At 74.1% G+C, this 111109-nt stretch carries 106 protein-coding genes, 3 tRNA genes and 2 pseudogenes (2 of these 111 cut by a window edge); 64 read left to right on the plus strand and 47 right to left on the minus strand.

Going from position 1 to position 111109, the window contains the following annotated elements; all coding sequences use genetic code 11:
• Positions 1 to 694, minus strand: partial view of a cellulose binding domain-containing protein gene (locus tag ACFHW0_RS14625; protein ID WP_416607874.1) — the 5' portion only. It extends 200 nt beyond the left edge of the window; the window shows 694 of its 894 coding nt (coding positions 1-694); its start codon is at positions 692 to 694; the stop codon falls past the left edge of the window.
• Between the two features lie 214 nt (positions 695 to 908).
• On the opposite strand from ACFHW0_RS14625, the gene ACFHW0_RS14630 reads away from it, so the two are divergent.
• From ACFHW0_RS14630 to ACFHW0_RS14650, 5 genes are all read left to right on the plus strand, one after another.
• Positions 909 to 1607, plus strand: coding sequence for a hypothetical protein (locus ACFHW0_RS14630; RefSeq protein WP_416607876.1), 699 nt, complete (start codon positions 909 to 911; stop codon positions 1605 to 1607).
• 16 nt (positions 1608 to 1623) lie between these two features.
• The gene (locus tag ACFHW0_RS14635) at positions 1624 to 1884 is read left to right on the plus strand and encodes a hypothetical protein (RefSeq protein WP_416607878.1); all 261 of its coding nucleotides are present in this window, start codon (positions 1624 to 1626) and stop codon (positions 1882 to 1884) included.
• A complete protein-coding gene (locus ACFHW0_RS14640; protein WP_416607880.1) occupies positions 1881 to 2282 on the plus strand; it encodes a hypothetical protein in 402 nt (133 codons plus the stop codon). The genes ACFHW0_RS14635 and ACFHW0_RS14640 overlap by 4 nt, the downstream gene beginning before the upstream one ends.
• A 97-nt stretch (positions 2283 to 2379) precedes the next feature.
• Positions 2380 to 5820 carry an AAA family ATPase gene (locus ACFHW0_RS14645; protein ID WP_416607882.1) on the plus strand — a complete coding sequence of 1147 codons (3441 nt, stop codon included), beginning with the start codon at positions 2380 to 2382 and terminating at the stop codon, positions 5818 to 5820.
• A gap of 93 nt (positions 5821 to 5913) precedes the next feature.
• Entirely contained in the window at positions 5914 to 6384 is a 471-nt protein-coding gene (locus ACFHW0_RS14650) for a SigE family RNA polymerase sigma factor (RefSeq protein WP_416607884.1), read from the plus strand.
• Between the two features lie 25 nt (positions 6385 to 6409).
• On the opposite strand, the gene ACFHW0_RS14655 is transcribed toward ACFHW0_RS14650, so the two are convergent.
• From ACFHW0_RS14655 to ACFHW0_RS14665, 3 genes are read right to left on the minus strand one after another with little or no spacing between them, the layout of a single operon-like run.
• Positions 6410 to 7264, minus strand: a complete 855-nt coding sequence (locus ACFHW0_RS14655; protein WP_416607885.1) for an ABC transporter permease — start codon at positions 7262 to 7264, stop codon at positions 6410 to 6412.
• On the minus strand, positions 7261 to 8271 hold the full coding sequence (locus tag ACFHW0_RS14660; protein WP_416607887.1) for an ATP-binding cassette domain-containing protein: 1011 nt from the start codon (positions 8269 to 8271) through the stop codon (positions 7261 to 7263). The genes ACFHW0_RS14655 and ACFHW0_RS14660 overlap by 4 nt, the downstream gene beginning before the upstream one ends.
• A gap of 29 nt (positions 8272 to 8300) precedes the next feature.
• Positions 8301 to 8855 carry an NADPH-dependent FMN reductase gene (locus ACFHW0_RS14665; RefSeq protein ID WP_416607888.1) on the minus strand — a complete coding sequence of 185 codons (555 nt, stop codon included), beginning with the start codon at positions 8853 to 8855 and terminating at the stop codon, positions 8301 to 8303.
• Between the two features lie 130 nt (positions 8856 to 8985).
• Here ACFHW0_RS14665 and ACFHW0_RS14670 point away from each other — a divergent pair, with 130 nt between their 5' ends.
• A complete protein-coding gene (locus ACFHW0_RS14670) occupies positions 8986 to 9486 on the plus strand; it encodes a GNAT family N-acetyltransferase (RefSeq protein WP_416607891.1) in 501 nt (166 codons plus the stop codon).
• Positions 9487 to 9548: 62 nt separating this feature from the next.
• Here ACFHW0_RS14670 and ACFHW0_RS14675 read toward each other — a convergent pair whose 3' ends face one another.
• On the minus strand, positions 9549 to 10505 hold the full coding sequence (locus ACFHW0_RS14675; RefSeq protein ID WP_416607894.1) for a LysR family transcriptional regulator: 957 nt from the start codon (positions 10503 to 10505) through the stop codon (positions 9549 to 9551).
• A gap of 58 nt (positions 10506 to 10563) precedes the next feature.
• Here ACFHW0_RS14675 and ACFHW0_RS14680 point away from each other — a divergent pair, with 58 nt between their 5' ends.
• A complete protein-coding gene (locus ACFHW0_RS14680; protein WP_416607896.1) occupies positions 10564 to 11541 on the plus strand; it encodes a serine hydrolase in 978 nt (325 codons plus the stop codon).
• 154 nt (positions 11542 to 11695) lie between these two features.
• On the plus strand, positions 11696 to 12655 hold the full coding sequence (locus ACFHW0_RS14685; protein ID WP_416607898.1) for an MBL fold metallo-hydrolase: 960 nt from the start codon (positions 11696 to 11698) through the stop codon (positions 12653 to 12655).
• Between the two features lie 86 nt (positions 12656 to 12741).
• Here ACFHW0_RS14685 and ACFHW0_RS14690 read toward each other — a convergent pair whose 3' ends face one another.
• Entirely contained in the window at positions 12742 to 13281 is a 540-nt protein-coding gene (locus ACFHW0_RS14690) for a DUF1697 domain-containing protein (protein ID WP_416607901.1), read from the minus strand.
• Between the two features lie 285 nt (positions 13282 to 13566).
• Here ACFHW0_RS14690 and ACFHW0_RS14695 point away from each other — a divergent pair, with 285 nt between their 5' ends.
• Entirely contained in the window at positions 13567 to 15558 is a 1992-nt protein-coding gene (locus ACFHW0_RS14695; RefSeq protein WP_416607904.1) for an endo-1,4-beta-xylanase, read from the plus strand.
• 164 nt (positions 15559 to 15722) lie between these two features.
• Here the strand turns inward: ACFHW0_RS14695 and ACFHW0_RS14700 are convergent, their stop codons facing one another.
• Together ACFHW0_RS14700 and ACFHW0_RS14705 are read right to left on the minus strand one after the other, a co-directional pair.
• The gene (locus ACFHW0_RS14700; protein ID WP_416607906.1) at positions 15723 to 16220 is read right to left on the minus strand and encodes a hypothetical protein; all 498 of its coding nucleotides are present in this window, start codon (positions 16218 to 16220) and stop codon (positions 15723 to 15725) included.
• 212 nt (positions 16221 to 16432) lie between these two features.
• Positions 16433 to 17149, minus strand: a pseudogene (locus tag ACFHW0_RS14705) (ParA family protein); the annotation flags it as partial.
• Positions 17150 to 17255: 106 nt separating this feature from the next.
• On the opposite strand from ACFHW0_RS14705, the gene ACFHW0_RS14710 reads away from it, so the two are divergent.
• The 4 genes and pseudogenes from ACFHW0_RS14710 (at position 17256) to ACFHW0_RS14725 (ending at position 21402) form a co-directional block, all read left to right on the plus strand.
• On the plus strand, positions 17256 to 17768 hold the full coding sequence (locus ACFHW0_RS14710; RefSeq protein ID WP_416607909.1) for an ArsR/SmtB family transcription factor: 513 nt from the start codon (positions 17256 to 17258) through the stop codon (positions 17766 to 17768).
• Positions 17769 to 17791: 23 nt separating this feature from the next.
• The gene (locus ACFHW0_RS14715) at positions 17792 to 19261 is read left to right on the plus strand and encodes a serine hydrolase domain-containing protein (protein ID WP_416607912.1); all 1470 of its coding nucleotides are present in this window, start codon (positions 17792 to 17794) and stop codon (positions 19259 to 19261) included.
• A 784-nt stretch (positions 19262 to 20045) separates the two neighbouring features.
• Positions 20046 to 20630, plus strand: a pseudogene (locus tag ACFHW0_RS14720) (AAA family ATPase); the annotation flags it as partial.
• A gap of 301 nt (positions 20631 to 20931) precedes the next feature.
• Positions 20932 to 21402 carry a 4Fe-4S cluster-binding domain-containing protein gene (locus ACFHW0_RS14725; protein ID WP_416608145.1) on the plus strand — a complete coding sequence of 157 codons (471 nt, stop codon included), beginning with the start codon at positions 20932 to 20934 and terminating at the stop codon, positions 21400 to 21402.
• Positions 21403 to 21453: 51 nt separating this feature from the next.
• On the opposite strand, the gene ACFHW0_RS14730 is transcribed toward ACFHW0_RS14725, so the two are convergent.
• The 5 genes from ACFHW0_RS14730 to ACFHW0_RS14750 all read right to left on the minus strand — a co-directional run bounded on the left by ACFHW0_RS14730 (position 21454) and on the right by ACFHW0_RS14750 (position 26001).
• Positions 21454 to 22872, minus strand: a complete 1419-nt coding sequence (locus tag ACFHW0_RS14730; protein WP_121396375.1) for an amino acid permease — start codon at positions 22870 to 22872, stop codon at positions 21454 to 21456.
• A gap of 125 nt (positions 22873 to 22997) precedes the next feature.
• Positions 22998 to 23525 (minus strand): SOUL family heme-binding protein, encoded by a 528-nt coding sequence (locus ACFHW0_RS14735; RefSeq protein WP_416607916.1) that lies wholly within the window; start codon positions 23523 to 23525, stop codon positions 22998 to 23000.
• Positions 23526 to 23564: 39 nt separating this feature from the next.
• Positions 23565 to 24308, minus strand: a complete 744-nt coding sequence (locus tag ACFHW0_RS14740; protein WP_416607919.1) for a hypothetical protein — start codon at positions 24306 to 24308, stop codon at positions 23565 to 23567.
• A gap of 2 nt (positions 24309 to 24310) precedes the next feature.
• The gene (locus tag ACFHW0_RS14745) at positions 24311 to 25108 is read right to left on the minus strand and encodes an ABC transporter permease (RefSeq protein ID WP_416607921.1); all 798 of its coding nucleotides are present in this window, start codon (positions 25106 to 25108) and stop codon (positions 24311 to 24313) included.
• Positions 25105 to 26001 (minus strand): ABC transporter ATP-binding protein, encoded by an 897-nt coding sequence (locus tag ACFHW0_RS14750; protein WP_416607924.1) that lies wholly within the window; start codon positions 25999 to 26001, stop codon positions 25105 to 25107. The genes ACFHW0_RS14745 and ACFHW0_RS14750 overlap by 4 nt, the downstream gene beginning before the upstream one ends.
• Before the next feature lie 133 nt (positions 26002 to 26134).
• Between ACFHW0_RS14750 and ACFHW0_RS14755 the strand changes: the two genes are divergently transcribed.
• The 3 genes from ACFHW0_RS14755 to ACFHW0_RS14765 all read left to right on the plus strand — a co-directional run bounded on the left by ACFHW0_RS14755 (position 26135) and on the right by ACFHW0_RS14765 (position 28623).
• Positions 26135 to 27388, plus strand: coding sequence for a sensor histidine kinase (locus ACFHW0_RS14755; RefSeq protein WP_416607927.1), 1254 nt, complete (start codon positions 26135 to 26137; stop codon positions 27386 to 27388).
• Positions 27367 to 28080: a response regulator gene (locus tag ACFHW0_RS14760; RefSeq protein WP_416608147.1), complete on the plus strand. Its 714-nt coding sequence runs from the start codon at positions 27367 to 27369 to the stop codon at positions 28078 to 28080. Before ACFHW0_RS14755 ends, ACFHW0_RS14760 begins: the two co-directional genes overlap by 22 nt.
• Before the next feature lie 99 nt (positions 28081 to 28179).
• Positions 28180 to 28623, plus strand: coding sequence for a hypothetical protein (locus ACFHW0_RS14765; protein ID WP_416607930.1), 444 nt, complete (start codon positions 28180 to 28182; stop codon positions 28621 to 28623).
• 162 nt (positions 28624 to 28785) lie between these two features.
• Here ACFHW0_RS14765 and ACFHW0_RS14770 read toward each other — a convergent pair whose 3' ends face one another.
• Positions 28786 to 29574 (minus strand): D-Ala-D-Ala carboxypeptidase family metallohydrolase, encoded by a 789-nt coding sequence (locus ACFHW0_RS14770; RefSeq protein ID WP_416607933.1) that lies wholly within the window; start codon positions 29572 to 29574, stop codon positions 28786 to 28788.
• Positions 29575 to 29878: 304 nt separating this feature from the next.
• Here ACFHW0_RS14770 and ACFHW0_RS14775 point away from each other — a divergent pair, with 304 nt between their 5' ends.
• Both ACFHW0_RS14775 and ACFHW0_RS14780 read left to right on the plus strand, forming a co-directional pair.
• Positions 29879 to 30520: a DUF6642 family protein gene (locus tag ACFHW0_RS14775; protein ID WP_366640529.1), complete on the plus strand. Its 642-nt coding sequence runs from the start codon at positions 29879 to 29881 to the stop codon at positions 30518 to 30520.
• A gap of 89 nt (positions 30521 to 30609) precedes the next feature.
• Complete coding sequence (locus ACFHW0_RS14780; protein WP_416607937.1) at positions 30610 to 31074, plus strand: PPOX class F420-dependent oxidoreductase; 465 nt, start codon at positions 30610 to 30612, stop codon at positions 31072 to 31074.
• Positions 31075 to 31134: 60 nt separating this feature from the next.
• Here ACFHW0_RS14780 and ACFHW0_RS14785 read toward each other — a convergent pair whose 3' ends face one another.
• Both ACFHW0_RS14785 and ACFHW0_RS14790 read right to left on the minus strand, forming a co-directional pair.
• On the minus strand, positions 31135 to 31776 hold the full coding sequence (locus tag ACFHW0_RS14785; protein WP_416607940.1) for an NAD(P)-dependent oxidoreductase: 642 nt from the start codon (positions 31774 to 31776) through the stop codon (positions 31135 to 31137).
• Positions 31777 to 31884: 108 nt separating this feature from the next.
• Positions 31885 to 33117 carry a serine hydrolase domain-containing protein gene (locus ACFHW0_RS14790; protein ID WP_416607943.1) on the minus strand — a complete coding sequence of 411 codons (1233 nt, stop codon included), beginning with the start codon at positions 33115 to 33117 and terminating at the stop codon, positions 31885 to 31887.
• Between the two features lie 78 nt (positions 33118 to 33195).
• Here ACFHW0_RS14790 and ACFHW0_RS14795 point away from each other — a divergent pair, with 78 nt between their 5' ends.
• The 6 genes from ACFHW0_RS14795 (at position 33196) to ACFHW0_RS14820 (ending at position 36885) form a co-directional block, all read left to right on the plus strand.
• Positions 33196 to 33789 (plus strand): pentapeptide repeat-containing protein, encoded by a 594-nt coding sequence (locus tag ACFHW0_RS14795; RefSeq protein WP_416607946.1) that lies wholly within the window; start codon positions 33196 to 33198, stop codon positions 33787 to 33789.
• Positions 33790 to 33835: 46 nt separating this feature from the next.
• Complete coding sequence (locus ACFHW0_RS14800) at positions 33836 to 34285, plus strand: pyridoxamine 5'-phosphate oxidase family protein (protein WP_416607949.1); 450 nt, start codon at positions 33836 to 33838, stop codon at positions 34283 to 34285.
• A 168-nt stretch (positions 34286 to 34453) separates the two neighbouring features.
• Positions 34454 to 35416 carry a hypothetical protein gene (locus ACFHW0_RS14805; protein ID WP_416607952.1) on the plus strand — a complete coding sequence of 321 codons (963 nt, stop codon included), beginning with the start codon at positions 34454 to 34456 and terminating at the stop codon, positions 35414 to 35416.
• A gap of 98 nt (positions 35417 to 35514) precedes the next feature.
• Complete coding sequence (locus ACFHW0_RS14810; RefSeq protein WP_416607954.1) at positions 35515 to 35946, plus strand: nitroreductase family deazaflavin-dependent oxidoreductase; 432 nt, start codon at positions 35515 to 35517, stop codon at positions 35944 to 35946.
• A gap of 117 nt (positions 35947 to 36063) precedes the next feature.
• Positions 36064 to 36408 (plus strand): DUF1330 domain-containing protein, encoded by a 345-nt coding sequence (locus ACFHW0_RS14815; RefSeq protein WP_416607957.1) that lies wholly within the window; start codon positions 36064 to 36066, stop codon positions 36406 to 36408.
• A gap of 150 nt (positions 36409 to 36558) precedes the next feature.
• Positions 36559 to 36885, plus strand: a complete 327-nt coding sequence (locus tag ACFHW0_RS14820) for a hypothetical protein (protein ID WP_416607959.1) — start codon at positions 36559 to 36561, stop codon at positions 36883 to 36885.
• Between the two features lie 38 nt (positions 36886 to 36923).
• Here the strand turns inward: ACFHW0_RS14820 and dacB are convergent, their stop codons facing one another.
• On the minus strand, positions 36924 to 38507 hold the full coding sequence (gene dacB, locus ACFHW0_RS14825; protein WP_416607962.1) for a D-alanyl-D-alanine carboxypeptidase/D-alanyl-D-alanine-endopeptidase: 1584 nt from the start codon (positions 38505 to 38507) through the stop codon (positions 36924 to 36926).
• A 136-nt stretch (positions 38508 to 38643) separates the two neighbouring features.
• Between dacB and ACFHW0_RS14830 the strand changes: the two genes are divergently transcribed.
• Both ACFHW0_RS14830 and ACFHW0_RS14835 read left to right on the plus strand, forming a co-directional pair.
• Positions 38644 to 39717: an NAD(P)-binding domain-containing protein gene (locus ACFHW0_RS14830; protein ID WP_416607965.1), complete on the plus strand. Its 1074-nt coding sequence runs from the start codon at positions 38644 to 38646 to the stop codon at positions 39715 to 39717.
• Positions 39718 to 39898: 181 nt separating this feature from the next.
• A complete protein-coding gene (locus tag ACFHW0_RS14835; protein WP_366640510.1) occupies positions 39899 to 40180 on the plus strand; it encodes an adhesin in 282 nt (93 codons plus the stop codon).
• A 40-nt stretch (positions 40181 to 40220) separates the two neighbouring features.
• On the opposite strand, the gene ACFHW0_RS14840 is transcribed toward ACFHW0_RS14835, so the two are convergent.
• From ACFHW0_RS14840 to ACFHW0_RS14855, 4 genes are all read right to left on the minus strand, one after another.
• Positions 40221 to 41324 (minus strand): beta family protein, encoded by a 1104-nt coding sequence (locus tag ACFHW0_RS14840; RefSeq protein WP_416607968.1) that lies wholly within the window; start codon positions 41322 to 41324, stop codon positions 40221 to 40223.
• A gap of 237 nt (positions 41325 to 41561) precedes the next feature.
• On the minus strand, positions 41562 to 42086 hold the full coding sequence (locus ACFHW0_RS14845; protein WP_416607971.1) for a PepSY domain-containing protein: 525 nt from the start codon (positions 42084 to 42086) through the stop codon (positions 41562 to 41564).
• Positions 42087 to 42200: 114 nt separating this feature from the next.
• A complete protein-coding gene (locus tag ACFHW0_RS14850; protein WP_416607974.1) occupies positions 42201 to 43478 on the minus strand; it encodes an ATP-binding protein in 1278 nt (425 codons plus the stop codon).
• Positions 43475 to 44170 carry a response regulator transcription factor gene (locus ACFHW0_RS14855; RefSeq protein ID WP_121396357.1) on the minus strand — a complete coding sequence of 232 codons (696 nt, stop codon included), beginning with the start codon at positions 44168 to 44170 and terminating at the stop codon, positions 43475 to 43477. Before ACFHW0_RS14855 ends, ACFHW0_RS14850 begins: the two co-directional genes overlap by 4 nt.
• Before the next feature lie 102 nt (positions 44171 to 44272).
• On the opposite strand from ACFHW0_RS14855, the gene ACFHW0_RS14860 reads away from it, so the two are divergent.
• From ACFHW0_RS14860 to ACFHW0_RS14870, 3 genes are all read left to right on the plus strand, one after another.
• On the plus strand, positions 44273 to 44758 hold the full coding sequence (locus tag ACFHW0_RS14860; protein ID WP_416607977.1) for a septum formation initiator: 486 nt from the start codon (positions 44273 to 44275) through the stop codon (positions 44756 to 44758).
• A 244-nt stretch (positions 44759 to 45002) separates the two neighbouring features.
• Positions 45003 to 45395 (plus strand): cupin domain-containing protein, encoded by a 393-nt coding sequence (locus ACFHW0_RS14865; RefSeq protein WP_121399025.1) that lies wholly within the window; start codon positions 45003 to 45005, stop codon positions 45393 to 45395.
• 45 nt (positions 45396 to 45440) lie between these two features.
• A complete protein-coding gene (locus ACFHW0_RS14870; RefSeq protein ID WP_416607981.1) occupies positions 45441 to 47237 on the plus strand; it encodes a glycoside hydrolase family 15 protein in 1797 nt (598 codons plus the stop codon).
• A 27-nt stretch (positions 47238 to 47264) separates the two neighbouring features.
• Here the strand turns inward: ACFHW0_RS14870 and ACFHW0_RS14875 are convergent, their stop codons facing one another.
• Both ACFHW0_RS14875 and ACFHW0_RS14880 read right to left on the minus strand, forming a co-directional pair.
• Positions 47265 to 48458 (minus strand): threonine synthase, encoded by a 1194-nt coding sequence (locus ACFHW0_RS14875; RefSeq protein ID WP_416607984.1) that lies wholly within the window; start codon positions 48456 to 48458, stop codon positions 47265 to 47267.
• Between the two features lie 16 nt (positions 48459 to 48474).
• Positions 48475 to 49536, minus strand: a complete 1062-nt coding sequence (locus ACFHW0_RS14880) for a DNA polymerase ligase N-terminal domain-containing protein (RefSeq protein WP_416607987.1) — start codon at positions 49534 to 49536, stop codon at positions 48475 to 48477.
• Between the two features lie 93 nt (positions 49537 to 49629).
• Between ACFHW0_RS14880 and ACFHW0_RS14885 the strand changes: the two genes are divergently transcribed.
• The 3 genes from ACFHW0_RS14885 to ACFHW0_RS14895 all read left to right on the plus strand — a co-directional run bounded on the left by ACFHW0_RS14885 (position 49630) and on the right by ACFHW0_RS14895 (position 51725).
• A complete protein-coding gene (locus tag ACFHW0_RS14885; protein WP_416607990.1) occupies positions 49630 to 50418 on the plus strand; it encodes an aldo/keto reductase in 789 nt (262 codons plus the stop codon).
• Between the two features lie 177 nt (positions 50419 to 50595).
• A complete protein-coding gene (locus tag ACFHW0_RS14890) occupies positions 50596 to 50760 on the plus strand; it encodes a hypothetical protein (RefSeq protein WP_165947736.1) in 165 nt (54 codons plus the stop codon).
• Positions 50760 to 51725 (plus strand): N-acetylmuramoyl-L-alanine amidase, encoded by a 966-nt coding sequence (locus ACFHW0_RS14895; protein ID WP_416607994.1) that lies wholly within the window; start codon positions 50760 to 50762, stop codon positions 51723 to 51725. Before ACFHW0_RS14890 ends, ACFHW0_RS14895 begins: the two co-directional genes overlap by 1 nt.
• Positions 51726 to 51796: 71 nt before the next feature.
• Here ACFHW0_RS14895 and ACFHW0_RS14900 read toward each other — a convergent pair whose 3' ends face one another.
• A complete protein-coding gene (locus tag ACFHW0_RS14900; protein ID WP_416607997.1) occupies positions 51797 to 52948 on the minus strand; it encodes a GH12 family glycosyl hydrolase domain-containing protein in 1152 nt (383 codons plus the stop codon).
• Between the two features lie 305 nt (positions 52949 to 53253).
• Here ACFHW0_RS14900 and ACFHW0_RS14905 point away from each other — a divergent pair, with 305 nt between their 5' ends.
• On the plus strand, positions 53254 to 54363 hold the full coding sequence (locus ACFHW0_RS14905; RefSeq protein WP_416608000.1) for an FAD-dependent monooxygenase: 1110 nt from the start codon (positions 53254 to 53256) through the stop codon (positions 54361 to 54363).
• Between the two features lie 156 nt (positions 54364 to 54519).
• Positions 54520 to 56280, plus strand: a complete 1761-nt coding sequence (ctaD, locus tag ACFHW0_RS14910; RefSeq protein ID WP_416608003.1) for a cytochrome c oxidase subunit I — start codon at positions 54520 to 54522, stop codon at positions 56278 to 56280.
• A 320-nt stretch (positions 56281 to 56600) separates the two neighbouring features.
• On the opposite strand, the gene ACFHW0_RS14915 is transcribed toward ctaD, so the two are convergent.
• From ACFHW0_RS14915 to ACFHW0_RS14930, 4 genes are all read right to left on the minus strand, one after another.
• Positions 56601 to 57818 (minus strand): MFS transporter, encoded by a 1218-nt coding sequence (locus ACFHW0_RS14915; protein WP_416608006.1) that lies wholly within the window; start codon positions 57816 to 57818, stop codon positions 56601 to 56603.
• Positions 57819 to 57883: 65 nt separating this feature from the next.
• Entirely contained in the window at positions 57884 to 58465 is a 582-nt protein-coding gene (locus ACFHW0_RS14920) for an isochorismatase family protein (protein WP_416608009.1), read from the minus strand.
• 12 nt (positions 58466 to 58477) lie between these two features.
• Positions 58478 to 59764 (minus strand): nicotinate phosphoribosyltransferase, encoded by a 1287-nt coding sequence (locus ACFHW0_RS14925; RefSeq protein ID WP_416608012.1) that lies wholly within the window; start codon positions 59762 to 59764, stop codon positions 58478 to 58480.
• Between the two features lie 16 nt (positions 59765 to 59780).
• Complete coding sequence (locus ACFHW0_RS14930) at positions 59781 to 62456, minus strand: LuxR C-terminal-related transcriptional regulator (RefSeq protein ID WP_416608015.1); 2676 nt, start codon at positions 62454 to 62456, stop codon at positions 59781 to 59783.
• A 298-nt stretch (positions 62457 to 62754) separates the two neighbouring features.
• Between ACFHW0_RS14930 and ACFHW0_RS14935 the strand changes: the two genes are divergently transcribed.
• From ACFHW0_RS14935 to ACFHW0_RS14980, 10 genes are all read left to right on the plus strand, one after another.
• Complete coding sequence (locus tag ACFHW0_RS14935) at positions 62755 to 64200, plus strand: hypothetical protein (RefSeq protein WP_416608018.1); 1446 nt, start codon at positions 62755 to 62757, stop codon at positions 64198 to 64200.
• Positions 64201 to 64348: 148 nt separating this feature from the next.
• Positions 64349 to 64639: an ATP-dependent Clp protease adapter ClpS gene (gene clpS / locus ACFHW0_RS14940; protein ID WP_416608020.1), complete on the plus strand. Its 291-nt coding sequence runs from the start codon at positions 64349 to 64351 to the stop codon at positions 64637 to 64639.
• A 2-nt stretch (positions 64640 to 64641) separates the two neighbouring features.
• Positions 64642 to 65136: a DUF2017 domain-containing protein gene (locus ACFHW0_RS14945; protein WP_192581321.1), complete on the plus strand. Its 495-nt coding sequence runs from the start codon at positions 64642 to 64644 to the stop codon at positions 65134 to 65136.
• 53 nt (positions 65137 to 65189) lie between these two features.
• Positions 65190 to 65678, plus strand: a complete 489-nt coding sequence (locus tag ACFHW0_RS14950) for a Mov34/MPN/PAD-1 family protein (RefSeq protein ID WP_416608022.1) — start codon at positions 65190 to 65192, stop codon at positions 65676 to 65678.
• A gap of 73 nt (positions 65679 to 65751) precedes the next feature.
• The gene (locus tag ACFHW0_RS14955) at positions 65752 to 66105 is read left to right on the plus strand and encodes a MoaD/ThiS family protein (RefSeq protein WP_121396341.1); all 354 of its coding nucleotides are present in this window, start codon (positions 65752 to 65754) and stop codon (positions 66103 to 66105) included.
• A gap of 15 nt (positions 66106 to 66120) precedes the next feature.
• Positions 66121 to 67086, plus strand: a complete 966-nt coding sequence (locus tag ACFHW0_RS14960; RefSeq protein ID WP_416608025.1) for a PLP-dependent cysteine synthase family protein — start codon at positions 66121 to 66123, stop codon at positions 67084 to 67086.
• Between the two features lie 286 nt (positions 67087 to 67372).
• Positions 67373 to 68119 carry an MBL fold metallo-hydrolase gene (locus tag ACFHW0_RS14965; protein ID WP_416608027.1) on the plus strand — a complete coding sequence of 249 codons (747 nt, stop codon included), beginning with the start codon at positions 67373 to 67375 and terminating at the stop codon, positions 68117 to 68119.
• Between the two features lie 65 nt (positions 68120 to 68184).
• Positions 68185 to 68913 carry a ribonuclease PH gene (rph, locus tag ACFHW0_RS14970; RefSeq protein ID WP_121396338.1) on the plus strand — a complete coding sequence of 243 codons (729 nt, stop codon included), beginning with the start codon at positions 68185 to 68187 and terminating at the stop codon, positions 68911 to 68913.
• Complete coding sequence (gene rdgB / locus ACFHW0_RS14975) at positions 68910 to 69527, plus strand: RdgB/HAM1 family non-canonical purine NTP pyrophosphatase (protein WP_121396337.1); 618 nt, start codon at positions 68910 to 68912, stop codon at positions 69525 to 69527. The genes rph and rdgB overlap by 4 nt, the downstream gene beginning before the upstream one ends.
• A gap of 22 nt (positions 69528 to 69549) precedes the next feature.
• Complete coding sequence (locus ACFHW0_RS14980; RefSeq protein ID WP_416608029.1) at positions 69550 to 70464, plus strand: AEC family transporter; 915 nt, start codon at positions 69550 to 69552, stop codon at positions 70462 to 70464.
• An 87-nt stretch (positions 70465 to 70551) separates the two neighbouring features.
• On the opposite strand, the gene hutH is transcribed toward ACFHW0_RS14980, so the two are convergent.
• The 6 genes from hutH to ACFHW0_RS15010 all read right to left on the minus strand — a co-directional run bounded on the left by hutH (position 70552) and on the right by ACFHW0_RS15010 (position 78539).
• Positions 70552 to 72087, minus strand: a complete 1536-nt coding sequence (gene hutH, locus ACFHW0_RS14985; RefSeq protein WP_416608031.1) for a histidine ammonia-lyase — start codon at positions 72085 to 72087, stop codon at positions 70552 to 70554.
• Positions 72084 to 73289 carry an imidazolonepropionase gene (gene hutI, locus ACFHW0_RS14990; protein ID WP_416608033.1) on the minus strand — a complete coding sequence of 402 codons (1206 nt, stop codon included), beginning with the start codon at positions 73287 to 73289 and terminating at the stop codon, positions 72084 to 72086. The genes hutH and hutI overlap by 4 nt, the downstream gene beginning before the upstream one ends.
• Positions 73286 to 74644, minus strand: coding sequence for a formimidoylglutamate deiminase (locus ACFHW0_RS14995; protein WP_416608035.1), 1359 nt, complete (start codon positions 74642 to 74644; stop codon positions 73286 to 73288). Before ACFHW0_RS14995 ends, hutI begins: the two co-directional genes overlap by 4 nt.
• 112 nt (positions 74645 to 74756) lie before the next feature.
• Positions 74757 to 75956 (minus strand): allantoate amidohydrolase, encoded by a 1200-nt coding sequence (locus tag ACFHW0_RS15000; protein ID WP_416608037.1) that lies wholly within the window; start codon positions 75954 to 75956, stop codon positions 74757 to 74759.
• Between the two features lie 55 nt (positions 75957 to 76011).
• Positions 76012 to 77670, minus strand: a complete 1659-nt coding sequence (gene hutU, locus ACFHW0_RS15005; RefSeq protein WP_416608040.1) for a urocanate hydratase — start codon at positions 77668 to 77670, stop codon at positions 76012 to 76014.
• 17 nt (positions 77671 to 77687) lie between these two features.
• The gene (locus ACFHW0_RS15010; RefSeq protein WP_416608042.1) at positions 77688 to 78539 is read right to left on the minus strand and encodes a MurR/RpiR family transcriptional regulator; all 852 of its coding nucleotides are present in this window, start codon (positions 78537 to 78539) and stop codon (positions 77688 to 77690) included.
• Positions 78540 to 78744: 205 nt separating this feature from the next.
• Here ACFHW0_RS15010 and ACFHW0_RS15015 point away from each other — a divergent pair, with 205 nt between their 5' ends.
• Positions 78745 to 80688, plus strand: a complete 1944-nt coding sequence (locus tag ACFHW0_RS15015; RefSeq protein WP_416608045.1) for a trypsin-like peptidase domain-containing protein — start codon at positions 78745 to 78747, stop codon at positions 80686 to 80688.
• A 20-nt stretch (positions 80689 to 80708) separates the two neighbouring features.
• Here ACFHW0_RS15015 and ACFHW0_RS15020 read toward each other — a convergent pair whose 3' ends face one another.
• The gene (locus tag ACFHW0_RS15020) at positions 80709 to 81554 is read right to left on the minus strand and encodes a glycosyltransferase (RefSeq protein ID WP_416608048.1); all 846 of its coding nucleotides are present in this window, start codon (positions 81552 to 81554) and stop codon (positions 80709 to 80711) included.
• Between the two features lie 384 nt (positions 81555 to 81938).
• Here ACFHW0_RS15020 and ACFHW0_RS15025 point away from each other — a divergent pair, with 384 nt between their 5' ends.
• From ACFHW0_RS15025 to ACFHW0_RS15050, 6 genes are all read left to right on the plus strand, one after another.
• The gene (locus tag ACFHW0_RS15025; protein WP_416608050.1) at positions 81939 to 83360 is read left to right on the plus strand and encodes a hypothetical protein; all 1422 of its coding nucleotides are present in this window, start codon (positions 81939 to 81941) and stop codon (positions 83358 to 83360) included.
• The gene (locus ACFHW0_RS15030; protein ID WP_416608053.1) at positions 83357 to 84244 is read left to right on the plus strand and encodes a glycosyltransferase family 2 protein; all 888 of its coding nucleotides are present in this window, start codon (positions 83357 to 83359) and stop codon (positions 84242 to 84244) included. Before ACFHW0_RS15025 ends, ACFHW0_RS15030 begins: the two co-directional genes overlap by 4 nt.
• Complete coding sequence (locus ACFHW0_RS15035; RefSeq protein WP_416608055.1) at positions 84225 to 85640, plus strand: oligosaccharide flippase family protein; 1416 nt, start codon at positions 84225 to 84227, stop codon at positions 85638 to 85640. Before ACFHW0_RS15030 ends, ACFHW0_RS15035 begins: the two co-directional genes overlap by 20 nt.
• A complete protein-coding gene (locus ACFHW0_RS15040; protein WP_416608057.1) occupies positions 85630 to 86808 on the plus strand; it encodes a polysaccharide pyruvyl transferase family protein in 1179 nt (392 codons plus the stop codon). The genes ACFHW0_RS15035 and ACFHW0_RS15040 overlap by 11 nt, the downstream gene beginning before the upstream one ends.
• Before the next feature lie 125 nt (positions 86809 to 86933).
• Positions 86934 to 88061: an endo-1,4-beta-xylanase gene (locus ACFHW0_RS15045; RefSeq protein WP_416608059.1), complete on the plus strand. Its 1128-nt coding sequence runs from the start codon at positions 86934 to 86936 to the stop codon at positions 88059 to 88061.
• Between the two features lie 175 nt (positions 88062 to 88236).
• Positions 88237 to 89700, plus strand: a complete 1464-nt coding sequence (locus ACFHW0_RS15050; protein ID WP_416608149.1) for a sugar transferase — start codon at positions 88237 to 88239, stop codon at positions 89698 to 89700.
• Between the two features lie 46 nt (positions 89701 to 89746).
• Here the strand turns inward: ACFHW0_RS15050 and ACFHW0_RS15055 are convergent, their stop codons facing one another.
• Entirely contained in the window at positions 89747 to 90799 is a 1053-nt protein-coding gene (locus ACFHW0_RS15055; RefSeq protein ID WP_416608061.1) for an LCP family protein, read from the minus strand.
• Positions 90800 to 91153: 354 nt separating this feature from the next.
• On the opposite strand from ACFHW0_RS15055, the gene ACFHW0_RS15060 reads away from it, so the two are divergent.
• The 4 genes from ACFHW0_RS15060 to ACFHW0_RS15075 all read left to right on the plus strand — a co-directional run bounded on the left by ACFHW0_RS15060 (position 91154) and on the right by ACFHW0_RS15075 (position 94567).
• A complete protein-coding gene (locus tag ACFHW0_RS15060) occupies positions 91154 to 91441 on the plus strand; it encodes a hypothetical protein (RefSeq protein WP_416608063.1) in 288 nt (95 codons plus the stop codon).
• 231 nt (positions 91442 to 91672) lie between these two features.
• The gene (locus tag ACFHW0_RS15065) at positions 91673 to 92506 is read left to right on the plus strand and encodes a class I SAM-dependent methyltransferase (RefSeq protein WP_416608065.1); all 834 of its coding nucleotides are present in this window, start codon (positions 91673 to 91675) and stop codon (positions 92504 to 92506) included.
• Between the two features lie 128 nt (positions 92507 to 92634).
• On the plus strand, positions 92635 to 93453 hold the full coding sequence (locus ACFHW0_RS15070) for an MOSC domain-containing protein (RefSeq protein WP_416608066.1): 819 nt from the start codon (positions 92635 to 92637) through the stop codon (positions 93451 to 93453).
• 133 nt (positions 93454 to 93586) lie between these two features.
• Positions 93587 to 94567 carry an expansin EXLX1 family cellulose-binding protein gene (locus ACFHW0_RS15075; RefSeq protein WP_416608068.1) on the plus strand — a complete coding sequence of 327 codons (981 nt, stop codon included), beginning with the start codon at positions 93587 to 93589 and terminating at the stop codon, positions 94565 to 94567.
• Between the two features lie 13 nt (positions 94568 to 94580).
• Here the strand turns inward: ACFHW0_RS15075 and ACFHW0_RS15080 are convergent, their stop codons facing one another.
• The 7 genes from ACFHW0_RS15080 to ACFHW0_RS15110 form a co-directional block, all read right to left on the minus strand.
• Complete coding sequence (locus ACFHW0_RS15080) at positions 94581 to 95120, minus strand: GNAT family N-acetyltransferase (RefSeq protein ID WP_416608070.1); 540 nt, start codon at positions 95118 to 95120, stop codon at positions 94581 to 94583.
• Positions 95121 to 95187: 67 nt separating this feature from the next.
• Positions 95188 to 95270 (minus strand) — tRNA-Leu (locus tag ACFHW0_RS15085).
• Between the two features lie 65 nt (positions 95271 to 95335).
• Positions 95336 to 95812, minus strand: a complete 477-nt coding sequence (bcp, locus tag ACFHW0_RS15090; RefSeq protein WP_366640426.1) for a thioredoxin-dependent thiol peroxidase — start codon at positions 95810 to 95812, stop codon at positions 95336 to 95338.
• 88 nt (positions 95813 to 95900) lie between these two features.
• On the minus strand, positions 95901 to 97049 hold the full coding sequence (locus tag ACFHW0_RS15095; protein WP_416608073.1) for a hypothetical protein: 1149 nt from the start codon (positions 97047 to 97049) through the stop codon (positions 95901 to 95903).
• A complete protein-coding gene (locus tag ACFHW0_RS15100; protein ID WP_416608076.1) occupies positions 97046 to 97762 on the minus strand; it encodes a DsbA family protein in 717 nt (238 codons plus the stop codon). Before ACFHW0_RS15100 ends, ACFHW0_RS15095 begins: the two co-directional genes overlap by 4 nt.
• Complete coding sequence (locus tag ACFHW0_RS15105; RefSeq protein ID WP_121396308.1) at positions 97755 to 98279, minus strand: MauE/DoxX family redox-associated membrane protein; 525 nt, start codon at positions 98277 to 98279, stop codon at positions 97755 to 97757. Before ACFHW0_RS15105 ends, ACFHW0_RS15100 begins: the two co-directional genes overlap by 8 nt.
• Positions 98280 to 98310: 31 nt before the next feature.
• The gene (locus ACFHW0_RS15110) at positions 98311 to 98901 is read right to left on the minus strand and encodes a sigma-70 family RNA polymerase sigma factor (protein WP_416608079.1); all 591 of its coding nucleotides are present in this window, start codon (positions 98899 to 98901) and stop codon (positions 98311 to 98313) included.
• A gap of 107 nt (positions 98902 to 99008) precedes the next feature.
• Here ACFHW0_RS15110 and ACFHW0_RS15115 point away from each other — a divergent pair, with 107 nt between their 5' ends.
• From ACFHW0_RS15115 to ACFHW0_RS15130, 4 genes are all read left to right on the plus strand, one after another.
• A complete protein-coding gene (locus ACFHW0_RS15115) occupies positions 99009 to 99653 on the plus strand; it encodes a zf-HC2 domain-containing protein (protein ID WP_416608081.1) in 645 nt (214 codons plus the stop codon).
• Between the two features lie 141 nt (positions 99654 to 99794).
• Positions 99795 to 101459 carry a copper resistance CopC/CopD family protein gene (locus tag ACFHW0_RS15120; protein ID WP_416608151.1) on the plus strand — a complete coding sequence of 555 codons (1665 nt, stop codon included), beginning with the start codon at positions 99795 to 99797 and terminating at the stop codon, positions 101457 to 101459.
• A gap of 16 nt (positions 101460 to 101475) precedes the next feature.
• Entirely contained in the window at positions 101476 to 102207 is a 732-nt protein-coding gene (locus tag ACFHW0_RS15125; RefSeq protein ID WP_416608084.1) for a YcnI family protein, read from the plus strand.
• Positions 102208 to 102347: 140 nt separating this feature from the next.
• Positions 102348 to 103379 (plus strand): hypothetical protein, encoded by a 1032-nt coding sequence (locus ACFHW0_RS15130; RefSeq protein WP_416608086.1) that lies wholly within the window; start codon positions 102348 to 102350, stop codon positions 103377 to 103379.
• Positions 103380 to 103529: 150 nt separating this feature from the next.
• On the opposite strand, the gene ACFHW0_RS15135 is transcribed toward ACFHW0_RS15130, so the two are convergent.
• The gene (locus ACFHW0_RS15135) at positions 103530 to 104798 is read right to left on the minus strand and encodes a glycosyltransferase family 87 protein (RefSeq protein WP_416608088.1); all 1269 of its coding nucleotides are present in this window, start codon (positions 104796 to 104798) and stop codon (positions 103530 to 103532) included.
• Positions 104799 to 104874: 76 nt separating this feature from the next.
• On the opposite strand from ACFHW0_RS15135, the gene orn reads away from it, so the two are divergent.
• Together orn and ACFHW0_RS15145 are read left to right on the plus strand one after the other, a co-directional pair.
• The gene (orn, locus tag ACFHW0_RS15140; RefSeq protein ID WP_416608090.1) at positions 104875 to 105465 is read left to right on the plus strand and encodes an oligoribonuclease; all 591 of its coding nucleotides are present in this window, start codon (positions 104875 to 104877) and stop codon (positions 105463 to 105465) included.
• 125 nt (positions 105466 to 105590) lie between these two features.
• A tRNA-His gene (locus ACFHW0_RS15145) sits at positions 105591 to 105663 on the plus strand.
• Between the two features lie 50 nt (positions 105664 to 105713).
• Here the strand turns inward: ACFHW0_RS15145 and ACFHW0_RS15150 are convergent.
• Positions 105714 to 107009 carry an Ig-like domain-containing protein gene (locus tag ACFHW0_RS15150; protein WP_416608092.1) on the minus strand — a complete coding sequence of 432 codons (1296 nt, stop codon included), beginning with the start codon at positions 107007 to 107009 and terminating at the stop codon, positions 105714 to 105716.
• Between the two features lie 294 nt (positions 107010 to 107303).
• Complete coding sequence (locus ACFHW0_RS15155; protein WP_416608095.1) at positions 107304 to 108581, minus strand: Ig-like domain-containing protein; 1278 nt, start codon at positions 108579 to 108581, stop codon at positions 107304 to 107306.
• Between the two features lie 187 nt (positions 108582 to 108768).
• Here ACFHW0_RS15155 and ACFHW0_RS15160 point away from each other — a divergent pair.
• The 3 genes from ACFHW0_RS15160 to ACFHW0_RS15170 all read left to right on the plus strand — a co-directional run bounded on the left by ACFHW0_RS15160 (position 108769) and on the right by ACFHW0_RS15170 (position 110925).
• Positions 108769 to 108844: transfer RNA gene (locus tag ACFHW0_RS15160), tRNA-Lys, on the plus strand.
• A gap of 292 nt (positions 108845 to 109136) precedes the next feature.
• Positions 109137 to 109736: a hypothetical protein gene (locus tag ACFHW0_RS15165; RefSeq protein WP_416608097.1), complete on the plus strand. Its 600-nt coding sequence runs from the start codon at positions 109137 to 109139 to the stop codon at positions 109734 to 109736.
• 391 nt (positions 109737 to 110127) lie between these two features.
• A complete protein-coding gene (locus ACFHW0_RS15170; RefSeq protein WP_416608100.1) occupies positions 110128 to 110925 on the plus strand; it encodes a DeoR family transcriptional regulator in 798 nt (265 codons plus the stop codon).
• A 35-nt stretch (positions 110926 to 110960) separates the two neighbouring features.
• On the opposite strand, the gene ACFHW0_RS15175 is transcribed toward ACFHW0_RS15170, so the two are convergent.
• Positions 110961 to 111109: the final stretch of a flavoprotein gene (locus ACFHW0_RS15175; protein ID WP_416608102.1), read on the minus strand. Its footprint extends 427 nt past the window's final position; only the last 149 of its 576 coding nucleotides appear in the window; its start codon lies beyond the right edge, outside the window — the gene reads right to left on this strand; the stop codon is at positions 110961 to 110963.

Here is a 111109-nt window from a genome sequence, read left to right on the forward strand (position 1 = left end):
CCACCCAGCCGGGGATCGGCGTGCCCGGCAGCGGGTACCGGGTCGGCGTCGGGGTGGGCGTCGGCGGGCCGCCGGGCGGCAGGGGCGGCGGGAAGAACGTCATGCTGCGGCGGATCCGGTCGCAGCCCAGCGCCGCCCAGTCGCAGTTCAGCACGAGGGAGGTGTTGCCGCCCTCGAACACCAGGTGGTAGCGCACCCGCACGGTGGCCAGGTCGAGCGGCGCGGTGCCGGTGTTGGTGACCTGGAGGACGTGCTGGATCTGGTTGTCCGTCGGTGACCAGTCGAGGTTGAGGTAGCTGACCTTGGCCCGCCCGTACGCCGTGCGGACACCGGTGGCGGGGGAGGGGTCGGAGTAGCCGCCGAGGGTGTAGGCGCTGACGACGAGCCGGTACTCGCTGCCCGGCGCCAGGTTGGTCAGCGTCAGGGTGGTGGCGGTCGTGCTGCCGAGGCTCCGGTAGACGTACGGGCCCAGCTGCGCCCGCACCTCGTACGTGATCGGTTCCTCGCCGGCCGGCTCGCCCACCCAGGTCGAGGGCGTCCAGGACAGGGTGAGGCGGTGGGGCTCGTCGACCAGGACGACGGGGCTGCCGGGCGTGGTGAGCGCCGGGGCGTCGTCCGCCCGCGCGGCGCCGACGGCGAAGGAGCTCAGCAGCGCGGCGAGGACGGCGGCGGTGGTGACGCGACGGACACGCATGACGGGGATGCTACGAGCATCGATGGATGCTTATCAATCGTTAGGCGCGTATCCGACCCGGCGGGGGAGCGGCGGCGGCCGACAGCACATCGACCGGGATTCCGCCGCCGTCGATCACCGGCGCCGGTGTCGGTTCACCGATAGCGGAGCACCCCTCCTGATCTACGTCTGTCGATAGCGTGTCGTGGTACAGGCCGTCCATGAAAGGCGGACCATGAACGATTCCCACACCTCACTGTCCCGGCGTCGGATCCTGCTCGGCGCCGCCGCGGCCTCGGCGGTCACCGTCGCCGGGGCGACCGCCGCCCACGCCGCGCCATCCACCGCAGCACCCGCCGGGGAGGCGCCCCCGGCGCGGGAGGCCCGGCGTCTCGTCGTCCGGGACCGGATCGCGGGCGCCCGGCTCGCCGACGGCCCGGCCCGCATCCAGGCGGACCTCCACGAACTCCTCGAGGCCTGGCTGGCCTTCTGGTCGGCCAACTCGCCCCGGGTCTGGAGCACCCCCGTGGAGGTCGAGGGCCGGGTCGGCGCCGGCGGCGACACCTTCACCCTGCACGCCATCCGGGTCACCCGCGACGACGAGACGCGGGACGCCTTCGCCGCCGGGCGGTCCGACGCCGCCCACCTGGCCACCCTCGCCAGCCTGCACCACCACTTCCCGGCGGTGCGCGTCGAGGCCGACGGCGCACTGCGGGTGGCCGACGGCCCCGCCGGCTGGACCGGCTCGGGCGAGCAGGTGGCCTTCGCGGTCACCGCCTGCCGCGAGCTGTGGGGGCTGCGCACGGCCGACCCGACGAACTGGCGGGAGCACGTCAGCCGGGCCGGGCACGCGATCGACCCCGCCTCCCGCTCCGGCTGGGCGGCGTTCACCAGAGCGAGTCTGCGGCGCGGGCTGCGGACCGAATCGTACTGACCACCGGAGGTAGGACATGGCACGCAGCGAATTCCGTTTCGTCGTCGACGGCGTCGACCTGACCACCGAACAGCAGAGCCTGATAGCGAGCGAGATCCAGAAGGCGGGCCTCAACGCCCTCTCCGTCGCCGGCAGCAGATTGACCACCCCGCTCGCCGTCGGGCACGCCAACCTCAAGCTCCGCCCCGAGTGGTACGGCATGTGGGTCATCGACGGCCCGTTCGCCCAGGAACTCGGCCAGAAGATCAACGACATCGGCTTCTGGATGCAGCGGTGACGGACACCGCCCACCGGCCGGACCCGCCGGAGCGGATGTGCCCGAGCACCCCCGCGGCCAACGCCACGGTGTTCCTCGGCATGATCACTCCGGCGGGGCGGGTCGCCTACGTGACGCCCGCGCTGCCGGCCGAGGTCGCCCTCGCCCAGGCCGGCACGGACACGCCGGTCGAGTCGCGCTACCGGCTGGCCGGCCCGTGCGTGACCGCGAAGTGCGGCTTCTGGACGGGCGAGCACTGCGGCCTCGGCGAGCGGGTGGCGGCGTCCTTCCAGGAGACCGCCGGCCCGGCGGAGGACGACCTGCCGCGCTGCGCGATCCGCCGGACCTGCCGGTGGTACGCCGAGCAGGGCCGTGCCGCCTGCGCCGCCTGCTCCCACGTGGTCACCGACGCGCGCTGACCTCCGCTGCACGGCGTCGTTCCTTGTGCGGAGGATCGCGGCGCCCGCCGGGTAAAGGGCTCGCGATGTCCTACCGTTCCGCTACGGTCTGTGCGTCATGGATCCGCGGTACGACGAGGACGTCATCGGGCGGGAGCATCCCGCGGGTCTGCTGCGCGCCGAGATCGACCGGGTGACCACCAGCCACGGCGGTCTGGTCCTCGTCGCCGGGGAGCCCGGCATCGGCAAGACGACGCTGGTCACGGCGGCCGCCGGAGAGGCCCGCCGGCGGGGCGCGCTGGTGCTCGGCGCCGCCTGCTGGGACTCCGACAGCGCGCCCGGCTACTGGCCCTGGGTGCAGGTGCTGCGCGGCCTGCGCCGCTCGGCCGACGACTGGGCGCTGGCCCGGGAGTCGGCCGAGCCGGCCCTGGCGACGCTGCTCGGTGAGGCGGCGGGTGGCGCCGCCGGGGAGCCGGCGGACGGCGACGCCGGGGCGGTCGACGGCACGACCGGGGCGGCCGACGGCGCCGGCGGCGAGGCGGCCGGCCGTCCGACCGGTGACGACCGCGTCGACCAGGAGGAGTTCGCGCTGCACGACGCGGTCACCACCGCGCTGGTCGCGGTGTCCCAGCACCGGCCGGTCGTGGTCGTGCTCGACGACCTGCACTGGGCCGACCCCGCCTCGATGCGGCTGCTGCGCTTCGCCGCCCAGCACACCTGGTTCGAGCGGCTGCTGCTGATCGGCACCTACCGCGACGCCGAGGTCGAGTCCCCCGACCACCCGCTGCGCGGGCTGCTGATGCCGCTGGTGGCGAAGGCGACCACGCTCACCCTCACCGGCCTGTCCCGCGACGAGGTGGCCGCGCTGATGACCCGCGCGGCCGGCCGGGCGCCGGACGCCGGTCTCCTCGACGAGGTGCACCGGCGCACCGGCGGCAACCCGTTCTTCGTGGAGCAGACCGCCCGGATCTGGCGTGCCGACGGCCGGATCGGCACGATCCCCCCGGGCGTACGGGAGGCGGTGCGGGGCCGTCTCGCCCAGTTGCCGGCGGCGGTCGTCGAGGCGCTCACCGCCGCCGCCGTGCTGGGCCGGGAGTTCCACCGTCCCGTCCTCGCCGCCTGCGCGGGCACGCCGGCGGCGCAGGTCGACCGGCTGCTCGACCGGGCGGTGACCGCCCGGCTCGTGGTGTCCCGTGGCGGGGGCCGGTTCGCCTTCGTCCACGATCTCGTGCGGGAGACCCTCTACGACGCGCTGCCCGACGACGACCGCCGCTCCCGGCACGCGGCGGTCGTCCGGGCCGTCGACGGCGCACCGGCGCTCGCCGAGCGGCTGATCCCCGCCGACCTGGCCCGGCACGCCCACCTCGCCGGCGGCCAGCTCGACCCGTCCCGCGCCGCCGAGCTGCTGGTCGCCGCGGCCCGTGCCGCGGCCGGCCGGCTGGCCGTGGACGAGTCGGTGGTCCACTTCCGCCGGGCGCTCGAGGTCGCCGACGACCCGACCCGACGCGTGAAGATCATGATCGAGCTGGGTGAACTGCTGCACCACACGGGCGCGGGCGACGAGGCCCGCCGCCTGCTCGCCGAGGCCGCCACGCTGGCCGTGGCGGCCGACGACCCGGTGGTGCTGGCCCGGGTCGCCCTCGTCGTGCACCGCCGCCACGCCGACGGCCCCGGGCGGCTCGCCGACCCGGAGGGTGTGCTGCGGGAGGCGTACCAGCGGTTGATCGGCGAGTCCGCGGTCGCCGTCCCGGTCGGCACGATCGTCACCGACCTGATCGCCGCCACGGAATCCCTGGCCCGGCGCGGGCACGACGACGAGGCGCTCACCTTCAGCCTGTGGGCCCGTCACGACACCACCTGGGGGCTGGGCTCGGCCCGCGACCGGGCCGCGATCACCGCCGAGATCCGCGAGGTGGCGCGCCGCGGTGGCGACCGGGAGACCGTGCTCTGGGCGACCGCGCTGCGCTGGGTCGCCCTGCTCGAGCTGGGCGACCCCCGCTACCACGACGAGTTCACCACCTTCGCCACGGGGGCCCGCCAGGGCGACGCCCGGCACCGGGCGGCCGCCACGATGGACGACGCCATCATCGCGGCCTTCCGTGGCGACTTCGCCCGAGCCGACGAGCTGGTCGACGAGCTGACCGGCCTCAGCGAGTGGGACCACTCCGACTTCGCCTTCATGGGCCACCACCTGCGCTGGTCGCGGCTGCACCTGCAGGGGCGGCCCGACGAGGTCGACGCCCTCCTCGACGAGCTGTCCTCGACCGGCTACCCGCATCCGGAGCTCCTCCGGGGCGTCACCGCGGCCGAGCGCGGCGACGTCGAGGTGGCGCTACGGGTGGCCGCCGGCATCGAGGCCGCCGGCACGACGTACCCGGGATCGGTGTCGCCGCTGTGGCTACGGCTGCGCGCGGGGGTCGCCGCCGCGAGCCGCGACCCCCGCCGCTGCGCCGAGGCCCGGGACGCGCTGCGCCCGTACCGCGGGCAGTGGATGTCGGCGATGTTCGGCTGCGACCTCAGCGGCCCCGTCGACCACTGGCTGGCCCTCGTCGACGCCGCGCAGGAACGCTGGGACGACGCGGTGGCCGGGTTCTCCGCCGCCCGCGACGCCGCCGACCGGCTGGGCGCCCGCCCGTGGTCGGTCCTGGCCCGCGCCGCGCTGACCGACGCGCTTACCGGGCGGGACCGCCCGGGCGACGCGGCGGCCGCCGCCGCGCTGCGCGTCACCACCGCCCGCGACGCCACCGACCTCGGCATGGACCGGAAGGCCCGTCGCCTGGCCGGCGGGCCGCCGACGGGGGCCGAGGCGTCGCCCGCCGGCCGGCCGGGGGCGGTCGCCGCGCCCGCCGGTCCGCAGCCGGCGTCGGCCGTCGCTCCGCTCGCCGGCCCGGACCCGGCACGGGCCGTCCCCGCCGGGCCACCCGGCCCGCAGCCGGTGGTGACCGGGCCGCACGCCGCGCGGGCGGTCGCCGCCGGGCAGCACCCGTCCGCCTTGGGGGAGCAGCCGGACCAGGCGTACGGGTTCCGCCGCGACGGGCCGGTCTGGCAGCTCACCTACGCCGGCGTGGTGGTGCACCTGCCCGACGCGAAGGGGCTGCGCGACCTGCACGTGCTGCTGAGCCGGCCGGGCGTCGACGTCCCGGCGGTCGAGCTGCTCGACCCGGCCGCCGGGCCGGAACTCGTCGCGGCCCGCCGGATGGGCGGCGACCCGGTCCTCGACGACGAGGCCAAGGCCCGCTACCGGCGGCACCTCGAACGGCTCGACGACGAGATCGACCGGGCCGCCGGGCGCGGCGACGGGCGGAGGTTGGCCGACCTCGACGCCGAGCGCGGCGCCCTGCTGGCCGAGCTGCGCGCCGCCGCCGGGCTGGCCGGCCGCAGCCGCCGCCTCGGCGACGAGGCCGAGCGGGCCCGCAAGACGGTCACCGCCCGCATCCGGGACGCGCTGCGCAAGCTCGACCAGCGGCACCCGGGCCTCGCCGCCCACCTGCGCGACACCGTCTCCACGGGCAGCACCTGCCGCTACCTCCCGCCCGAACCACTGCCCTGGCGCCTCTAGCCCCCGGGCACCGGCCGGTCGTCGACGTCGCGGGCCGGTAAACCCCGCAGCCCTCCGCGGTGTCTTGCTGACTGAGAGAGCGGGAGGGGCCAGATGCGAGATGCGCACGGCGCGGAGTTCGACGACTTCGTCCGTACCCGGTCCGTGGCGCTGTTGCGGGTGGCCTACCTGCTGACCGGTGACCGACACGCGGCCGAGGACCTGCTTCAGGAGGTGCTGGAGCAGATGTACGTGCGCTGGCGCCGGGTGCGCACCTTCCCGGAGGCGTACGCCCGGCGGGCCCTGGTCAACCGGTCGATCAACCGGTGGCGGCGGCGGGCCCGGCGGCCGGAGCAGGCGTTGGGCGACAACGACGGGGTCGCCCGGGACCACGCCGACGACATCGCGCTGCGCCAGGCGGTCGTGGCGGCGCTGCGTACCCTGCCACCCCGGCAGCGCGCCGCCGTCGTGCTCCGCTACCTGGAGGACCTGTCGGTCGCCGACGTGGCCGGGGCGCTGCGCTGCTCCGAGGGCACCGTGAAGAGCCTAGCCGGCCACCGGACGACGACGGGAACCGCCACCTGAGTGGCGGTGCCCGTCGTCGGCGGGATCAGCGGCGGTTGTAGCGGTACATGGTCAGGGTGCCGAAGACCACCACGAAGCCGGCGCTCCACAGCAGCGTCCACATGGTGGCCGACGCGTCCGACGTCCCGGACATCACCGCGCGTACCGAGGCCACCAGCTGCGTGATCGGGTTGACCTTGACGAACGCCTGGAGCCAGCCGGGCATCGTGCCGGGGTCGACGAACACGTTGCTGAGGAACGTCAGCGGGAAGAGCACCATCATGCTCACGCCCATCACGGACTTCTCGCTGCGCAGGACGAGGCCGAAGAACGTCCAGACCCAGGAGAACGCGAACGAGAAGATCACCAGCAGGCCGATCCCGGCCAGCACGCCCGGTAGCCCGCCGTCGGGCCGGAAGCCCAGCACCAGCCCGACGCCGAGGATGACCACGGCCGCCAGCACGTACCGCAGCACGTCGCCGAAGATCATGCCGACCAGCGGGGCGGGCCGCCAGACCGACAGCGTCCGGAACCGGTCGAAGACGCCCTTCTCGATGTCGGTGTTCAGCCCGACGCCGGTGTACATGGTGATCATCACGACGCTCGTCACCATGATGCCGGGCAGGAAGAACTGGAGGTAGTCACGCGGGCTGTCGGCGAGGGCGCCGCCGAACAGGTACGTGAACATCAGCACCATGATGATCGGGAACGCCGTCACGTCGAACAGCTGCTCCGGCACGTGCTTGACCTTCAGCAGCGCGCGCCAGCCGAACGTCAGCGACGCCGACAGCGCATTCGGTCGGGGCGGTCGCGCGCCGGGTGCGAGGACGGTGGCCAGCGCCTCCGCCGACGGTACGTAGACGGACGGGGCCCGCCCGGTCGTGGTGGTGGCGTTGGTCATCGGGCTGCCTCCAGCTGGTCGTCCCGCTCGTCGGCCGCGACGGCGGGGTGGTCGGTCAGGGCCAGGAAGACCTCGTCCAGGCTCGGCTGACCGAGGGAGAAGTCGTCGACGAGGATGCCGGCGCGGGCCAGGTCGCCGAGCGCGCGGGCCGCCTGCTCGCTGGCGTCGAGGTCGCTGCCGTCGCCGCCGACCCGCGCGGTCAGCGCGACCGGATCGGGTGCGAGCTGTACCGGCACGCCGAGCGCCGCCTGGAGCAGCCTCTCCGCCTCCGGCCGCTGGCCCGGGTCGCGCAGTCGCAGGTGGACGGTGCCGGAGCCGACCGAGGACTTCAACTCGCCCGGGGTGCCCTCCGCGATCACCCGGCCGTGGTCCACCACCGCGATGCGGCCGGCGAGTTGGTCGGCCTCGTCCAGGTACTGCGTGGTCAGCAGCACCGTCGTGCCGTGCGCCACGACGGCCCGGACGATCTCCCACACCTGGTTGCGGCTGCGCGGGTCCAGGCCCGTCGTCGGCTCGTCGAGGAACAGCAGGTCGGGGGTGTTGAGGATGCTCGCCGCGATGTCGATGCGCCGCCGCATGCCGCCCGAGTACTTCTTGACCTGCCGGTCGCCCGCCTCGGTGAGGCCGAACGCGGCGAGCATGCCCTCCGCGCGCGCCCGGGCGGCCGGCTTTGCGTGCCCGAGCAGGCGGGCGAGGAGCATCAGGTTCTCCAGCCCGGTCAGGTCCTCGTCCACGGAGGCGTACTGGCCGGTCAGGCTCATCCGGGCGCGTACGGCGTCGGCCTCGGTGACGACGTCGTGCCCGAAGACGCGGGCCCGTCCGCCGTCGGGGCGCAGCAGCGTCGCCAGCACGCGTACCGCCGTGGTCTTGCCGGCGCCGTTCGGGCCGAGCAGCCCGTAGACGGTGCCGGCGGGCACCTGGAGATCCATGCCGGCGAGCGCCCGGGTGGCCCCGAACGATCGGGTCAGGCCCTCGGCCTCGATGGCCAGGCCGGTGGTGCGTGTCATGCTCCCTACCTTCCTCATGTGTCACACGTTCAGGAGACGTACGGGCGTGCGGCGCGACCGTCGCGCAGGGCCAGGCCCCACCAGTGGAGCTGGTCGAGCAGGACGTCGGCGGCGCGTTCGTACCGGTCGGCCGTCGGGGGTGACGGCGCGTCGTCGAGCAGGTCGACGCCGACGACATCGCGCATCGTGACCGCGTGCAGTGCGGTGAAGACCGTCCGGAGCTGGTCGACCGCGTGCAGGCCGATGGAACCGCACCCGTACGACACGAAGCCGACCGGTTTGGCCTGCCACTCGTCGTACGCGTGGTCGATCGCCTGTTTCAACGAGCCCGGGAAGCTGTGGTTGTACTCGGGGGTGACCACGACGAACGCCTCCGCCCGCGCGACCTGCGCGACGAACGACCGGACGGCCGGAGTCGGCTCGGCCGGACAGCTCGCGGGAAGGTCGTGGTCGGCGAGGTCGACGACCGTCACCGTCAGCTCGTCGCGCCGCCGTGCCCGGTCGACGAACCAGTGGCCGATCCGGTCGCCCGCCCGTCCCTCCCGGGTGCTGCCGATGATCACGGCGAGGCGCAGCGGCGTCATGGCTCTCCCTCCCGGCTCCGGTCCCACCCGTCAGGCGCGAGACGGCGGCCAGCGCCCCGCCAGATCGGAACTGGCGGGGCGCGATGTCGGCGGCGGGTGCTTCCATGGGCTTCGGAGGAAGGGGTGGCTCATGACCGACGTGCGGATCGAGCCGTGGTGCGGGGACGACCTCGACCTGCTGCGGCGGCTCAACGCGCCCGAGATCCGGGAGCACACGGGCGGCCCGGAGACCGACGCGCAGGTCGTCGCCCGGCACGAGCGCTACGTGCGGTTCGGCGGCACCGGGCAGGGGTGCATGTATTCCGTCGTGCTGCCCGACGGCAGCAGGGTGGGCAGCGTCGGCTACTGGGAACGCGAGTGGCGCGACCAGCGGGTCTACGAGCTGGGCTGGGCCGTGCTGCCGGAGCACCAGGGCAGAGGGCTGGCCACCGCCGCCGTCCGGGCCGCGGTGGCCGTCGTACGCGCCCGGCGCAACCACCGCTGGGCGCACGCCTACCCGTCGGTCGACAACGCGCCGTCGAACGCCGTCTGCCGCAAGGCCGGCTTCACCCTGCTCGGCGAGACCGAGTTCGAATATCCGCCCGGTCGACTGATGCGCGCCAACGACTGGCGTCTCGACCTGACGGCCTGACGCAGCCCGGCTCATCCCGGGGCGGGGTCCGGCGGGCTGACCGGGCGTGCCGGCGCGGGGCGTCAGGCCCGCTCGTCGAAGAGCACCGGCCAGGGGCGGGGCGTCGGCCCGGGCGGCGGTGCCGGGGGCTCCGACCCGTCGGCCAGCACCTCCGCCGCGAGCTGCCCGAACATCGGCGCGGCCGGGTGCGCGGCCCGGCGCGGCCACGCCGCCGAGGTGCGCCGGACCAGCGGCGAGCCGGCGATCGGCCGCCAGGCGATCCGGGGCTCCCGGCGCGCCGTCGCCGCCGGCTCGACGGCGACCCCGCCGCCCGCCAGCACCAACCCGAAGAGGAACTCCGGGTTCCGCGCGGGGCGGACCCGCCCCGGCGTGAACCCGTGCCGGCGGCAGACCTCCAGCAGGTGGTCGTGCCAGCCGGGCGCGGTGGCCCGGGGCGCGGTCACCAGGTCCAGCCCGGCCAGCGCCGCCAGCTCGACCTCCCGGCCCCGGGCCAGCGCCGAGGCGCGCGGCAGCAGCACCCCCAGCGGTACGTCGACGGCGGCACCGAGGCGCAGCCCGTCGTCGGTGACGGGGTGGTGGAGCAGGCCGACGTCCAGCCGTCCCTCGCCGAGCATCCGCTCCTGCTCGCCGCTGGTCAGCTCGTGCAGGTCCACGTCGAGCCCGGGGGCGCGCCCGGCCAGCCGGTCGAGCAGCGCGCGCAGGGTCACCGCGGGGGTCTCCGGCGGCACCCCCGCCCGGAGCACTCCCGACACCCCGTCGCGCACCTGCCGCATCAGGTTGCGCAGCCGGCCCTCCCCGGCCAGCAGTTCCTCGGCCTCGCCGAGGAGCAACTGGCCTGCGGTGGTCAGCCGCACCTGCCGGCGGGAGCGGTCGAACAGCTCGACCGCCAGCTCCCGCTCCAGGCGCTGCACCGACTGGCTCAGCGGCGGCTGGGCCATGCCGAGCAGCTCGGCGGCCCGCCCGAAGTGCAGCTCGTCGGCGACCACCACGAAGTGCCGCAGGTGCCGGAGCAGGTCCACGGCCGGACCCTACGCCAGTGCCCCGACGCCGGCCGGGGGCGGCGGCTACCGTGCCCAGGTGGCGACGGAGCACATCGGCGAGATCTTCGAACGGGTCGGGGTCACCGGCTGCCTGCACGTGGTCGACCTCGACGCGGTCGACGACGGCGGGGCACCCGAACGGCCCGGGGGCGCGGGATCCGGGCGGCCCGGCGGTGCGGGGCCGGGAGGCGCGGCGCCGGGGCGGTCGGGCGGCCGGCGGGAGGTGGCGGTACGGGCGGACGAGCAGGTGGTGATCGCCTCGATCTTCAAGGTGCTGCTGGTGCTGGAGTTCGCCCGGCAGGTCGTCGCCGGCCAGCTCGACCCCCGGGAACGGGTCCTCGTCACCGCCGACGACCGGCTCGGCGGGTGGGGGATCGCCGGCTGCGCCGACGACGCCGAGGTGTCGCTGCGGGACCTGGCCTACTTCGCCATGTCGGTCAGCGACAACACCGCCGCCGACCTGCTGCTGCGTCGGGTCGGGGCGGACGTGCTGCCGATGCTCGCCGCCGAGCTGGGGCTGCCGCGTACCCGGATCGTCGGCGGCCCCCGGCACCTGGTCGAGACGATGCTCGCCGACGTCGGCGCGCGTACCGAGGCGGACTTCGCCCGGATCTTCCCCACCCTGCCGCCCGAGCGGGTCCGCGCGATGCGGATGTTCGACCCCGCGCACACCACGTCGAGCACCGCCCGGGAGATCACCCGGCTGCTCGGCCTGATCTGGCGCGACGAGGCCGGCCCGCCCGAGGCGTGCGCGATGGTCCGGGGCTGGATGGCCCGGCAGCTCTTCTGGACCCGGCTGGCCGCCGGCTTCCCGCCCGGCGTACGGGTGGCCGGCAAGACCGGCAGCCTGCCGGGTCTGCACCTGGAGGCCGGCGTGGCCGAGTACCCCGACGGCGGGCGGTACGCCATCGCCGTCTTCGTCCGCGCCACGCAGCTCGCCACCCGCCGCATCGACGTGGACCTGGCGATGGGCCAGGCCGCCCGAGCCGCCGTCGAGGTGCTGCGCGCCGGCTGAGTCTGCCGGCCGCACGCGGCGTCGGCAATCCCGCTGAGCTGGTCCGATATGCCGTCCGGTATCGACCGTGTCGGGCATGGATCTTGGACCTGGCGGGGGTCGTGCTGATTGGCTCGACATCGTCCGATCAGCACCACGACGGGGAGAGTTCCGCATGCCCAACATCGACCGCCGCCGCTTCCTGCGCGACGCCGCCGCCAGCACCGCGCTGGTCACCGCCGGCGGGCTCGCCGGCACCGCCCTCACCGCACCGGTCGCCGCCGCCCCGGCCGGCCGCCGCAGCGGCCCGGTCAGCTTCCGCTGGTGGGGTACGTCGGCCTGGCGCGTCGACGTCGGCGACCGGACCGTCCTGGTCGACCCCTTCCTCAGCCGCATCGACACGGGGCTGTTCAGGGGCGCCTTCGACCAGGCCAAGAAGCTGGAGGTCCGCACCGACGTCGTGGACGCCCTGGTGGACCGGGCCGAGACGGTGCTCGTCACGCACACCCACTGGGACCACTACATGGACGTGCCGCACATCGCCGGCCGCACCGGCGCCCGGGTCGTCGGCACGCTGACCGCCTACCACCTCGGGCTGGCGTACGGGCTGCCGTCGGGGCAGCTCAGCCCGGTGCGGGGCGGGGAGGTGCTGGACTTCGGCGCCTACACCGTGGAGGTGGTCAGCTCCCTGCACAGCCGCAACAGGTCGTACTCGATGGCCTTCCCCGGCGTCCGGGTCAGCCCGCCGGCGAAGCCGGAGACCATCGCCGACCTGCCCGAGGGCGACACCCTCGCCTACCAGGTGCGGGTGGCCGGCGGCCCGTCGGTCTTCTTCATGGGCGCCAGCGACTTCAACCAGCGGAACCTGACCGGGCTGGCCCCCGACGTGGCCATGGTGGCGCTGCCGAGCAGCACCGCCACCGCCGACTACGCCGAGCGGCTGCTCGACGCGCTGGACCGGCCGAAGATCGTGGTACCGGTGCACTTCGACAACTTCGAGACCGAGCTGCGCAACCCCGTGCCCGTGGCGCCGACGGACCGCGAGCGGCTGGACGCGCTCCTCGCCGCCGTCCGCCGGGTCTCCCCGCGCAGCCGGGTCGTCGTGCCCGAGTACCACACGGCGTACCACTTCTGAGCGACGGCACGACGGGCCGCGGGCTGCGACCCGCGGCCCGTCGCCGCGTTCAGGTCGGCCGCCGGGGCGGAGCCGGGCGCCGGGGGTCAGCTCGTCGACATCTCGGCCAGGGTCCGCACCGAGCGCCAGTTGCGGGTGGTCGCCACCACGCCGAGCTTCTTCTCCAGGTGGTTGTTGGTGAACTTCGACCGGCCGTAGCCGCCGTCGGGATAGTGCAGGTAGACGTCGCGACCGGCGACCGTGAACGCCAGGTTCTCGCCGCCGGGCACGGCCAGGGCGTCCACGGCGGACCGGCCGGGCGCGGTCGCGAGGAAGACCACCAGCAGCCGCGTCGGGTCGTCCTCCCGGTCGGCGTACGGGTTGCCGCCGGCCACCGCCGCCAGTTCCCGGCCGCTGCGTACCAGCACCGGCACCGTCAGCCCCAGCTCGTCGGCGATGGCCCGCTCGATGCCCCGGGCCAGCGCGTCGGCGTCGCGCACCGTGCTTCCGAAGACCACGTTCCCGCTCTGCAGGTACGTCCTCACGTCGTCGTGGCCGAGGCCGGTGACCAGCCGACGCAGGTCGGCCATGGCGACCTTCGCGCCGCCGACGTTGACCCCGCGCAGCAGCGCGACCCACCTGTCCACCCGACCTCCTCGACCCGACGGTACGGGCCAGCCTAGGGCGTGGGCCGGCGTCGCTCGCCGCCATCGACGCCGGGGCGCGCCGCCCACCGCGCCGCGCTGGAGCGACGCGCCCGTGATCCGTACCATCAGTGCTCGACAGCGGCGCCCGCCACGGGTGCCGCGAGCGGAGCGGGACCACCGACCACCGGCATGCGGGCTCATGCCGGTCGACCGGCGTGCGACCGCCTCCGCGAGAACCTCGCCCAGCGGTCCGCGCGCATCCATCCGTACCGGAAGGACACCGCCATGCGCGCTCCCTGGACGCGCCGTCACCGCCTCCTGCCGGGCCTGTTGGCCCTGGCCTGCCTCGCCACCGTCGCCGTGGCCGCCGCCGTCCCGCTGACCACCCCGCCCGCCCGCGCCGCCGATCCCGTCCTGGTGCTCGACGCCACCTTCGAGGACGGCACCACCCAGGGCTTCCGGTCCCGGGCCGGTGAGACCGTCGCGGTCAGCACCGCCGTCGCCCACGGCGGTACCCACAGCCTGCTAGCCTCCGGCCGCACCGCGAGCTGGCAGGGCCCCGCTCTCGACCTGCTCGACGAGATGGTCAAGGGAACCCGCTACACGCTGACGGTGTGGGTGCGGCTCGCCGCCGGCCAGTCGCCCGGCCAGGTCCGGCTCAGCGTGCAACGCGACTCCGGCGGTACCTCCGCCTACGACCAGGTGGTGGGTGACACCGCGGTCACCGCCGACGCGTGGGTCCGGCTCAGCGGCACGTACGTGCTCGCGCACGACGTGGACGGGCTTTCGGCGTACGTGGAGACGGCCAGCGGCACCGCCGACCTGCACATCGACGACTTCACCATGGCGTACCAGCCGACCAAGCCCGTGCAGACCGACATCCCGGCCCTGCGCGAGGTGCTGGCCGCCGACTTCCCGATCGGGGCGGCGATCGGCAACCGGCAGATCATCGGCGACCAGGCGGTCCTGCTGCGCCGGCACTTCGACACGGTGACGCCCGGCAACGCGCTCAAGTGGGACGCCACCCAGCCGACCGAGGGCACCTTCCGGTGGGCCGACGCCGACACCCAGGTCGGTTTCGCCACCGACAACGGCCTGGCGGTACGCGGACACACCCTCGTCTGGCACCAGCAGACCCCGGCCTGGGTCTTCACCGACACCGACGGCACCCCGCTGACCTCGGACCCGGCCGACAAGGCCCTGCTGCTGTCCCGGCTGGAGGCGCACATCCGCGCGGTCGTCGGCCGCTACGGCGACGCGATCGGGGTGTGGGACGTCGCCAACGAGGTGATCGACGAGAACCAGTCCGACGGGCTGCGGCGCAGCCGCTGGTACGAGATCAGCGGGCTGGACTACCTGCGGACCGCGTTCCGGGTGGCTCGGGAGGTCGCGCCGACGGCGAGGCTCTACATCAACGACTACAACACCAACGTGCCGGCCAAGCGCGACAAGCTGCGTGACCTGGTGAGTCGGCTGCGCGCCGAAGGGGTGCCGATCGACGGGGTCGGGCACCAGATGCACGTCAACGTCCAGTGGCCCTCGATCGCCGAGACCGAGGCGATGCTCCGGGCGTTCATCCCGCTCGGCGTCGAGCAGCAGGTCACCGAGATGGACGTCAGCATCTACGTCGACAACGGCGAGTCCTTTCCCACCCCGCCGGCCGACCGGCTGCTGACCCAGGCGTACCGGTACCGGGACCTGTTCGCCCTCTACCGCCGCTACGCCGACGAGTTGACCTCGGTGACCCTGTGGGGGTTGGCGGACGACGACACCTGGCTGGACACCTTCCCGGTGGCCCGCAAGGACGCGCCGCTGTTGTTCGACACGGAACTCCAGGCCAAGTCGGCGTACTGGGGGATCGTCGACCCGACCCGGATCAACCCGACCCCGACGCCGACCGTCTCCCCGACGGCCAGTCCGACGGTTTCCCCGACGGTCACGCCGACCACGGGGCCGGACTCCTGCCGGGCGACGTACACCGTCATCAACCAGTGGCCGGGCGGCTTCCAGGCGAGCCTCAAGATCACCAATACCGGGGCGCGGGCGCGCGAGGGCTGGACGGTGCGCTGGCGGTTCCCGGACGGGCAGCTGATCAGCCAGCTCTGGAACGGCACGGTTCGGCAGGACGGCCCGGACGTGGCGGTCACCCCCACGTCCTGGAACTCCGCCCTGCCCGCCGGCGGGACGGTCGAGTTCGGCTTCCTCGCCGGCTGGTCCACGAGCAACAACCGTCCGGTCGGCTTCACCCTCGACGGGCTGGCCTGCACGACCGGCTGACCCCGCTGGGATGGCCGGGCCGGGCAGGCCCGGCCATCGCCGTCTCCGGTGCCCGGGCGTCGCGGCGGAGCCGGGCCGGGACCCCGCGGATGCCGGGGACGCCGGCGCTCGTCGTCACCGAGGCGAGCTTCCTCGCCGAGACGGTCGTCCGCTCTGCTCCGGCATCAGAGCCGGCGGATGGCGGCGGAGGCGAGGCGGAACCCGATGGTGCGGTCGACGATGCGGGCGACCAGGTCCGCCTTCCGCAGCCCGGCGACGCCGCGCAGCTCCAGGCTCGCGGCGAGCACCCGCAGGTCGCGGGCGGTCCAGCCGGAGAGGTACGCCGTACCGTCGTCGCGCCGGGACATGGTGGCCAGCGCGGCCCGGGCCGCCACCGGGTCCGGCGCGGACGCCGCCTGCCGGGCCGACGGGCGCGCGGGGACGACACCCCGGTCAGCGGGTGCGGCGGCCGGGCGCGCGGCGGAGGTGCTCCGGTCGGCGGGTGCGGTGGCCGGGTGCCCGGCGGGGGCGAGGCACTCGGCCGGTGGGTCGGGTGGGGTCGGGTCGACCGGCACCACCGCGAGCCGGGCCCGCCCCTGCGCCAGGGCGGCGAGATCGGCGGCGGGCAGCCCTCGGAGCAGCGCGGTCACCAGATCGGCGACGTCGCGGGTCGGGTCGGTCACGCCCCGACCCGCTCGGGCTGGAGGTGGTCGAGGAACTCGGTGGCGAGCTGGCGCAGCTCGTCGCGGACCGCCGGGGTGGCGATCCGGTCGCGCAGCACCACGGGCACGCCGCGCGGGGTGTTCGTGGCGAACGCGGTGACGTTCTCCCGCAGGGGGGTGGGGAAGACCGGCAGGCCGAGCGCCCGGACCTGGTCCATGTAGCCCTGGTGGGCGGCGATCGGCCGCTGCGCCATGAGCTGGATCATCGTGAACACCACGCCGGCGACGTCGGGGGCGACCTTGTGGTGCCGGCGGGTGGTGGCGAACCGGCGGGCGTCGGCGTTGTACTGGTCGACCAGTTCCCGGACGTTGCCGTGCAGGTAGTCGATGCCCAACGTGGACAGGTAGTCGGCCTTCGCGGGGATGAGCAGGTGGTCGCTGGCGATGATGGCCGACTGGGTGACCACGTTGAAGTTCGGCGGGCAGTCGATGAGGACCATGTCGTAGCCGCCGAGCGCGTCGTCGTGCAGCCCTTCGGCCAGGGAGCCGCGCACCCGGAACAGCTCGGCGTCGTACTCGTCGCCGTCGGCCACGGCCCGGGCCAGCGCGAGGTCGATGTCGACGAGCTGGAGGTGGGACGCGATCAGGTCGAGCCGGCCCGCGCCGCTGAGTCGCGCGTTCGCCGGGCCGGGGGAGACGACCAGCTCGCCCAGCGTCGTCGCGGGGGTGTCCCCGCGCAGGCCGTCGTACCAGCGCTTCACCGTCCGGCCGTCGCGCAGCCGGTCCCGCCAGTCGTCGGGGTCGTAGAAGCCGAAGGTGAGGCTGGCCTGCGGATCGAGGTCGATCAGCAGCACCTTCATCCCGCGGTTGGCCAGCTCGGCACCGAGGTTGGCGGTCACGGTGGTCTTGCCGACCCCGCCCTTGTAGTTGATCACCGATACGACGTACACCGGCACCTCCCCAGACCGGGAACGGTAGCGGGCCGGCGGACCGGCGCGGCACCCGCTCCGGCGGTCCGCCTTTGCACGTAACTACGTAAGTTCGTATTATCGAACCATGGCGGAGATCGAGGAGCGGCTGAGTGCGCTGGAGGCGCAGGTCGCCGCGCTGACGGAGCGCCTCGGGGCGGAGTCGCCCCCGGCCGAGGTGCCCCCGGCGACCGGCGACGTCTTCTGGGCGCTCGACGGGCTGAAGCAGCGGATCCCACCCGACGGCGGCGGCGCGGTGCTCTACACCGGCACCGTCCGCCTCGACGACCAGCACTACGACTGGCAGTACGGCCGCACGGTCGACGACGTGCTCGCGGGCGACTGGACGGAGCTGGCCGGCGTGCTGACCGCCCTGGCGCATCCGGTGCGGCTGCGCCTGCTGCGCGAGATCCTCGGCGGCCGGCACGGCACCGGCGAGCTGGCCGAGATCGAGGGCCTGGGCACCACCGGCCAGCTGCACCACCACCTGCGCCAGCTCACCGCCGCCGGCTGGCTGCGCAGCGCCGGTCGGGGTCACTACGCCGTTCCGGCCGAACGGGTCGTGCCGCTACTGGCCATCCTCACCGCCGCCCGCCGCTGATCCACCCCGACGGAGGGAGCACCATGCGCAAGCCAACCGCCCTCACCCTGGTCGTCGGTCTCGTCGCCGCCGTCGCGGCCGTCGGGATCATGCCGCGCGCACCCCGGCTGACCGGGCATAGCGCCGGCGACGCCGCGCTGGCCGCCGACGTCCGCGCGGCGGTGCCCGACCCCGAGGGCCACCGCGGCCTCGCCGTCGCCGTGCTGGAGAACGGGCAGGTCCGGACCGCCGGCCTGGGCGACCGCGACGCGGCGGGCCGGCCGGTGGAACCGGGCACCCCCTTCGAGATCGGCTCGATCACCAAGGCGATGACCGGCATGCTCCTCGCCCGGCAGGCCGCGACCGGCGCGGTACGCCCCGACGAGCCGGTCGGCACCGTGCTGCCCGCGCTGACGGGGCCCGCCCGCGAGGTCACCCTCGCCGAGCTGGCCAGCCACCGCTCCGGCCTGCCCCGCCTCGCGGTCAGCTCGGCCGGGGACCTGGTCGGGACCTGGTGGGCGAACGTCACCGGCGGCAACCCATACGCCGGTCAGGACGCCCGGTGGCTGCTGGACGCCGCCGGCGGGGAGGAGCCCGGCGACGGGCGCGGCCAGGTCCACTACTCGAACCTCGGCGTGGCGCTGCTCGGGCAGGCGCTCGCCACCCGGGCCGGCACGTCGTACCCGGAACTGCTCGACCGTGAGCTGCTGCGACCGCTCGGCATGACGGCGACCGTGGTGGCGACCGACGCCGGCGCCCTGCCACCCGGGCGTGCCGAGGGCTCCACGGCCGGCGGCCGCGCGGTCGACGCCTGGGTCGGCGGCGGCTACGCGCCGGCCGGAGTCGGCCCCTGGTCGACCGCCGAGGACCTGGCCCGGCTGCTCGGCGCGACGCTCGCCGGCACCGCGCCCGGCGCCGACGCGGCCACCCCGCGCTTCACCGAGGACGACCGCAACCGGATCGGCTACGGCTGGTTCACCACCCGGTACGGCGACCGCGAGATCGTCTGGCACAACGGCGCCACCGGCGGATTCCACGCCTTCCTGGGCTTCGAGCGGGCCACCGGGCGGGGCGTGGTGGTGCTCGGCAACACCGACAAGGGCGTCGAGCCGATCGGGCTGCGGCTGCTCGGCGTGCCGGCGCGGGACGCCGACGGCGACGGCCCGCCGCTGCCCGTCTGGATCGGCGCCGGGCTCGCGGTGGTGCTCACCTTCCTCGGCGGGCTGAGCCTGCTCGGCGCCACCCGCCGGGCCCCCGACCGACTGACCCTGGCGCCCGCCGTCGCCTGGGCGGTGCTCTACCTCGCCCTCGGACACCGGCTGGGCGACTGGTCGGTGGTTCCCGGCTGGCTCTGGCCGGTCGGCGCCGGCCTCTCGGCGGCCGGGATCGTCCTGGCCGCGTACCGCTGGCGGGGGCTGCCCCCGCTGGCCGGCGCCCCGCCCTGGCGGCGCCTGACCTCGGCGACGTTCTCGACCCTCCTGGCGGCCCTGGCCCTCGTGATCCTCGCCCCCTGACCCCCACCCCCCACCCCCGCCCCACCCGGGCCGGTGATCATGAGATTGGCGGGGGGAAACGCCGGAATCGGCGCCGCCAACCTCATGATCGACGCTGGGGTCGGGGCGGGTCGGGGCTGTTAGAGTTCCGCTGCTCGTGGGTCGCGTGGGTTGGGGGGCGACGGTGGTGGTGCCGTTTCGTGACGCGCTGTCGCAGATGCTCAAGGCGCGCTTTCCGGTCCTCTACGTCGAGTCGTCCGAGGAACAGCGGGTGGTCGCCGAGGTCTGCGCCGTCGCCCGGGACGCCACGCTCGTCCGCACGCCCCGGGCGGTGTGGACCTGGTCGCTGACGACGGGGCTCGTGCAGCCCGACGGCATCGCCCGCAAGGGCACGACCGACCCGGACGACGCGCTGGCCGCCGCGCTGCGCCTCGACCACCCCAGCGTGCTGATCTTCAAGGACCTGCACCCGGCGCACGGCAGCAACGACCGGCCGGGCACCCCCGGCGTGGTCCGCCGGCTGCGGGACGTGGTCGCGGCGTTCAAGGCCGGCCCGGTGCCGCGCACCCTCGTCCTGGTCTCGCCGGTGCTGCACATCCCGGTGGAGCTGGAGAAGGACGTGACGATCGTCGACTTCCCGCTGCCCACCGAGACGGAGATCCGGCGGGTGCTCGACGGCATGATCGCCGCCAACTCCGCCGGCGGCCGGATCCGGATCGCGCTGGACGACCTCGGCCGGGAACGGCTCGCCAAGGCGGCCCTCGGGCTCACCCTGCACGAGGCGGAGAACGCGTTCGCCCGCGCCATGGTCAACGACGGCGTGCTCGACGGCAGCGACCTCGCCGTCGTGCACGAGGAGAAGCGGCAGACCGTACGCAAGTCGGGGCTGCTGGAGTTCGTCGACGCCCCGGTCGACCTCGCCGACGTCGGCGGGCTGGAGAACCTGAAGCGGTGGCTGGCCAAGCGGGACGGTTCCTGGCTGGCCGAGGCGGCGGCGTACGGGCTGCCCGCGCCCCGGGGCGTCCTGATCACCGGTGTTCCCGGCTGCGGCAAGTCGCTGACCGCGAAGGCGATCGCCTCGGCCTGGGGCCTGCCGCTGCTGCGGCTCGACGTCGGCCGGGTCTTCGCCGGGCTCGTCGGGTCGAGCGAGCAGAACATGCGCACCGCCATCCGGACCGCCGAGGCGACCGCGCCCTGCGTGCTGTGGGTCGACGAGATCGAGAAGGGCTTCGTCGGCGGGGCCGGCGACTCCGGCACCTCCGCCCGGGTCTTCGGCTCCTTCCTGACCTGGATGCAGGAGAAGGCCCAGCCCGTCTTCGTCATCGCGACCGCCAACGACTTCGAGCGGCTGCCCCCGGAACTGCTCCGCAAGGGACGCTTCGACGAGATCTTCTTCGTCGACCTGCCGACCCGCGCGGAGCGGGCGTCGATCTGGCGGGTCCACCTCGCCCGGCGGCTGCGCAACCCGGCCGTCGCCGGCGCCCTGACGCCCGACGACGCCCTGCTCGGCGAACTCGCCGGGCTGAGCGAGGGCTACTCGGGGGCCGAGATCGAGCAGGCCGTCGTCGGCGGGCTCTTCGACGCCTTCGCCGAACGGCGTCCGCTGTGCCGCGACGACCTGGTCCGGGCCCTGGTCAGCATGGTGCCGCTCAGCGTCACCCAGGCGGAACGCATCGAAGCTGGTGCGCCGCGTGCTCGACGCCGGTACCGAGGGGCTGACGCTGCTGGGCGGCGAGCCCTTCGACCAGGCCGCCCCGCTGGCCGCCGTCGCCGCCGGGGTACGCGCCGCCGGGCGTTCGGTGATGACCTTCACCGGCTACACCGGGGCGCAGCTGCACCGGGCGGTCGACGCCGGCCGGGACGACGTCGCGGCGCTGCTGGCGGCGACCGACCTCCTCGTCGCCGGGCCCTTCCTGGCCGACCGGATCGACACCCGGCGGCCCTGGGTGGGTTCCACCAACCAGGAGTTCGTGCTGCTCGGCGACCGCTTCCCGGGCCTGCTCGACGAGGTGTCGCACAGCCCGGACCGGGTCGAGGTGACCGTCGACGCGGCCGGCCGGATCGCGGTGAACGGCTGGGCCGAGGTCGACGCCCTCGACGAGCTGCTGGCCTCGGTGACCGGCCCGCAGCCCCGGCGGGCGGGCGTCTCCGGGCGCGGGTGACCGCCCCCGGTCCGCCGGCCGATCGGGCGACCCCGGGCGCGGGCGCCGACCTCAGTCCCGGCGGGCCAGCGCAGAGCGCCGGTAGCCGTAGAGGGCGTAGATGACCGCGCCGATCAGGAACCAGACGGCGAAGCGCAGCCACGTCTCCGGGGCCAGGTAGGTGATCAGCCAGAGGGAGAAGGCCGCGCCCAGCGCCGGCACCACGGGCATCCCCGGCAGCCGGAAGGTGCGCGGCGCGTCGGGGCGGCGGTAGCGCAGCACGATCACCGCGACGCAGACCACCACGAAGGCCAGCAGGATGCCGATGTTGGTCAGCTCGGCCGCCTCCCGGATCGGCAGGAAGCCGGCGATCAGGGCCGAGCCCACGCCGACGATCCAGGTGACCCGACTCGGCACCCGGCGGACCGGGTGCAGCTTGGCGAACCACCCCGGCAACAGCCCGTCCCGGCTCATCGAGAACCACACCCGCGTGACACCGAGCATGAAGGTGAACATCACGGTCAGGATGCCGATGATCGCGCCGACCGCGATCACGCTGGCCAGGCCGGAGAGCCCCACGGAGGCGAACGCGGAGGAGAAGCCGCTCTCCGGGTCGATGTCCCGGTAGTTCTGCATGCCGGTCAGCACCAGGGTGGCCAGCACGTAGAGGACCATCGAGATCGCCAGCGAGTAGATGATCGCCTTGGGCATGTGCCGGCGGGCGTCCTTCGACTCCTCGGCGGCGGTGCTCATCGCGTCGTAGCCGAACACGGCGAAGAAGACCGTGGCCGCGCCGGTGAACGCCCCGCCCAGCCCGAAGGGGAAGAACGGCGAGTAGTTCTCGGTGCGGATGTGGAAGAAGCCGACCACGACGACCAGCAGCACCACGGCGATCTTCAACCCGACGACGATCGTCTCGAAGCGGGCGGCGGACTTGATCCCGAGGTTCAGCAGGAACGCGATGAACAGGCAGAGGACCACCGCGAACAGGTCGACCACCCGTCCCTCGCCGGTGCCCGGGGCGCCGAGCATCCAGGCCGGCAGGTCCACCCCCAGCTCGCCCACCAGGAACGAGAAGTAGCCGGAGATGCCGATCGCCACCACGGCCACGATCGCGGTGTACTCCAGCAGCAGGTCCCAGCCGATGAACCAGCCCACCGCCTCGCCCAGCACCGCGTACCCGTAGGTGTAGGCCGAGCCGGCCTTCGGGATCATGCCGGCGAACTCGGCGTACGACAGGGCTGCCGCCGCGCTGGCGAGCCCCGCGATCAGGAACGAGACCAGCACGGCCGGGCCGGCGGTCTCGCTCGCCACGGCACCGGCCAGGGCGAAGATGCCCGCGCCGATGATGCCGCCCACCCCGATGGCGGTGAGCTGCCAGAGCCCGAGGGAACGCGCGAGCCCGTCCCCGGTCTCGTCGGCGATCTCCTCGACCGGCTTGCGGCGGAAGATGCCCGTGCCGCCGCCCGCCGTCCGTCCCGTGGAGGTCATCGTCGTCCCCCTTCCCGACCCGCCCGACGTGCCCGACCCGCCGGCTGCGATGCCCGTGCGGGTACCCGCGAACGACGCCGGTAAATCTCCAACGAGGACACCGGGGCCGGGATGCGGCAGCGGGCTCACTCGGCGATCGGCAGCACGACCTCGTTGTGGCGCAGGAACCACGGCTTCCACGGCGGATCGAAGCGCGCGTACCGGACCGCCCCGGTGGGGCGCAGCCCGGCCGCGGTGACCGCCCGGCCCAGCGCGGTCGCCCGCCGGTCGAACGCCCGGGCCGTCCAGCGGCCCGCGAAGCGCGTCGCGGCGGCGAGCTGTTCCGGGACCGTCCGGGTGCGCACCCGGGGGTCCGTCGGCTCGGGCAGCGTGTCGGCGGTGAGGCCCGCCGGCATCACGAGCCACACCAGCCAGTGGCCGGGTCGGTCCCCCTCCTCCTGCACGAACGGGACCGTCAGGGCGACCCGCTCCGGGCCCGTCTCCCGGGCGCGGTTGGCGCCGCGCAGGTACGCGCCGAGCGGCGCGAAGGCGTCCCGGGCGGCCTGCTCGAACGCGCCCTCCGCCCGCACCTCGGCGACCAGGTGGGCCGGGTAGCGGCGCAGCTCGAAGCCGGGGTGCCGGGCCACCACCCGGTACGGCTGCTGCTCGGTCATCGCGCGCTCCCCGTGCCCCGGGCCCCGTCGGGAGCAACGCTACCGGCCCTCGACCTCCGGCTCAGCCGAAGTCGCGTCCTGCGGCCGGGGGCGCGGGGCGGCCCGGGTCAGCCGCCAGTACTGCCGCCGGCCGTCGTCGCGGACCACCACCCCGGTGCGGCCGAGCTCGCCGCGCAGCTCCCGGGCCTCGCCGCCCCGGTCGGCGTCGAGGGCCCGCTGCCGGGCCCGCAGCAGCGCGTCCGCGCCGGTCGGCAGCCCGGGCAGGCCCGGCACCCACCGCCGGTACGCCGCCCGGTGCGGGTCGCCGTCGGTCCATGGCCAGCCGTGCGCGCGGAAGGCGTCGCGCAGCCGGTCGACGGCCAGGTCCGACCGCTCCCGGACCAACTCCTCGTCGTCCGCGCCGAGCAGCACCAGGTCCTTGCCGTCGACGAAGACGGCGCGCACCGGTCGCCGGTCGACCTGCCGGTCCGTGCGGTCGCGGCGCAGCCGGACCCGTTCGGTGTCGACGGTGACGGCGAGCCGCTCGGCGGTGCCGACGGCGGCGACCAGCAGGCCGCCCAGCGTGCCGACCGCCAGCCCGCCGATGCCGGCCTGCGGGTCCGGCAGCCGGGCGACCAGCTCGAACAGGTCCTGCGCGGGGGCCCAGGACAGCCCCGCGACCCACTCCGCGCCCGCGACGAGCAGCCACCCGGCGCCCGCGCCGAGCGCCGGGAGACCGCCCCAGAGGACCGCCAGTTCCGCCGCGCCGCCGTCGACGACGGTGGGGGCGCCGTAGCCGTCCACCGTCAGGACACCTCGCGCCGCAGCGTGCGGACCAGCCCCGCGACCAGCGGCACGGCCAGCCAGACCAGCAGCGACACGGCGAAGCGCCCCCACTGCCCGGCCGTCACGTCCGGCGTGAGCAGCGGCTCCATGGTCCGGCCCGTGTCGAGCCAGCCCGCCGGGCCGCGCAACGGCCGGATCATCTCGCCGAGGATCGACCAGAGGGTCGGCAGCAGCAGGAAGCCGACGATCGCCAGCGGGGTGTTGAGCAGCAGCAGGCCGAAGCCGGCCCCCATCAGCACGTTGGCCACCTGGAGCAGCACGGCGTGCAGCACCAGGGCCCACTCCATGCGCCAGGTGCCGGCGCCGCCGGTGGCCCCGGCGACCAGCGTGCCGGCGGCGGCCACGCCGAGGCTCACCAGCACCGACGCCAGGGCCGCCAGCACCATCGCGGCCAGCTTCGCGACGATCACCCGGCTCCTCCGGGGCACCAGGGCGAACGTGGTGAGCGCCGTGCGCTGCGACCACTCCCCGGTGATCGACAGGATGCCCAGCACGGGCAGCAGCAGCCCGATCGGCAGCAGCGAGGAGAGGAAGAAGTTGGCGAAGGTCTGCTCGGCGTCGGCCGTCCAGATCAACTGGATCACCACGAGGGCGGCGGCGAGCAGCCCGATGGTGATCAGCAGCCAGAGCCCGGCCCGGGTGTCGACGAGCTTGCGCAGCTCCACGCCGGTGAGCCGGAGCAACGACGGCCGGCGTACGTCGGAGTGGCGCACAGGTGCGGCGGCGGTGGGCGGGCTGGCGGTGGTGGCGGTGGTCATCGGACGGCCTCCTGGGTCGACGCGCCGGCGGTCAGGGTGAGGAAGAGTTGTTCCAGGCCGCCGCTGCCGGCCGACCGCAGTTCGGTGAGGGCGACGCCGGCGTCGGCGGCGGCCTGCCCGACCGCCTCGGCGTCGGCGTGGACCAGCAGCCCCTCGGTGCCCTCGGTGACGGCCAGCCCGGCCCGCTCCAACGCGCCGCGCAGCGCCACGGCGTCCCGGGCCCGCACCAGCGTCCCGCCGCCGGCCAGCAGCTCGGTCTTGTCGCCCTGGGCCACGATCCGGCCGCCCCCGATGACCACCAGCCGGTCCGCGACCGCCTCCACCTCGCGCAGCAGGTGGGAGGAGAGCAGCACGGTGCCGCCCCGGTCGGCGAAGTCGCGCAGCAGGCCGCGCATCCAGAAGATCCCCTCCGGGTCCAGGCCGTTGGCCGGCTCGTCGAGGATCAGCACCCGGGGGTCGCCCAGCAGCGCGTGCGCCAGGCCGAGCCGCTGCCGCATCCCCAGCGAGTACGCCCGGAGGCGGCGCTTCGCCGCGACCTCGTTCAGCCCGACCAGGTCGAGCTTGGTGGCGACCTGCCAGCGGTCCACGCCCATGGTCGCCGCGGCCACGGTCAGCGCCTCCCGTCCGGTGCGCCCGGCGTGCTGGGCCGAGGCGTCCAGCAGCACGCCCACCTCCCGCCCGGGGTTGGGCAGTTCCCGGTACGGCCGGCCGCCGACCGTCGCGCCGCCGCCGCTGGGCGGCGTGAGCCCGCAGATCATCCGCATGGTGGTGGACTTGCCGGCGCCGTTCGGCCCCAGGAAGCCGGTGACGGTGCCCGGCTCGCAGCGGAACGACACGTCGTCGACGGCGGTGTGCCGCCCGTACCGTTTGGTGAGGTGTTCCACGCTGATCATGCCGGTCACGCTGCCGGAGCCACCCGGCCGCCCGCTGCGGCCGACGGTCTCGTCCGGCGGCTACCTTGGTCGACGCCAGGGTCTCGACTTTGGTAGCTGGTCGGCCCGCCGGGCGGCTGCCTAGCATGGGCGCGTGACCAGTGCCGCCGTCCCGGAGCACCCCTGGCTGCTGCCGGGGGCGCTGAGCGTCGACCCGGCGGCCCGGGCGGGGCGGGGACCGCGCCGCACCACCCGCGACTGGGTGGTGGACGGCCTCTGCTTCCTGCTCTCCCTCGGCTGGGTCCTGCTCGCCACGGCAGACGCGGCCGCGCCCGACCCCGAGTTCGCCACCCCGCTCCCGCAGCGCTGGATGGTCCCGGTCGACGCCCTGCTCGGGCTCGTCTGCTGCGCGCTGCTCTGGGTGCGGCGCCGATGGCCGCTGGGGCTCGCCGTCGCGACCACGCCGCTCACCCTGTTCTCGATGGCGGCGGCGGTCCCGCTGCTGATCATCTACTTCACCGTCGTGGTGCACCGCCGCACGGCCGTCGCGCTGGCGGTGACCGCCGCCGGGCTGGTCACCAACTTCGCCTTCAGCTACCTGCGCCCGGATCCCCACATGCCGTACTGGGTCACGACCGCCTGGGGGGTGGTGCTCAGCCTCTCCGTGCTGGCGTGGGGGATGTTCGTCCGGGCCCGGCGGCAGCTCGTCGTGTCGCTGCGCGAGCGCGCCGAGCGGGCCGAGGCGGAGCAGCAGTTGCGGGTGGCGCAGGCCCGGCACCTGGAGCGCACCCGGATCGCCCGGGAGATGCACGACGTGCTGGCACACCGGATCTCGCTGCTCAGCCTGCACGCCGGCGCGCTGGAGTTCCGGCCGGACGCGCCGCCGGAAGAGGTGGCGCGGGCGGCCGGGGTGATCCGGGGCAGCGCCCACGCCGCGTTGCAGGATCTGCGCGAGGTGATCGGGGTGCTCCGCGCGGAGACCACCGCCGAGGAGGAGCCCGAGCGTCCGCAGCCCACCCTGGGCGACCTGCCCGCGCTCGTCGAGGAGTCCCGGTCGGCCGGGGCGCGGATCGGCGTCCGCGAGGTGGTCACCTCGGCGGAACGGGTGCCCGCGGCGGTGGGGCGCAGCGTCTACCGGATCGTGCAGGAGGGGCTCACCAACGCCCGCAAGCACGCGGCCGGCGCGGCGGTCACCGTCGACGTGGCCGGTGCCCCCGGCGACGGGCTGACCGTGGAGATCCGCAACCGGTGGCCGGTCGGCGGCATCGCCGGCCCGGAGATCCCCGGGGCCGGCACCGGGCTGGTCGGCATCGCGGAGCGGGTCAGCCTGGCCGGCGGCCGGCTGGAGTACGGGCGGGACGACGCGGGCGACTTCCGGCTGGCCGCCTGGCTGCCGTGGCCGGCGTGACCGGCGGGCCGGGGCCCGACCCCGACCGGCCGGTGCGGGTGCTGATCGTCGACGACGACGCGCTGGTCCGGGCCGGCCTGTCGATGATCCTCGGCGGGGTGCCGGATCTGCTCGTGGTCGGGGAGGCCGCCGACGGCAGCGAGGTGCCCGCCGCCGTGGCCGCCTGCGCGCCGGACGTGGTGCTGATGGACATCCGCATGCCCCGGCTCGACGGTCTCGCGGCCACCGAGGCGCTGCGCGCGTCGCCCGACCCGCCGGAGGTGCTGGTGCTGACCACCTTCGACGCCGACGAGCAGGTGCTCCGGGCGCTGCGGGCCGGGGCCGGCGGCTTCCTGCTCAAGGACACCCCGCCGGCCGAGATCGTGCGGGCGGTGCACCGGGTGGCGGCGGGCGAGGCGACGCTCTCCCCGGCGGTGACCCGCCGGCTGATCGACCACGTGACCGCGCCGGGCGCGGCGGGTGGCCCCGACCCGCGCCGGGAGCGGGCGCTGCGGCAGCTCGCCGGGCTCAGCGAGCGGGAGCACGAGGTCGCGGTCGCGCTCGGGCAGGGCCGGACGAACGCGGAGATCGCCGCCGAGCTGTTCATGAGCGTCGCGACCGTCAAGGCGTACGTGTCACGGCTGCTGGTGAAGCTCGGTCTGAACAACCGGGTCCAGGTCGCTCTGCTGGTGCACGACGCCGGCCTCGTCTGAGGCGGCATTGAACCTTTCGGGGCCGGGGGCCGTACCAGTCGCCGAGGATGCGGTGCGGCGGGTCAGCCGTGCCGCTGCCGGAGCCGCGGGAGGCCTGCCGTGCGGGTTGGTGAGCAGTCGACGGATCCCATCGACCAGATCCTGGGCGAGGTGCCGGTGCCGGCGCCGCTGACCCCCGAGGACGTCCGGCTCGCGGTCCGGGCGGTGGTGGTGCACGCCGCCGAGGAGTGGCCGGCCGGCCCGCTGTGCCGCAACGACGGCGCGACGTACCCGTGCCGGCTGCACCGCTGGGGTCGGCGGGTGCTGGAGCGGCACGGGCTCAACGAGCGGCAGATCGACGCCCTGGTGCGGCACGGCAATCCCTTCGTGCACGTGCCGTTCCCGTTCACGGTGACCGGCCCCGCGCCGACCGCCCGCGCACCACGTACCACCGCCGGGCACCCGGGCGGCCCGCGCGCGGTCGCGCCCGGCGCCCGTCCCGCCGGCCCCGGCCGGCCGGTGGCTCCCCCCGCCACCGCGCCGCGCTGGCCCCGGGCGAGCTGAGCGGGGGTATGCCGGCACGACCGCCGGCCCCCCGGCACGCCGAGCGGAGGTACGCCCGCCGACGCGACCGGGGGAGACGACGCCGGCCCGGTGCGCGGGGTTCCCACCCGCGCCCGGGCCGGCGTCGTCGTCCGCCAGTCTCGGCGTCGTCGTCCTGCCGGCTCAGTCGTTGCCGGCGCCGATCCCGCAGTCCGGCGCGGACCAACTGGTGGTGTTCGGGGTGTTGTCGCTGTTGTTCTCCCGCCGCGAGTCCACGTGCACGTGGTCGTCGTGGTCCGGGTAGCCGGGACCGTAGATCCCGCTGAAGCCCCGGTTGCGGGCGTCGCGGGCGATCTGGCACAGCGAGCTGGTGCGCGACACCACGTCGGCGGCGTTGCCGTAGAGGTGCTGGCTGTCGGACGCCCCGCCGACCTGGTCGTTGCAGGCGCGGCTGCGGAAGCCGCTGCTGACGCGCAGCGGCTTGTCGCCGAGGCTGCGCCGCATCGCCTCCAGCTTCCACATCGTGCGCAGCGCGTTCTGCCGGGTCTGCGCGGCGGAGAGCGGGCCACCGGTCCAGCCGCCGCGACCGCAGCCGTCGTCCATCTCGCTGTAGCTGAAGTGCCGCGGCGTGCAGTCGTCGTCCTGGAGGGCGTAGAGCTTGCCGTACGTCTGCGGTCCGGCGACGCCGTCGGCGCGCAGCCCGTACGCGGCCTGGAAGCGCTTGACGGCGGCGGCGGTCTTCGGTCCGTAGCGGCCGTCGTTCTCCACGATGTCCCGGTTGCCGGCCCACCCGGCCACCCGGATCTGCAACTGGCGGACGTCGTTGCCGGAGCGCCCCTGGTAGAGGTTGCGCTGCCACGTGTAGCAGCCGTCGGCATGGGCCGCTGGCGCGGCGACCACCGTGGCGACAGCGGCTGCCGGCAACGCCAGGGCGAATGCGACAGCCGCCCGTTTCAGGGTGTTGACGTGCACAGAAGTCCTCCCGGTAGGAGTGCGAATGGGGTGGCATCCGGGACATGGGCCTGGCCGTCCCGCATTTCCACCCTGGCAGGCCGACGGCCGGTTCGCGGCAATTAACAAGAATTGTCCTCACGATTCGCCGTTCCTGGGTGCTGCCTGGGCATTACGCGAATTGGGAAACGCCCATTGATCGGCAACGGGCCACAGCAAGGCGCGAACGGCACGCAAAGGCGCGGTACGGCACACGCAGGGTGATGTTCTCCCGCCGGTCCGACCCGGTAACGTCAGCGCCGGCGGGACCGGGGGAGGGGGCGACATGGCACGTGGTGGCGTCTTCTGCATCGAGGGCCAGTGGCACCGCGACCTCAACGAGCGCGGCTCCGTCCTGCCCACCCTGGAACTGCTCGAACGGCTCGGAAAGATCCGCTTCATTCACAAGGACGCGGCCACCCGCGACGAGCTGTTCTACTTCCTCGACCGTTGGCTGCTCAAGCAGTACGCCGACCACCGCGTCGGCTTCTTCGCCATGCACGGCGAGCCGAGCCGGCTCTGCCTCACCGACTGGGAATCGGTGGCGCTCGCCGACGTCGCCGAGCTGATGGCGGGCCGCTGCGAGGGCCGGCGGCTCTATTTCGGCAGCTGTTCGGTGCTGCGGGCCTCCGACGCGGTGCTGCGGGACTTCCTCGACGCCACCGGAGCGGCCCTGATCTGCGGATACACCCGCGAGGTGGACTGGGTCGAATCGGCCGCCTTCGAAACCGTCCTGCTCGACGTGCTGGCCAACGGGCAGCGCCACAACGCCGCCGAGCTGCGGATGGGCTCCGCGCACTGGGCGCCGCTCGCCTCGTACCTCGGATTCCGGGTGATCTACGCCAACGGCCGCGCCTGGCGGCCCTCGGTCCGCCCCCGGGTGCCGGCCCAGCCCGCCGCCGGCCGCGCCGCCCCGCGCCCCCGCTGAGGCCGCCGGGCAGACGCGCGACCGGGGGCGCGGCGCCCGTCCCGCCCGGTGCGGTCGCCGGGCGGCGGTCGCCCTGGTAGGAACGAACGATGGCACGCAGCATCGCGACGAACACCCGGGTCGACCGGGCCGGGCTGACCGAGTTCCTCCGGCCACGGCACCGGGTGGTGCTGATCACCACCCGCGCCGACGGCCGGCCGCAGTCGTCCCCGGTCTCCGCCGGGGTGGACGGCGAGGGGCGGTTGGTGATCTCCACCTATCCCGAGCGGGCCAAGGTCGCCAACGTCCGCCGCGACCCACGGGTGTCGGCCTGCGTGCTCTCCGACGACTGGAACGGCCCGTGGGTGCAGGTCGACGGCACCGCCGAGGTGCTGGACCTGCCGGCGGCGCTGGAGCCGCTGGTGGACTACTTCCGTTGCATCTCCGGCGAGCACCCGGACTGGGACGAGTACCGGGCGGCGATGCTCCGGCAGGGCAAGTCGCTGATCCGGGTCACCATCGAGGCGTGGGGCCCGATCGCCACCGGCGGCTTCCCCGCCCGCCTCGCCGACTGACGACCCGCCCGCCGTCTCGCGCCGCCGTGGGCCACCGCGAGTGCCCGGGCCGCCTCGCCCTCAGTACGCGGCGGTGAAGCGGGCGTTCTCGTGGCGCGGCTGTTCGATCTCGTCCACGATCGCCACCGCCAGGTCCTCGTAGCTGAGCACCGAGCGGCCCTCGTGGTCGGTCACCGGCTGGTCGCCGCCGGTGCGGTAGTGCCCGGTGCGCTCGCCCGGATGGAACTCCAGCGGCGGCGGGGAGACGTACGTCCAGGTCACCCCGTCGGCCGAGGAGCGGTAGAAGTCGAGGGCGTCGGCCTGCCCCATGGCCGCGTCACGGTACTCCTCGGGGAAGTCCGGCTCGTCGAGGTAGCGGGTGCCCTTCGGGGTGAGCAGGGTCGAGCCGCCGCCCACGTGGATGATCCGGGGCGCGGCCGGCATGCCGCGCAGCACGCCGACCAGGTTCCGCGCCGCGTCGAGCCACAGGTCGTGTCCGCCGCCGCCGATCGCCACCACCATGGCGTCCGTGTCGGACGCCAGCTCCCGTACGCTCCGCTCGCTGGTGGCGTCCCCGGTGACCACCGTGACCGCCGGCGGCAGGTACGAGGTGGCCTCCGGCCGGCGTACCGCCGCGGTGACCCGGTGCCCCCGGCCGACCGCCTCGGCGGTGATCCGCGACCCCGCGGTGCCACCCGCGCCGAACACGACGATGTTGCTCATGGCCGACCGCCTCCCGTCCTGCCCGACCTGGTCCGCCTCCAGGCTATTGACCTGCCCGGCCGGCCGGTGCCGTTACCGTGATCCCGGCCGTCGGCGAACGACCGGGGCTCAGTCGACCAGGGCGGAGTAGACGAGCTGGCGCAGCTGCGGCCGGATCGGGTAGGTGCTCGACGGCATGAGCTGGGTGAAGAACAGGGCCGTGACCTCCTCGGCCGGGTCGACCCAGAACGCCGTGCTCGCCACGCCGCCCCAGTAGTACTCGCCGGGGCTGCTCGGCACCCGGCTCGGCACGGGGTCGTCGACCACGGCGAAGCCGAGCCCGAAGCCGATCCCGTCGAGGGTGGTCTCGGCGAAGCCACCGGCGGAGAGGGTCTCCAGGTCCTGCCCGCCGGGCAGGTGGTTGCGGGTCATGAAGCGCACCGTGCGCGGCCCCAGCAGGCGTGCCCCGTCCAGCTCGCCGCCGCGCAGCAGCATCTGGGTGAACCGGTGGTAGTCGGCGGCGCTGGAGATCAGTCCGCCGCCGCCGGAGAGCAGCAGCGGCTTCTCGTACGCCAGGGCGCCCAGCTTGTCGTAGCGGAACGCGCGGCCGGTGCGCGGGTCGGGCGCGTAGAGGGCGGCGAGCCGGTCGGCGGCGTCGCCCCCGGCCCACCAGTGCGTGTCCGTCATGCCCAGCGGGCGGAAGATCCGGTCGGCGAAGAAGGCGTCCAGGCTCTGCCCGGAGACCACCTCGACCAGCCGGCCGAGCACGTCGGTGGCGACCGAGTAGCCCCACGCGGTGCCGGGCTGGAACAGCAGCGGCAGCTCGCCGAAGGCCTGGCAGGCCGTGGCGAGGTCGACGTCCGCCGGCGGATACAGGTCGTAGCCGGCGGCCCGGTAGATGGTGTCGACCACCGAGGTCTGCATGAAGCCGTACGTCAGGCCGGCGGTGTGGGTGAGCAGGTGCCAGATCCGGATCGGTTCGACCGCCGGCACCGTGTACGGCTTGAGGGCCGAGCCCTTGGAGTAGACCCGCATGTCGGCGAACTCGGGCAGCCACCGGCTGATCTCGTCGGTCAGCTCGAAGCGGCCCTCCTCCCACAGGATCATCGCGGCGACCGAGGTGACGGGCTTGGTCATCGAGTAGATGCGCCAGAGCGTGTCCGCCTCGACGGGCCTGCCCGCCTCCACGTCGCGCAGCCCGTACGTCGAGGAGTGGGCGATCTCGCCACGGCGGGTGACCAGCACCTGCCAGCCGGCGAGGCGACCGTCGTCGACGTACCTGCCGAAGTGCTCGTCGATGCGCGCCAACCGCGCCGGGTCGAAGCCGATCTGGTCCGGGTCGATGCTGCGTGCCACACTCACGCCGCCGAAACTACTAGCCGGTACGCCCCGGTGGAAGGGCCGCCGGCCGTTGTCCCGCCCCGTCGGTAGCCTGGTCCGATGCCCGAGCTGACCGAGGACGAGACCTTCCGCAACGAGGACTGGTACGGCGAGGAACTGGTGGACCGGCGCTTCGTCCGCTGCGAGTTCTTCCACGTCGACCTGACCGAGGCGGTGAGCCGGGGCGCGGTCTTCGACAGTTGCACCTTCGGCAACGTGAAGTTCAACGCCTCCCGGCACACCGACTCGGCCTTCACCCGCTGCACCTTCCAGCGGTGCAACTTCTTCGAGGCGGAGTTCACCGGCTGCAAGCTCGTGGGCAGCACCTTCGCCCAGTGCGACCTGCGGCCGCTGACGGTCGCCGGCGGCGACTGGTCGTTCGTCGCGCTGCCCGGCGCCGACCTGCGCGGGGTCCGCATCACCGACGTCCGGATGCGGGAGGTGGATCTCACCGGGGCCAACCTCACCGGGGCCACGGTCACCGGCGTCGACCTCTCCGCCGCGCAGCTGCACAGCTCCCGGCTGTCCAAGGCCGACCTGCGCGGCAGCGACCTGACCGCGCTCGACCCGACGGTGGTGGAGCGGGCCGGGGCGATCGTCGACCCCGCGCAGACCGTGGTGATCGCGCAGGCGCTCGGCTTCGAGATCCGCTGAGAAAAGCCGACGCGGGTTGTCCGGATTGCCTGCCAGGCTGGGCCCCATGGCATGGTGGTCAGATCTCGTCCGGGACGAGCCCGGCTTCGCCGAGCGCGTCCGGGCGCGCTTCGTGGTACGCAGACACGGCACGATGGCGACGCTGCGCCGGGACGGCTCCCCCCGGATCAGCGGCACCGAGTTCGACTTCGACGACGAGCACCTGCGGCTGGGCAGCATGCCCGGCGCGGTCAAGGCGCTCGACCTGCGCCGCGACCCACGGGTGGCGCTGCACTGCCCGACCGAGGACACTCCGGCCGACGACCCGGGGGTCTGGGGCGGCGACGCGAAGATCGCCGGGCGGGCGCACGAGGAACCGCCGGGCGAGAACGGCTCGCACCGGTTCCGGATCGAGCTGACCGAGGTGGTGCTGACCCGGGTGGGCGACCCGCCGGACCACCTGGTGATCGAGAGCTGGCATCCCGGCCGGGGCCTGCGCCGCCGCCGGCGGGACTGAGCCGACCGCCGCAGGACCCGCGACCGCAGTCCTCATCGATGTCCGCTACCGTCCGGTGACGAACTGGACACGCCCGTCCGTCCGGCGCGACGGACGAGGCGGTGCGGGCGCGGGACGTCCACAACGGACGGCCGCGTCCGGCCGGGGCCGGTGGAAAGTGGAGGGTCGGTGGCGGAGGAAGACCTCACCCGACAGCGCATCCGGCCGTCGCGGTACGGCCGCCCGAACGGCGAGCCGGCAGCCCCGCCCGCGCCGCCGCACCCGCCCCCGCCGCAGGCCGGGCACACCCGCATCGACCTGCGGCGGCGGGCCCGGTCGCGGCAGCGCCGCCGGTGGGCCGTGGAGGGGATCGCCGTGGTCGCCTGCCTGGTCGCCCTCGGGTCGTACCTGACCGCCGGCGACCCCGAGCCGGACGGCGAGACCGGCGGCGGCGTACCGGCGGGCGCCGGTATGCCGCCGGGCTTACCCGGGGTGGAGGGGCGCGACCTCGACGCCGGCCTGGTCTCGCCCGGGCTGCGGCCCCGGCAGCGCCCGCCGAGCCCGTCTCCGACGCCGTCGACGCCACCGACGTCCGCGCCGCCGGTGCGGGCGGTGCTCGCCGCCAGCATGGCCGAGGCGCCGGGCGAGGTGGACCTGACCACGGTGGGCAGCCGCGACTGGGTCCACTGGGGCCTGCGCGGCGCGGAGTCGACGGTCCGCAAGCGCGGCGGCTCCGGCGAGATCCGCGACGAGGGCGGCACCGGCCGGCGGGGCGGCTGGGACGACAACCAGGAGAGCTTCAGCTGGCGCGACGGCAGCCCGGTGGCGTCGGTGAGCGGCTCGCCCCACGGGGTCTACCGGTGCGGCGCCGGCAGCCGCTTCACGCTCGCGGTCGCCGCCGACGGCAGGGCGCGCACCGTCCGGCTGTACGGCGGGGTGTGGATGGCGCGGGGACGGCTGGACGCCCGCCTCTCCGTCGGCGGCCCGAGCCGGACCCTGCGGATCGAGGACCGGCACACCAGCCGGTCCACCGAGTTCACGATCCGGTTCCAGGCGCCGAAGGGCAGCCGGCTGGTGCTGACCTGGACGGTGGAGCAGGCGTTCAGCGACGACTGCGGCAACGTCGGCGTCCAGGCGGTCGCCCTGCGCTGACGCGGGTCTCCGGGCGGCCTCGTTCGCCCGGCGACCGGCCGCTGCCCGGAGTAGCGTGGTCGCGACGACCGGGTGCGCGAGGGCGAACGGGAGGGCCGATGGGCGAGCAGGTGCTGGACAGTCCGCAGGGCTGGGTGGCCGACCACATCCGGCGGTACGTCGAGACCGACGGCGCCGAGGGGCACGAGTGGCGGCCCGGCGTCTTCACCCTGCTGCTGACCACCCGGGGCCGGCGCAGCGCAAAGCTGCGGCGCACCGCGCTGATCTACGGCCGCGACGGCGACGCCTACCTGGTCGTCGCCTCGCAGGGCGGCGACCCCAGGCACCCGGCCTGGTACCTCAATCTGCTCGACGGGCCGCTGGTCGAGGTGCAGGTGGGCGCCGAGCGGTTCACCGCGCGGGCGCGGACCGCGACGGCGGAGGAGAAGCCGCGCATGTGGTCCACGATGGCCGCCATCTGGCCGGCGTACGACGAGTACCAGGCGAAGACCGACCGGGAGATCCCCGTCGTCGTGCTCGAACGCGTCTGAGCGGGAGCACCCCGCCGTCGTTACCTGACGGGTAATCGACGCCGGGGGCGTGCCGGCGGAAGACTCGGCGTACCGCCCCGGTCGTCCGGCCGGACGGACCGGCTCCCGGGAGGCACCATGCCCGCGTTCGCGCTCGCCCACCTGCACGACACCCCGGTCAACGAGGACATCCTCACCTACATCGAGCGCATCCAGGCCACGCTGGAACCGTTCGGCGGCCGGTTCCGGGTGCACGGCGCCGAGGTGGAGGTCAGGGAGGGCGACTGGCCGGGCACCGTGGTCGTCATCGAGTTCCCCGACCTGGACCGGGCCCGCGCCTGGTACGACTCGCCGGCGTACCAGGACATCCTGCCGCTGCGCACCCGGCACATCCCGGGCGCGGCGCTGATCGTCGACGGCGTCGGGTCCGACTACGACCCCCGCCGGACGGCCGCCCGGCTGCGGGCGAGGGCGGCCGGCTGACCGGCGGCTCCGCCCCGACGTCGGCACCGCCGCGCCCGCGACCGGGGGCTCCGGGTCCACCTCGCGGGACAGTTTGTCCGTCGCGCTGCGTCGTGCCTGTCATAACTTTCTGCTGTCCATCTCCGACAATCCCCTGTGGAGGCTTGACCGATGAGCAGCGTCACCACCCGCACCGTCCGTCCGACCGCCCCCCGGGGCGGCGGGGAGCCGTCCGGGGAGGTGCTCCGGGAGATCCCGCTGCCGCCGTACGTGACCGTCGAGGACGCCCAGTTCGCCGTGCGGGCGGTCGTGGTGCACGCGCCCAGGCTCTGGTCCGGCGGGACGGTCTGCCGCAACGACGCCAGCCCGCACCCGTGCCGGCTGCACCGCTGGGGCACCCGGGTGCTGGCGCAGCGGGGCCTGCGTCCCGCCGAGATCGCCGCGCTGATCGAACGCGGCGACCCGGCGGCCGAGCTTCCGCACCGTCCCGGCGCCTGAGCGCCGGCGGGGCCCCCGCACCGGGCCCCGCCGGCCCGTCAGCAGGCGTTCGGCTTGACCCAGGCGCACTCCAGGCCCTCCGGGACCCGGGGGGCGTCGGGCGCCGTCGGGGCAGCGACCCGCGCGCCGCCCACGCCCTTGTCCGTGTACGAGGCCAGGGCGATCGCGATCTGGTCCTCCAGCGTCTTCACCGAGGAGGCCAGGTAGTTGTTGAGCAGGATCGAGAACGCCAGCACCCGCCCGTCGGCGTCGGTGACGTAGCCGGAGAGGCCGGAGACGCCGGTCAGGCTGCCGGTCTTGGCGTGCACGTTGCCCGCCGCCGCCGTGCCCCGCATCCGGCTGCGCAGCGTCCCGCCGACGAACCGGTCCGCCTCGCCGGCGACCGGCAGGGCCGCGTACCAGGTGTCGAACCAGGGCTCGTCGCGTACGGCGGTGAGCAGGTCCACGAACTCGTCGGCGGGGATGAGGTTGCGCCGGGAGAGCCCCGAGCCGTCCCGCTGCCGCAGCGTGCCGGTGTCCATCCCGGCGTCGGCGACGTACTCGCTGATCGCGGCCAACCCGGCCGACCAGGTGCCGGAGCCGGAGAGCACCCGGCCGATCTCCTTGGTCAGCACCTCGGCGTGCCCGTTGTTGGACAGCTTGAGGAACGGCACCATCAGCTCGGCCAGGGGCATCGAGCGGTGCCGCGCCACCTCGGCCGCGCCCTCCGGGGTGGCCTGACCGAGCACCGTCCGGCCGAGCACCCGTACGCCGTGCCGGCGCAGTGCCGACCGGAAGACGTCGGCGGCGTAGCCGGTGGGCTCCCAGACGCTGACCCAGTCGCTCGCCGGCGCGGCGCCGAGCGCGATCTGCCCGGTCACCACGACCGTGTTGCTGCCGTGCGCGCGCTCGAAGGAGACCGACGTCTCCCCGCCGGCGACCGTCTCGGCCCGGTTCTCGATCTTCAGGTACCGGGTGGGCGGGGTGGTGGTGACGACCGGACGCGCGCCAGCGCTCGCGCCGGGGGCGGCGTGGACGACGACGGTGCCCGCGTCGTAGTCGGTGTCCGGTGCCACGGTCAGGGCGGAGACCTGCGCGGCGTAGTAGTACGGCTCGTCGTCCCAGGTCCAGTCGGGGCCGAGGCGGGTGCTGTCGTAGCGGGTGTCGTCGGCCACCAGGCTGCCGGTGACCACCCGGACGCCCGCGGCGGCGACCTGCGCGGCCAGCGCGTCGTAGTCGGCGGCCAGCATGGTCGGGTCGCCGCCGCCGCGCAGGTAGAGGTTGCCGGAGACCAGGCCCGCCCGGCGGGCGCCGCTGGTGCGCACCTCGGTGCTGAAGCGGTGGCCCGGCCCGAGCAGCTCCAGCGCCGCCGCCGAGGTCAGCAGCTTGGTGTTGGAGGCGGGCACCAGGCGGCGGTCGCCGTTGCGGTGGTAGACCGTCTCTCCGGTGGTCGCGTCCTTGACCACCACCGAGGCCTGCGCCCCGGCCAGCCGGCTGTCGGCGAGGATCGCGTCGATGGTGGCGTTCAGCCGGGTGGCCGCGGGGGTCGGGGACTCGGCGGTGGCGGTGGGCGCGCCCGCCGTGGCCGCGGCGGCGACCAGCGCGACCAGCGCGAGCGTCCGGGGGAAGAGACGACGATGCATGGGGTGATGCTGCCATGCAGGTATCTGCCAGAAAAGACCGTCGATGGAAAGAAATTTTCCGTGCGGTCCGGCGGGCTGTGACCGGCGAGACGCTTCCGGCGGGCAGCCGGGCGGGCCCGCCGGTGTTGTACCCGGCATGGACGAGCGCTCCGTCGACGTGCTGGTGATCGGGGCCGGGCAGGCCGGCCTCTCCGCCGGCCACCACCTGGGCCGCGCCGGGTTCGCCCCCGGGGACGGCTTCGTGATCCTCGACGGGGGCGACGGGCCGGGCGGGGCGTGGCGGCACCGCTGGCCCACCCTGCGACTCGACCGGGTGCACGGCTTCCACGACCTGCCCGGCCTGCCCTTCCCCGTGGCCGGGCCCGACCGGCCGGCGGCCGAGGTGGTCAGCGCCTACTTCGCCGCGTACGAGCGCGAGTTCGACCTGCCGGTGCGGCGCCCGGTGCGGGTCCGGGAGGTGCGCGACCGGCCCGACGGCCGGCTGACCGTGCACACCGACCACGGCTCCTGGACCACCCGCGCCCTGGTCAACGCCACCGGCACCTGGACGCGGCCGTTCTGGCCGCACTACCCCGGCCGGTCGACCTTCCGGGGCCGGCAGCTGCACACGGCCGACTACCGGGGACCGGCGGAGTTCGCCGGCCGGCGGGTCGTGGTGGTGGGCGGCGGGACGTCGGCCGTCCAACTGCTCGCCGAGGTCTCGACCGTGGCCGCCGGCACCACGTGGGTGACCCGGCGCCCGCCCGACTTCCGGGACGAGGAGTTCACCCCCGAGCGGGGGCGCGCGGCGGTGGCCCTGGTCGACGCGGCGGTACGCGCGGGCCGGCCGCCGGAGAGCGTGGTCGGGGTGACCGGGCTGCCGCTCACGCCGGAACTGCGCCGGCTGCGCGAGCGCGGCGTGCTCGACCGGTTACCCGTCTTCGACCGGATCACGCCCGACGGGGTGGCCTGGGACGACGGGCGGTTCGTGCCCGCGGACGTGATCCTGTGGTGCACCGGCTTCCGGGCCGCGCTGGACCATCTCGCGCCGCTGCGCCTGCGCGCGCCGGGCGGCGGTATCACGATGGACGGCACCCGCGTGGTCGCCGACGAGCGCATTCACCTGATCGGGTACGGCCCGTCGGCGAGCACGATCGGCGCCAACCGGGCGGGCCGCGCGGCGGTACGCGACATCCGCGCCCGACTCGCCCCGGTCGGTGCCGCGCACTGACCCCGCTCTATTTGACGGATCCCCCGACAGAGGGCAACGTAGGCCGTGGAGGGGCCCTGAGCTGCCCCGAAGCGCGACGGCGATGTGCGTGTCGCCCTTCCATCGCCTCCCACGTGTGCTCGCCCGCGGGCCGAACCCCGGTCCCGCACCGCGAATCCGAGAATCCACGAGGAGTTCCGCCATGCTCACCATGACCGACAACGCCGTGCTGGTCATCCGAGACCTCGCCAACCAGCAGGACGTCGCCGAGGACGGCGGAGTGCGGATCGCCGCCGACACCGACGCGGGTTCGCTCACCGTCGAACTGGTCGCCGAACCGGCCGAGGGCGACCACGTGGTGGACAACCAGGGCGCCCGCATCTTCCTGGACTCCGACGCCGCCGAGCTGCTCGGCGACGCGTCGGTGGACGCGAGCGTCGACGACGAGGGCATCGTGCAGTTCGGGTTCACCGAGAAGCAGTGACGGCGGGGCGCCTCCCCACCGGTGCCCGGCGGGGAGGCGCTCAGCCGGCCCGGCGGGTCTCCCCGTTGCGGTGCGGTCGGGCGGGTCGGCCCCGCTCCGGCGGCGCCTGATCGGATCGCCACGGCCCCGGCCGGGACTCCCGCCCCGGGTGCGGCAGCGCGGCCAGCACGTGCGCCAGGTGGTGCGATGTGCTCCACGCCGCCCAGTTGCTGGCGGACCCGGCGCCGGCGCCCCGGCGGGCACGCCGCAGGATCTCGTGGTCACCCCAGGAGAAGGCCGCGCCCGTGGCCGGCCAGTGCGGCGCCGAGACCACGGTGCGGCACAGGTCCGCGAACCGGTCGTCGCCGCGTCCGCCCCGCCGCGACCAGCGGTACACCCACCAGGCGCCGTCGGTGGTGTACCGGACGGTGGGCAGCCGGTCGCCCGACCGGTCGGCGCCGGGCACCGCGGACCCGACGCCGTAGTCGCCGTACCCGACGCCGAGGTCGGCCAGCCGCTGCCAGAGCTGCCAGTCCCAGCGGTCGAGGCGCACCGGTTCGTCGGTGGGCAGGGCGGACACCGCCGGGGGCATCCCGCCCGCCGCCACGCTCACGGAGCACCAGGCGTGCCGGCGGGCCCACTCCAGCAGCCGGCGGACCCGGGGCTCGGCCACCCGTACGTCGGCCCGGCAGCACACGTCGCCCGCGTCGAGGAGCAGGTCGCACTGCTCGGGTACCAGGCCGGTGAACCGCCAGACCCGCTCCGCCGCCGCCGTGGCCGCGTCCGGACCGGCCCGGTCGTGGCCCACCCGCAGCCGGACGACCGCCCGCTGGGCGTGGGCCCGGGCCGCGGCACCGTGCGCCATCAGGCGCCGGTCACTGTCCGCGAGCCCGATCACCGGCACCAGCGGTACGTCCCAGCGGACCAGTTCGGCCTCCGGGGCGTCGGGCAGGCCGGTGACGTCGACGGCCGTGAGCAGCCCGTCGGGCAGCCGACGGAGCACGTCCAGCGTGAACCGGTCGAGGACGGACACCTGGAGGACCGGGGCGAGCAGGGGGGCGACGACGTCGTCGAGATGACCGAGCGCCTCCAGCTCACCCCGCCGGTTGGCGAGGATGGGGCGGTAGACCGGTTCCGCCGCCCGGCCCCGGTGGGCGGGCACCATACCCCAATGTAGCCAGACATCGGTGTCGGTCACAGGGCCCGACCGGCCCGTCCCGCCCGCCGGGGCGTGCGGCACCCGTCGGCGACGACAGTTCGCCGGGGACGGTGCCGGTCTGCCGCGACCCGGGCCGGGCACGCCCGCCGCGTTCCCGCAACGGCGTCGCCGCCGTCCCGCGTGCCCGCAACGACGACGCCGCCGTCCCGCACACGGCGGGACGGCGGCGGTAGCGGCAACGGATCAGTCGTCGTCGCCGTCGTCGTCGTCCGAGTCATCGTCATCGTCCCGGTCGTCGTCGTCATCGTCGTCGACCGGCTCCTGCTCGGCCTTGACCACCGTGCCGTCGCCCCGGTCGACGTCGATCTCGTGCTCGGTCTGCCCGGCCACGATCTCGACGCTCCACACGGCGCGGCCGTCCTCGTCCTCGCGCTCGACCTCGACGATCTTGCCGCCGCCCGCCCGGGCCAGCGCGATCTCGCCGGCCCGCTGCTCGGTCACCGCGTCGTCGCCGGTGGCCGGCGCACCACTGCCCGACGGGGCCGGGGTGCCGCCGGTGGTCGGCGCGCCGCTCGTCGCCGGGGCGCTGCTCCCGGTGCCGCCCGGGGTGCCCGGCGTGGCCGGGGCCGTCGGGGCGGTGGTGGCGGCGGCCAGGGTGGTCGCCCGGGCCGCGCCGTTGTCGGCCGCCGCGACGCCGAAGGTCGCGCCGGTCACGGCCAGCACGGCCGCGCCGCCGAGCGACGCCAGCATCAGGGACTTGCGCTTCATCTCGTTCACCCTTCCTCGGTTGCTGGTTCCCAGGATCGCGCCGGTCCGGATAGCGCCACGCTGCCCGAACGCTAAGGCCGGGTTAAGCCCGTCCGGGCGCGGCCGGAGGACGGGTCAGGACGGGGGCGGGCCGAGTTCGAGGCGTACCTCGGCGCCCCCGGAGGGCGCGGTGTGCAGGGTGAGGCGGCCACCGCTGGACTGGGCGGCGCGGCGGGCGATGTCCAGGCCCAGGCCGGTCGAGCCGGCGGTGCTCGCGCCCCGGTCGATCGTGCCGGGCGGCATCCCCGGCCCCTCGTCCGCCACGGTCAGCGCCGCCCGGCCCGCCTCCGCCGCCACCAGCCGGACGGCGAACGCGGTGCCGTCGGGGGTGTGCGCGAAGACGTTGCCGAGCAGGGCGTCCACCGCCGCCGCCAGCTCGTCGGCGGGCACGCCCACCGGCAGCGGTCCCGGCGCCAGGTCGAGCGTCACGGCCCGCCCGGTGTCCTCGGCCAGCACCGACCAGAACGCCACGCGCTCGGCCACCACGGCCGCCGCGTCGGCGCTGGCCGCCCCGGCCGTCGGCACCCGCCAACGGGCCTGTCGAATCAGGCCGGTGACCGCCCGCTCCAGCCCGTCCACGGCCGCGGTCACCCGGGCCGCGTCCTCCGGGTCGCGCAGCGACTCGGCCTCCAGGCGGAGCGCCGTCAGCGGGGTGCGCAGGCGGTGCGAGAGGTCGGCGACCTCCTCCCGCTCCTGCACCAGCAGCACCTGGATCCGGCCGGCGAGGTGGTTGAGGGCGCCGGCCACCTCACGCAGCTCGCGCGGGCCGGCGGGCGTGACGCGCGCGGCCAGCTCCGCGTTCGCCAGCCGGTGCGACACCGCGGAGAGCTCACCGATCGGCCGGACCAGGGTGCGGGCCAGCCGGTCGGCGACGGCCAGCCCGATCAGCACCAGCAGCACGCCGAGCAGGGCCAGGACCAGCCAGGACCGGGTCACCCCGGCGGTCAGCTCGGCGGGCGGGACCACCGTCCGGATCACGGCGGTGCCGTCCGGCCGGCCCTGCACCGCGATCACCACCTCCCGACCCCGCCCGGACTCGGCGGTGAGGCTCTGCCCCCGGGCGGCCAGCGCCACGGCGGCCGTACGGGGGGCGGGGGCGCCGAGGACCGTGTCGTCGGGCAGGAACACCGTGACCGGCCGCGCGGACTCCATGGCCAGCTGGTCGACGGTCAGCCGGATCGTCGCGGGGTCGGCGGTGCCGACGACGGTGACGAGGCTCTGCGCGTCGGCCGTGGCCCGCACGGTGGCCCGGTCGGCCGCGACGGTACGCACCAGCAGCGCCAGCGGCACCAGGAAGGCGACCAGGGTGAGCACGCTGACCGCGGCGACCAGCAGCGCCAGCCGGGCCCTCATCCGGCGCTCCCCGGCGCCTCGAGCCGGACCCCCACGCCCCGTACGGTGTGCAGGTAGCGGGGCGCCTGCGCGCTCTCCCCGAGCTTGCGCCGCAGCCAGGACAGGTGCACGTCCACGGTCTTGTCGGCGCCGCCGTACGGGACCCGCCACACCTCGGCGAGCAGCTCCCGCTTGGTGACCACCTGGCCGGGCCGGCCCGCGAGGTGGTGCAGCAGGTCGAACTCGCGCGGGGTCAGCTCGACGGGCGCACCGTCCAGGGTGACCTGCCGCGACCGCGGGTCGACCCGCAGCCCGCCCACCACCAGCGCCGGGTCCTCCTCCGGGGCGGACCCGGTCCCGCGCCGGAGCACCGCCCGGATCCGCGCGTCGAGCTGCGCGGCCGTGAACGGCTTCACCACGTAGTCGTCCGCCCCGGCGTCGAGCACCCGGACGATCTCGGTCTCGTCGTCGCGGGCGGTGGCGACGATGACCGGCACGGCGCTGACCGCGCGGAGCATCCGCAGCAGCTCGCGGCCGTCCAGATCGGGCAGTCCCAGGTCCAGCACCACCAGGTCGGGCCGGTCGTCCAGCGCGTCGCGCAGGCCGGTCATCGCCGTCGAGGCGGCGGCCACCGCGTGCCCCCGTTCGCGCAGTGCCCGCAGCAGCGGCGTACGGATCGTCAGGTCGTCCTCGATGAGCAGCAGGCGGGCCACAGGTGGCAGGCTAGCCGCCACCCGACGCGCCGGCCCGGACGTTAACCCTCCCTTAGCCCCGTGCGGGGCTCGTCCCAACCTGGGATCGGGGAGACTCGGGGCATGCGCCGCCGTTCGTTCCTCGCCGTCGCCGGGTGGCTGGCCACCGCCGCCGTCGCCACCCTGATCGGGGTGGCCGCGATCCGGTGGGTGGGGGAGAGCATCGCCGGTACCCCGGGCGGAGTGCTCAGCCAGGAGGAGATCGAGCGTGCCCTGGCCTCGCCCGGGCCCACCGCCCCCGGGGCCGGCGGGCCGTCGTCGCCGTCGGCGAGCGGGACCGGCGGGCCGTCGTCGCCGGGAGCGACCGCTCCGGCCCCGGTGGGAGCACGTCGGGCCTTCGCCACGACGGGTGGCAGCGCGGTGGCCGAGTGCGGGCCGGACGGGGTGCGGCTGGTCTCCTGGACGCCCGCGCCGGGCTACCGGGTCGCGGACGCGGAGCCGGGGCCGGACGACGACGTGGAGGTCGCCTTCGCCGGCCCGTCCGGGGAGTTCGAGCTGAAGCTGCGTTGTGTGGGCCTGGAGCCGGTGGCGGCCGAGGACGACGACTGAGCCGGGGAACGAGCGCGCGGCGCCGTTCGGATCCCGGGGATCGGAACGTCGCCGCGCTCTGGCCGTCTCCCACCACCGCAGCCGTACGGCGGTACGCCGGCGGGGACCTGGCTCGACCGGCCACCGTGCGCCGGCTACTCACTCGATCCCCGTCCACCGGGGATCGAAACCCCGCAGGAGTGGCGAATTCCACCATCTGCGAGTCCCGGCGTGGCGTCGGGCCGCAGCGGGTATGTGCGTCGGCATGGAGCATTTCACTATCGCGACCGTCGCCGAGAAGAGCCCGGATTTCCGGCGGGTGCTGTGGACCGGTGAGCACACCCAGCTGGTGATCATGACGATTCCGCCGGGTGGCGAGATCGGCGAGGAGGTCCACGAGGACATCGACCAGATCCTGACCTTCGTCAGCGGTACGGGCGAGGCCCAGGTGGCGGGGGAGAAGCGCGAGGTCGTGCAGGGCGACCTGGTGGTGGTGCCGGCCGGCACGAAGCACAACTTCGTCAACACCGGCCCCAACCCGCTGGTGCTCTACACGGTCTACGGCCCGCCGGAGCACGCCGACCAGGCGGTGCACCGGACCAAGGAGGAGGCCGACGCCGCCGAGGCCGCCGGCGAGGACGAGCCGCCCACCTCCTGACCGTCGGCACCGCCTGAGGCGGTCGGAACGGGGTACCCGCAGCGGGTGGACCAACTGGCGATCTCCGACTACGGGTTCCTCTCCGACTGCCGTTCGGGCGCCCTGGTCGGTCGGGACGGCTCGATCGACTGGTGGTGCCCGGACCGGTTCGACTCCCCGTCGGTCTTCGGCCGCCTCCTCGACACGGAGGCCGGTCACTGGCGGCTGGCGCCCACCGCCACCGGGCTTCCCGGGCACCGGGTCGAGCGGTCGTACGTGGCCGACACGCTGGTGCTGCGCACCGTGCACCACACGCCGGAGGGGAGTGTCGCGGTCACCGACGCGCTCGCCGCCGAGGTCGGCGCCCGTGGCCACCAGCTGGGGATGAACTCCCCGGCGGTGCTGCTACGGGTCGTGGAGGGACTGGCCGGGCGGGTGCGGATGTCGCTCGACTTCCGCCCCCGCCCGCAGTACGGCCTGCTCACCCCGTACCTGCACGAGCAGCCCGACGGCGGGGTGCTGGCCGCGGCCGGCCCGGTGGTGCTGACCCTGCACGCCGGCGGGATCCCGCCGCACGTGGACCGGGACCGGATCCGGCAGGAGTTCGAGGTCTCCGCCGGGCAGGTGGTCGGCTTCGACGTGGCGTACGGGCAGTCGTACGGGACGGCGCCGGCCCGGCTGGAGCCGGTCGCCGCGCTCGCCGAGACGGTGCAGGCGTGGCAGGCCTACCGCGAGTCGCACCACTACGACGGCCGCTACCCGGAGCAGGTCCGGCACAGCGCGACCGTGCTCACCGGCCTCACGTACGCCCGCAGCGGCGCGGTGGCCGCGGCCCTGACCACGTCGCTGCCGGAGCGGATCGGCGGCGACCGCAACTACGACTACCGCTACTCGTGGCTGCGCGACTTCGCCATGACGCTGCGCGCCCTCTGGGTGGCCGCCTGCCCGGCCGAGGCGTCCCGGCTCTTCGCCTGGGCGGCCCGCTCGATCGGCCGGGTCGGCCCCGCCCCCGTGCCGGTGCTCTTCGGCCTGGAGGGGGAGCGGGACGTATCCGAGCACGAGTCCGCCCACCTGCTCGGCTACGGCGGCAGCCTGCCGGTGCGGGTCGGCAACGACGCCTGGCGGCAGCGCCAGCTCGACGTGCCGGGCGAGGTGCTCTCGGCGGTCTGGCAGTTGCGCGACCACCTGGGGGAGGCGTTCGACACGGAACTGCGCGAGATGGTGCTCGGCCTGGCCGAGCAGGTGGCCGCCACCTGGCACCTGCCCGACCGGGGGATCTGGGAGACCCGGGACACCGACCGGCACTACCTCACGTCGAAGGTGCTCTGCTGGGTGGCGCTGGACCGGGCGGTGCGGCTCGCGCCCCGGCTCGGCGACCGGGCCGACCCCCGGCGGTGGGCGACGATCCGCGACGAGATCCGGGCCGCAGTGCTGCGCGACGGCTGGCACGAGCGGACCGGCGCGTTCGGCGGCGCGTTCGGCTCGCCGGAACTGGACGCCTCCGTGCTGCTGCTGCCGCTGGTGGGGTTCCTGCCGGCGACCGACCCGCGGATGCGCGCCACCATCGAGGCGGTCGAGCGCGGGCTGGGTGCCGGCGAGGGACTCGTCCGTCGCTGGGACACCGACCCGGCGGGCTTCCTGCCCTGCTCGTTCTGGCTCGTGGAGTGCCTGGTCATGGCCGGTGAGCTGGGCCGGGCCGAGGCGCTCTTCGAGCGGCTGCTCGGGCACGCCAACGACATCGGCCTGTTCAGCGAGCAGATCGACCCGCGCTCCGGCGCGCAGCTCGGCAACACCCCGCAGGCGCTGTCGCACATCGGCCTGGTCAGCGCCGCCTGGCGGCTGACCGACCCCGGCACGGACTGACGGCGGTGCGGGGGAGGGGGCGTCGGGTCAGGCGGGCAGCACCGGCACGCCGGTGACGTCCACCGTCTCCGGGTACTTCACGCCGGCTCCGGTGTTGAGCACCACCACGCGTTCGCCGGCCCGGATCCAGCCGCCGGCGCGCAGGTGCCGGGCGGCGGTCAGGCAGGCGGCCCCCTCCGGGCAGAGCAGCAGCCCCTCGCGGGCGGCGAAGTCCCGCAGGTCGGCCAGGATCTCGGCGTCGTCGACGGCGATCGCGGTGCCGGCGCTGGCGCGCAGCGCGTCGAGGATCAGCTCGTCGCCGAGCGGGGCCGGCACGGTGATGCCGAACGCCACGGTGTGCGGGTCGGCCCAGGGCCGCGCCCGCTGCTCACCGGCGGCGAAGGCGCGGACGATCGGCGCGCAGCCCGTCGACTGCACCGCGACCAGGCGGGGCAGCTTGTCCTCGATCCAACCCAGCTCGCGCAGCTCGTGCAGCGCCTTCTGAATGCCGATCAGGCCGACCCCGCCGCCGGTGGGGTAGATGATGACGTCCGGCACCTGCCAGCCGAGCTGCTCGACGATCTCGTACCCCATCGTCTTCTTGCCCTCGAGCCGGTACGGCTCCCGCAGCGTGCCGGCGTCGAAGATCGCGCCGCCGGAGCCGGCGACCAGCCCCGCGACGTGCCGCCCGGCGTCGCTGATCAGTCCGTCGACCAGACGCAGGTCCGCCCCGGCGGCCACGCACTCGCGCCGGCAGACGGCCGGCGCGTCCAGCGGCATGACGATGGTCGCGCCCAGCCCGGCCCGCGCGACGTAGGTGGCCCAGGCCGCGCCCGCGTTGCCGTTGGTGGGCATGGCGATCCGCGTCACGCCCAGCTCGCGGGCCCGGCTGACGCCCACCGCCGCGCCGCGCGCCTTGAACGAGCCGGTGGGGGTCAACCCCTCGTCCTTGACCATCAGGTCCGCGATGCCGATCTCCGCGCCGTAGGCCGGGGTGCGCAGCAGCGGCGTCCAGCCCTCGCCCAACGTGGTCTCGTGCCGGGGGTCGGCCACCGGCAGCAGCTCGCGGTAGCGCCACAGGTCGGCCGGGCGCAGGGGGAACCGTTCCGGGGTGAGCACCTTCGCCACCGCCGCCAGGTCGTAGCGGGCCAGCAGCGGCGATCCGCAGTCGCAGAGGTTGGTCAGCTTGCCGGCGTCGTGCTCCCGCCCGCAGCGCGGGCACTCCAGGTGCGTCAGGTACACGATGCTCCTCGCCGTCTCAGCTCGTGTCTCGGCCGGCGTCGATGCTCAGCCAGCGGCGGCTGCGCCCGCCCGGCTCGTAGGCCGAGTCCAGGCGCTTCGCCACCACCCCGGGCAGCCCCTGCTCCCGGCCGGTCCGCAGCGCCTCCCGGCCGGCACCGGGGAACCACGGCGGAGTCTGCCAGTGCGGGCCGGCGAGCGCCAGACCGTCGAGCAGCTCCCGGCGCTGCGCGTACGGCAGGTCGAGGCTGCTCACGCCCTCCATCCAGAGCAGATCGAAGATCAGGTACTGGGCGTCGGGGGTCCGGCGTCCGCCGCGCGCCGGGCGCACCCGGCCGGCGCGGTCGATGCGGACCAGGACGCCGTCCAGCACGGCCTCCGTGGGTGCCAGCTCCTCGGCCAGCTCCCGCAACCAGGGGTACGTCCCGGAGACGTCCTCGTCGTCCTCCGCGAGCAGCCGCAGCCGACCACCCGAGACGTACGCGACCGCGCGCACCCCGTCCCAGCGCAGCTCGTAGCCCCACTGAGCCTCGTCCGCCGGCAACCTCGCCGCGCGGGTGGGGCTCATCGGGCGGACCAGCTCCGGCATGCTCGTCCAGCCCACCGGCGGCGGGTCGGTGCGCCGGACCATCCAGTCCCGCCCGCTCCGGCCGCCGGTGGCGAAGAGGACGTACCGCCCCGAGGTGCGCTCGCCGTCGAGCACCACGACCACCTCGTCGTCGCGCCACTTCTCGCAGCGGTAGGTGCCCCGGTCGTGGACGGTCATCCGCCCGCCGCCGTACTCGCCGGCCGGGATCTCGCCGTGGAAGTCGAGGTATTCCATCGGGTGGTCCTCGGTGTGCACGGCGAGGTGGTTGCGGCCGGTGTCGCGGGGCAGCCCGCGCGGCACCGCCCAGGAGGCCAGCACCCCCTCGTGCTCCAGGCGCAGGTCCCAGTGCAGGCTCCGGGCGTGGTGCTGCTGGATGACGAACCGGGCCGTGCCGTCGGCGGGCCGCTTCCTCCCCGGGGGTCGCTTCGGCACCGGCTCCGGGGTGCGCGCCGCGTCCCGTCTGCGCCGGTACTCCTCCAGCGGGTCAGCCACATCCGCATTCTCCGGCAATCCGCGCCGGACCGCCGGCCGCCCGCGTGTCCGGTCCGGTGGGCATGTCGCGGGTCATCACGGGTAGACCGCGGCATGGACCACGAGGACCAGCCCACCGTTGCGCTCCCGGGCGAGGTGCGGATGCCCCTGCTCGGCTTCGGTACCTGGCAGGCCACCGGCCAGGCCGGGTACGACGCGGTGCTCGCCGCGCTCGACGCCGGCTACCGCCACGTCGACACCGCCACGATGTACGGCAACGAGGAGGAGGTCGGCCGGGCGGTCCGGGAGAGCGGGCTGCGCCGCGAGGACGTCTTCGTCACCACCAAGCTGCCGCCGGACCGGGTCGGACGGGAGCGGGAGACGATCGAGGCCAGCCTGACCGCGCTCGGCACCGACCACGTCGACCTGTGGCTGATCCACTGGCCGCCGACGAACCCCGCGGACAACATCCCCGTCTGGCGCGAGATGCTCGCCGCCCGGGACGAGGGGCTCGCGCGCGCGGTGGGGGTGAGCAACTACGGCACCGGCCAGATCGACGAGCTGATCCAGGCGACCGAGGAGAACCCGGCCGTCAACCAGATCCGGTGGAGCCCCTCGTTGTACGACCGGCAGCGGCACAAGGAGCACCGGGACCGGGGAGTGGTGCTGGAGGGTTACAGCCCGTTCAAGACCAGCGACCTCGCCCACCCGGTGCTGACCCGCATCGCCGCCGCGCACGACGTCTCCCCGGCCCAGGTGGTGCTCCGCTGGCACGTCGACCACGAGATCGTGGTCATCCCCAAGTCGGTGACCCCGGAGCGGATCCGCGTCAACGCCGACATCTTCCGCTTCTCGCTGACCGCCGAGGAGATGCGCGACATCGACGCCCTCGGCAACCCCTGACGGACCCCTTCGCGGACCCCGGACCGGGCCCCGGTCCGGGGTCCGTCGTTGCCAAATTCCTTCAGCCTGAATAGGGGCGATGAAGGGTATCGACATAGATGCTCGTGACGATATACCGTGCGCCTCACCAGTTCATCGATGAGCCGGAACCCCTCCGCCCTTGTCTGAAGGAGCGCCATGAACGCGTCACGACCCGCCCGCCTCCCCCGACGCGGGGTGCTGGGCATGTCGGCCCTGGTGGCCACCGCGGTGGCCGTAGCCGCCAAGCCCGCCACGGCGAGCGCCGCGCCGCTCGCCGCGCCGAAGGCCGAGTGCCTCGCCGACCTGCTCGGGGAGTCCTGATGGCCACCATTCCCTGGCTGGTGGACGTCCTGCGGGGGGCGGGCGTCCAGGTCGTCACCCACGGCGACTGGGTCAACCGCATGCGTCCCGGCTCGTTCGACCCGATCGGCGTGCTCTGGCACCACACCGCCGCCACCTCCAGCGCCAGCAACCCGCACCCGGCGCTCAACGTCTGCATCAACGGCCGGTCCGACCTGCCCGGCCCGCTCTGCCAGGCGCTGGTCGACTACCACGGCGTCTTCCACGTCATCTCCGCCGGGCGCTGCAACCACGCGGGCGTCAGCCGGGGCAGCGGGCCGATCCCCGCCGGCGACGGCAACACGCTGATGATCGGCTGGGAGATCGACTACAACGGCGTGAACCAGGAGATGACGGCGGCGCAGTACAACGCGTCGATCGCCGCCACGGCCGCCGTGCTCAAGCGGCTGGGCAGGGACGCCAGCTACGCCCGGGGCCACCGCGAGACGAGCACCAGCGGCAAGATCGACCCGTCCTTCATCGACCTGAACACGATGCGCGCCGACGTCGCCGCGAAGATGGCGGGCGGCGGCACCCCGTGGAGCGCGGTGGTGGACAACTCCACCGCCGGACGCTTCACCGCCAGCGCCAACTGGGGCACCTCGGCGTACTCGGCCCAGCGGTACGGGACCGACTACCGCTTCGCGGAGCCGGTCGCCGCCAGCGACGCCGCCTGGTACAAGTTCAACGTTCCAACGACCGCGAACTACCGGGTCGACGCGTGGTGGCCGGCCGTCAGCGGCTACAACTCCGCCACGCCGTACATCGTGTCCACCACCACCGGAAACCGGACGATCATCGTCGACCAGCGGATCACCGGTGGACAGTGGCGCACCCTCGGCACCTTCACGTTGCCGGCCGGGGACGCCAACCGGGTCGCGGTCAGCCGGTGGAGCTCGGCCCCCGGCCTCGTCGTCGCCGACGCCGTCCGGCTCACCCGGATCTGACTCGGCCGGCCCTCTCACGCGCGACGTCCGCCAGGCACCGGGGTGGCCTGGCGGACGTCGCGTCCGGCGTTTCAGGAGCGCGTACAGGCCACTCCGTTGAGGGCGAAGCTCGTCGGTGACGCGTACGCGCCGCTCAGCGTGCCCTGGTAGCCGAAGCTGGCCGTGCCGCCCGGGGCGAGCGAGCCGTTCCAGCTGATGTTCCGCGCGGTCACCGCCGACCCGCTCTGGCTCACCGTGGCGTTCCACGCGCTGGTCACCTGCTGCCCGGCGGGCAGGTTGTAGGCCAGCGTCCAGCCGTTGACCGTGCTCGACCCGGTGTTGGTGATCTGCACGTCGGCGGTGAAGCCGTTGTTCCACGAGTTCGGCGTGTACTTCACCGCGCAGCCCGAGCCGCCCGGCGGCGGGGTGGTCGGCGGGGGAGTCGTCGGGGGCGGGGTGGTGGGCGGCGGGGTGGTCGGGTTGCCGCCGCCGTTGACGGCGGCGCTGAACGAGGTCACGGCCAGCCCGGCGCCGCCCTGCCACGGCTCGAAGCCGGCCTGGATGCTGGTCAGGTACCAGGAGTTGGTGATCGCGCCCCGGTTACGGGTGTCGTTGATGAAGGCCAGCAGGTTGAGGTTGGCGCTGCTGATCGCCGACGGGGCGAGGTACGAGATGACGTTGTTCGAGCCGTTGCTGCCCCGCCACACCTCCCAGCTCCGCCCGTCGATGGTGGCGGTGCCGACCGGGGAGCCGATGGGCTGGATCGGCCCCTGCCGGTTGAGCCAGATCATGATCTCCATCTGGTTCACCCCGTCGCGCTTCGGCGACGGATCCAGCCAGATGTCGTACGAGGCGTTGTAGATCGCGTTGCTGACGTACCGGTAGGCGATGTTGCTGGTGGCGCTGCTGATCTGGCTGACCTGGATCGGCAGGTTGGTGCCGGGGGAGCAGTTGGTGTAGTGGCAGCCGAGGAAGACCGACGGGTACGCGGTCGGCGCGCCGTTGGTCGGGTTGCTGCCGTTCTGGGTGGTGATCTCGAAGCCGCTGTCGGTGACGTTGATGCACTGCTGGGCGGTGGTGCCCCAGCGGTTGTTCTGCACCACGTAGCGGCCCTGGATGGTGGTGGAGCCGTACTGCTCGCAGATCTGCGTGTCGGCGCTGGCGGTGCCGCCGAGGGCCACGGCGACGATCGAGCCGGTGGCGAGCAGCGCGGCTGCCGCGAGGGCCCGGAGTGGACGTTTCATGATGCTCCTTCGGCTTCGGCGCGGAACGCCGGACGGAGTCGGCCGGTGGGGGTCGGGAGCGCTCCCACAGCTTCTTCGACACATTTACATCTCTGAAACCGCAGCGCAACGGGCCTGGGGTATTGGCGAGGTAAGTGAGGTTTGTCACGCCCGGGCCGGTCGGCGGGCAGGTGATCCACCGAAGCAGCGGCGACGGCCGCCGAGGAATGTTTCGTCTGGGACGATTGACTCTGGTGTGTGCCGATTGCGCCGAGTAGTGTCTTGCCTCCAACGCGTGCCGAACCCCTCCGGAGGCGTACACCACCATGGGTGGCTCTCCCCTGCGCATCCTCGTCGTCGGCGCGGGCATCGCCGGCCTGGCCGTGGCCCGGGCGCTGCGGATGGCGGGCTACCGCCCCGACGTCACCGAGAGGCTGCCCCCGGGCGAGAACGCCGAGACCGGTCTCTACCTGCCCGGCAACGCGGCCCGGGCGCTGTGCCGGCTCGACCTCGACGGGCCCGTACGCCCGCTCGGGCACGTCATCCACCGGCAGCGGTTCCTCGACGCGACCGGGGCGCCGCTCTGCGAGGTGGACCTCGACGCGCTCTGGTCCGGGGTCGGCGAGTGCCGGGCGCTGCCCCGGACGGAACTGCACCGGGTGCTGCTCACCGGCGCGGGCGGCGCCGTCCGGCACGGCACCGAGGTGCGCACCGTCGACCTGCTGCCGCACTCCGTCGGCGTCACCTTCGCCGACGGCACCGTCGCCGAGTACGACCTCGTCGTCGGCGCCGACGGGCCGCGCTCCTCGATCCGGGCCCTGGCCGCGCTCGGCGGTCCGCCCCGACCCGCCGGCCAGGTCGTCTACCGCGCCGTGGTGCGCGACGGACCCCCGGTCACCGAGTGGACCGCCCTGCTCGGCCAGCGCGCCGGTTTCCTGGTCGTGCCGATCGGCGCCGGGCGGCTGCACTGCTACGCCGACGAGGCCGGCACCGCTGCGCCGGCCGACCCGGCGGCCCGGCTGCGCGAGCTCTTCGGCGACTACGGCGGACCGGTGCCCGCCGTGCTGGAGGCGCTGGACGGGGTGCACGTCGGGGTCACCGAGGAGGTGGAGCTGGGCTGCTGGTCCCGGGGGCGGGTGCTGCTCGTCGGGGACGCCGCGCACGCCACCGCGCCGACGCTGTCCCAGGGCGCGGCGATGGCGCTGGAGGACGCCGTGGTGCTCGCCGAGTCCCTCCGCGCGGCCGGAGGCGACGTCGAGGCGGCGGTGGCGGCGTACGAGAGTCGTCGACGCCCGCGTACGCGATGGGTGCGGGACCGGACCCGCGACCGCAACCGGACCCGGGACGTGCCGCCGGCGCTGCGCGACCCGCTGCTGCGCGGGCGCGGCGACCGGATCTTCGGCGAGCACTACCGGCTGCTGCTCGGCCCGCTGTAGCGGCCGGCGGCCGAGGGCCCCGCGCGCCGGGGTGGGGCAGGCTACCCGACCACCCCACGCGGCGCAGCCACCTGCCGGGGACTATCCTCCTTGCGGATGACGGCCCGCAGATACCAGCGCGTGCCGAGCGGGACAACCCAGAACCGGAGGCCACTCGTGACCACCGTCGCACCCAAGCCGGTCGTGACCCGGCCCTGGCCGGTCCGAGCGCCGGTCAAGGGGTCGGCCATCGCGCGGCTGCTGCGTACCACGGACGCGAAGCAGATCGGGATCATGTACATGGTCACCGCGTTCGCGTTCTTCATGATCGGTGGCCTGATGGCCCTGATCATGCGGGCCGAGTTGGCCCGGCCCGGGCTGCAGTTCCTGTCGCCCGAGCAGTACAACCAGCTGTTCACCATGCACGGCACGATCATGCTGCTGTTCTTCGCGACGCCGATCGTGTTCGCCTTCGCGAACTACGTGGTGCCGCTGCAGATCGGCGCGCCCGACGTGGCGTTCCCCCGGCTGAACAGCTTCGCCTACTGGCTGTTCCTCTTCGGCGGCTCGATGACCATGATCGGCTTCCTCACCCCGGGTGGCGCGGCCGACTTCGGGTGGACCGCCTACGCGCCGCTGAGCTCCGTCGAGCACTCGCCCGGCGTGGGCGCGAACCTGTGGGTCGTCGGCCTGGTCATCTCGGGTCTGGGCTCGATCCTGGGCGCGGTCAACGTGATCACCACGATCCTGACCCTGCGCGCGCCCGGCATGACGATGTTCCGGATGCCGATCTTCACCTGGAACATCCTGGTCACCGGTCTCCTGGTGATCCTGGTCTTCCCGCTGCTGGCCGCCGCGCTGATGGCGCTCGCCGCCGACCGGCTCCTGGGCGCCCACGTCTACGACCCCGCGACCGGCGGGCCGATGCTCTACCAGCACCTCTTCTGGTTCTTCGGCCACCCCGAGGTGTACATCATCGCGCTGCCGTTCTTCGGCATCATCTCGGAGATCATCCCGGTCTTCTCCCGTAAGCCGATCTTCGGCTACAAGGGCCTGGTCGCCGCGACCATCGCCATCGCCGGTCTGTCGATGAGCGTCTGGGCGCACCACATGTTCTCCACCGGCCAGGTGCTGCTGCCGTTCTTCAGCTTCCTGAGCTATCTGATCGCCGTGCCGACCGGTATGAAGTTCTTCAACTGGATCGGCACCATGTGGCGCGGCCAGATCAGCTTCGAGACGCCGATGCTCTTCTCGATCGGCTTCCTGGTCACCTTCCTCTTCGGTGGTCTCACCGGCGTGCTGCTGGCCAGCCCGCCGATCGACTTCCACCTGCACGACTCGTACTTCGTGGTGGCCCACTTCCACTACGTGCTCTTCGGCACGATCGTGTTCGCCGTCTTCGCCGGCATCTACTTCTGGTTCCCGAAGATGTTCGGCCGGATGCTCGACGAGCGGCTGGGCAAGGTGCACTTCTGGCTGACCATGATCGGCTTCCACACCACGTTCCTGGTGCAGCACTGGCTGGGCAACGAGGGCATGCCGCGCCGGTACGCCGACTACCTGCCCGGCGACGGCTTCACGACGCTGAACATGGTCTCCACCATCGGCGCGTTCATCACCGGCATCTCGACCCTGCCGTTCATCTGGAACTGCTGGAAGTCGTACAAGGCCGGCCCGGTGGTCGAGGTCGACGACCCGTGGGGTCACGGCAACTCGCTGGAGTGGGCGACCAGCTCCCCGCCCCCGCTGCGGAACTTCGACCGGATGCCGCGGATCCGCTCCGAGCGGCCGGCGTTCGACCTCAAGTTCCCCGAGCTGGCGGCCGGCGGCCAGAGCCTGGCCGGCCCGCCGGAGGGCGGCGCCAAGCCGCTGACCAGCGAGTCCGACGGCGGTGCCAGCTACCGCGAGGACACCGCGAGCGACGCCGACCGACGCTGACGCTCCGCCACCACGTACGACGGGCGCCACCCCACCCGGGGCGGTGCCCGTCGGCGTTGCGATAGGTACGCCCCGCCGCAGCGGAACCCGGCGCCGCCGATCCGGGCGGCGTGACCCAGCCGTAGCCTGAGCGCGGACCTCATGATCGGTTGACGGAAGACCGGGCCACGTGGCGCTTGGACGCCGGCCGGGCGTCAACCGATCTCGCATGCCTGCCCGACGACCCGCAGGGCCGGCGTAGGCCAAGGAGGGCGCCGGAAGTGAGGGACGCGAAGCCAGGGGACCGCCGCGCCAGGGACGCGCCGGGCCGGGGCGGTCGGTCAGGTGGCGGAGGCCGAAACGAGCTCGGGGGTGGGCGGGAGGGTGGCGGCGGTGCGGCGGCGGCGCAGCTCGATCGGGAGCACGGCCAGCGCCACCAGCACCCCGACCGCCCCGGTGACCGCGAAGCCCCAGGCCGGCGCGGAGACGTCGATGACGGCGCCCGCGAGGGGCGCGCCGATCGCGATGCCGACCGTGACCGCCGAGCCGTGCAGGCCCATGGCCTCGCCGCGTACGGAGGCGGGGACCAGCCGGCTGACCGCGTCCGAGGTGGCCGCGATGGTCGGTGCGCAGAGCGCCCCGGCGGGGAGCAGCGCCAGGCAGAGCAGCCACCAGTGCGCCCCGCCCAGCCCGACCGGGATGGTGCAGAGGCTGAGCGCGGCCATCAGGACCAGCGGCGAGAAGGAGCGGGTGACCGCCCCGTACGCGAAGCCGCCGACCAGCGACGCGACCGCCCAGACGGCGAGGACGGCGCCCGTCCACCCGACGTCGCCGCTCTCCCGCAGCACGGCGACCACGGCCACGTCGGTGCCGCCGAGCACCAGCGTGCCGGCGGCGCTGACCGCCAGCACGGCGAGCAGGCGCGGGGTGAGCCACGACCGGCGGGGCACCCTCGCCTGCGGCCCGGCCGGCTCGCCGCCGCCCCGGGTGGGCGGGTCGAGCACCCAGAACGCGACGCCGGCGGCGACGATGCCGGCGCCCACGAGGTAGAGCGTGGTCCGCGCGGAGATGGCGGTGACCGCCGCCACGGTCAGCGCGGGGCCGACCATGAACGACAGCTCCACCGCCATCGAGTCCAGCGCGTAGGCGGGGCGGCGGCGCTCCGGCGGCACCATCGCGGCGATGGACTGCCGGATGACCGAGAAGATCGGCAGGGCGAGCGAGCCGGCCAGGAACGCGGCGGGCAGCAGCACCGGGTACGGCAGCATCGGCGCGGTGGACCAGAAGACGGCCTCGGCGGTCCCGGTCAGCACGAGCACCGGCCGCAGGCCGCGCCGGTCGACCAGGCGGCCGAGCAGCGGGCCGCCGATCGCGGCGCCCACGGTGACCGCCGCGCCGATGAGCCCGGCCGCTCCGTAGCCGCGCCCGAGGTCGAGCACGACGTAGAACGTCAGGGTCACCCCGGTGGCGGTGAGCGGGACGCGCGCGAGCACCGACACCAGCAGCAGCGACCGGAGACCGGGCAGGGCGAGGGCCTCCCGGTAAGGCTTCATGTTCATGTCGGTGCGTACCTCCGCCGGACATCCTCGGCCGGAGGTACGACACCCGCCAGCGAATTACCGCCTCATGCGGCCCTGACCACAGGCTCCCCGCGCATGGTGACCCCGGCGCCCTCGAAGGCGCGCAGCGCCACGTCGGTGGTGCCCGGGGCGACCCCGGCGGTCAGGTCCAGCAGGACGGTGGTGGCGAAGCCCTCCCGGGCGGCGTCCAGGGCGGTCGCCCGTACGCAGTGGTCGGTGGCGATCCCGACCACGTCGACCCGGTCGACCCCGTGCCGGCGCAGCCAGTCGGCCAGGCACTCGCCGTCGTCGGCGTGCCCCTCGAAGCCGGAGTACGCGGCGGCGTGCTCGCCCTTGTGGAAGATCGCCTCGACCCGGTCCGTGGCCAGGTCGGGGTGGAACTCCGAGCCGGGGGTGCCCACCACGCAGTGCCGCGGCCAGGAGTCCACGAAGTCCGGCGGGTCGCCGAAGTGGGCGCCCGGGTCGACGTGGTAGTCCTTCGTCGCGACCACGTGGTCCCAGCGGTCCGGCTCGGCGGCGAGCAGCCGGGTGATCCCGGCCGCCACGCCGGCCCCGCCGCCCACGGCCAGCGAGCCGCCCTCGCAGAAGTCGTTCTGCACGTCGACGATGATCAGCGCGTTGCTCACTGGTGCTCCTTTTCAGTCGGCCGGGACGACCGTGACCGGGATGGCCGGGTCGCCGGCGGAGAGCTTCAGCCCCTCCCAGGGGATGGAGATCAGGCACTGCCGCAGGTGCTCCCGCGACTCGTCCAGACTCGGCCGCTCGACCGGCTCGCCGCCGGCCAGGAACGAGTGCTGGAGCAGCCGGTCGTTGGGCCGGGGGTCGGGCACGCCCTGCGGCACGACGATCTCCTCGGTGGCGGTGCCGGTCGGCTTGTGCCGGCGTACGGCCACCTTCCGGCCGCCGATGGTGGCCTTGTGCTCGGAGCGCTTGACCACCGGGCGGCCCTCGACCTCGACGAGCTTGTAGACCAGCCCGGCGGTGGGCGCGCCGGAGCCGGTGACCACGGCGGTGCCCGCGCCGTACATGTCGACCGGTTCGGCGGCGAGCGAGGCGATGGCGTGCTCGTCGAGGTCACCGGAGACGATGATCTTGGTCTCGGTGGCGCCCAGCGAGTCGAGCAGCTCGCGGGACTGCTGCGCGATCACCGCCAGGTCGCCCGAGTCGATCCGTACGGCCCGCAGGTCGGGCCCGGCCACCGCGATCGCGTTGCGGATGCCCTGGCTGATGTCGTACGTGTCGACCAGCAGCGTGGTGTCCTTGCCCAGCGTGGCGACCTGCGAGGCGAACGCGGCCCGCTCGTCGGTGTGCAGCAGCGTGAACGCGTGCGCGGCCGTGCCGGCGGTCGGGATGCCGTAGCGCCGCCCGGCGGCGAGGTTGGAGGTGAACCGGAACCCGGCCAGGTACGCGGCCCGTGCCGCGGCCACCGCCGCCTCCTCGTGCGCGCGCCGGGAGCCCATCTCGATCAGGGTCCGCCCGCGGGCGGCGGTGACCATCCGCGCGGCGGCGGCGGCGACGGCGCTGTCGTGGTTGAGCACGGAGAGGATGAGCGTCTCCAGCACCACGCACTCGGCGAAGCCGCCGGAGACGGTGAGGATCGGCGAGCTGGGGAAGAACAGCTCGCCCTCGGCGTAGCCCTCGATGTCACCCGTGAAGCGGTAGTCGCGCAGCCAGGCGGCGGCCTGCTCGTCGACCACCCCGGTACGCCGCAGGAAGTCGACCTCGTCGGCGTCGAAGCGGAAGTCGCGGATCAGCTCGATCAGCCGGCCGGTGCCGGCGACCACGCCGTAGCGACGACCGGCGGGCAGCCGGCGGCTGAACACCTCGAAGACGCAGCGGCGGTCGGCGGTGCCGTCGCGGAGGGCGGCACTGACCATGGTCAGCTCGTAGTGGTCGGTCAGCAGCGCGGGGCGAAGGGTGCTCACCGCCCCAGCCTAGGGTTCACCCGTTCTCGCCGCCGTCGTGGCCCGGGATCGCCCGCAGGGCGGCCCGCAGCTCGGCCCGGCCGGCGACGCCGAGCTTGCCGTAGATCCGCTGGAGGTGGTTCTCCACGGTGCGGGCGGAGAGGTAGAGCCGCTCGGCGATGACCCGGCTGGTCACCCCGTCGGCGGCGAGCCGGGCCACCTGCCACTCGCGTTCGCTCAGCGCCGGGGAGCCGGCCTGCAACGCCGGGGTACGGATCAGGTCGCAGCGACCGAGCAGCGCGGCGAGGCGTTCCCGGGCCGTGGCCGCCGCCGGGGACCGCCGCCGGCGCAGCCGGTCCAGGGCGGTGGCGGTGGCCTCCGCCGCGTAGACGGCCAGGTCGAGCGCGTCGAAGCTGTCGGCGACCGCCAGCAGCTCGTCGGCGGATCCGCCCGCGGCGGCCCGGGCGTGCCGGGCGAGCAGCGGGGGCAGCACCCCGTCGACCCGTTCGGAGAGCTCGGCGAGCCGCTGCGCGACGGTGCGCCGGCTGCCGTCGGAGCAGGTTGGGCCGAGCGGCGCCGTCGCCTGGTCCAGCCGGACCAGGTCGTGCAGCACGTGCACCTCGTGGCCGGCGAAGCCGTCCGCGCGCAGCCGGTCGGCCAGCCCGCTCAGGTGCTTGACGGCGCCGGACACGTCGCCACCGGCGGCGAGCACCGCGCCCCGGGCCTGCTCCAGCCACGGGTACAGCACGACCATGCCCGGGGCGTGGGTGCGGTCGGCCTCCGCCATCGCCTCGGCCGCCTGCGCGGCGTCGCCCCGCAGCGCCGCCGCCTGGGCCCGCTCGGCCTGGGCCAGGCCCGCGTAGACCCGGCTGGTGGCGAGCACCGCGCAGGCGCCGAGGCTGGTCCGCAGCGCCGCGTCGCTCTGGCCGCGCAGCCGGGCCGCGTACGCCTGGAGGACGGCCAGGTAGCCGGTGCCGAGCCGGAAGTCGCCGGCCCCGGCCAGGTCGGCGAACTCGTCGGCCACGATCGCGTCGATGCCGGCCAGGTCGCCCGCGAGCGCCAGCCGGGTGCCCCGGGCCAGCTCCAGGGCCAGTTGCAGGTACGGCATGTCCGCCCGCCACCGACCCACCTCGGCCTGCACCTGGTTGATCGCGGTGGCGCTGCGGTGCAGCCGCCCCTGCGCGGCCTGCAGGTGGGCGATCGTGCTGCGGGCCAGCTCCCGGGCGGCGACGCTCGCGGCCGGCCGGTCCAGCACCGTCTGCCCCAGCCGCAACGCGATGCCGGTGTCCAGCCGGTGCAGCCGCATGATGCCCTCGAAGGCCAGCACCCGGGCCTGGTCGGCGGAGTCCGTCAGGGTCGACCGGCGGGCGGCGATCTCCTCCACGGTGGACTCCCGGCTCAGGCCCCAGTAACTGACCATGCCCCGCACCGTCAGCCAGCGGCTCAGCCGCCGGTCGCCCTCGATGTCGCCGGAGACCGCGTCGAGCACCCCGATCGCCTCGTCCGGCCGGTCGGCGAACATCAGGATGGTGGCCAGCAGCTCCGCCGCGTCGAAGCCGCCGCCCGTGTCGAGCGCCGCGCGGGCCAGTCGGGTCGCCAGCGGTACGTCGTAGCGGGCGAACGCCTGCCGGGCCGCGTCGAGCAGCAGGGCCGGATCCTGCGCGGTGCCCGAGTCGAGCCGCCAGACGGCCACCCGGAGCAGGTCGTCGCGGCGCCGCTTGCCGACCAGCTCCAGCAGCTCGGCGAGGCGGGCCTGCAACCGTCGCGTCCGGCTGACGGGGCAGCGGCGGCGCATCACCTCGCCGTAGAGCGGGTGGGCCAGCCGCACGTTCGCCCGGCGGTCGTCGTGTTCCACGGCGATCAGCCCGCGTTCCTCGGCGGTCTCCACGTCCACCGGGTCGGCGGCCTGGTTGAGCAGGTGCAGGCCGAGCGGTTCGCCGAAGGCGACCAGCTCCACCACCCCGCGTACGCCCGGGGTGAGCTGGCCGATCCGGACGTCGATCAGGTCGGTCAGGTTGGGCGCCAGCTCCAGCCGGCCGGTCCACTTCCAGATCCCGTACGTGCGGGTCAGCTCCCCGCGGTCGGCGGCGAACACCAGCTCGCGCAGCAGCAGCGGGTTGCCCTCGGAGAGCCGGCCGAGCCGGTCGGCGGAGGTGGCGTCGACCGGTCCCTCCAGGATCTCGGAGAGCAGCCGCGTGGTCTCGGCCGGCGGCAGCGGCTTCAGCTCGACGTGCTCGACCAGGCCGTCGGTCCACAGGGCCCGGATCGGCAGCGGGAGCTGCTCGCCGTCGCGCGACGTGCCGACGACCGTGGCGTTGTCGGACCGGGCCACCAGGTGCACCAGCGCCGCCGACGGCGGGTCGAGCAGGTGCGCGTCGTCGACCGCGAGCACGATCCGGCGGCCGGCCGCCTGCTGTTGCAGCACGTCCACCGCCCACCGCAGGATGCCGGCGGGGGAGAGGCCCTGCGGCTGCTCGGTCGGGAGCACCTGGACGAGGCCGCCGAAGGGGAGCGCGGCGGTGGTGGCGCTGGCCGCGATCGACCAGACGGCGTACCCGTCGCGGGGGAGGGCCGCCATCCCCTCGCGCAGCAGTCGGCTCTTGCCGATGCCCGCGTTGCCGCTGAAGAAGATGCCCCGCCCCTCCGCGCCGGTCACCGCCGACAGCAGACGGTTGAGCTCATCCGTTCGGCCGACGAATCCCCACCGACTCATCGGGGCAGCATATCGACCGGAATCCGTCCGCGTGCACATCGTCACGCACCGAAGTTGAGTAGTCTCATAGTTACCCCTGAGTATTCGAAGTGTTCGGTTCGGGGACCTGGTCGCCCGTACTCTTCCGGCATCCGGGTGCCGACACCGGACGATTCCATGCGGCCGGCCGCTGCCGGTCGCCTGCCACGGGAGGCCGCTTTCGATGAAACCCGGTCCTCTCCCTGCCGTCGACAGGCCCGACGACACGGCCGGAGCCGCAGAGCTGCCCCGTCGGGACCGGCTGCCCGTCCGACTGGGCGTGACCGAGCCCCGCCCGGAGGAGCCGCTGGCCGTGATCGGCGTCGGCCCGGCCGGCGCGGGGCGGCGCGAGGTGCTCGCCCGCCTGCTCCAGCTCGATCCGGCCATGCTCGCCGTACCCGCCGGCAGTTGGCTCGTGGTGCGCCACTCCCGGGTGCCGACGCGGGCCGCCTACGTGCCCGGCTACCGCCAGCCCCACTCCTACGGTGCCGACCGGCTGGCCGCCGGGCCGGCGCTCGCGCGCCCGCCGCGCCGGGTCGAGCTGAGCCTGCCCGAGCCCCTGCTGCGGCACTTCAGCCTCGTCGACACGCCGGACACCGGTGCCCTCGGGGTGGCCGGCGGTCAGCTGCTGCTCGACGCGGCGGGCCGGTCCGGGGCGGTGCTCTTCGTGATCGCCGCCGACCAGGCCTTCACCGCCGTCGAGCTCCACCTGCTCGCCGACCTGGCCCGCGCCGGCGTCAGGGTCGTCTTCGCGGTCACCCCGGGCGCGGGCGGCTGGGCCCCGGTGCCGGAGGGCGCGGCGACGACGGAGGGCACGGGGGCGTCCGTCGGGTCGGCTCCCGCACCGGTGGACCCGGTCGCGGTCACCGTCGAGGCGCACCGGGCGGCCCTGCTGGCCGCCGTTCCCGGGCTCGCCGACGCCCGCTGGTTCCCGCTCGACGCCGCGGGTGACGGGGCGGACCTGCGCCGGGCCCTGGTCGGCTGGGCCGCCGACGAGGGGCTGCGACGGGCGAGTGCCGAACCGCCGGTGCTGCCCGGGGCGCACGGCCGGGTGCCGGTGGTGGCCGACCCGGGCGGCTGGTCGGAGCAGCTCGACCGGCAGGCCCGGTCCTCCTCCCGGCGCATCCGTCAGCACCTCGCCCTGGAGGTGGCGAACATCCACCTCCGCGTGGTGCAGGAGATCGTCTTCGGGGTCGGCTGCGCCGGCCTGCCGCAGCTGCTCGACCGAGAGATGGAGGCGCTGTCGCTGCTGGCCACCGCACAGTGCGACGAGGCGGTGCGCGGGCTCCTGGAGGAGGCCGCCGGGCGCGTCTTCGGCGCGCCGCTGCCGGCGGGCGTCCGGCGGCGCCTCTGCGCCCCGGTGCGCTGGGGCCTGACGGAGCACCGGGGCGAGCACGAGCTGGACCGCGTGCTGCTCGTCACCAGCACCGGCGGCGTGGCGGGGCTGACGGGGGCCGGCGCGACCGACGCACTGGCGAGCTACCCGGGCGTGGCGCGCGTGGAGGTGCTCCCGCCGGTGGCCGTGGCCCTCTCGGGCGGCTGCTGGCAGCACTGGCGCAGCCCCGGCAACCACGATGCCAACGCCGCCCGCGCCTGGGCGCAGCGCGCGCTGCGCGAGGTCGAACTGGAACTGTCCCGGGAGGTGTCCCGGCGGTTCGAGGTGGTCCGCCTCTCGCTGGACGGGGTGCTCTCCGATGCTGTCGAGCACGGCATCCTGCTCGCCTGAGGGCGATCCGGTCGCTCGCGGCGTCGGCACCGCGCCGAGGCCGCCGCTCGCCACCGCCGATGCCCTTGACCAGGCCGGACGCGGCGATCCGCGCCGGGCCGGCGTTCCGGTTCCTCGGTTCGGCGAATCCGGTGGCACGATGGGGGGCATGGCGGCTCCGCAGGTTGCACCTGTCGAGACGCCGGACACCAATGAGGTGCCGGCGTCCGACCGGCCGTGGGTGACGATCGTGTGGGACGACCCGGTCAACCTCATGACGTACGTGACCTGGGTCTTTCAGAAGCTCTTCGGCTACAGCCGGGAGAAGGCGGAACAGCTCATGCTGGACGTGCACCACAAGGGTCGCGCCGTGGTCTCCAGCGGCGCCCGGGAGCGGATGGAGCACGACGCGTCGCAGTTGCACGCGTACGGGCTGTGGGCGACGGTGGACCGGTCGTGAGCATGTTCCGTCGCCAGGGCGACCGCTACGTCGTCACCTTCGCCGTCGACGAGGTGCGGGTGCTGCGGAAGGTGGCATCCGAGGTGGTGGGGCTGCTCACCGACGGCTTCGACCACACCGACCCGGTGGTGGGCCGGCTCTTCCCCGAGGTCTACCCGGAGGACCCGTCCGGCACGGCCGAGTTCCGCCGCTACACCGAGGGCGACCTCAAGACCGCCAAGATCGACCAGGCCGGCGCGATCCTCGCCTCGCTGCCCGACGAGGCCGGCGGCGAGGTGCGCCTCGACGCGGAGGCCGCCGAGGCGTGGCTACGGGCGCTCAACGACGCCCGGCTGGCGATGGGCGTCCGGCTGGAGATCAAGGACGGCACCGACCTGGGCGAGGAGCTCGACGACGCCGTCGCCGAGGACCCGACCTCCAGCCGGGTGTTCCAACTGTCGGTCTACGCGTACCTCGGCTACCTCCAGGAATCCCTGCTCAACGCCTTGATCGACTAGGCGTGACCGCCGCCACCTTAAGGTCGCGGCAGGTACGCGTTAGGCTGGACCACGTGCTGAGCATCGACCGGTCGATCGTCGACGCGATCGTCGCCCACGCCCGCCGGGACCACCCCGACGAGGCGTGCGGCGTGGTCGCCGGTCCCGCCGGCAGCGACACCCCCACCCGGCACATCCCCATGGACAACGCGGCCCGTTCCATGACGTTCTACGAGTTCGACTCGATGGAGCAGCTGCGGGTGTGGCGCGAGATGGACGACCGGGACGAGGAGCCCGTCGTCATCTACCACTCGCACACCGCCACGGAGGCGTACCCGTCCCGCACGGACATCTCGTTCGCCGGTGAGCCCGGCGCGCACTACCTGCTGGTCTCCACCCGCGACCCCGGCTCGGAGGAGATCCGCTCCTTCCGGATCGTCGACGGCGTGGTGACCGAGGAGCCGGTCCGGATCGTGGACGCGGGGGTGGACCCGCACGCCGTGCAGTCCTACATGTTCGGGCAGAGCCCGGCGACGGTCGACTACGAGTGTTCCGGCCGCTGATCCAGCGCCGTCACACCCGTCCACGTCCCGTCACCTTCCGGCACGCCCGATCATCATCGAGGAGCACGACACCATGGCCATCGAGGTTCGCATCCCCACCATCCTGCGCAGCTACACCGGCGGCGCGAAGGTCGTCGAGGGCGCGGGCGACACGCTCGCCGACCTGCTCGCCGACCTGGACTCCCGGCACGCCGGCCTGAAGGCCCGGCTGGTCACCGACGCCGGTGCGCTGCACCGCTTCGTCAACGTCTACGTCAACGACGAGGACGTCCGCTTCCTCGGCGCGCTGGACGCCAAGCTCAACGACGGCGACAGCGTGACCATCCTGCCGGCCGTCGCCGGGGGCGCGTTCGGCTTCGCCGCGGCCGCCGCGATCGCCCAGCACGGCGCCGCGGTCGCCGCGCGGTCGGCCGCCGCCGCCCGCTGACGGCGGGCGGTCACCATGGCGCGGTACGACAGCCTTCTCGACGCCTGCGGGGGAACGCCCCTGGTCGGGCTGCCCCGGCTCTCCCCGACGGTGCCCGACGGGGCGCCGCCGGTGCGGCTCTGGGCGAAGCTGGAGGACCGGAACCCGACCGGCAGCATCAAGGACCGGGCGGCCCTGTTCATGGTCCGGGCGGCCGAGGAGGCCGGCCGGCTCCGACCGGGCGACACGATCCTCGAACCGACCAGCGGCAACACCGGCATCTCGCTGGCGATGGTGGCCAAGCTGCGCGGCTACCGGCTGGTCTGCGTGATGCCGGAGAACGTCTCGACCGAGCGCGTGCAGCTGCTCCGGATGTACGGCGCGGAGATCATTTTCTCGCCGGCGGCGGGCGGCTCCAACCAGGCGGTGGCGACCGCCAAGCAGATCTCGGCCGAGCACCCCGACTGGGTCATGCTCTACCAGTACGGCAACGACGCCAACGCCCGGGCACACTACGAGACCACCGGGCCGGAGCTGCTGCACGACCTGCCCACGATCACGCACTTCGTGGCGGGCCTCGGCACCACCGGGACGCTGATGGGCACGGGGCGCTACCTGCGGGAGAAGGTCGACGGCATCCAGGTCGTCGCGGCCGAGCCGCGCTACGGCGAGCTGGTCTACGGGCTGCGCAACATCGACGAGGGCTACGTCCCGGAGCTCTACGACGCGTCGGTGCTGTCCCGGCGCTTCTCCGTCGGCACCCGCGACGCGGTGCTGCGGACCCGGCAGCTCGTCGAGGTGGAGGGCATCTTCGCCGGCTTCTCCACGGGCGCGATCCTGCACGCCGCCCTCGCGGTGGCGCACGAGGCCGTCCGCGCCGGCCAGCGGGCCGACGTGGCCTTCGTGGTCGCCGACGGCGGTTGGAAGTACCTCTCCACCGGGGCGTACGGCGGCACCCTCGCCGACGCGGAGGAAGCCCTGGAGGGCCAGCTCTGGGCGTGACGTCCCGCGGCCGGGCCGCCGACACGCGTCGGTGGCCCGGCCGCCCGGCCCGGCTCCCGCGACGCGACCGGGCCACTCACCCAGCGCTACCGGCGGACGCCGTCTTGTCACGGGATCCGGGCGGGCGGCCCGGGCGGGTGTCACGTTGGTGACAACTTCCTGTGGATGACTCTTGTCGTCGCGCGGGCGCGCGTAGGCTGCCCTGCGTGGCGTACGCGTCGGTAGAGATCATCCACAGCGGGACCGTCGGCGCGGAAACTACGCAGAGTTATAGTGAGATGACTCGATGCGACTGACCGTCCTGGGCTGCGCGGGCAGTTTCCCCGGTCCCGAGTCCCCCTGCTCGGCCTACCTCGTCGAGGCGGACGGCTTCCGGCTGCTGGTCGACTTCGGCTCCGGGTCGCTGTCCAACCTCCAGCGCTACGCGGGGCTGCACGCCCCGGACGCCATCATCCTCACCCACCTGCACTGCGACCACATCCTCGACGCGGCGTCGTACGTGGTGGTCCGCCGCTACGCCCCGGACGGCCCCTACCCGTCGCTGCCCGTCTACGCCCCCGCCGGCGCACCGGACCGGCTGGCCGCCGCGTACGGGCAGGAGGACAGCACGGTCGAGGATGTCTACCAGTTCTACGCCCTCGAACCCGGCACCTTCCCGATCGGCCCGTTCGCGGTCACCGTCGACCGGGTGAACCACCCCGTCGAGACGTACGGCGTCCGGCTGGAGCACGGCGGCCGGGTCCTCTGCTACTCGTCGGACACCGCGCCCTGCGAGTCGCTGCTGCGACTGGCCCAGGACGCCGACACGTTCCTCTGCGAGGCGAGCTACCTCGACGGCGTGGAGAACCCGCCGGACCTGCACCTGACCGGCCGGGAGGCCGGCGAGGCGGCGACCAAGGCCGGGGTGGGCCGGCTGCTGCTCACCCACCTGGTGGCCGCCTGGGGCAGCGAGGCGCACACCGTGGAGTCGGCCGGCGCCGCCTTCGACGGGCCGCTGGAAGTGGTCCGGCCCGGCGCCAGCTACGAGATCTGACCGGCCGGCGCCCGGGGCGGGACACCCCGGGGCACAGCGATCGGGGCACCACATAGGGTGCAGGGATGGCACGACCTGACGGGCGGCGACCCGACGAACTCCGACCTGTGACGTTGACCCGGGGCTGGAGCACCCATCCGGAGGGCTCGGTGCTCGTGGAGTTCGGCGGCACCCGGGTGCTCTGCACCGCCAGCGTGACCGAGGGCGTGCCCCGCTGGCGCAAGGGCTCCGGGCTCGGCTGGGTCACCGCCGAGTACGCGATGCTGCCCCGGGCCACCAACACCCGCTCCGACCGGGAGAGCGTGAAGGGCCGCGTCGGCGGGCGTACGCACGAGATCTCCCGGCTGATCGGCCGGAGCCTGCGGGCGTCCATCGACCTGAAGGCCCTCGGCGAGAACTCGATCGTGCTCGACTGCGACGTGCTCCAGGCCGACGGCGGCACCCGCACCGCCGCGATCACCGGCGCGTACGTGGCGCTGCACGACGCGGTGACCTGGCTGGCCGGGCGCAAGTCGCTGGCCGGCAAGCCGGAGAAGGTGATGCACCGCTCGGTGGCCGCGATCAGCGTCGGGATCATCGACGGCGAGCCCCGGCTCGACCTCGACTACACCGAGGACGTGGCCGCCGAGGTCGACATGAACGTGGTGTGCACCGGCACCGGCGAGTTCGTCGAGGTGCAGGGCACCGGGGAGGCGGGCGTGTTCGCCCGCGCGCAGCTCGACGCCCTGCTCGACCTGGCCGTCGCCGGCTGCGTGGAACTGGCCGAAGCCCAGCGGAAGGCGCTTTTCTCATGAACAAGGTGCTGCTCGCCACCCGTAACCGCAAGAAGCTCGTCGAGCTCCAGCGGATCCTCGACGGCGCGCTCGGCGCGCACCGCGTCGCCCTGATCGGGCTCGACGACGTCGAGGAGTACCCGGAGCTGCCCGAGAGCGGCCTGACCTTCGGCGAGAACGCGCTGATCAAGGCGCGGGAGGGCTGCCGGCGCACCGGCCTGCCGACGATCGCCGACGACTCCGGGCTCGCCGTCGAGGCGCTCAACGGCATGCCGGGGGTGTTCAGCGCCCGCTGGGCCGGCCGGCACGGCAACGACGAGGCCAACCTCCAGCTGGTGCTGGACCAGATCGCGGACCTGCCCGACGAGCACCGGGGCGCGTCGTTCGTCTGCACGGTGGCCCTGGTGCTGCCCGGCGGCAAGGAGCACCTGGTCGACGGCCGGCAGACCGGCCGGCTGCTCCGGTCGCCGCGCGGCGACGGCGGGTTCGGCTACGACCCGATCTTCCTCGGCGACGGCCAGGACCGCACCAACGCCGAGCTGACGCCGCAGGAGAAGGACGCGGTCAGCCACCGGGGCAAGGCGCTGCGGGAGCTGGCCAAGCTGGTCGCCAAGGTGCTGCCGCCCGCGAGCTGACGGACCCGCCCCGGTGCCAGGGGTGCTGACGGGTTTCGCCGTCATCGTCACCGTCATCGCCGTCGGCTACGCGCTCGGCCGTGGCGGGGTGCTGGGACCGGAGGCGGCCACCGTTCTCTCCCGCGTCGCGTTCTTCGTGGCGACTCCGGCGCTGCTGTTCGAGACGGTGGCCCGGGCCGACGTGCCCGCGGTCGTCTCGTCCGCCCTCGTCGTGACGGTGGTGAGCACCACCACCGTGGCGTCGGTGTTCGTCGCCGTCGCGAGGCTCTGCTGGCGCCGCTCCGTCGCGGACGCGACGGTCGGCGCCCTGGCCTCGTCGTACGTCAACGCGGCGAACATCGGCATCCCGGTCGCGGTCTACGTCCTCGGGGACGCCTCGTTCGTCGCGCCCGTCCTGATGTTCCAACTGGTCGTCATGACGCCGGTCGCGTTCGCCTTCCTCGAGGCGGCCACGGCGGGAAGCAGACCGTCGCCCGGCACGGTGGTGCTCCAGCCGCTCACCAACCCGGTCACCATCGCGTGCGCGCTGGGCGTCGGGGCGAGCCTGACCGGCTGGCTGCCGCCGGAGCCGGTCCTGCGGCCGATCGAACTCGTCGCGGCGATGGCGGTCCCCGCCACACTGATCGCGTACGGCCTCTCCCTGCACGGCGCGCCGCGGCCCGGCTCCGGCGACACCGGGCGGGACGTACGGCTCGCGGTCGTCCTCAAGACGGTGGTCCAGCCCGCCGTCGCCTATCTCGTCGCCCGCTTCGCGATGGGCCTGCCGCCCGGCCTCGTGCTGGCCTGCACGGTCACCGCCGCCCTGCCGACGGCGCAGAACGTCTTCGTCTACGCGGTCCGCTACGGCCGGGGCGCGGTCCTGGCGCGCGACTCGATCCTGCTGTCGACGGTGGCCGCCGTGCCCGTGCTGGTCGGCGTGGCGGTGCTGGCGGGCTGAGCCCCGACGTCGGCGCGGTCGCCCCCGGCGCACGTCGGCGCGGCCGACCCCGGGCCACCGCGGCGAAACGGTGGCCCGGGGTGGCCGTCAGTCGAGGGGCCCGATCTCGCGCTCGATGGCGGCGCGCAGCTCGGGCCCGGCCAGCACGTCCCGGGCGGCCTCCATCAGCGGGGCCAGGAAGACGTCCGGCCCGGGTTCGCCGGCGACCCCGCCGAGCGCCGCCACGGCCGCCCGGCCGGCCGGCGACGGGTCGAGCGGGGTGCGCAGCTGGAGCCCGCGTACGCCGGCGAGCAGCTCGACGGCGAGCAGGCTGGTCAGGTTGTCCAGCACGGTGCGCAGCTTCTTGGCCGCCGCCCAGCCCATCGAGACGTGGTCCTCCTGCATGCCGCTGGTGGGCAGCGAGTCCACCGACGCCGGCGCGGCGAGCCGGCGGTTCTCCGCGACGATCCCGGCCGCCGTGTACTGGGCGATCATCAGCCCGGAGTTGACCCCGGCGTCGGGGGAGAGGAACGCCGGCAGCTCCCGGGACCGGGTGACGTCGAGCAGCCGGTCCACCCGGCGCTCGGCGATCGCGCCCACCTCGGCGGCGGCGATGGCCAGGAAGTCGGCGGCGAAGCCCAGCGGCGCGCCGTGGAAGTTCCCGGTCGACTCGACGCGGCCGTCGGGCAGCACCACCGGGTTGTCCACGACCGAGACCAGCTCCCGACCGGCCACCGTGCGGACGAAGTCCAGCGTGTCCCGGGCCGCCCCGGCGACCTGCGGCGCGCACCGCATCGAGTACGCGTCCTGCACCGCGTGCGCGAGGTCGTCGCGGTGCGAGTCCATCACCCGGGAGTCCTGGAGCAGCCGGTGGATGTTCGCCGCCGAGGCCGACTGCCCGGGGTGCGGCCGGATGGCGTGCAGCTCCGGCAGGAACGGCCGCTCCGAGCCGAGCATCGCCTCGATGGCGAGGGCGGCGGTGACGTCGGCCATCGTGAACAGGTGCGCGGCGTCGTGGATCGCCAGCAGCAGCATGCCGAGCATGCCGTCGGTGCCGTTGATCAGCGCCAGCCCCTCCTTGGCGGCCAGCCCGATCGGCGCCAGCCCGGCCCGGCGCAGCGCGTCGGCGGCGGGCAGCCGCTCGCCGGCCGGGCCGAGCACCCAGCCCTCGCCGAGCAGCACCAGCGCGCAGTGCGCCAGCGGCGCCAGGTCGCCGGAGGCGCCCAGCGAACCGTGCTCCGGCACCCACGGCGTCACGTCGTGGTTGAGCAGATCGACCAGCGCCTCGGCGACCAAAGGCCGGACCCCGGAGCAGCCGAGCGCCAGCGAGCGGACCCGCAGCAGCATCATGGCCCGGACCACCTCGCGCGGCATCGGCGCGCCCACCCCGGCGGCGTGCGAGCGGATCAGCGCGTGCTGGAGCTCGGCCCGCCGCTCGGGCGCCACGAAGGTGTTGGCCAGCGCGCCGAAGCCGGTGGAGACGCCGTAGACCGGCCGGCCGGCGGCCTCGATGCCGTCGACGATGGACCGGCTGACGGTCATGGCGTCGACGGTGGCCGGGTCGAGGACGACCTTGGTGGTGCCGCGCGCCACGGCGAGCACGTCGGCGGGGGAGATCCCGGTGGGCAGGATGGTCACGGTCATTGGGGCACTCCGTTGCGCAGGACCTGGCGGATCAGTGGCACACCCGGCCGGTAGGCCAGGTGCAGGTGGGACGGGGCGTCGAGGATCATCAGGTCGGCCCGGGCCCCGGGCCGGAGCACCCCGACGTCGTCGCGGCGCAGCGCCCGCGCGCCGCCGGCGGTCGCGGCCCAGACGGCCTCCGCCGGGGTCATCCGCATCTCGCGTACGGCGAGCGCGACGCAGAACGGCATCGACGAGGTGTACGACGAACCGGGGTTGCAGTCGGTCGCCAGCGCCACGGTGACACCGGCGTCGAGCAGCCGGCGGGCGTCCGGGTAGGGCGAGCGGGTGGAGAACTCGGCGCCGGGCAGCAGGGTGGCGACCGTGGTGGTGTGCCGGCCGTCGGCGCACATGCAGTCGTACCGGGCGGAGGCCAGCGCGTCGACGTCGGCGTCGGTCAGGTGGGTGCAGTGGTCGACGCTCGCCGCGCCCAGCTCGACGCCGAGCTGGACGCCCGGCCCGGGGCCGAGCTGGTTGGCGTGCACCCGCACGCCCAGCCCGACGGCCTGCCCGCAGGCCAGGATGGCGCGGGCGTGGTCGACGTCGAACGCGCCCCGCTCGCAGAAGACGTCGATCCAGCGGGCGTGCGGCGCGGCGGCGGCCAGCATCGGCCCGCAGACCAGGCCCACGTAGTCGTCGGGGCGGTCGGCGTACTCGGCGGGGACCACGTGGGCGCCGAGGAAGGTGGTCTCCTCGCTGACCTCGGCGGCGATCGCCAGCGAGCGGGCCTCGTCGGCGATCGTGAGCCCGTACCCGCTCTTGATCTCCATGGTGGTGGTGCCCTGCCGCATCGCCTCGCCGCGCAGCCGGCGCACGGTGGCCCGCAACTCGTCGTCGCTGGCGGCCCGGGTCGCGCCGACGGTGGTCCGGATGCCGCCGCCGGTGTACGGCTGCCCGGCCATCCGGGCGGCGAACTCGGCGGCCCGGTCCCCGGCGAAGACCAGGTGGGCGTGGCTGTCCACGAAGCCGGGGAGCACGGCGGCGCCCCCGGCGTCCAGGCGCCGGTCGGCGGCGGGCGCGTCGCGGGACGGCCCGATCCAGGCCACCCGCCCCTCCTCGACCAGCAGGGCGGCGTCGCGCCGGATGCCCAGCGGGCCGCCCTCGTCGCCGGGCGGGTCGTTGGTCACCAGCTCGCCGATGTCGTCGACCAGCAGACTGCTCACAAGGTCACCTCCTCGATCGCCGCGGTCAGTTCGGCCGGCACGTCGACGGTCAGGTGCCGGCCGTCGCGCACCACCGTCCGGCCGTCCACCACGACCTGCGTGACGTCGGCGGCGCCCGCCGCGAACCAGACCCCCACCGGCGGTACGCCGGCCGTGCGCGGGCTGTCCAGCCGTACGGTCACCAGGTCGGCCCGCGCGCCCACGGCGATCCGCCCGGCGTCACGCCAGCCCAGCGCGGCGTGGCCGGCCACGGTGGCCGCGTCCGCCAGCTCGACGGGGCCGAAGTGGCCGCGCCGGCGGGTGCGCAGCCGCTCGTCCAGTTCGACCGCGCGGGCCTCCTCGAAGAGGTCGATCACGGCGTGGCTGTCGCTGCCCAGGCTGAGCGGCAGGCCGACGTCGGCCATCCGCCGGGCCGGGCCGATCCCGTCGGCCAGGTCCCGCTCGGTGGTCGGGCAGAGGCAGACGCCCGTGCCGGCGTCCCCGAGCAGCGTGAGGTCGCCGCCGGTCAGGTGGGTGGCGTGCACGGCAGTGGTGTTCGGGCCGAGCGCCCCCCGGTCGGCGAGCAGCCGGGCCGGGGTGCAGCCGTGCGCGGCCCGGCAGGCGTCGTTCTCGGCGGGCTGCTCGGAGAGGTGCACGTGCAGGGGCGCCCCGCGCCGGTCCGCCCACCCGGCCACCGTGGCGAGCTGCCCGGCCGGCACCGCGCGCACCGAGTGGATCGCCGCGCCGACCCGGGCGTGGTCGTCGGCGGGCCGGAACGCGTCGACCCGTTCCGCCCAGCGCAGCGCGTCGCCGTCGCCGAAGCGTCGCTGCGGCCCGGCGAGCGGCTCCCCGTCGACGGTGGCGGTCAGGTAGCAGGTGTCCAGCAGGGTGATCCGGATCCCGGCGTGCGCGGCGGCCTCGACCAGCGCCGCACCCATCGCGTTCGGGTCGGCGTACGGGGTGCCGTCCGGGCCGTGGTGCACGTAGTGGAACTCGCCGACGCAGGTGACGCCGGCCAGCGCCATCTCGGCGTAGACCGCCCGGGCCAGGGCCAGGTACGAGTCCGGGTCGAGCCGCTGCGCCACCGCGTACATCCGGTCGCGCCAGGTCCAGAAGTCGCCGCGCCCGCCGTGGGTGCGTCCGCGCAACGCCCGGTGGAACGCGTGCGAGTGGGCGTTGGCGAGCCCGGGCAGCGTCAGCCCGGGCAGCCGCTCGGCGTCGGCCATGACCTCGACCCCGGCGGGAGGCGTGCTCCCGGCCGTCAGCGGGGTCACTCCGGTGATCCGCCCGTCGGTCGCCTCGATCAGCACGTCGGCGGTGGGCTCGGCGTGGTCGGGCAGCCAGGCGTACTCGGCGAGCCAGCGGGTCCCGGTCATCGCGTGCGCCCCCTGTCGAGCTGAATCGTCTGCGACACCAGTCGATCACCGCGGGGGCGAGTCGTCTGCGACATCAGCTCGACAGGCCGCCGACAACCTCCCCGGGCCGCGTTCACCGGCATGCCAGCTCCTCCACCACGCGGGCCAGGGCGGCGACCCCGGCCGCGCAGTCGGCGTCGCTGGCCGACTCCGCCGGCGAGTGCGACACCCCCGTCGGGTTGCGCACGAAGAGCATCGCCGTGGGCAGGTGCGCGGCGAGCACCCCGGCGTCGTGCCCGGCCCCGGTCGGCAGCACCGGCGCGTCGAGCAGGGTCGCGAGCCGGCTGGCCAGGCCATTGTCGAAGGCGACCAGCGGGGTGGCCGACTCCTCCGTCAGCGCCACCTCCGTACCGTCGCGGCGGGCCCGCTCGGCGGCCTTCGCGCGCACCGCGTCGACCAGCCCCGTCAGCGTCTCCGGCTCGGCGGCCCGCGCGTCCAGCCAGCCGGTCACCTTCGACGGGATCGCGTTGGTGGCGTTCGGCTCCACCGCCACCCGGCCGACGGTGGCGTGGGCGCCGCGCAGCCGCGCCTCCTTGTTGGCCGCCAGCACCGTGAAGGCGTACGTCAGCATGGGGTCGCGGCGGTCGGCCATCCGGGTCGTACCGGCGTGGTTGCCCTCGCCGGTGAACTCGAAGCGCCAGCGGCCGTGCGGCCAGATGGCGCTGGCCACCCCGACCGGCGCGCCGGCGTCGACCATCGCGCGGCCCTGCTCGACGTGCAGCTCGACAAAGGCGGCGAAGCCGCCGAGCAGCTCGGGCCGGGCCCCCGCCGGCCGGGCGCCCAGCGCCTCGGCGAAGCTCACCCCGCCGGCGTCGCGCAACCCGGCCGCGCGCTCCACCGCGATCTCCCCGGCGAGCAGCCGCGACCCCAGGCACGGTACGCCGAACCGCGCGCCCTCCTCCTCGACGAACGCGCCGACCACGACGGGGCGGTCCGGCGCGACGCCGGCCGCGCGCAGCTCGTCGACGGCGAGGAACGCGCTGACGATGCCGAGCGGCCCGTCGTAGGCGCCGCCGTGCGGCACCGAGTCGAAGTGGCTACCCGTCAGCACCGCGTCGCCGGCCTCCGGGTCGCCCCACCGGGCGAAGAGATTGCCGTTGCCGTCGTCGGTCACCGGCATGCCCCGGCGGTCGGCCTGCTCGCGGAACCACTCCCGCAGCCGCAGCTCCGGCGCGGTCAGCGCGTAGCGCAGGTAGCCGCCGCTGCCCTCGTCCCGCCCGACCGGCGCGATCTCGTCCCACAGCGCCCGGAACCGCCCGGCGAGGCCACTCACGCGGTACCTCCGTTGTTCGCGGCTGCGGGGCTCCGCTGCGCTGCACTCCTCGCGCTCACGCGGTGCCTCCCTCTGCCATCGGCACCCGCACGCCGGTGGCCTCCGCGACCTCACGGGCGGCGTCGTAGCCGGCGTCGACGTGCCGGATGACGCCCATCGCCGGGTCGTTGGTGAGCACCCGCTCGATCTTCTGCCCGGCCAGCGCGGTGCCGTCGGCCACGCAGACCTGCCCGGCGTGGATGGACCGGCCGATGCCGACCCCGCCGCCGTGGTGGATCGACACCCAGGACGCCCCGCTGGCGGTGTTGACCAGCGCGTTGAGCAGCGGCCAGTCGGCCACGGCGTCGGAGCCGTCGGCCATCGCCTCGGTCTCCCGGTACGGGCTGGCCACGCTGCCGCAGTCCAGGTGGTCGCGGCCGATCACCACGGGCGCCGACAGCTCGCCGGAGGCGACCATCTCGTTGAACCGCACCCCCGCCCTGTCGCGCTCGCCGTAGCCGAGCCAGCAGATCCGCGCCGGCAGGCCCTGGAAGGCGACGCGCTCGCCGGCCATCCGGATCCACCGGGCCAGCGACTCGTTCTCCGGGAACAGCTCCAGGATCGCCCGGTCGGTGGCCGCGATGTCGGCCGGGTCGCCGGAGAGCGCGGCCCACCGGAACGGGCCCTTGCCCTCGCAGAACAACGGCCGGATGTACGCGGGCACGAAGCCGGGGAAGTCGAAGGCCCGCTCGAACCCGCCGAGCTTCGCCTCGCCCCGGATCGAGTTGCCGTAGTCGAAGACCTCCGCGCCGGCGTCGAGGAACCCGACCATCGCCTCGACGTGCTTCGCCATCGACGCCCGCGCCCGGTCGGTGAACTCGACCGGCTTCGCGTTCGCGTAGTCCCGGGCGTCGGCCGGCTCCACCCCCTCCGGCAGGTACGACAGCGGGTCGTGCGCGCTGGTCTGGTCGGTGACGACGTCGATGTCGACGCCCCGGCGCAGCAGCTCCGGGAAGACCGTGGCCGCGTTGCCGACCACGCCGACGCTCAGCGCCCGCCGGTCCCGCTTCGCGGCCAGCGCCCGCTCGACGGCGTCGTCCAGGGAGTCGGCGACCTCGTCGAGGTAGCGGTCGTGCACCCGCCGGTCCAGCCGGCTGCGGTCCACGTCGACGACCAGGCAGACGCCGCCGTTCATGGTGACCGCGAGGGGCTGCGCCCCGCCCATCCCGCCGCAGCCGGCGGTGAGCGTCAGCGTGCCCGCCAGGGTGCCGCCGAACCGCTTGGCGGCGACGGCGGCGAACGTCTCGTAGGTGCCCTGGAGGATGCCCTGCGTGCCGATGTAGATCCACGAGCCGGCGGTCATCTGCCCGTACATGGTCAGGCCGAGCTGTTCGAGGCGGCGGAACTCCGGCCAGGTGGCCCAGTCTCCCACCAGGTTGGAGTTGGCCAGCAGCACCCGGGGCGCCCACTCGTGGGTACGCATGACGCCCACCGGCCGGCCCGACTGCACCAGCATGGTCTCGTCGTCGCGCAGGTCGGTCAGGGTGCGCACCAGCGCGTGGTACGACGGCCAGTCCCGCGCCGCCTTCCCGGTGCCGCCGTAGACCACCAGGTCGTCGGGGCGCTCGGCCACCTCCGGGTCGAGGTTGTTCATCAGCATCCGCAGCGCGGCCTCCTGGGGCCACCCACGGGCGGTGCGTTCGGTGCCGCGTGCGGCGCGGACGGGCTGGGTCATCTCGGCTCTCCTCCGGGTCATCCGAGGAACAACTGGCGGCGGGCGGCGGAGGCTTCGAAGGCCTCCAGCCGACGCTGGGTGTCGGTCGGGGCGGCGTCGCAGATGGCCTGGAGCAGCACCATGGCCAGGGTCATCGGCGCGGTGTGCAGGTCGAAGACGAGCTGCGCGCCGACGGCGGCGGGCAGCACCACGTCGGCGTGCTCGGTGGCCGGGCTGACCGGCGAGTCGGTGATGGCCACCACGGTGAGGCCGGCGGCCCGGGCCTCGCGCAGCGCGTCCAGGGTCTCCCGGGGATAGCGGGGCAGGACGAAGGCGAGCAGGGCGCCCGCCCCGGCCTCGGCGGCCTGTTCGAGGCGGTCGGTGAGCAGGCTGCCGCCGTCGTCGAGCACCCGCACGTCGGGGTGCACCTTGGCGGCGAAGTAGGCGAAGTAGGCGGCCAGCGGGGCGGCGGCGCGCAGGCCGAGCACCGGCAGGGGGCGGCTTGCGGCCAGCAGCCTCCCGGTCTCGGCGATCCGGTCCCGGTCGGCGAGCTGCCCGGCGAGGCGGTCGAGGTTGCCGATCTCGGCGCGTACCGCCTGCTGGAGCTCGTTGCCGGCGTCGGTGGCGTCGCCCGGGGCGCCGGCGGTCAGCTCGCGGAGCCGGCGGCGCAGCGCGGGGTAGCCGTCGTGGCCGAGCGCGACCGCGAACCGGGTGACCGACGGCTGGCTGACCCCCGCCAGCTCGGCGACCTCGGCCGCCGACAGGTACGCCGCGGCCGGCGCGTGCTGCACGAGGCAGTGCGCGATGCGGCGCTGGGTGGGGGTGAGCCGGACCCCCTGGAACAGGTCCAGCACCCGCTCGGTGGGCGCCACGACAGCTCCCTCATTCATGTCGCGACTCTATGCATGAAAACTTTCACAAGCAACAGGGGCGAACGGTCCGTGGTGCCACTCTGAAGTGGACAAATGGTTTGGCTCCGGACGGTGCCCGGGTCGTGACGCGGCCGGTGGGGGTGCTGTCCCCCGACGACCGGCCGAGGCCCGCGCGAGCATCGCCTCTGTAGGATCCGCACGGCGGTTGAGCAGAGGAGTTGGCATGCAGCCGGATGGCCCGTACAGGTTCACCCACATCCTGGGCACCTGCCAGGTCGGGAAGGCATGGGCGGCCATCGACGCGCAGGGCCGCTTCGTCACGGTGGCCGTGCTCGACGCCGTCGTGGCGAACGACCCGCGCTGGCGGGAGGCCTACTCGGCCATGGCGAACGTGCTGGCCCAAGGGCCCGACGGCCAGGCCTACACGTACGCGGACTTCTCGGCCCCCGCCCCCTGGGTCGCCTACCCCGCCGAGGCCGGCCCGGGCGCGGAGAAGCTCCTGCAAGCGTTGGGCGTCGAATACCACCCGGTCGCACCCGGGCCGGGCACCCCGGCATCAGTGTCCGCGCCACCCCGACCGGTGTCCTCCCAGCCCGCCTCCACGCCTCCGCATCCGGTGTCCGGCGCGCCGCACCCGACGTCCGCTCCGCCGCACGTCCCGTGGGCGGTGCAGGCCGGGCCGATGCCCCACCAGCCGGACGCCTCGACCCCGAATCCGGTCTCCGCCACGCCCGCGCCTTCCTGGGACGCGCCGACCACCGTGACCCCCGCGCAGCCGGCCGTCAACGCGCCCTTGTCGCCGGCCGCTGCGCCGTACGACCCGTTCTCCGCGCAGGCCCCACGGATCAGGCCGTCGGAGCCCGCCAAGCGACGTACCGGCGTCTGGATGGGCGTCGCGGCCCTCATCCTCGTGATCGCCCTCGGCACGGGCGCTGCCGTCTGGGCGCTCGCCCCGGGCGAGTCCGCGCAGCCCGGGACGGCGCCGACCGCAGGTCCCTCGGCATTCCCCAGCGGGGCCGCGGTCAACCCGGGCCTGAAGCCGTGGGCGCAGGCGGCGCCGTACAGCCCGGAGGAGCGGGCGTTGGCCATCGCGGCCCCCGCCATGGTCTTCATCGAGGCGGTCTTCACCGGCGTGCTGCGGGAGACGAAGTCCAACGTCCCGCTCAGCGCCACCCCCATCACCTTCAAGCGGCGGTGCACGGGGTTCGTGGTCAACCCGGGCGGCCAGGCGCTCACCAACGGTCAGTGCGTACGGCCGGAGGAGGACGCCACCCGGGAACGGGCGCTCTACACCCTGGGCCGGATCCTGATCGAGCAGAAGAAGCTCACGGCGTCGGCCCTGGACGAGTACGTCCGCACCAAGATGGCCACCACCAGCTTCACCGGCAGCCAACCCGGAACCGAGCCCACCAACGAGGTGTTCGGGCAGCTCAACGTGGCGCGCGGCGACCTGACGGCCGATCCGGCCGCGCCGGTCGAGGTGGTACGCGTCCTCCCCGTTGACAACGGCAACCTGGCGCTCGTTAAGCTCACCCAGACCAACGTTCCCGCGGTCGAGCTGAACACGGAGGCCACCCTCGGCTCCGGGACGTCGCTGCTCGTGCTCGGGTACAGCACCACCGACACCGACTTCCGGGCCGCGACCTACACCCTCCAGTCGAAGTCCGTGCAGGTGGCCGGCACCGCCAACCAGGGCTCGGTGGCCGTCGCCCGGATCAACGGCGACGTCGGCATCTATTCGCACGGGGGGATCGCCGTCGACACCAGCGGTCGGGTCGTCGGGGTGCTCGACAACGACCGGGCCGCCAACGGTGGAGCCAACCGCGCCCTGGTGCCGGTCCAGGTGGTGAGAGGGCTGCTCGGCGAAGCCGGTGTCCAGGGCGGCCTCGCGGATCCGGACCGGGAGTACCGCAGCGGCTTGGACGCCTTCTTCGCCGGTCGGGACGCGGAGGCGATCAGCCGGTTCGACACCGTGGCGAAGTCGTCGCCCACCAACCTGCTCGCTCAGGCCTACCGGCAGAACGCTGTCGACCGGGCCCGGCTGGCGGGGGAGAAGCCCGAGTCCTCGAGGCTGCCGGCCGCGCTGCTCGGCGGCCTGGCGGCCGCGCTGCTGGCCGGACTCGTCGTCGCCGTGGTGGTGCTGTTGCGTCGCCGGTCCGGTCGCTGACCATCGCACCGGTCCGCGGGTCAGCGCGTGGAGTCGTCGCGTCCCCAGGCATCCCGCGGGTGACGTCGTGACCTGAGTACGGCGACCACCGTGATGGCCACGTACACCATCGCCGCCGGCGCGAGCCACGGCCGGGGAAGGACCACGTCGCGAAGCCAGGATGACGGCGCGGAGGCACGGATGCCGGTGTGGCTGGTCCGCAGCATGGTATTGCCGGCACGCACCCGGGCCAGGGTCCGGACCAGGTCCCGGGTGCGCCGGGGGGCCTGCACGTAGGACGTCGCGCCGGTCACCTCCCGCTTCTCCTCGGAGGAGAACTGCGAATCCAGGTAGAGGTCGTCGGCGATCTGCTCCGGGAAGCGGTCGAACCGCTTCCGACCGGCGGCGGAAACGCCCATCGCGCCGCGGCCGAAGAGCGCGTCCTCGAAGATGGGCAGCCGCGTGTTGATGGCGTAGTAGGCCCGCACCGCCAACGACCGGTCCTTCGTCACCAGGTGGCGGCGGGGCATCACGGCAAGCGGCGGCGTGTCGCCGGCGCGAAGCACGGCGGCCATCTCGCGCAGCGCGCCCGGGCTCAACACCACGTCCGCGTCGAGGTAGATCCGGGGGAAGCCGCGCGCCGCGGAGTCGCCCACGTTCAGTGCGTTGGACTTGCCGGCCTGCGCGACCTCGACGACCCGGACGCCCGGCCGACTGGCGGCGACCCGGGCGGTGTCGTCGGTGCAGCCGTTGGCGACCACGACGATGTCGAGTTCGCCGGGGGCGGCGTCGGCTAGGAGCGCGTCGAGGCAACCACCGATGACCCGGGCCTCGTTGTGCGCGGCCATCACCACGCTGATCGTCGACAACTCACCGGGGGTAGTCACATCAGTTCCACACTTCCGCGCGATGGTCGGGACGCCTGCTCCACGGCCGTCGGACGGACGGTCCACGTCACGCACCCGCCTCGAACCGGGCGCAGGCGCGGCGGTAAAGCTTGCCGGACGTCCGGGCTGTGCCGCAACACCAGTTCCGGTCGTTCCTACCGTGCGGAAACCCGACACCTCGGCAGCCCTGACCGCTGGTATCGTCCTCGTGTTTCTGAGGCGGGGCAGCGCAGCGCAGCGGACAGTCCGCAACCTCCCTTCGCCGCAGGACACGACTGCCGATGGTGGATCGGCGAGGGACTGGGCAACGGGGGCCCGTCAGCTGACCTGCCCGCGTTGTCGGCTGCTGCCGCGGCGGACACTGATGGGAGAGGCGCACCCGCGATGGAGATGCTGACCACACCGGAGCGGCGACCGCCCTTCCCTCGGGGACACCGGGCCACGTCGGCGCCCCGCCACGAACGGGCGGCGCGTCACCTGGCCACCGCCGCGCTGGTACTGGTCGCAGTGAAGCCGCTGCTCGACATCGGTGAGAAGGATGCCGGCGGCGGCTTCGACCTGGGGGTACTGCTCACCACGCTCGGCGCGCTGTGCATGGTGACCGCGCTCGGTGTCGCGGCGCTCGGCGCTCGGCGCCTGCCGCCCCGACCCCTCCTGCTGATCGCGGGTGGGTTGACGTTGTTGCTCGTGCTCTCCGCGGTCAGCTACCTGGCCGTCCCCGCTCGCGAGGAACTGCTGACCCTCTTCGACGTCCGCCGCTACTCCATCTACGGACCGCCGCAGGAACCCACCAGCGCCATCCCCGCCGAGGCGATGCGGCTGGTCGTCGGGTTCGCCCCGATCGCCCTGCTCGGGCTGATGCTCATGCGGCGCGACTGGTTCCCGGTGCGTCGGCTCGCTCTCGTCGCCGGCGTCGTGGTGGCCGGCGCGGTCGTGCACTGTGTGCTCGCCTGGCTCCAGGTGGCCGGGGTCATCCCGTACTCGTTCTACTTCGAACTGGCCAACTGGGAGAAGATCGGGCGGGCCTCCGGCGGCTACTACCACCCGATGTCGCTCGGCCGGTTGCTGATGTTCTCGGTGTTCCTGGTCTACGTCCTGGGTGACCGGCTGAAGGTGCCAGTTGCCGTCCGGTACGCGTTGATCGGTCTCTTCGTCGCCACCGGCGTCGTCTCCCTGCACCGCTTCACGATCCTGTGCCTGGGCATGATCGTCGCCGTGTTCGAGGTGCGGCGCCTCTTCGGCATGGTGAGGGCCCGGCGCATGGGGAGGACGAACCGCCGGACCGTTCTGGTGGTCGGCGGCGCGGTGGCGGCCGTCGGCGCGGTTGCCGGGACGCTCTGGGGCGGTGCGATCTGGAGGCGGGTCGAGGTCACCCTCACCGAGGTGGGGTCGCTGGACGTGCGATCCGACACCTTCATGCACGGCCGGGGTGCCATCTGGAACGACCTGGCGGAGATCCTCGGTCGTTCCCCGTGGGACGTCCGGCTCCTCGGGTTCGGCTACGAGCCCTGGGACATGCACAACGACACGCTCCGGGTACTGGTGGTGTGGGGGATCGTCGGCGTCGTCGTGACCGTCGCCGTGCTCGCGGGGCTGTACCGGTTCGTCAGGGGACGGGTCGTCCCGTCGGGCCGGCTCGCCCTGGCGCTGCTCTTCGTGACGCTCGTCGTCTTCGGTCTGACCCAGAAGCCGCTGGCCTACCCGTACTTCCTCTGGCTCTTCTTCTTCGGCCAGATGGTGGTTCTCGCCGTCAACGGGAAGGACACGGGGGAAGAGCGATCCGTCGAGAGCGGGGCGACACGGTGAACCCGTCGCCGCCCCCGTCGCTGTACGGCCTGCCCCGGCAGGGCGGTCGGCCTCCCGGGACGACCGAGACCACGGCCGCCGACGCACCCACGACGCCGCTCGTCCGGCCGACGTTCTCGGTCTGCATCGTGGTGCGCGACCGTCCGGCCCTGCTCGTCAACGCGGTGCGCAGCGTCCTGGCGAACACCTTCGGCGACTTCGAGGTGGTGATCGTCGACGACGGGTCACGGATTCCGGTCGCGCAGGTGATCGCGGAAGCGTGCCTCTCGGCGGACCGCCGGGTGCGGGTGGTCACGCAGCCGCCCACGGGTATCGCCGAGGCGCGCAACCGGGGCCTGCGGTCGGTCATGGGCAGGTACGTCACCGTGCTGGACTCCGACGACGAACTCACCGCCGACGCGCTGGCTCGGCTGTACGACCTGCTGTCCAGCACCGGTGGATCGTGGGTGTACGCCGACTACACGGAGATCCGCCGGGGGACGTCCCGCTGCATCCGACTGCCCGAGTACGCCTCGGCGGGACGCATGTCGCTGGGGGTGTTGACGCGTCCCCGTCTGCCCTTCAAGCACTCCGGCACCACGATCGACCGTACCGTCCTGGACCGGATCGGCGGATACGACGAGAGCTTCCGTCTCTTCGAGGACGTGGAACTGATGCTGCGTGCGCTGCGCGCCGGTGTCCACCCGTGCCACCTGGCCCACCCGATCGTGCTGTTCCACCGGCACGACGGGAACGTCACCCGGGGACGGCTCGGCGGACTGGTCTTCTGGTTCCGGCTGATCGACATGTACCGCCCGTTCAAGTGGCCGGGGGTGGCGACGGCCATCAAGGCCTTGCGGACCCTGAGCGAGACGGGCAAGTGGCTTGTCACGCTCGGCCGCTGACCTCGACGCCGCCGACGGCAGCCACGCCGGCGCGAGCGGCGCGACGTCACCGAAGGCCCGCGGCCGGGCCGTGACAGCCCTGATCCACCTCGGCATGCTGGGGTTGAGCCAGGTCGGAGTCACCCTGGCCGCCTTCGGGACGCAGATCCTCCTCGCCCGAACCCTTCCCCAGGAGGCCTTTGGCACGTTCACCGCTGCCCTGGCGGTGGTGTCGCTGACCGCACCGCTGGCAGTCTTCGGCGTGCCCGAGCTGTGGTTGCAGCGGTTCGGGCGTGAGGGCGCACGGGCCCACCGGTGGGTGGGCCCGTCGCTGCGGGTGGTGGCAGCCGGCAGCGCCCTGACCGTCGCGGGAGTCCTGGCGTGGAGCCTCGCCGAGTGGTCCGACCCGGTCGGAGCCGGCGTGCGGGCGCTGTTGGCGACCGTCGTCGTCGCACAGGCCGGGCTGGCGCTGGTCGGCTCGGTGCAGCAGTTGCGGGGCGACTACCGGGGCCTCTCGGCACTCCAGGTCGCACCGCACCTGGCCCGCGTGCTCGTGGTGCTCGTCGTGTGGGTGTTCGGGCTCTCCGTACTGGCCACGGCCGCCGGGTACGCCGTCGTGGCGCTGCTCACCGTTGCCGGCTGCGTACCGGTGATGCGGCCCTTCCTCCGGGGCGGCGTGCCGCTGGAGGGACATGCTCACGTTGTGCCATTGGGGTCTCCGGGCACCCGGGTCGGCGTGGCGCGGGTGGCCGGCGCCGCGACACCTTTCGTGCTGGGCAACATCTTCTACCTGATCGGCATGTACCTCGGCACGGTGGTCGCCGCCGAGTCCCTCGGCCCGGCGTCGGCGGCCGTCCTGGCCGTCCCGATGTCCGTGCTGACCGCGGTCTACCTCGTCCCCCGGGTCGTCTACCAGCAGTATTTCCTGGCCAGGCTGCACCGCTGGTCGGGCACCGACCGCGACGCCGTCCTGATCGCCTACCGCTGGGGCGGTCTCGGGATGCTCGCGCTCGGCGCGGTCGTCGCGGCGCTGGTCGCGCTGGGTGGCCTGCCGGTGCTGCCCTTCCTGCTCGGCTCCGAGTACGGCGAGTCGGCGACCGTCATGGCCGTGCTGGCCCTGGCCATCCCGTTCCGGTTCGCCGGCGCGGCCGTCGCCTCGCTGCTCACCAGCGGCGGCTTGCTGCGCCTCAAGGTGACCTATCAGGGCGTCGGAGCCCTGGTGTTCCTCGTGGCCCTGGCGGTGGCCACGCCGCTGTGGGGCGTCACGGGCACGGCCGGGGCCGTCGTCGTCGCCGAGATCATCCTGTGTGCACTGTTCTGGATCGCGGTACGTGCCCGGGTGGTCGGCGATGCTCCTCTGCCGTCGTGGCACGATCTGCGGCGGCGCCTGACTAGGGAGACCCCGCGTGCATCCTGAACCGAGTCCCGTCGCCCGCCGCCCACTGGTGGTCGGCTACTACGGCATGGAGAACGTCGGGGACAACGCCTTCTGCGTCGTCATGGACTGGGCCACCCGCACCTACTGGGGAACCCGGGAACCCGTCTTCGCGGCGCCGCCGATGGTCGACCTGCCGGCCGAGAGCGTCGGCATGAATCCCCGCTGGTACCGCTCACGCAGTCTGCCCGACCGCGTCGGCTGGGTGCTGAACAAGGCGGCGTTGCTGGGCCGCTCCTCGATGCTGGTCTTCGGCGGCGGTTCGGTCTTTCGCGACATGGGCCCGCTGAGCGAGAAGAAGCTCTTCTCGCTGTTCTCCCGTGCCTCCGGCCACCCGATGGCCGCCGTCGGCGTCTCCGTCGGCCCGTTCCTGTCCGCAGCGGCCGAGCGGCGGCTCGTCGAGGTGCTGCGGCGGATCGACTTCATCGGGGTACGCGACCTGGCCTCGGCCGAGATCCTCGAACGCGCCGGCTACCCGGGGGTGCTGGTACCCGCCGGAGACCTCGCCGGGCTGCTGCCGGAGGCGCTGGGCGAGCCGATTCCCGAGCGCCGGCCGGGGCCCTCGCCGGGAGGCCGGGCCCGGCTCGGGGTGACCCTGCTCGGCGTGGACTACGAGGCCGAGGCCCCACAGACACGGCAGCGGGAGGACGCGTTGATCGAGGGCGTCCGCCGTCTGGTCCTGAAGGAGCCGGTGAACGTCACCGTCTTCGTGTTCAACACCCATCCCGTACACGGCGACGAGCGGGTCAGCGACCGCCTCCGGACAGCCCTGGACGGGCTCTGCGACGTCCGTGTGGTGACCGCCCGGGACGGGGTGCGCGCCTGCTGGGACGAGATGAAGCGCTGCGACCTCGGCCTGCACATGCGGCTGCACGGTGCGGTCTTCGCGTACCTGGCGGGTGTCCCGTTCACGCTGGTGCCCTACCAGAAGAAGTGCGACGACTTCCTCGCTGAGATCGGCCAGCCGGAGTCCGCGCGCCTCGGGCGGGTGCCCGAGGGGCCCGTGGAAGTGACCCAGGTGCTCGCGGACCTGCTGACCGCCGAGGCGGTGCCCCGCCTGCCGCGCGAGGAGTTCGCCGAACGCGCCCGGTGGAACTTCACCCGGGCACCATGGGCCCTCCGTGACGCACCGGGCCAGCCCGTACGGTGATCGTCGATCTTTCCACCCGGGGCAGCGACCCTGCGGCACCGTCCGCGGGGGCCTTCGACGGCACGGCCCACGGGTCGGTCCTTCGACGCCGCCCCACGGCCGTTTCCCGGTCCCGTCTGCTCCGCGTGCCGGTCCTGCTGGTGTCGATCGTGCTGATCGCTGCCACGCTGGTCGCCGTCGGCCTGGCGTTGGTACGGCACGCCTCGGAGCGTCCGCCGGCGGGTGGTGACGCCGGACCGGCTGCCGGACCCTCGGCCTCCGTCGTGCCCGGCCGGCAGGCGTTGCGCGACCTGATGCCGCCCGGCGTGCGGATCGGCTCGGCGGTGGACGGTCGAGGGCTCAGCCTGGATCCCGCCTATCGGAGCCTCCTCGGCACCGAGTTCAACGGCATCACCGCTGAGAACGCCATGAAGTGGCGCAGCCTGGAACCGTTGCCAGGGGTGCATGCCTGGGCCGGCGCCGATCAACTCGTCGAGTTCGCTCAACAGCACGGCCAGGCGGTGTACGGCCACACCCTGGTGTGGCACAGCGACGTGCCCAAATGGGTCTCCCCGGACTGGCCGGCGGAACGGATCCGCGCCGTACTCCGGGAACACGTGACGGCGGTGGTCTCCCGGTACCGGGGGCGCGTCTGGGCATGGGACGTGGTCAACGAGGTGCTGGACGAGGACGGGACGCTGCGCGACACCCTCTGGCTGCGCAAGCTCGGTCCCGGATACGTCGCCGATGCCTTTCGCTGGGCCCATGCGGCCGATCCGGGCGCGCGTCTGTTCATCAACGACTACGGCGTCGAGGGTCAGACCCGGAAGGCGGACGCGCTGTTGAAGCTCGTCCGCGAGCTGCGCCGAGCCGGTGTCCCGGTGGACGGCGTCGGCTTCCAGAGCCACCTCAGGTGGGACCAGCCTCCTCGCGACCTCGTCGGTAACCTGCGCCGGTTCGCGCAGCTGGGGGTCTCGGTGGCCATCACCGAACTGGACGTGCGGGTCGCGCTGCCGACCACCCCGTCGAAGCTGGAACAACAGGCCGCGCTCTACCGGCAGGTGCTCCGTGCCTGCCTCGCGGTATCCGCGTGCGTGTCGTTCACCGTCTGGGGCTTCACGGACGCGCGTAGCTGGATTCCGGGCTACCACCGCGGTTACGGGGCGGCGTGCCTCTTCGACAGCAGCCTGGTCCCGAAACCCGCGCATACCGCGCTGCTGGACGAGTTACGCCGACAACCGCCCCGCAGCGGGACGGCGCCGCGCCCCGGCTGATCCGGGACGAGGCCGCGGGCGTCCGGCCAGGGCCCGCCGCCCCCTCAGGTGACGACGACTAGCACGTGAAAGGAAGGTCGTGTCCGGGCAGACTCAGTTCCTCTCGACTGTGGCGCCGCAGCAGGCACCGAGGTTCGATCCCGATCTCGGGGTGATCACACCCCCTTCCAACGGCATGCCGCGGTCGGCCTTCGGCCGGCCGGTCGCCCCGCGGGTCAGGTGGCGCCGGCGGTACGTGGCCTGCCTCGTCCTGATCGACTTCGTCGCCGCCCTGGCGGCGAGCCGGACCGTGGTGGCTCTGCTCGACGAGGCCGACGCCGGTTTCTGGGACCAGCGGGTGTTCGGCGGGACGGTCAGCGCGTTCGCCCTGGTGGCCAACCTCGGCGTGCCGTTGATGTGGATGACTGTCCTGGCCGCCGCCGGCGCGTACGACCGACGGGCGCTCGGGCGCGGCACCGAGGAACTCAAGCGGGTGGTGCGCGCCAACGTCGCGATGGCCGCCACCGTGTCGTTCCTCGCGCTCGGCTTCAAGAAGGACCTGTCCCGGGCGACGGTCGCCGCCATCATCCTCTGCCTGCTGTTCTACGCCCTGGTGTCCCGGGCGGGCGCCCGCGTCGTGCTCCGGCGGATCCGCCGGGTCAGCCAGCGGGCGTCGCAGCGGGTGCTGCTGGTCGGGCGGCTCTCCGACGCCCTGGCCGTGCACGAGGTGGTGACCCGCAATCCGGGTGCCGGGCTGCGCCCGATCGCCATCCACCTGCCACACCATCCGCGGCCAAGGGAGCGCGTCACGGCGCCGGTGCCGGTCTACGTCGGTTGGGACCTGGTGCCGCTGGTGCAGCAGCTCGGCGCGGACACCATCGCCGTCTGCGGACCGGCCAGCCTCGAGTCGTACGAGCTGCGCAAGTTGGCCTGGCAGCTGGAGGGGACGGGCCTCGACCTCGTGGTGGTGCCGCAGGTCACCGACGTGACGGGCCCGCGCATCCACGTCCGTCCGATCGAGGGTCTGCCCCTGCTCAACGTCGAGGAGCCGACCATCTCCGGCCTCTCGCTGCTGGTCAAGAGCATGCTCGACCGGACCGCCGCGTTGGTCGGGCTGCTTCTGCTGAGCCCGCTGCTGGCCGGGATCGCACTGGCCATCAAGCTGACCGACCGCGGCCCGGTGCTGTTCCGGCAGACGCGGATCGGCCAGGAGGGGCGGGCCTTCAAGGTCTGGAAGTTCCGCACCATGTACACCGACGCCGAGCAGCGGCTGGAGGCGTTGCGCGACCGGAACGAGAGCGACGGGCTGCTCTTCAAGATCAAGGATGATCCCCGCGTCACGCCCATCGGCCGGCACCTGCGCGGGCTGTCGCTGGACGAGCTGCCCCAGCTGGCGAACGTGCTGATGGGGCAGATGTCGCTGGTCGGCCCGCGCCCGCTACCCACCGAGGACGACGACTACCGCGGTGACGTCCGGCGGCGGCTGCTCGTCCGGCCCGGCATCACCGGGCTCTGGCAGATCTCCGGCCGCTCCGACCTGACGTGGGAGGACGCGGTCCGGCTCGACCTGCACTACGTCGACAACTGGTCGCTCGTCTACGACCTCGGCATCCTGTGGAAGACGGTCAGCGTGGTGCTCGCGCGGCGCGGCGCCTACTGATTCCGGGCACGCACCGGGCGGGCGGCGGCCCGTCCGGTGCGCCCCGCTACCGCTTGCCCCCGCTGACGATCTCCTTCACCGCGTCCCGGCGGACCGAGTCGTAGAACGACTTGACCCGATCCGGGTCGGCGAAGACGACGCTCTCGGTGCCGACCCGCCCGGTGCCCTTCGTCGGGCTGGTCAGGAAGAAGAGGCTGCCGCTGCGCAGGCCCCGCAGCTCGGTGGCCATGTCCAACAGGGACAGGTTCCTGTCCACCGAGACGGAGTCCGAGGTGGCCTGGAGGAAGGAGTTCAGCTTCCCCGGGTTGGTCAGGACGCCGCCCGAGGAGACCTTGTCCAGGATCGCCTTGATCACCTGCTGCTGGTGGCGGATCCGGGCGAAGTCCCCGTCCGCGAACTGCTTGCGCTGCCGGGCGTAGTCGAGCGCGGTCTCGCCGTCCATCTCCTGCGGGCCCTGGGCGAAGGTCCGGAACGGCGGGTGGATCGAGGTGAAGGTCTTCTCCGAGGTGATCCGGACCCCGCCCAGCGCGTCGATGATCTCCTTGAACCCGGCGAAGTCGACCATCGCCACGTGGTCGACGCGGACCCCGGTGAACTTCTCGACGGTCTGCACCATCAGCGGCACGCCGCCCCACGCGTAGGCCGCGTTGACCTTGGCGTCCCGGCCGCCGTGGCTGCCGTCCCGGGACCGGGGCACGGCGACCCAGGTGTCCCGGGGGATCGAGATGAGCTGGGCGCTCGACCGGTCCTTCGGCAGGTGGGCCAGGATGATCGTGTCGGTGCGCGAGCCCGACGTGCTCTCCGGGTCGCGGGTGTCGCTGCCCAGGATCAGGATGTTCATCGCGCCCTTGGTCACCGCCTGCGGGCGGGACTCCTCCGGTACGTCCGTGAAGGCGTCGACCCGCTCGATGTCCGACTCCACGGAGCGCAGGTAGAGCCCGCCGGCCACCACGCCGCCCGCCCCGAGCAGCGCGACCACCAGCAGACTCACCAGGACGACGCGCCGCCAGCGGCGACGGGGCTTTGTGTGCTCCCCCGGCTGGGGTCCCGTCGGGTCGGCGACCGGGTCCGGCTCGACGGACTGTTGCGGAACTGGCATGGCGGCGATGCTACTTAGCTGCGAGGGCGTGCGCGTACCCTCATCCGGCTGGTGACGGTCCCCGTCCGTGTAGACCCGTTCACCTCGTCATGCGATGTTCCGGCGGGAACGCGGCGAGTTCGTGTGCGACCGGCGCGACGGCGGGCCGACGGAGGCGAGCGCGGCGTGCTCGACGCTGAGGAAATGTCCTCATTGGCTGCTGGGGCTGCGGCCCGCTGCCGGGTAATTCTACGGGTACGGCGCTTCGCGATTGTCTCGTTGGCCGACGGGGGCACCGGCCGTTACGGCTGCCCGGTGTGGCTATTCGGGCGACTGGATGGTTTCGGGCATTCCCTTCTACATCGGAGCGCATGCATGAATCTGCCCATCCGGTCGAGAGGCGTGCTGATCGGCGCCGCGACAGCAGTTGTGGTCATCGGGGGCGGTGTGGTCGGGGTGGGAGGCGCCCTCGCGGCGGATCCCACCGACGTGCCGACCGAGACCAACGGTGGATCGATCGTCGAGGACTTCAGCTACCCGAACGCCGCCGAGATCCTCGCGACGCAGAACGTCAAGTTGAACCGGGGCGACGGGCACATCCTCCTGGTCGACTGCGCCACGCCGCCGGTCGGCGATATCGGCCTGCTGAAGGTCATGGCGTAGCCTGGGTGTTAGTCGTTGCCCTCCGATGTGATCCCCGTAGCTGACTGTTCGCGGGACGCTGGTTGAAGTGGCCATCTGATCCGAGTTGCCTGGCGGCGCTGCGGGGTCGACATTCCGAGGGAAGTGTCTGGCTCGGAGTGCCTCACCCGGCCCATCCCGCCACCCTCCCCCGGGGACCGCCGATGGCAGCTTCCACTACGCCTGCTCGCCTTCGGCTGGTAGAACCCTTCCGTGGACGCAACGAAGCTCCGACGGGCCATCGCCCGCACCCCCCTCGCCCCCGTCGCGGCCTTCCCCAAGCGCCTGGCCCGCGTCGCCCGCCACGACGCCAAGGTGCTGCGCACCTCGGCCCGCTGGCTGGTCACCTCACGGGAGCACCACAACTACACGTACGAGCTGACCAAACTGAGCCGCCACCACCTCGCCTGGTTCGTCAGCGTGGTCTGCGACGTGCCCGTCAAGCAGGTCCGCGCATACTTCGCCGAGATCGAGTCGGACGACGTGCTGCGTCGGCACATCGAGTCCGCCACCGCCGGCGCCGCCCGCCGGGGCCTGGCCGACCGGCAGGTCCGTTACGCGCGCCGCATCGGCTGGTACGCCATCGTGCGCGCCACGAAGCCGACGCACGTGGTCGAGACCGGCGTCGACAAGGGGCTCGGCAGTTGCGTGCTCGCCGCCGCGCTGCTGCGCAACGCCGCCGACGGGCATCCCGGCCGGGTCACCTCGCTGGACATCAACCCCGAGGCCGGCTACCTCGCCCGCACCGCGCCCTGGTCCGAGGTGGTCGACCTGGTCATCGGCGACTCCATCGCCTCCATCGCCGCGCTGGACCGGCCGGTCGACCTCTTCCTGCACGACAGCGACCACAGCCGGGCCCACGAGAAGCGCGAGTTCGAGGCGGTCGAGGGCAAGCTGGCCCCGGGCGCGATGCTGCTCACCGACAACGTCACCGCCACCAACGTCCTCGCGGAGCACGCCGAGCGCACCGACCGACGGTTCCTCGCCTACCGGGAGACCCCCGCCAACCACTGGTACCCGGGGGACGGCATCGGCGTGGCCTGGTGAGATCGCGGTCGTGCGGACCGGGTCCCGGCGGTGAGCGGGGCTTCTTACCGGGAGTACGCCCGCGCGGGGAGCAGTCCGGGCGCGCACTCGGGGCAACGGTCGCCCGAGGGGCGTGACAGGGTGTTCGCATGCGGTTGAGCGCCATCCACACGTACCCCGTCAAGGGTTGTCACCGGCTCGACCACGACGTCGCGGGCGTCGAACCGTGGGGCCTCGGCGGCGACCGGCGCTGGATGATCGTCGACGCCGACGGCGTCGGTGTCACCCAGCGGGAGGCCAGGCGCCTGGTCGGCCTGCACGCCACACCCCACGACGGCGGCCTGCTGCTGCGCGCCGAGGGCCACGACGACCTGGCCGTGCCCGAGCCGGCCGGCGGCGAGCCCGTCGCGGTGCGGACCTTCCGCAACCGCAAGCTGACCGTCCCCGCGCTCCCCGCCGGAGCGGCGGCCGACGCCTGGATCAGCGCGTTGCTGGGCCCCGCCGTCCGGCTGGTCTGGCTCGCCCGACCGACCCGGCACATCCCGTCGGGGGACCGGGAGCACGACACCGGTGAGCAGGTCAGCTTTGCCGACGCCTACCCGCTGCTGCTGGCCACCGCCGCCTCGCTCGACGCGCTCAACGGGTGGCTCGCCGAGGCCGGCGAGGAGCCCGTGCCGATGGCGCGCTTCCGTCCCAACCTGGTGGTGGAGGGCGCGTCGGCCTGGGCCGAGGACGACTGGGCCGGCCGGCCGCTGCGCATCGGCGCCGTCCGCTTCCGCGCCGCCGGGCCGTGCGACCGCTGCGTGGTCACCACCACCGACCAGGAGACGGGGGTACGCGGGAAGGAACCGCTGCGCACCCTCGCCCGGTACCGCAAGGTCCGGCAGAAGCTCCTCTTCGGACTCCACCTCGTCCCCACGGCCACGGGCAGCATCGCGCTCGGCGACGAGCTGGTGGTGGAGGACTGAGCGGCGACCGGACGATCGGGCGGGACCGTTCCGCGTGCCGGCCGACGGGCCCTCGCGGGTGGTGGGCCTCGGCGCGGCGCGTCCGTCCGGCGGACTTGTCCGCGACGGCGGCGGTACGGCAGCATCGACCGGCGTGACCGACGGTACCGCTCCCACGGCAGGCGTGCGCGCCCCCGGACGCCGCCGTGCGCCACGCTCCCGGGTCCCCCGCCGGCTCGCCGTCGGCGGTGTCGCGGCGCTCGCTGCGGTGCTCGGCCTCAGCCTGGCCCTGCGCTCCGGGCCCACCCCCGCCTGCGCCGCGCCGCCCGCCCTCGCCGCGCCGCCCGCCGCCGGCGTCGTCCACGAGGGAAAGGCGACCTTCTACGACTCGAAGGGCGCCGGCGGGAACTGCTCCTACCCGGCCGCGCCCGCGAACCGGCTCTACGTGGCGTTGGGCCCCGGCGAGTACGCGGCCGGCGCGGCCTGCGGCGGGTACCTCGACGTGACCGGCCCGCGGGGCACCGTGCGGGTGCTCGTCATGGACCAGTGCCCGGAGTGCGCGGACGGCCACCTCGACCTCTCCCGGGAGGCGTTCGCCCGGATCGCCGATCCCGTGGAGGGCGTCGTGCGGGTCAGCTACCGCGCGGTGGTCGACCCGCCGCTGACCGGCCCGCTCACCTTCCGGATGAAGGAGGGCTCGTCGCGGTGGTGGTTCGCCGTCCAGGTCGCCGGCCACGGCAACCCGCTGCGCGCCGTCGAGGTGCGGCCGGCCGGCGCCGGTGGCTGGCGCTCGGCGGCGCGGGAGGACTACAACTACTGGCTCGTCCCGTCCGGCGCCGGGCCCGGCCCGTACGAGATCCGGGTCACCGACACCCGGGGGCACCGGGTCACCGCCACCGGCGTCCGGATGGCACCGGGCCAGGTCCAACGCGGCACGGTCCGGATGTACGGCCGGGGCGGCACCGCCGTCACCCGCCCGCCGTCGCCCACGCGGTCGCCCTCGGCCCGGCCCGGCCCGACCGGCACGGCCCCGGCGACCCCGTCGGCGGTGCGGTCCTCCAACCGGCCGCTGGTGGGCGCGGTGATCGAGCCCTCCGCGCTCGGGTCCACGTCGCCGCGCGCCTGCGGGGGCTGAGGCCGGGCCCGGCTCAGCGCCCGGGGGCCGGCGGGGCGGTCAGGTCCAGCCACATGAGGATCTCGTCGCGGTCGTCGCCGGGGGCGATCCGCAGCGCGCCGGGCAGCCGGCCGATCTCCCGGTAACCGAGCCGCCGGTAGAACCGGTCCAGCCCCAGCCCGTCCCGGACGGTCACGTGCAGCGCCTCCCATCCCATCCCACGGCCGAGGCGCTCGGCCTCGCGCATCAGCGCCGCGCCGTACCCGTTGCCCTGGGTGTCCGGGTGGACCATCACCCGCTTCAGCACACACCAGTGCGCCTTCAGGTCGAACCGGTTGTCGCAGAAGATCAACGCGGCGACGGGCCGTTCGCCCGCGTACCCCACGAGGAGGCGGTCCGGGCCTTCGGCGATGCCGGCGAAGGTGGGGTCCGCCGTGGGCCGGACGTCGGCGGCGGTGACCGGCGGCACGAAACCGACCGCCCCGCCGGCGTTGGTGACGTCGACCCAGAGGGCGACGATCCGGTCCCGCAATTCGGGGGTCAGCTCGGGGTCGAGGACGAAGCGCAGGCTCACCCGGCAATCCTGACCGCGCGGGCCCCGCGCCGACCCGCGATCGTGACGTGCGCGACAGGGCGCTCGGTGCGGGAGGGGGGATTCGAACCCCCACGTCCTTTCGGACAATAGGACCTAAACCTACCGCGGCTGCCGTTACGCCACTCCCGCCGACCCGCTGAGTCTAGAGTGTCGCGCCGCACCGGTGGTGGCCTCGTCCCGGTGCGGCGGCGACCTCAGTCCAGCCCGAGGTCCCGACGCAGCTTGGCGACGTGGCCGGTGGCCTTGACGTTGTAGAGCGCCCGCTCGATCCTGCCCTCGGGGTCGATCACGAAGGTCGAGCGGATCACGCCGGTCACCGTCCTGCCGTAGGACTGCTTCTCGCCGTACGCGCCGTACGCGGTCAGCACGGACTTGTCGGCGTCGGCGACCAGCGGGAAGGTGATGGCGTCGCGCTCGCGGAACTTCGCCAGCTTCTCCGGCTTGTCGGGCGAGATGCCGACGACCTCGTAGCCGGCGGCCTGGAGCGAGGCGAGCGAGTCGCGGAAGTCGCAGGCCTGCTTGGTGCAGCCGGGCGTCATGGCCGCCGGGTAGGCGTACAGCACGACCTTGCGGCCGCGCAGGTCGGTCAGCGAGAGCGTCTCGCCGGTGTCGGTCGGCAGGCTGAACTCCGGCGCGGGGTCACCGGGGGAGAGGCGGTCGGGCGCGGTCATGGCACGACCCTACCGCCGGCCCCGGCCGCCCCCGGGCGGCACGCCGACCTCCTGACCCGCCCGCCCTCGGCAGGCGTCGATCATGCACTTATGGTGCCCGATCTGGTCCGTTCTGCTGTGGTTCGTCGCCTACCACAACTCCATGATCGACGCGCGGAGCGGGGGGCGGGGACGGGGCGGGGGAGGGGCGGGCGGCGTGGAGGCGGAGGGCGCCGGCCGCGGTGGCGCCGGCGCCAGCCACGAGAATCAGGGCGACCAGGATCCTTGCCGTCGTCGCCGGCCAGGGCACGGGGGCGACGGCGCGGGCGAAGACGGCGGCGTTGGCCACCCCGGCGAAGAGCGCCAGGCAGGCCCCGGCCAGCGCCAGCGCGAAGTCGGCGGCCGGCCGGCGGGCCAGCGTGAAGACCCCCGCGGCGACGGCGCCGAGCCCGGTCAGCAGCGCCCAGACCTGCCCGCCGAGCAGGCCGGTCAGCACCCCGCCCACGCCCCGTGCGCCGGCGTCCACCTCGCGGCCCACGGTGAACACCACCGCGGCCACCCCGCCGAGGACCAGCAGCCCGCCGAGCCCGGCCAGCGCCCGCGCGCCCGGCCCGGAGCGGGCCGGCAACAGCCCGAGCGCCCCCACGGCCAGCAGCCCGACCGTGGCGACCACCCACCAGACGTACGCGTCCGGCGGCGGCACCCAGTCGAGGGTGCCGCGGATCTCCCCGGTCTCGGTGCCGGCGCGCAGCGGCACCGTCCAGTCCCGCACCCGGTGCTCCCGGTCGGGCGCGGCACGCACCTGCGGTGGCGGCGCCGACTCCCGCCAGAGCGCCCGTTGGTCGTGCCAGCGCACCGTGGCGGAGTCGTCGACGCGCCGCCAGTCCGGTGCGGCGGCGGGGTCCGCCTCGGCCGGCAGCCGCGTGTCCCCGGCGATGGTCCGGTTCAGGTACGTGGCGGGGGAGCGGACGTTCTCGTACACGCCGTCGGGACCGACCCGCAGGTAGGGCTCGCCGGAGTAGCCGAGCACCTCGACGGCGCGGTCGCCGGTGTTGGTCAGCTCCAGCCGCGCGCCCGCCTCGATCACCCGTACGCTCAGTCCGGGGCGGGCCGGGGCGACGGCGGTCACCTCGGTGCGGTAGTCGGTGCCGTCGGGGGCGTCCGCGCCGTGCGCGGCGGCCGGGGCGGCGAACGCGGCAGTCGCGGTCAGCGTGCCGGCGAGCACCAGCCCGGCGCGGGTCACCAGGTCGCAAATCACCTGCCGGCCGCCTCCACCGCCGCCTTGATCCCCTCCGGGCTGCGGTCGGCGATCTCCTCGCCGTCGACCAGGATCGTCGGGGTGCTGGTGATGTTGGCCTTGCTGGCCTCCTCCGTCACGTGCTCGGTCCACGGCTTGAAGGTGCCCTCCCGCAGGCAGGAGGCGAAGCCGCCGCGGTCGATGCCGGTGCCCGCCGCGATGTCGACCAGTTCCTGGTCGCTCAGCCCTGCGCCGCCCTCCGGCGGCTGCCGGTCGAACAGCGCCTTGGCGTACTCCCGGTACCGGCCGCCCTCCGCCGCACAGCCGGAGGCCGCCGAGGACCGGGTCGAGTACTGGGTGCTGGAGAAGCGGTTCAGGTACGCCACCGGGTGGTAGACGACCCGGACCTTGCCCTCGCTGATCAGCTGGTCGAGGGTCGGGCCGCTGGCCTGCTCGAACTGTTTGCAGGCAGGGCAGAGGAAGTCCTCGTAGACGTCCACGGTGACCGGGCCCGAGCCGGCGACGACCCCCGTGCCGGCCTCGTTCGAGCCGGTCGGCGGGGTGAAGTCGTCGGAACGCTGGCTGGAGTAGACGCTCCAGCCGATCAGGCCGGCGACGACCAGGACGGCCACGGCGGCCACGGAGACCCAGAGCGTCCGCTTGCGTCGCCGCTCCCGGGCCAGCTGCTCGCGGACCACCCGGGCGGAGCCCTTCTGCCCCTTGCGACTACTCATCCTCGTCCTCCACGGATGTGTCCCCCGCCAGCCAGCCGTCCACGGAGACGGGGGTGCGGGGCCAGATCAGCAGGAACCCGGCCAGCGCCAGGAATCCCAGGTCCCGGAGGATCTCCGGGAGGTAGCTCGGGGTCTGGCCCTCGGCGAGCTCCCCACCGGCGCCGAAGCAGCCGCAGTCGATGGCGAGGCCCCGGCTCCAGGCCGAGACGATGCCGACGACGAAGACCACCAGCAGCGCCGCGGAGACCCCGGCGGAGAGCCGGGTGGCCAGGCCGAGGAGCAGCAGCACGCCCAGCGCCAGCTCGACGAAGGGCAGCGCCGCGCCGATCACCGTGGCGAGGTCGTACGGCATCACCTGGTACGCGTTGACGGCGCGGCCGGAGGCGGCGAGGTCACCGACCTTGCTGCCGCCGGCGACCAGCCACACGGCGGCCAGGCCCAGCCGGACGGCGACGCCGAGCCAGGGACGGACGGCGGGCCAACGGGCGACCCGGGTGTGCGGTGCGGTCACGATCATTGGTCGTCCCGTCCCCGGCGGAAGTTCCCGGTCATCCGGCGAGGGCGTCGCCGACCGCCTCGACGAGGTCGTTGCGGGCCCGGGCCACCCGGGAACGGATCGTGCCCACGGGCACCCCCTCCACGGCGGCGGCCTCGGCGTACGACAGGCCGAGCAACTGGGTGAGCACGAACGCCGCGCGTCGCTCGGCGGGCAGGCGGCGGACCAGGTCGGCGGCGCCAAGCTGACCGGCGGGGTCCGGGTGCGACCGGTCGGCCCAGGCGTCGGCGACGAGCCGCTCGCCGAGCCGGCGGCGACGCACGACGGTGCGCAGGTGGTCGGCGCAGGCCCGGCGGGCGATGCCCAGCAGCCAGGTGCGGGCGCTGGAGCGGCCCTCGAACGCCGGCAGTGCCCGGAAAGCCCGCAGGTAGGTGTCCTGGGTCAGGTCGTCGGCGCTGTCCGGATCGACCAGCGCGGCGGTGAAGCGCCACACCTCGGCCTGGGTCAGCCGGACGAAGGCGGCCTGGGCGACGGGGTCCCCGTCGCGGGCGGCCAGCGCCCACTCGGTGGCCGACTCCCGCGCAGCGACGCCCGCGTCACCGATCGGACTGGCGGCGGAGGTCTCGCGCGGGGCGGGGATCACGACAGTCCAGGTTACGCGGCGGGGCGGGGCCGGGGAGGGTCCTTCGGCCCTTCCATGGCCTGCGCCACCCCGGGAACTAAACCGGTGCGTCGCGCGACTACCCGCACATGACATGCGACGACGTACGCGCGGCGCTGTCGGCGCGGCTGGACGGCGAGGATCCGCTGGCGGCGCCGGCGGTGCTGGACGCGCACGCGGAGAGCTGCCCCGGCTGCCGGGCCTGGCTGGCCCGCGCCGAGCAGGTCACCCGGCTGGTCCGGGTGCAGGCGGTGGCGGTGCCCGACCTGACCGCGTCGGTGCTGGCGGCGGTCGCCGCCGATCCGCTGGCGGCCGGGCGCACCCGGGCGGCGGCCAGGGCGGCCCGCCGCCAGGTGCTGCGGGTGGCGGTGGCGGTGGCCGCGGTCGCCCAGCTGGCGATCGCCCTGCCGGTGCTGCTGGCCGGGCTGGGCGTGACCGTCGACCCGCACACCAGCCGCGAGATGGCCTCCTTCGACGTGGCGCTGGCCGTCGGCTTCGCGCTGGCCGCGTGGCGGCCCGAGCGAGCCCGGGCGTTCGTGCCCGTGGCGCTGGTGCTGGCGGTCTGCCTGGCCGGCACCAGCGCGGTGGACATCGCCAACTCGACGACCGCCCTGGTGCACGAGGTCGGGCACCTGGCCGCCGTGATGCAGGCGGCGCTGCTGTGGGCGCTGGGACGGGTCAGCGACGAACCGGACCGCCGGCCGTCGCCCGCACTCCTGGCCCGCCATGGCTGACGTCGCGCCGGCCCGACGGGTTCCGGCGGCGCCGGGCGTGGCCGGCGTCGCGCCGGGCGGGCGGGTCCCGGCGGCGCCGGGCATGGTCGGAGTCGCGCCGGGCATGGTCGGAGTCGCGCCGGACGGGTCGGATTCGAGAGCATTGCCGGCATGAGTGTCGCCAACCGCCGCCGGATCGCCCGGCTGATCGCCACCGCCGGCCTGCTGGTCACCGTCGTCGCCCTGCTGATCGCCCCCGCCGGCCCCGCCAGCGCGCACGCGGTGCTGGTGAGCAGCAGCCCGATCGCCTCGGCCGTGGTGTCGAACGGGCCGGCGGAGGTCGTGCTCACGTTCAGCGAGTCCGTGCGCAAGGTGCCCGGCAAGATCCGGGTGATCGCGCCGGACGGCTCCCGCGCCGACCGCGGCGAAGCGACCTTCGAGGGCACCGTGGTCACCGTCCCGGTCGACCCGGCCGGGGCGCGCGGCACCTACCTGGTCAGCTACCGGGTGATCTCCGCCGACAGCCATCCCGTCTCGGGCGCGTTCACCTACTCCGTCGGCGCGCCCTCGACGCCCCCGGTCGACAGCGGGGACGACAGCCGCGCCGACCCGTTCGTCAGCAACGCGGTCAAGGTCGCCAAGTACGCCGGCTACGCCGGCCTGCTGCTGCTCGTCGGCCCGGCGCTGGTGCTCGCGGCCCTCTGGCCCCGGCGGCTGTCCCGGCGCGGCCCGGCCCGCCTGGCCTGGGCGGGACTCGGCCTGCTGGCGGTCTCCACGGTGGCGAACCTCCTGCTCCAGGTGCCCTACACCGCCGGCGGCGGCGTGTCCGACGTCACCGGCGAGGGGCTGAGTGACGTACTGGGCAGCTCCTTCGGCGCCGCGCACCTGGTCCGGCTGGGGCTGTTGGCCGCGGCGGCGTTCCTGCTCCGGCCCCTGATGGCGGGGCCGGCCGAGCAGAGCGACCTGGTCATCCTGGGCGTGATCGGGGCGGCGGCGCTGGTGACCTGGCCGCTGGCCGGGCACCCGGCCGCCTCGCCCGCCCCGGCGGTCTCCGTGGTCGTCGACGCCGTCCACCTGGGCGGCATGGCGGTCTGGATGGGCGGACTGGTGATGCTCGCCGCCTTCCTGCTGCCCCGGGCCGACGAGCGGGAGTTGGGCGCGATCCTGCCGATCTGGTCGCGCTGGGCGGCGCTGGCCGTCTCGGCGCTGCTGCTCGCCGGCACCGTCCAGGCCCTGATCGAGGTGGCCACCCCCCGCGCGCTTGTCGACACCTTCTACGGGCGGCTGGTGCTGGGCAAGATCGGGCTCTTCGTGCTGGTGATCGCGGTGGCCGCGTACTCCCGGCACCTGGTGCGCAGGCGCACCGCGGCCGGCCGGCCGACGTCGATGCGGCGGGCGGTCTGGGCCGAGCTGGCGATCACGGCGGTGGTCCTCGGCCTGTCCGCCGTCCTGGTGCAGACCACCCCGGCCCGCACCGCCGGCGCCGACGTGGCGGGCGCGAGGGGCGGCTTCTTCTCCACGACGCTGTCCAGCCCGAACTTCTCGGTCCAGATCGAGCTGGACCCGGCCGAGCGGGGCAACAACACCGTGCACTTCTACGCGTACACGAAGGACAACCGGCCCCAGCCGGTGGTGGAGTGGCGGGCCACGGTCGCCCTGCCGGCGGCGGGGATCGAGCCGATCCAGGTCCCGCTGCTGCCACTGACCGACAACCACGCCACCGGCGAGATCAACTTCCCGGCGTCGGGGGAGTGGCAGTTGCGCATCACCGTCCGCACGTCGGACATCGACCAGGCCACGGTGACCGCCACCGTGCCGATCAGGTAACAGGAAGGCTCGCACCATGATCCGTCACCGGCGTACCGCAAGCGCCGCCGCAGCCCTGGCGCTCGGCGCCGTCGCCACCGCCGTCCTCGGCTTCGCGGCGCCCGCCTCGGCCCACGTCACGGTCAACCCGCAGGAGGCGACGCAGGGCGGCTACGGCCGGTTCGCCTTCCGGGTGCCGAACGAGAGCGACACGGCCTCCACCACCAAGCTGGAGGTGGTGCTGCCGGAGAACGCGCCCGTCGGCTCCGTGTCGACCATGCCGGTGCCCGGCTGGACGGTGGCGGTGGAGAAGCGCAAGGTGGACCCGCCGGTCGAGGTGCACGGCAGCCAGCTCAGCGAGGTCGTCTCCAAGCTCACCTGGACGGCCAGCGGCAACGCGGGGGTCAAGCCGGGCGAGTTCCAGGAGTTCCCGGTCTCGATGGGGCCGCTGCCGCAGGTCGAGACGATGGTCTTCAAGGCCCTGCAGACCTACTCCGACGGCAACGTGCAGCGGTGGATCGAGGAGCCGCTCCCCGGCGGCGAGGAGCCGGAGAGCCCCGCCCCGGTGCTCGCCCTCACGGCGGCCCCGCCGTCGACCGCCCCCACCGGCACCGCCGCGCCGCAGGCCGACGACGACGATGACGACGCCGAGAGCGACGGCGCGGCCACCGGGCTCGCGGTCGCCGGCCTGGTCGCCGGCGTGGGCGGCCTGGTGCTCGGCGGGCTCGCGTTCGCGCGTACGCGGCGGGCGCCGACGTCGCGGGAGTGACCCGGTTGTCTCCCCGCCGGCCCGTCGGACCATCCGGCGGGCCGGCTGCTTTCCGGGCCCGTGCCGTGGATATCCGCTGATGAGTCGCCCCGCGTCGGTAAGGTCGGCCGGGTATCCGGCTACGGAGGGGGACGAGGCGAATGCGGTTCGTGCGGGTGCTCGCCGCCATGCTGCTGACGGTCGGGATCACGGCGCTGCTCGCCGGCGGGGCGCTCGCGCTGCTCGCCCGGCAGGCCGACCCGGGTGGCGCCTTCAGCGCCCGGTTCGAGACCGTGCACACCCCGGGCCACGCGATGGTCGTCCGGGACGTCGACGAACTGCTGCGGGCCGAGGCGCCGTTCGCCCGCGCCGGGCAGGCCCGGCTCCGGCTGGACGCGCGGACGCCCGACGGCCCGGCCTTCGTCGGGCTGGCTCCCACCGACGAGGTGCGGCGGTGGCTCGACCCGGTCCCGCACGCCGAGGTGCGCCGCGTGGCGCTGGCCCGGGGGCCGCTGCCGGTCCGGCTGCACCCCGCCGGTCCCGCGCCGTCCGCCGGTCCCGCGCCGTCCGTCGCGCCGATCGGCCAGCCCTTCTGGGTACGCGAGGGGATCGGCGCGCTGGAGTGGACCCCGGCGGAGCTGGCCGACCGGCGGCTGAGCCTGGTGGTGATGCGTCCCGACGGGCGGGCCGACCTGAGCCTGGAACTGCGTGCGGGGCTGCGCGCCGGCTGGACCGCCCCGACGACCGCCGGGCTGCTGGCCGGCGGGGTGCTGGCGGTGGCGCTGGCCCTGCTCCTGTTGCGCCCGGTACGCCCCCGGGAGGTGGTCTTCGTGGTCGAGCCGGACCAGGTGCCGGTGCTCGCCGACCGCCTCGGGGTGACCTCGCTCAGCGGCCTCGGCGCGCAGCCGGCCCGGGACAGCGACCGGTCCCGCGTCGCCGGGCGTCAGCTCGCCTCGGTCGGCGCCGCTCCGGCCGGGGCCCGGCCGGCGATCGGGCCGGTGCCCGCCCGCCGCCCCGCGACGCTCGCCGACCTGGCCGGAGGCGACCCGGCGTTCCGGCCGCCCGAGGTGAACCTCACGCTGGCCTGGCCGCCCGTCGCCCCGGAGGGGACGGCCGACCCGGTCGCCGCGGCGGAGCGCCTCCGCCCCGCCGCTCCCGACGCCGCCCGGCAGCCGCCCGACGACTCGCGCTGACCCGTGCCCCCTCCCTGCCCCGCGCCGGTGGCGGGGCCGGGACGGCGAACGGCCCTCCGCGCTGCCGACGCGGAGGGCCGCCCTCACCGGGGGATCGGTGCTACCCGAGAGACGCCTGAGTAGTTGCGACCAGATTAGCGAGGAAGGGCACTACTTGGGAAGACTGTCCATTTGGAGAGATTTGCGGCCCTCCCGCCGCACCGGCAGGGTCACCAGCAGCAGCAGGCTCAGCAGCACGTACGTGTTGCGCACCAGGAACTCGCCCGGCGAGTCCGTTCGCACCGGGGCGATGCCCCAGTCGTGGAAGGTCACCACCCCGTACACGATGAGGGCGGAGGTGCCGACGGCGAGTGCCGCCAGCCGACGCCGCCGACGGCCGCCCTCGCCGGTCGTGGGGTCGGCGCTCAGCGCGGCGTCCGTCAGCACCACCACCGCCGGGATGAACCAGTAGATGTGGTGGGTCCAGGTGATGGGGCTGACCAGCGAGCCGACCAGGCCGGTCAGGGCGAGTCCGGTGAGCGTGTCCCCCGCGCGGGCGGCCCGCGCGGCGCGCCACAGCCCGTACCCGGCGACGGCCGCCACGAGCAGCAGCCAGACCAGCTGGTGGGGCTTCTCCGGCGCGGTGATGCGGCTGAGCAGGCCGAACAGCGACTGGTTGCCGGTGTAGTCGGTGCGGCCGACGCGGTCGGTCGCCCACAGCTCGTGGGTCCAGAACCGCCACGAGTCGCGCGGCGCGACCGCCGCGGCCAACAGGGTCGCGGCGGCGGCCGTCACGCTCGCCACCGCCGCCGCCCGCCACCGGCGCGTGACCAGCAGGTAGACGATGAAGATGCCCGGGAAGAGCTTGAGCGCCGTCGCCAGCCCGACGCCCACGCCGGCCCACCGGCTCGCCCGGGGTACGGCGAAGAGCAGGTCCGCCAGGATCAGCACGACCAGCAGCATGTTGATCTGACCGAAGGTGATCGTCTCGCGGGTGCTCTCGACGGCCAGCACCAGCAGGACCGCCACGGTGAGGCTGAACACACGGGGCAGCCCGTGCCGGGCGATCACCGGCGTGAGCAGCCACCGGGTGGTGACCACCACCGCCAGTCCCGTCAGGACCGTGAAGATCGCCACGGTGGCGCCCAGCGGCAGCAGCGCGAACGGGCGCAGCAGCAGTGCGCTGAACGGCGGGTAGGTGAAGTAGAGCTCGCCCTGCACCCGGTCGGGCTGCACGTAGTCGTAGAGCGGGTTCCCGGCCGCCCACCAGTCCATCGCCCGCATGTAGATCTTCAGGTCGAAGAAATCGTGCACCAGGCCGGGCAGATAGAGCGCCGGCAGCACGGCGGCCAGCGCCAGCAGGGTGACGAGCCGACGGACCGTACGGCCGCCGGGATCGTCGTCGGTGACGGCGGGCGGTGCGGCGGGTTCGGCTGGCACGGAGGAAACCCTAGCGGTCACCTCGCGCCCCGGTGCGCGGGCGCGCGGCCGGGTGGGCTGCGCGTAGGCTGTCCCGGTGGCTGATCTTCTCGTCTGGATCGACTGTGAGATGACCGGGTTGGACCTCGGCAGGGACAAGCTGATCGAGGTCGCCGCGCTCGTCACGGATCCCGACCTCAACGTGCTCGGGGACGGCGTCGACGTGGTGATCCACGCCGACGAGGCGGCGCTGGAGGCGATGCCGGAGATCGTGGCGACGATGCACGCCAAGTCGGGGCTGACCGACGAGGTCCGGCGCTCGACGGTGACCCTCGCGGAGGCCGAGGAGATGGTCCTGGACTACGTGGCCGGCCACGTGAAGGACCCGCGTACGGCCCCGCTGTGTGGCAACTCGATCGCCACCGACCGGGGCTTCATCACCCGGGACATGCCCCGCCTCGACGCGCACCTGCACTACCGGATGATCGACGTCTCGTCGATCAAGGAGCTGTGCCGCCGCTGGTACCCCCGGGTCTACTTCGGCCAGCCCCAGAAGGGGCTCGCACACCGGGCCCTGGCCGACATCCGGGAGAGCATCCGGGAGCTGGAGTACTACCGGCGGACCGTCTTCGTGCCCCTGCCCGGGCCGGACGTGGAGACCGCCAAGGCAATAGCAGCCGGACTCTGAGCCGCCGGGCACAACCCGCTCGGCGGAACCCGCTGGACGCGGCGGGCGGGGGTGGGGCTATTATTGGTCCGCACCCCGCCCGGGGCGATCGACCGGGCGCGGATCCACCGGGTGTGAACGGCATGGTGGCTGTAGCTCAGTTGGCAGAGCACCGGGTTGTGGTCCCGGTTGTCGTGGGTTCAATTCCCATCAGTCACCCGTTGACCGAAGGCCCCCTCCTCGCGGAGGGGGCCTTCGGCGTTCCGGGCTCAGGCGGTCGGGGTGGCCGTGGGCTCGCCGGTCTCCTCCGGGGCGGCCTCGGTCGGCGGCTCGTACGGCAGGGCGCTGCCCTTGACGTACTGCTCCCAGCTCATGTTCCAGTCGGTCCAGCCGTTGCCGTTCTGGAGCTTCCGTTCCGTGCCCTTGACGGTGATCGGGTCGCCGACGCGGGTGTTGGCGAACAGCCAGGCGCCGTTGGCCATCGAGACGTTCACGCAGCCGTGCGAGACGTTCACCCGGCCCTGCTGCCCCTCCGACCAGGGCGCGGCGTGGATGAACTCGCCGCCCCAGGTCAGCCGCTGGGCATAGTCGATCTTGGTGCGGTAGCCCTCCTCGGGGCCCAACTCCTCGAAGGTGTCGAAGACCGTCTTGCGCAGCTTCTCGATGACCACCATGGTGCCGCTGGAGGACGGGGTGCTCTTCTTGCCGAGGCTGACCGGGATGGTCTTGATCACAGAGCCGTCCTTCGTGACGGTCATCCGCTTGGTCCTGTTGTCCACCGTCATGACCACCGCCGGGCCGACCTTGATGCCGACGCTGAGGTCCGCCCGGCCGTACCAGCCGTCGCCCAGCGGCAGGCCGCCGGCCTGGACCCGGTAGGAGACCGTGCTGTTCGCCTGCCAGAACTCCTTCGGGCGGTAGCGGATCTCGGTCGGGCTGACCCAGTGCCAGATGCCTTCCTGCGCCGGTACGGAGGTGACCTTCATCCGGCTCTGCACGTCGTCGCGGTAGTCCTCCGGAACGGCCCGGCTGAACTTCACGATCAGCGGCATGCCGACGCCGACGACCTGGTCGTCACCCAGGAAGCTGCTGATCCGGACCTGCTTGCCGGGCTTCGCCATGGTGGTGAAGGTGCTGGTCGCCGTGGCGGGCCGGCCGTCGTCGCCGGTCGCGGTCACCGTCGCGGTGTACGTCTCGCCGTACTTCAGCGCGCCGGCGGGCAGCCAGCTCTTCCCGTCTGCCGCCAGCTCGCCCTCGACGGCCGTGCCGGTGGAGTCCTTCAGCTCGACGCTGGTCTCCTCGGCCTGGTTCGCCGTGAAGGTGATGCCGGTGGACGCGGGCACGTCCTTGGCGTCGGCCTTGGGCTCGACGATGGTGGCCGCCGCCTTCGGCGCGGCGGGCTGGTCGTCGCCGTTCTGCCAGCCCGAGGGCTTGCCCCCGCCGCCGTCGGTGCAGGCGGAGGCCAGCGCGAGTGTCACGGCGAGCACCGCCGCCGCGAACCCACGGCGTCGGCCATCCCGCCGGTCGTCTCCGCGCCGGATCAGCTGGTCCTGGACAGCTCGCATGATTCCCTCACAGTCGTGGTCCCCGATTGCCCATCGTCCCTCACTGACGCACCGACACAGGTACCCGTTCCGCAAGGTGAACCGAAACACGCCGTACGAGATGTCCGAATGTTGATAAGATCCGGGGCTTTGCCGAGGCCCGCTCGCCTTTCCGGCCCGCCGTACGTGCCCGGCGGCGCGGTCTCCCGGGGCTCGCCGGCATCGCGGGCCCGGACGGCGTCACGGCCGGGCCACGAAGACGGCGACCGGCCCGCGGGTGCGGGCCGGTCGCCGGAATCGTCGGTACGGGTGCCCTCAGAAGGCCGACCCCTCGCCTGCCTCGGGCACCGGCACGGCGCTGCCCTTGACGAACTCGGACCAGCTCAGGCTCCACGCCGTCCAGCCGTTGCCCGGCGCCAGCCTGCGTTCGGTGCCCGCGATGGTGATCGGGTCGCCCACCTTGGTCTTCCCGAACAGCCACCGGGCGTTCGCCATGGAGACGTTGACGCAGCCGTGCGAGACGTTCTGCCGGCCCTGCACGTGCTCCGACCAGGGCGCCGCGTGGATGTACTCGCCACCCCAGGTGAGCCGCTGGGCGAAGTCGATCTCGGTGACGTAGCGGTTGGCCGGGTCCGGATCGTCGCGGGTGTCGAAGACCGTGGACTCCTTCTTCTCCATCACGACCATCGTGCCGCTGGAGGAGGGGGTCTTCTTCTTGCCCAGGCTCACCGGCAGGGTGCGGACCACCTGGCCGTCCTCGTACACCGTCATCTTCTTGGTGGCGTTGTCCACCTTCATCTCGAACGCCCGGCCGATCTTGGCGGTCGCCGTACGGTCGACGTTGCCGTAGCGGCCGTTGCTCAGCGGGATGCCGGCCAGTGCGATCCGGACGGTGAGCGTCGTCCCGGGCTTCCAGTACTCCGGCGCGCGGTAGTAGGCCTGGGTGCCGTTCTCCACCCAGTGCCAGGCGCCCGGCTGCGGCGGGTCGGTCTGCACGAACATGCGCTTCTGCACCGCCGCCCGGTCCTTCTTCGGGATCCCCGGGTGGAACTCGGTGACCACCGGCATCGCCACGCCGTAGGTCTTGTCGTCGAAGAGGTAGAGACCGGAGCTGATCACCGACTTGGGCTTCGCCATCGTCGTGAAGGTGCTCGTGCCCTGGCTGGTCACCCCGTCGGGGCCGGTGGCGGTGACCGTGGCCGTGTAGCGGGTGCCGTACTTGAGCGGCTTCGAGGGCACCCAGGACGAGCCGTCGGCGCGCAGGCGCCCCTCGACCCGGCCGCCGTTGGCGGCGGTCAGCGTGACGCTGGACACCTTCCCGCCGCCGGGCACCTCGGCGCTGATCTCGGAGCTGACCGGCCGGTTCTTCCCCCCGTCGGCCGGGCTGACCGTCAGCGGCGGACCGCTCGGCGCGGCCGGGGTGCCGGGCTCGGCCGTCGTGCCCGCCGCCCCCGGTGTGGCGGACGTGGCCGGCGCGGTGCCGCCGACGAACTCCGCCTGCTTCTTCTGCTCCGCGCCGCAGCCCGTCAGAGCCAGCGACGCCACCAGGCCGAGGGCGCCCACCATCGCCCCGGCCCGCGCGAACATGCCCATCCCCACCTCTGTTCTCGCGTACCTGGCGCACATCGTGCCGCATGGTGGCCTCATGTCCGCCCCCTGTCGTCGCCCGTCCGGTAGTTTTGCCCCTGAATGCCCGGTAAGCTCGGCCGAAGGGGGGAGCCGGGGATCGGATTGGAACCCCCCTCGGAGGGCGTGCTAATGTTCTCCCCGTTGCCAGCGAGCGCCGCTAGCTCAACTGGCAGAGCAGCGGACTCTTAATCCGCGGGTTCGGGGTTCGAGTCCCTGGCGGCGCACCAGCAATAAAGGCTCTGGCCTGGTGGTTTCCACCTGGCCAGAGCCTTTTTCGTGTCTATGGCGATGGCTGGGTGCTCGTCGGGTGCTCGGGAGCGGTTGGACGGTTCCGGTAGGCCGTGGACGCGGTGCCGTGATCGTGGACACAAGCTACCCATTCGGTGGGGCGGTGCGCGTTGCCGGCAGCCGGGATGCCGGCCGAGACGTGGGCCGTCCGTGGGGTTTCCAGGGCCGATATCCGGCTCTGGCCCCTTCCGGGGCGTGGCGTCCAATGGATCCTGCGGGAGGATCCACGCCGTGGATGTCCCCGAGCTTCTTCGTCGGGCTGCCCGTCACGTGCCCGCGGTCGCGACGGGCGCGGCCGGCACGACGGTGGCCGATGCCAACGAGTACCTCGACCACGACGAGTGGAAGGTCGCGCTGGACATCCTCGTGGAACTGGGCGACGCGTACCGCTCCGAGACCGCCTCTTGGGATCTGCCCGCGGAGGCGGCCAGGATGATGCGGCTGTCCCGGACCGAGCGGTGGTGCCACTGGCGCCGCTTTGAGGTCGTTCACGGGGTGATGCGCGCGGACCTTCAGCTCGTGGATCCGGACGTCGCTGGCGGCAGGCGGACTCCGATTCCTGGCGATGGGCGCCTCCGTCCGCTGTGGGACATCGGCGATGTGACGCCGGCGGGCGACCCGGACCTGTACGTCGCACGGCTGTGGGTCGAGGCACAGCCGGATCTTCAGCCCGGCGGGAGAGCAGTAATTCGCCTGGCTCCGCTGAGACCACAACGGTGGCGACGGCTGGCGGCCGGCGACGTGATCACAATGCACGAACAGGTGCCGGTGGTCGGGACCGCGACCATCGTCGAGTCGGTGCTCCCCGTTGGCGATCCTCGCAAGACGTAACGGAGCGTGACGGCGGGCGGGTTCGGCATGTCTCGGTGTTGACCTGATGGCGGGCGGGTGGCGGTGCCCTTGCGGCTACCGGCTTCGACGTCGACGTGGCTTCTGCAGATCCACGGCAGACTGTCCGCTATGTGTTTTGTAAACCGCTTCACGCTCGCCTCTTCGGCTGATTATCTGAACAGTGATCTCCAAAATCCGGCCCAAAACCACGATTAGAGGGGTGAGGGCGCTCGGCGGTGTCCGCCGGCGTTTCATCCGGCGGTCCAGACGGCATTCGAGGTCGGTGCAGATGATCCTGGTGGCCGTTCGTGGCGACGGACTGCCCGCCACGTTGCGTAATGAGCGATCGAAATGGCTATGAGTGGTTGATGTTCGGCGGGATCATCAGGACATGGGTGACCGTGCGGCCGTACGGCGGCTGTCGCCGCGGCGGTGGCGGATCCTGTCGTTCCTGGCGCAACACGGTACGGCGTCGACACTGGATGTGGCGCTGGTCTGCGACGTGTCGCGGCTGACGGCCCACCGGGACCTGACCTGGCTGCACGGTTTGGGGTTGGTGCGTCGCGATTGCTCGGCGGAGGACCGCACCCACACCTGGTGGTACGAGGTCACGGCCGAGGGGGCCGAGATGGTTCGTCGTGACCTGGCGGCCTCGGGGCGTCCGGTGCCTCTTCAGCTCGGTCGCCGGCCTCCGAGCGCGGCGGACGCCTTGCTGTTCCTGCCACTGGTTGAGGTGTCGCGCCGCAACCCGGGGCGGTGCGAACTGTTCCAGTGGCTGGCGACCATGGAGACCTCGGCATGGCTGCGCCAGCACGACTTGGCGCACCTGCGCGCCGACGGCTACGGCATCTGGCTGGAGGACGGGCGATGCCTGCGGTTCCTCGTACACGTCGACCGTGGCCCGATAGGCGACGCCATCGCCGAGCACGAGAAGCGGACGTCGGGACTGAGTGGGCTGCTGACCGGCTACCGGCACACGGACCGAGCGGTGCCGGTCGGAGCGGTGCTGGTGATCGCTCAGGATGCCGAGCGGGAAGAGCAACTGCTGAATGACCTCATCCGCGGCCCGATGCGACCGCAGATTGCAGTGAGCACCAGGGAGATGATGTATCGGTACTGGCCCAATGATCGGGTCTGGAGGCTGCCCGGTGCCGCCCACCCCCGCCGACTGGCCGACCTTGGGGTCTGAATTTGCCTCCTGCCTCCGCGTGGACCCAAGCTGGATCAGCGCCGATCGGTGCTGTTGGCCGGCGCGTCGCTAGCCATCCGGGTCGCTGCTTCGAACGCCGCCGTCCACGGAAAGGCCTGCTGGCGGCTGTTGCCGCTGCCGGGCGGGTGCGGCTCCCATCCGTCCTCGGTCCCGAGGATGACCC

It is taken from the genome of Micromonospora sp. LOL_025 (genome assembly GCF_048060285.1).
Lineage (GTDB): Bacteria > Actinomycetota > Actinomycetes > Mycobacteriales > Micromonosporaceae > Micromonospora.

Bases quoted from the DNA above. Each gene is read 5' to 3' on its own strand.
- ACFHW0_RS14630 (WP_416607876.1), top strand. From the start codon at position 909: ATGAACGATTCCCACACCTCACTGTCCCGGCGTCGGATCCTGCTCGGC.
- ACFHW0_RS14635 (WP_416607878.1), top strand. From the start codon at position 1,624: ATGGCACGCAGCGAATTCCGTTTCGTCGTCGACGGCGTCGACCTGACC.
- ACFHW0_RS14645 (WP_416607882.1), top strand. From the start codon at position 2,380: ATGGATCCGCGGTACGACGAGGACGTCATCGGGCGGGAGCATCCCGCG.
- ACFHW0_RS14650 (WP_416607884.1), top strand. From the start codon at position 5,914: ATGCGAGATGCGCACGGCGCGGAGTTCGACGACTTCGTCCGTACCCGG.
- ACFHW0_RS14655 (WP_416607885.1), bottom strand. From the start codon at position 7,264: ATGACCAACGCCACCACCACGACCGGGCGGGCCCCGTCCGTCTACGTA.
- ACFHW0_RS14660 (WP_416607887.1), bottom strand. From the start codon at position 8,271: ATGACACGCACCACCGGCCTGGCCATCGAGGCCGAGGGCCTGACCCGA.
- ACFHW0_RS14665 (WP_416607888.1), bottom strand. From the start codon at position 8,855: ATGACGCCGCTGCGCCTCGCCGTGATCATCGGCAGCACCCGGGAGGGA.
- ACFHW0_RS14670 (WP_416607891.1), top strand. From the start codon at position 8,986: ATGACCGACGTGCGGATCGAGCCGTGGTGCGGGGACGACCTCGACCTG.
- ACFHW0_RS14685 (WP_416607898.1), top strand. From the start codon at position 11,696: ATGCCCAACATCGACCGCCGCCGCTTCCTGCGCGACGCCGCCGCCAGC.
- ACFHW0_RS14695 (WP_416607904.1), top strand. From the start codon at position 13,567: ATGCGCGCTCCCTGGACGCGCCGTCACCGCCTCCTGCCGGGCCTGTTG.
- ACFHW0_RS14710 (WP_416607909.1), top strand. From the start codon at position 17,256: ATGGCGGAGATCGAGGAGCGGCTGAGTGCGCTGGAGGCGCAGGTCGCC.
- ACFHW0_RS14715 (WP_416607912.1), top strand. From the start codon at position 17,792: ATGCGCAAGCCAACCGCCCTCACCCTGGTCGTCGGTCTCGTCGCCGCC.
- ACFHW0_RS14730 (WP_121396375.1), bottom strand. From the start codon at position 22,872: ATGACCTCCACGGGACGGACGGCGGGCGGCGGCACGGGCATCTTCCGC.
- ACFHW0_RS14735 (WP_416607916.1), bottom strand. From the start codon at position 23,525: ATGACCGAGCAGCAGCCGTACCGGGTGGTGGCCCGGCACCCCGGCTTC.
- ACFHW0_RS14745 (WP_416607921.1), bottom strand. From the start codon at position 25,108: ATGACCACCGCCACCACCGCCAGCCCGCCCACCGCCGCCGCACCTGTG.
- ACFHW0_RS14750 (WP_416607924.1), bottom strand. From the start codon at position 26,001: ATGATCAGCGTGGAACACCTCACCAAACGGTACGGGCGGCACACCGCC.
- ACFHW0_RS14775 (WP_366640529.1), top strand. From the start codon at position 29,879: ATGGCACGTGGTGGCGTCTTCTGCATCGAGGGCCAGTGGCACCGCGAC.
- ACFHW0_RS14780 (WP_416607937.1), top strand. From the start codon at position 30,610: ATGGCACGCAGCATCGCGACGAACACCCGGGTCGACCGGGCCGGGCTG.
- ACFHW0_RS14785 (WP_416607940.1), bottom strand. From the start codon at position 31,776: ATGAGCAACATCGTCGTGTTCGGCGCGGGTGGCACCGCGGGGTCGCGG.
- ACFHW0_RS14795 (WP_416607946.1), top strand. From the start codon at position 33,196: ATGCCCGAGCTGACCGAGGACGAGACCTTCCGCAACGAGGACTGGTAC.
- ACFHW0_RS14800 (WP_416607949.1), top strand. From the start codon at position 33,836: ATGGCATGGTGGTCAGATCTCGTCCGGGACGAGCCCGGCTTCGCCGAG.
- ACFHW0_RS14810 (WP_416607954.1), top strand. From the start codon at position 35,515: ATGGGCGAGCAGGTGCTGGACAGTCCGCAGGGCTGGGTGGCCGACCAC.
- ACFHW0_RS14815 (WP_416607957.1), top strand. From the start codon at position 36,064: ATGCCCGCGTTCGCGCTCGCCCACCTGCACGACACCCCGGTCAACGAG.
- ACFHW0_RS14820 (WP_416607959.1), top strand. From the start codon at position 36,559: ATGAGCAGCGTCACCACCCGCACCGTCCGTCCGACCGCCCCCCGGGGC.
- dacB (WP_416607962.1), bottom strand. From the start codon at position 38,507: ATGCATCGTCGTCTCTTCCCCCGGACGCTCGCGCTGGTCGCGCTGGTC.
- ACFHW0_RS14830 (WP_416607965.1), top strand. From the start codon at position 38,644: ATGGACGAGCGCTCCGTCGACGTGCTGGTGATCGGGGCCGGGCAGGCC.
- ACFHW0_RS14835 (WP_366640510.1), top strand. From the start codon at position 39,899: ATGCTCACCATGACCGACAACGCCGTGCTGGTCATCCGAGACCTCGCC.
- ACFHW0_RS14840 (WP_416607968.1), bottom strand. From the start codon at position 41,324: ATGGTGCCCGCCCACCGGGGCCGGGCGGCGGAACCGGTCTACCGCCCC.
- ACFHW0_RS14845 (WP_416607971.1), bottom strand. From the start codon at position 42,086: ATGAAGCGCAAGTCCCTGATGCTGGCGTCGCTCGGCGGCGCGGCCGTG.
- ACFHW0_RS14850 (WP_416607974.1), bottom strand. From the start codon at position 43,478: ATGAGGGCCCGGCTGGCGCTGCTGGTCGCCGCGGTCAGCGTGCTCACC.
- ACFHW0_RS14860 (WP_416607977.1), top strand. From the start codon at position 44,273: ATGCGCCGCCGTTCGTTCCTCGCCGTCGCCGGGTGGCTGGCCACCGCC.
- ACFHW0_RS14865 (WP_121399025.1), top strand. From the start codon at position 45,003: ATGGAGCATTTCACTATCGCGACCGTCGCCGAGAAGAGCCCGGATTTC.
- ACFHW0_RS14885 (WP_416607990.1), top strand. From the start codon at position 49,630: ATGGACCACGAGGACCAGCCCACCGTTGCGCTCCCGGGCGAGGTGCGG.
- ACFHW0_RS14890 (WP_165947736.1), top strand. From the start codon at position 50,596: ATGAACGCGTCACGACCCGCCCGCCTCCCCCGACGCGGGGTGCTGGGC.
- ACFHW0_RS14895 (WP_416607994.1), top strand. From the start codon at position 50,760: ATGGCCACCATTCCCTGGCTGGTGGACGTCCTGCGGGGGGCGGGCGTC.
- ACFHW0_RS14900 (WP_416607997.1), bottom strand. From the start codon at position 52,948: ATGAAACGTCCACTCCGGGCCCTCGCGGCAGCCGCGCTGCTCGCCACC.
- ACFHW0_RS14905 (WP_416608000.1), top strand. From the start codon at position 53,254: ATGGGTGGCTCTCCCCTGCGCATCCTCGTCGTCGGCGCGGGCATCGCC.
- ACFHW0_RS14915 (WP_416608006.1), bottom strand. From the start codon at position 57,818: ATGAACATGAAGCCTTACCGGGAGGCCCTCGCCCTGCCCGGTCTCCGG.
- ACFHW0_RS14930 (WP_416608015.1), bottom strand. From the start codon at position 62,456: ATGAGTCGGTGGGGATTCGTCGGCCGAACGGATGAGCTCAACCGTCTG.
- clpS (WP_416608020.1), top strand. From the start codon at position 64,349: ATGGCGGCTCCGCAGGTTGCACCTGTCGAGACGCCGGACACCAATGAG.
- ACFHW0_RS14945 (WP_192581321.1), top strand. From the start codon at position 64,642: ATGTTCCGTCGCCAGGGCGACCGCTACGTCGTCACCTTCGCCGTCGAC.
- ACFHW0_RS14955 (WP_121396341.1), top strand. From the start codon at position 65,752: ATGGCCATCGAGGTTCGCATCCCCACCATCCTGCGCAGCTACACCGGC.
- ACFHW0_RS14960 (WP_416608025.1), top strand. From the start codon at position 66,121: ATGGCGCGGTACGACAGCCTTCTCGACGCCTGCGGGGGAACGCCCCTG.
- ACFHW0_RS14965 (WP_416608027.1), top strand. From the start codon at position 67,373: ATGCGACTGACCGTCCTGGGCTGCGCGGGCAGTTTCCCCGGTCCCGAG.
- rph (WP_121396338.1), top strand. From the start codon at position 68,185: ATGGCACGACCTGACGGGCGGCGACCCGACGAACTCCGACCTGTGACG.
- rdgB (WP_121396337.1), top strand. From the start codon at position 68,910: ATGAACAAGGTGCTGCTCGCCACCCGTAACCGCAAGAAGCTCGTCGAG.
- hutH (WP_416608031.1), bottom strand. From the start codon at position 72,087: ATGACCGTGACCATCCTGCCCACCGGGATCTCCCCCGCCGACGTGCTC.
- ACFHW0_RS14995 (WP_416608035.1), bottom strand. From the start codon at position 74,644: ATGACCGGGACCCGCTGGCTCGCCGAGTACGCCTGGCTGCCCGACCAC.
- hutU (WP_416608040.1), bottom strand. From the start codon at position 77,670: ATGACCCAGCCCGTCCGCGCCGCACGCGGCACCGAACGCACCGCCCGT.
- ACFHW0_RS15010 (WP_416608042.1), bottom strand. From the start codon at position 78,539: ATGAATGAGGGAGCTGTCGTGGCGCCCACCGAGCGGGTGCTGGACCTG.
- ACFHW0_RS15015 (WP_416608045.1), top strand. From the start codon at position 78,745: ATGCAGCCGGATGGCCCGTACAGGTTCACCCACATCCTGGGCACCTGC.
- ACFHW0_RS15025 (WP_416608050.1), top strand. From the start codon at position 81,939: ATGGAGATGCTGACCACACCGGAGCGGCGACCGCCCTTCCCTCGGGGA.
- ACFHW0_RS15050 (WP_416608149.1), top strand. From the start codon at position 88,237: ATGCCGCGGTCGGCCTTCGGCCGGCCGGTCGCCCCGCGGGTCAGGTGG.
- ACFHW0_RS15055 (WP_416608061.1), bottom strand. From the start codon at position 90,799: ATGCCAGTTCCGCAACAGTCCGTCGAGCCGGACCCGGTCGCCGACCCG.
- ACFHW0_RS15060 (WP_416608063.1), top strand. From the start codon at position 91,154: ATGAATCTGCCCATCCGGTCGAGAGGCGTGCTGATCGGCGCCGCGACA.
- ACFHW0_RS15070 (WP_416608066.1), top strand. From the start codon at position 92,635: ATGCGGTTGAGCGCCATCCACACGTACCCCGTCAAGGGTTGTCACCGG.
- bcp (WP_366640426.1), bottom strand. From the start codon at position 95,812: ATGACCGCGCCCGACCGCCTCTCCCCCGGTGACCCCGCGCCGGAGTTC.
- ACFHW0_RS15100 (WP_416608076.1), bottom strand. From the start codon at position 97,762: ATGAGTAGTCGCAAGGGGCAGAAGGGCTCCGCCCGGGTGGTCCGCGAG.
- ACFHW0_RS15105 (WP_121396308.1), bottom strand. From the start codon at position 98,279: ATGATCGTGACCGCACCGCACACCCGGGTCGCCCGTTGGCCCGCCGTC.
- ACFHW0_RS15115 (WP_416608081.1), top strand. From the start codon at position 99,009: ATGACATGCGACGACGTACGCGCGGCGCTGTCGGCGCGGCTGGACGGC.
- ACFHW0_RS15125 (WP_416608084.1), top strand. From the start codon at position 101,476: ATGATCCGTCACCGGCGTACCGCAAGCGCCGCCGCAGCCCTGGCGCTC.
- ACFHW0_RS15130 (WP_416608086.1), top strand. From the start codon at position 102,348: ATGCGGTTCGTGCGGGTGCTCGCCGCCATGCTGCTGACGGTCGGGATC.
- ACFHW0_RS15150 (WP_416608092.1), bottom strand. From the start codon at position 107,009: ATGCGAGCTGTCCAGGACCAGCTGATCCGGCGCGGAGACGACCGGCGG.
- ACFHW0_RS15155 (WP_416608095.1), bottom strand. From the start codon at position 108,581: ATGGGCATGTTCGCGCGGGCCGGGGCGATGGTGGGCGCCCTCGGCCTG.
- ACFHW0_RS15170 (WP_416608100.1), top strand. From the start codon at position 110,128: ATGGGTGACCGTGCGGCCGTACGGCGGCTGTCGCCGCGGCGGTGGCGG.